This is a genomic window from Cohnella sp. OV330 (assembly GCF_900112065.1).
Lineage (GTDB): Bacteria > Bacillota > Bacilli > Paenibacillales > Paenibacillaceae > Cohnella.
Genome location: NZ_FOKE01000003.1, coordinates 330,018 through 433,606 on the forward strand (window position 1 = coordinate 330,018; position 103,589 = coordinate 433,606).

80 protein-coding genes and 1 pseudogene are annotated in these 103,589 nt (G+C 58.8%); 58 read left to right on the top strand and 23 right to left on the bottom strand.

The genetic code is table 11. The features are described 5' to 3' along the window. Nucleotides 1–183 precede the first annotated feature (183 nt). Nucleotides 184–1,695 carry an arabinosylfuranosidase ArfA gene (locus BM235_RS08540; RefSeq protein WP_090111650.1) on the bottom strand — a complete coding sequence of 504 codons (1,512 nt, stop codon included), beginning with the start codon at nucleotides 1,693–1,695 and terminating at the stop codon, nucleotides 184–186. Between the two features lie 143 nt (nucleotides 1,696–1,838). On the opposite strand from BM235_RS08540, the gene BM235_RS08545 reads away from it, so the two are divergent. The 12 genes from BM235_RS08545 to BM235_RS08595 all read left to right on the top strand — a co-directional run bounded on the left by BM235_RS08545 (nucleotide 1,839) and on the right by BM235_RS08595 (nucleotide 21,354). Next, complete coding sequence (locus BM235_RS08545) at nucleotides 1,839–2,741, top strand: ArsR/SmtB family transcription factor (protein ID WP_090111652.1); 903 nt, start codon at nucleotides 1,839–1,841, stop codon at nucleotides 2,739–2,741. Between the two features lie 509 nt (nucleotides 2,742–3,250). After that, nucleotides 3,251–4,639: an ABC transporter substrate-binding protein gene (locus BM235_RS08550; protein WP_090111655.1), complete on the top strand. Its 1,389-nt coding sequence runs from the start codon at nucleotides 3,251–3,253 to the stop codon at nucleotides 4,637–4,639. 69 nt (nucleotides 4,640–4,708) lie between these two features. Next, a complete protein-coding gene (locus BM235_RS08555; RefSeq protein WP_090111657.1) occupies nucleotides 4,709–5,590 on the top strand; it encodes a carbohydrate ABC transporter permease in 882 nt (293 codons plus the stop codon). Continuing rightward, on the top strand, nucleotides 5,587–6,423 hold the full coding sequence (locus BM235_RS08560; RefSeq protein WP_090111659.1) for a carbohydrate ABC transporter permease: 837 nt from the start codon (nucleotides 5,587–5,589) through the stop codon (nucleotides 6,421–6,423). The genes BM235_RS08555 and BM235_RS08560 overlap by 4 nt, the downstream gene beginning before the upstream one ends. 190 nt (nucleotides 6,424–6,613) lie before the next feature. Next, entirely contained in the window at nucleotides 6,614–7,432 is an 819-nt protein-coding gene (locus BM235_RS08565; RefSeq protein ID WP_199408924.1) for a glycoside hydrolase family 16 protein, read from the top strand. 39 nt (nucleotides 7,433–7,471) lie between these two features. Further along, nucleotides 7,472–8,806 carry an ABC transporter substrate-binding protein gene (locus tag BM235_RS08570; protein ID WP_090111663.1) on the top strand — a complete coding sequence of 445 codons (1,335 nt, stop codon included), beginning with the start codon at nucleotides 7,472–7,474 and terminating at the stop codon, nucleotides 8,804–8,806. A 247-nt stretch (nucleotides 8,807–9,053) separates the two neighbouring features. Next, a complete protein-coding gene (locus tag BM235_RS08575; protein ID WP_255374232.1) occupies nucleotides 9,054–14,507 on the top strand; it encodes an S-layer homology domain-containing protein in 5,454 nt (1,817 codons plus the stop codon). Nucleotides 14,508–14,590: 83 nt separating this feature from the next. Beyond that, a complete protein-coding gene (locus tag BM235_RS31990; RefSeq protein WP_158543705.1) occupies nucleotides 14,591–14,764 on the top strand; it encodes a hypothetical protein in 174 nt (57 codons plus the stop codon). A 324-nt stretch (nucleotides 14,765–15,088) separates the two neighbouring features. Then, nucleotides 15,089–16,789, top strand: coding sequence for a sensor histidine kinase (locus BM235_RS08580; protein WP_255374234.1), 1,701 nt, complete (start codon nucleotides 15,089–15,091; stop codon nucleotides 16,787–16,789). Nucleotides 16,790–16,791: 2 nt separating this feature from the next. Further along, nucleotides 16,792–18,270, top strand: coding sequence for a response regulator transcription factor (locus BM235_RS08585; RefSeq protein WP_090111668.1), 1,479 nt, complete (start codon nucleotides 16,792–16,794; stop codon nucleotides 18,268–18,270). Between the two features lie 5 nt (nucleotides 18,271–18,275). After that, nucleotides 18,276–19,619, top strand: a complete 1,344-nt coding sequence (locus BM235_RS08590) for an ABC transporter substrate-binding protein (protein WP_090111670.1) — start codon at nucleotides 18,276–18,278, stop codon at nucleotides 19,617–19,619. A 157-nt stretch (nucleotides 19,620–19,776) separates the two neighbouring features. Then, the gene (locus tag BM235_RS08595) at nucleotides 19,777–21,354 is read left to right on the top strand and encodes an alpha-L-rhamnosidase-related protein (RefSeq protein ID WP_090111672.1); all 1,578 of its coding nucleotides are present in this window, start codon (nucleotides 19,777–19,779) and stop codon (nucleotides 21,352–21,354) included. 333 nt (nucleotides 21,355–21,687) lie between these two features. Here the strand turns inward: BM235_RS08595 and BM235_RS08600 are convergent, their stop codons facing one another. The 6 genes from BM235_RS08600 to BM235_RS08625 all read right to left on the bottom strand — a co-directional run bounded on the left by BM235_RS08600 (nucleotide 21,688) and on the right by BM235_RS08625 (nucleotide 29,411). Beyond that, on the bottom strand, nucleotides 21,688–22,674 hold the full coding sequence (locus tag BM235_RS08600) for an AraC family transcriptional regulator (RefSeq protein ID WP_090111674.1): 987 nt from the start codon (nucleotides 22,672–22,674) through the stop codon (nucleotides 21,688–21,690). Between the two features lie 63 nt (nucleotides 22,675–22,737). Beyond that, entirely contained in the window at nucleotides 22,738–24,249 is a 1,512-nt protein-coding gene (locus BM235_RS08605) for a response regulator (protein WP_090111676.1), read from the bottom strand. Nucleotides 24,250–24,264: 15 nt separating this feature from the next. Further along, a complete protein-coding gene (locus BM235_RS08610; protein WP_090111678.1) occupies nucleotides 24,265–26,085 on the bottom strand; it encodes a cache domain-containing sensor histidine kinase in 1,821 nt (606 codons plus the stop codon). Between the two features lie 52 nt (nucleotides 26,086–26,137). Beyond that, entirely contained in the window at nucleotides 26,138–26,965 is an 828-nt protein-coding gene (locus tag BM235_RS08615) for a carbohydrate ABC transporter permease (RefSeq protein ID WP_090111680.1), read from the bottom strand. Next, nucleotides 26,965–27,849: a carbohydrate ABC transporter permease gene (locus BM235_RS08620; protein ID WP_090111693.1), complete on the bottom strand. Its 885-nt coding sequence runs from the start codon at nucleotides 27,847–27,849 to the stop codon at nucleotides 26,965–26,967. Before BM235_RS08620 ends, BM235_RS08615 begins: the two co-directional genes overlap by 1 nt. Before the next feature lie 170 nt (nucleotides 27,850–28,019). Then, nucleotides 28,020–29,411, bottom strand: coding sequence for an ABC transporter substrate-binding protein (locus BM235_RS08625; RefSeq protein ID WP_090111695.1), 1,392 nt, complete (start codon nucleotides 29,409–29,411; stop codon nucleotides 28,020–28,022). Between the two features lie 219 nt (nucleotides 29,412–29,630). Between BM235_RS08625 and BM235_RS08630 the strand changes: the two genes are divergently transcribed. From BM235_RS08630 to BM235_RS08715, 18 genes are all read left to right on the top strand, one after another. Continuing rightward, the gene (locus BM235_RS08630; RefSeq protein WP_090111697.1) at nucleotides 29,631–30,740 is read left to right on the top strand and encodes a Gfo/Idh/MocA family protein; all 1,110 of its coding nucleotides are present in this window, start codon (nucleotides 29,631–29,633) and stop codon (nucleotides 30,738–30,740) included. 69 nt (nucleotides 30,741–30,809) lie between these two features. Continuing rightward, complete coding sequence (locus BM235_RS08635; RefSeq protein WP_090111699.1) at nucleotides 30,810–31,562, top strand: sugar phosphate isomerase/epimerase family protein; 753 nt, start codon at nucleotides 30,810–30,812, stop codon at nucleotides 31,560–31,562. A gap of 2 nt (nucleotides 31,563–31,564) precedes the next feature. Beyond that, nucleotides 31,565–32,866, top strand: coding sequence for an oxidoreductase (locus tag BM235_RS08640; protein WP_255374287.1), 1,302 nt, complete (start codon nucleotides 31,565–31,567; stop codon nucleotides 32,864–32,866). Continuing rightward, on the top strand, nucleotides 32,853–33,689 hold the full coding sequence (locus tag BM235_RS08645; RefSeq protein WP_090111703.1) for a sugar phosphate isomerase/epimerase family protein: 837 nt from the start codon (nucleotides 32,853–32,855) through the stop codon (nucleotides 33,687–33,689). The genes BM235_RS08640 and BM235_RS08645 overlap by 14 nt, the downstream gene beginning before the upstream one ends. A 204-nt stretch (nucleotides 33,690–33,893) precedes the next feature. Next, entirely contained in the window at nucleotides 33,894–37,082 is a 3,189-nt protein-coding gene (locus BM235_RS08650; protein WP_090111705.1) for a discoidin domain-containing protein, read from the top strand. Nucleotides 37,083–37,222: 140 nt separating this feature from the next. Then, complete coding sequence (locus BM235_RS08655; RefSeq protein WP_090111707.1) at nucleotides 37,223–38,983, top strand: sensor histidine kinase; 1,761 nt, start codon at nucleotides 37,223–37,225, stop codon at nucleotides 38,981–38,983. Between the two features lie 3 nt (nucleotides 38,984–38,986). Continuing rightward, nucleotides 38,987–40,525 carry a response regulator gene (locus BM235_RS08660; protein ID WP_090111709.1) on the top strand — a complete coding sequence of 513 codons (1,539 nt, stop codon included), beginning with the start codon at nucleotides 38,987–38,989 and terminating at the stop codon, nucleotides 40,523–40,525. After that, nucleotides 40,518–41,903 carry an ABC transporter substrate-binding protein gene (locus tag BM235_RS08665; protein ID WP_090111711.1) on the top strand — a complete coding sequence of 462 codons (1,386 nt, stop codon included), beginning with the start codon at nucleotides 40,518–40,520 and terminating at the stop codon, nucleotides 41,901–41,903. The genes BM235_RS08660 and BM235_RS08665 overlap by 8 nt, the downstream gene beginning before the upstream one ends. A gap of 161 nt (nucleotides 41,904–42,064) precedes the next feature. Next, the gene (locus tag BM235_RS08670) at nucleotides 42,065–43,351 is read left to right on the top strand and encodes an outer membrane protein assembly factor BamB family protein (RefSeq protein WP_090111713.1); all 1,287 of its coding nucleotides are present in this window, start codon (nucleotides 42,065–42,067) and stop codon (nucleotides 43,349–43,351) included. Between the two features lie 126 nt (nucleotides 43,352–43,477). Next, nucleotides 43,478–43,900, top strand: a complete 423-nt coding sequence (locus BM235_RS08675) for a DUF4830 domain-containing protein (protein ID WP_090111715.1) — start codon at nucleotides 43,478–43,480, stop codon at nucleotides 43,898–43,900. 99 nt (nucleotides 43,901–43,999) lie between these two features. Further along, entirely contained in the window at nucleotides 44,000–44,359 is a 360-nt protein-coding gene (locus BM235_RS08680) for a DUF7674 family protein (RefSeq protein WP_090111717.1), read from the top strand. A gap of 93 nt (nucleotides 44,360–44,452) precedes the next feature. Next, complete coding sequence (locus BM235_RS08685; protein WP_158543707.1) at nucleotides 44,453–45,562, top strand: DUF2716 domain-containing protein; 1,110 nt, start codon at nucleotides 44,453–44,455, stop codon at nucleotides 45,560–45,562. 571 nt (nucleotides 45,563–46,133) lie between these two features. Beyond that, on the top strand, nucleotides 46,134–46,421 hold the full coding sequence (locus BM235_RS32525) for a hypothetical protein (protein ID WP_255374235.1): 288 nt from the start codon (nucleotides 46,134–46,136) through the stop codon (nucleotides 46,419–46,421). Nucleotides 46,422–46,476: 55 nt separating this feature from the next. After that, a complete protein-coding gene (locus tag BM235_RS08695; RefSeq protein WP_090111722.1) occupies nucleotides 46,477–46,842 on the top strand; it encodes a DUF6547 family protein in 366 nt (121 codons plus the stop codon). A gap of 43 nt (nucleotides 46,843–46,885) precedes the next feature. Next, on the top strand, nucleotides 46,886–47,896 hold the full coding sequence (locus BM235_RS08700; protein WP_090111724.1) for an ankyrin repeat domain-containing protein: 1,011 nt from the start codon (nucleotides 46,886–46,888) through the stop codon (nucleotides 47,894–47,896). A gap of 586 nt (nucleotides 47,897–48,482) precedes the next feature. Beyond that, on the top strand, nucleotides 48,483–48,656 hold the full coding sequence (locus BM235_RS31995; protein ID WP_158543708.1) for a hypothetical protein: 174 nt from the start codon (nucleotides 48,483–48,485) through the stop codon (nucleotides 48,654–48,656). 279 nt (nucleotides 48,657–48,935) lie between these two features. Then, nucleotides 48,936–49,577 (top strand): hypothetical protein, encoded by a 642-nt coding sequence (locus BM235_RS08710; protein WP_090111728.1) that lies wholly within the window; start codon nucleotides 48,936–48,938, stop codon nucleotides 49,575–49,577. Between the two features lie 463 nt (nucleotides 49,578–50,040). Continuing rightward, nucleotides 50,041–51,231, top strand: a complete 1,191-nt coding sequence (locus BM235_RS08715) for a glycoside hydrolase family protein (RefSeq protein WP_090111730.1) — start codon at nucleotides 50,041–50,043, stop codon at nucleotides 51,229–51,231. An 86-nt stretch (nucleotides 51,232–51,317) separates the two neighbouring features. Here BM235_RS08715 and BM235_RS08720 read toward each other — a convergent pair whose 3' ends face one another. After that, nucleotides 51,318–51,746 carry an Rrf2 family transcriptional regulator gene (locus BM235_RS08720; protein ID WP_090111732.1) on the bottom strand — a complete coding sequence of 143 codons (429 nt, stop codon included), beginning with the start codon at nucleotides 51,744–51,746 and terminating at the stop codon, nucleotides 51,318–51,320. A 170-nt stretch (nucleotides 51,747–51,916) separates the two neighbouring features. Here BM235_RS08720 and BM235_RS08725 point away from each other — a divergent pair, with 170 nt between their 5' ends. Continuing rightward, nucleotides 51,917–52,696: an alpha/beta fold hydrolase gene (locus BM235_RS08725; protein ID WP_090111734.1), complete on the top strand. Its 780-nt coding sequence runs from the start codon at nucleotides 51,917–51,919 to the stop codon at nucleotides 52,694–52,696. 1,277 nt (nucleotides 52,697–53,973) lie between these two features. Continuing rightward, a complete protein-coding gene (locus tag BM235_RS08735; protein WP_255374236.1) occupies nucleotides 53,974–54,417 on the top strand; it encodes a hypothetical protein in 444 nt (147 codons plus the stop codon). Between the two features lie 424 nt (nucleotides 54,418–54,841). Here BM235_RS08735 and BM235_RS08740 read toward each other — a convergent pair whose 3' ends face one another. Continuing rightward, the gene (locus BM235_RS08740; protein ID WP_090112244.1) at nucleotides 54,842–55,579 is read right to left on the bottom strand and encodes an SDR family oxidoreductase; all 738 of its coding nucleotides are present in this window, start codon (nucleotides 55,577–55,579) and stop codon (nucleotides 54,842–54,844) included. Between the two features lie 195 nt (nucleotides 55,580–55,774). Here BM235_RS08740 and BM235_RS08745 point away from each other — a divergent pair, with 195 nt between their 5' ends. Continuing rightward, nucleotides 55,775–56,695, top strand: a complete 921-nt coding sequence (locus tag BM235_RS08745; protein WP_090111738.1) for an AraC family transcriptional regulator — start codon at nucleotides 55,775–55,777, stop codon at nucleotides 56,693–56,695. A 392-nt stretch (nucleotides 56,696–57,087) separates the two neighbouring features. Here the strand turns inward: BM235_RS08745 and BM235_RS08750 are convergent, their stop codons facing one another. From BM235_RS08750 to BM235_RS08760, 3 genes are all read right to left on the bottom strand, one after another. Then, nucleotides 57,088–57,918: a carbohydrate ABC transporter permease gene (locus BM235_RS08750; protein ID WP_090111740.1), complete on the bottom strand. Its 831-nt coding sequence runs from the start codon at nucleotides 57,916–57,918 to the stop codon at nucleotides 57,088–57,090. Further along, a complete protein-coding gene (locus tag BM235_RS08755; RefSeq protein WP_090111742.1) occupies nucleotides 57,915–58,781 on the bottom strand; it encodes a carbohydrate ABC transporter permease in 867 nt (288 codons plus the stop codon). Before BM235_RS08755 ends, BM235_RS08750 begins: the two co-directional genes overlap by 4 nt. A gap of 118 nt (nucleotides 58,782–58,899) precedes the next feature. Further along, complete coding sequence (locus BM235_RS08760) at nucleotides 58,900–60,324, bottom strand: ABC transporter substrate-binding protein (RefSeq protein ID WP_255374238.1); 1,425 nt, start codon at nucleotides 60,322–60,324, stop codon at nucleotides 58,900–58,902. A 557-nt stretch (nucleotides 60,325–60,881) separates the two neighbouring features. Between BM235_RS08760 and BM235_RS08765 the strand changes: the two genes are divergently transcribed. Then, a complete protein-coding gene (locus BM235_RS08765; RefSeq protein WP_090111744.1) occupies nucleotides 60,882–62,438 on the top strand; it encodes a glycosyl hydrolase in 1,557 nt (518 codons plus the stop codon). A 29-nt stretch (nucleotides 62,439–62,467) separates the two neighbouring features. Further along, nucleotides 62,468–68,872: a glycosyl hydrolase gene (locus BM235_RS08770; protein ID WP_090111746.1), complete on the top strand. Its 6,405-nt coding sequence runs from the start codon at nucleotides 62,468–62,470 to the stop codon at nucleotides 68,870–68,872. A 937-nt stretch (nucleotides 68,873–69,809) separates the two neighbouring features. On the opposite strand, the gene BM235_RS08780 is transcribed toward BM235_RS08770, so the two are convergent. Further along, complete coding sequence (locus tag BM235_RS08780; protein ID WP_090111750.1) at nucleotides 69,810–70,169, bottom strand: hypothetical protein; 360 nt, start codon at nucleotides 70,167–70,169, stop codon at nucleotides 69,810–69,812. Between the two features lie 223 nt (nucleotides 70,170–70,392). Here BM235_RS08780 and BM235_RS08785 point away from each other — a divergent pair, with 223 nt between their 5' ends. From BM235_RS08785 to BM235_RS08845, 13 genes are all read left to right on the top strand, one after another. Next, complete coding sequence (locus BM235_RS08785) at nucleotides 70,393–71,583, top strand: BMP family ABC transporter substrate-binding protein (RefSeq protein WP_255374239.1); 1,191 nt, start codon at nucleotides 70,393–70,395, stop codon at nucleotides 71,581–71,583. Between the two features lie 15 nt (nucleotides 71,584–71,598). Then, a complete protein-coding gene (locus tag BM235_RS08790) occupies nucleotides 71,599–72,585 on the top strand; it encodes an aromatic ring-hydroxylating oxygenase subunit alpha (protein ID WP_090111751.1) in 987 nt (328 codons plus the stop codon). A 166-nt stretch (nucleotides 72,586–72,751) separates the two neighbouring features. Continuing rightward, complete coding sequence (locus BM235_RS08795) at nucleotides 72,752–73,468, top strand: AAA family ATPase (RefSeq protein WP_090111753.1); 717 nt, start codon at nucleotides 72,752–72,754, stop codon at nucleotides 73,466–73,468. Nucleotides 73,469–73,487: 19 nt separating this feature from the next. Then, nucleotides 73,488–74,339 (top strand): helix-turn-helix domain-containing protein, encoded by an 852-nt coding sequence (locus tag BM235_RS08800; RefSeq protein ID WP_090111756.1) that lies wholly within the window; start codon nucleotides 73,488–73,490, stop codon nucleotides 74,337–74,339. 117 nt (nucleotides 74,340–74,456) lie between these two features. Next, on the top strand, nucleotides 74,457–76,001 hold the full coding sequence (locus BM235_RS08805; RefSeq protein ID WP_090111758.1) for an ABC transporter substrate-binding protein: 1,545 nt from the start codon (nucleotides 74,457–74,459) through the stop codon (nucleotides 75,999–76,001). A 28-nt stretch (nucleotides 76,002–76,029) separates the two neighbouring features. Further along, a complete protein-coding gene (locus BM235_RS08810; protein WP_090111762.1) occupies nucleotides 76,030–76,953 on the top strand; it encodes a carbohydrate ABC transporter permease in 924 nt (307 codons plus the stop codon). Continuing rightward, on the top strand, nucleotides 76,950–77,774 hold the full coding sequence (locus BM235_RS08815) for a carbohydrate ABC transporter permease (RefSeq protein ID WP_090111764.1): 825 nt from the start codon (nucleotides 76,950–76,952) through the stop codon (nucleotides 77,772–77,774). The genes BM235_RS08810 and BM235_RS08815 overlap by 4 nt, the downstream gene beginning before the upstream one ends. A gap of 25 nt (nucleotides 77,775–77,799) precedes the next feature. After that, nucleotides 77,800–79,182 (top strand): sulfatase family protein, encoded by a 1,383-nt coding sequence (locus BM235_RS08820; protein WP_090111766.1) that lies wholly within the window; start codon nucleotides 77,800–77,802, stop codon nucleotides 79,180–79,182. A gap of 161 nt (nucleotides 79,183–79,343) precedes the next feature. Next, on the top strand, nucleotides 79,344–79,808 hold the full coding sequence (locus BM235_RS08825; protein WP_199408925.1) for a hypothetical protein: 465 nt from the start codon (nucleotides 79,344–79,346) through the stop codon (nucleotides 79,806–79,808). A gap of 36 nt (nucleotides 79,809–79,844) precedes the next feature. Continuing rightward, complete coding sequence (locus BM235_RS08830; protein ID WP_090111768.1) at nucleotides 79,845–80,492, top strand: NAD(P)H-binding protein; 648 nt, start codon at nucleotides 79,845–79,847, stop codon at nucleotides 80,490–80,492. A 55-nt stretch (nucleotides 80,493–80,547) separates the two neighbouring features. Further along, nucleotides 80,548–80,922, top strand: coding sequence for a hypothetical protein (locus tag BM235_RS08835; RefSeq protein WP_090111770.1), 375 nt, complete (start codon nucleotides 80,548–80,550; stop codon nucleotides 80,920–80,922). Between the two features lie 33 nt (nucleotides 80,923–80,955). Further along, nucleotides 80,956–81,336 carry a CidA/LrgA family protein gene (locus BM235_RS08840; RefSeq protein ID WP_090111772.1) on the top strand — a complete coding sequence of 127 codons (381 nt, stop codon included), beginning with the start codon at nucleotides 80,956–80,958 and terminating at the stop codon, nucleotides 81,334–81,336. Further along, nucleotides 81,333–82,025, top strand: a complete 693-nt coding sequence (locus BM235_RS08845) for an LrgB family protein (RefSeq protein ID WP_090111774.1) — start codon at nucleotides 81,333–81,335, stop codon at nucleotides 82,023–82,025. Before BM235_RS08840 ends, BM235_RS08845 begins: the two co-directional genes overlap by 4 nt. Before the next feature lie 63 nt (nucleotides 82,026–82,088). Here BM235_RS08845 and BM235_RS08850 read toward each other — a convergent pair whose 3' ends face one another. Together BM235_RS08850 and BM235_RS08855 are read right to left on the bottom strand one after the other, a co-directional pair. Then, the gene (locus tag BM235_RS08850; RefSeq protein WP_090111775.1) at nucleotides 82,089–83,903 is read right to left on the bottom strand and encodes a sensor histidine kinase; all 1,815 of its coding nucleotides are present in this window, start codon (nucleotides 83,901–83,903) and stop codon (nucleotides 82,089–82,091) included. Further along, nucleotides 83,900–85,330, bottom strand: a complete 1,431-nt coding sequence (locus BM235_RS08855; protein ID WP_090111777.1) for a response regulator transcription factor — start codon at nucleotides 85,328–85,330, stop codon at nucleotides 83,900–83,902. Before BM235_RS08855 ends, BM235_RS08850 begins: the two co-directional genes overlap by 4 nt. 251 nt (nucleotides 85,331–85,581) lie before the next feature. On the opposite strand from BM235_RS08855, the gene BM235_RS08860 reads away from it, so the two are divergent. The 5 genes from BM235_RS08860 to BM235_RS08880 all read left to right on the top strand — a co-directional run bounded on the left by BM235_RS08860 (nucleotide 85,582) and on the right by BM235_RS08880 (nucleotide 91,800). Next, nucleotides 85,582–86,523 carry an ABC transporter permease gene (locus tag BM235_RS08860; RefSeq protein WP_255374241.1) on the top strand — a complete coding sequence of 314 codons (942 nt, stop codon included), beginning with the start codon at nucleotides 85,582–85,584 and terminating at the stop codon, nucleotides 86,521–86,523. Nucleotides 86,524–86,548: 25 nt separating this feature from the next. Next, nucleotides 86,549–87,448 (top strand): carbohydrate ABC transporter permease, encoded by a 900-nt coding sequence (locus BM235_RS08865; protein WP_090111779.1) that lies wholly within the window; start codon nucleotides 86,549–86,551, stop codon nucleotides 87,446–87,448. Nucleotides 87,449–87,548: 100 nt separating this feature from the next. Continuing rightward, the gene (locus tag BM235_RS08870; protein WP_090111781.1) at nucleotides 87,549–89,192 is read left to right on the top strand and encodes an extracellular solute-binding protein; all 1,644 of its coding nucleotides are present in this window, start codon (nucleotides 87,549–87,551) and stop codon (nucleotides 89,190–89,192) included. Nucleotides 89,193–89,385: 193 nt separating this feature from the next. Then, nucleotides 89,386–91,413: a right-handed parallel beta-helix repeat-containing protein gene (locus BM235_RS08875; protein WP_090111783.1), complete on the top strand. Its 2,028-nt coding sequence runs from the start codon at nucleotides 89,386–89,388 to the stop codon at nucleotides 91,411–91,413. Between the two features lie 36 nt (nucleotides 91,414–91,449). Then, complete coding sequence (locus BM235_RS08880; RefSeq protein ID WP_110468850.1) at nucleotides 91,450–91,800, top strand: hypothetical protein; 351 nt, start codon at nucleotides 91,450–91,452, stop codon at nucleotides 91,798–91,800. A 106-nt stretch (nucleotides 91,801–91,906) separates the two neighbouring features. On the opposite strand, the gene BM235_RS08885 is transcribed toward BM235_RS08880, so the two are convergent. The 3 genes from BM235_RS08885 to BM235_RS08895 are packed head-to-tail and all read right to left on the bottom strand — an operon-like array spanning nucleotide 91,907 to nucleotide 94,110. After that, nucleotides 91,907–92,920, bottom strand: a complete 1,014-nt coding sequence (locus tag BM235_RS08885) for a formylglycine-generating enzyme family protein (protein ID WP_369803496.1) — start codon at nucleotides 92,918–92,920, stop codon at nucleotides 91,907–91,909. A 24-nt stretch (nucleotides 92,921–92,944) separates the two neighbouring features. Then, nucleotides 92,945–93,487, bottom strand: coding sequence for a chromate transporter (locus BM235_RS08890; RefSeq protein WP_090111789.1), 543 nt, complete (start codon nucleotides 93,485–93,487; stop codon nucleotides 92,945–92,947). A 23-nt stretch (nucleotides 93,488–93,510) separates the two neighbouring features. Continuing rightward, nucleotides 93,511–94,110, bottom strand: coding sequence for a chromate transporter (locus BM235_RS08895; RefSeq protein ID WP_090111791.1), 600 nt, complete (start codon nucleotides 94,108–94,110; stop codon nucleotides 93,511–93,513). A 228-nt stretch (nucleotides 94,111–94,338) separates the two neighbouring features. Here BM235_RS08895 and BM235_RS08900 point away from each other — a divergent pair, with 228 nt between their 5' ends. After that, nucleotides 94,339–95,535, top strand: a complete 1,197-nt coding sequence (locus tag BM235_RS08900; protein ID WP_090111793.1) for an ROK family protein — start codon at nucleotides 94,339–94,341, stop codon at nucleotides 95,533–95,535. Nucleotides 95,536–95,638: 103 nt separating this feature from the next. Here the strand turns inward: BM235_RS08900 and BM235_RS08905 are convergent, their stop codons facing one another. Together BM235_RS08905 and BM235_RS08910 are read right to left on the bottom strand one after the other, a co-directional pair. After that, the gene (locus BM235_RS08905; protein WP_090111795.1) at nucleotides 95,639–96,808 is read right to left on the bottom strand and encodes an epoxide hydrolase family protein; all 1,170 of its coding nucleotides are present in this window, start codon (nucleotides 96,806–96,808) and stop codon (nucleotides 95,639–95,641) included. A gap of 158 nt (nucleotides 96,809–96,966) precedes the next feature. Next, the gene (locus BM235_RS08910; protein ID WP_090111798.1) at nucleotides 96,967–97,521 is read right to left on the bottom strand and encodes a helix-turn-helix domain-containing protein; all 555 of its coding nucleotides are present in this window, start codon (nucleotides 97,519–97,521) and stop codon (nucleotides 96,967–96,969) included. A gap of 146 nt (nucleotides 97,522–97,667) precedes the next feature. On the opposite strand from BM235_RS08910, the gene tdh reads away from it, so the two are divergent. The 4 genes and pseudogenes from tdh to BM235_RS08930 all read left to right on the top strand — a co-directional run bounded on the left by tdh (nucleotide 97,668) and on the right by BM235_RS08930 (nucleotide 102,132). Then, nucleotides 97,668–98,714 (top strand): L-threonine 3-dehydrogenase, encoded by a 1,047-nt coding sequence (tdh, locus tag BM235_RS08915; RefSeq protein WP_090111799.1) that lies wholly within the window; start codon nucleotides 97,668–97,670, stop codon nucleotides 98,712–98,714. A 39-nt stretch (nucleotides 98,715–98,753) separates the two neighbouring features. Continuing rightward, nucleotides 98,754–99,929: a glycine C-acetyltransferase gene (locus BM235_RS08920; protein ID WP_090111801.1), complete on the top strand. Its 1,176-nt coding sequence runs from the start codon at nucleotides 98,754–98,756 to the stop codon at nucleotides 99,927–99,929. 63 nt (nucleotides 99,930–99,992) lie between these two features. Continuing rightward, on the top strand, nucleotides 99,993–100,943 hold the full coding sequence (locus BM235_RS08925) for an aldo/keto reductase family protein (protein WP_090112254.1): 951 nt from the start codon (nucleotides 99,993–99,995) through the stop codon (nucleotides 100,941–100,943). Between the two features lie 455 nt (nucleotides 100,944–101,398). Further along, nucleotides 101,399–102,132 (top strand): annotated as a pseudogene (locus tag BM235_RS08930) (class I SAM-dependent methyltransferase). A 30-nt stretch (nucleotides 102,133–102,162) separates the two neighbouring features. On the opposite strand, the gene BM235_RS08935 reads toward BM235_RS08930, so the two are convergent. From BM235_RS08935 to BM235_RS32320, 3 genes are all read right to left on the bottom strand, one after another. Continuing rightward, a complete protein-coding gene (locus BM235_RS08935; protein ID WP_090111803.1) occupies nucleotides 102,163–102,582 on the bottom strand; it encodes a DUF948 domain-containing protein in 420 nt (139 codons plus the stop codon). A gap of 3 nt (nucleotides 102,583–102,585) precedes the next feature. Continuing rightward, nucleotides 102,586–103,227 carry a general stress protein gene (locus tag BM235_RS08940; protein WP_158543709.1) on the bottom strand — a complete coding sequence of 214 codons (642 nt, stop codon included), beginning with the start codon at nucleotides 103,225–103,227 and terminating at the stop codon, nucleotides 102,586–102,588. A gap of 56 nt (nucleotides 103,228–103,283) precedes the next feature. Next, nucleotides 103,284–103,589 (bottom strand): hypothetical protein (locus BM235_RS32320; protein WP_218161354.1); only part of this gene is annotated, 306 nt, incomplete at its 5' end.

Below are 103,589 nucleotides of genomic sequence, written 5' to 3' on the forward strand. Positions count from 1 at the left end.
TGGCAGTGCCAGTTACACCGAAAAACCGTGTAACTCGGTCCAGACTGCCGCGTGGTAGCGGAGTTACGCGGAAAAACCGTGCAACTCGGCCCAAACCACCGCGCAGGCGCCGCTAATGAGCAAAAAGACCGGAAACGGCGAGGGACCAGGTCCCTTACGCCGCTTCCGGTCTTTTTGTCTAACTTAGCCCTTCGTCGTCGCGATGCGAATGACGTTCCAAGAAGCGCGGCCCAGCACGGCTTGCACGCGTCCTTGATCGATCTTGGACTCGCCGCCGTTGCGCGGGACGACCCGGTTGGGATTGTTCTTGGTGTTGGTGGCCTTCAGATCGTCGCTCTCCAGCACGATGTGCTCCAGCAGACGCGTTTCGCCGAAGCTGCGGACGTCGACGTCGAGCGCCATCGATTCTTCCAGGTGACGGTTCACTGCAAAAATCGTCAGGAGGCCCTGTTCCTCGTCGAACACGCTGACCGATTCCAAATAAGGAACGTCCATGAAGTCCTTGGCGTCGTACTTCGGCGAGTCGACGACCGATTGCAGGACCGTGCCTCTGCCGTAATTCGAAGCATGGAGAAACGGATAGTAGGTCGTCTGCAGCCAGAGCGAACCGCCCGTCTCCGTCATGATCGGCGCGATCGTATTGATCAGTTGGGCGAGGCAGCCCATCTTAAGCCGGTCGGCATGCTTCAGCATCGTGATCAGGTAGCACCCGACGGCGAGCGCGTCTTCGAAGGTGTACGCGTCCTCGAACTCGGGCGGCGCGATCTGCCAGCGTTCGCTCGCGCGGCTGGAGCCGATCGAGTGCCAGACGTTCCATTCGTCGAGCGACAGCATGATTTTTTTCTTGCTGCGCTTTTTCGCCTGGACGTAATCGGCAATCGAAGCTACGCCCCCGATGAACTGGTCGAGATCGAGCGAGCTGGCCAGGAAGTTGGCCGTATCGCCCGCGTTATTATTGTAATAAGCATGCAGCGAAAGGTAGTCGACCTGATCGTAGGCGAGATCCAGGACGGTCGCTTCCCACTCGGCGAAGGTCGGCATGCCTCTGGAGGAGCTGCCGCAGGCGACGAGCTCGATCGTCGGATCGACCCAGCGCATCACTTTGCCCGTCTCGTTGGCAATACGTCCGTACTCGACCGCGGTTTTCGCGCCGATCTGCCAGGGGCCGTCCATTTCGTTGCCGAGACACCATGTCTTGAAGCGATGGGGTTCGCGATAGCCGTGGGAAATGCGCATGTCGCTGTAATAGGAGCCGGAAGGATGGTTGCAATATTCGACGAGATTTCTCGCAGCGTCGGGCCCTCTCGTGCCGAGGTTGACGGCCATCATCACTTCCGTGCCGGCCAGCTTCGCCCAGTCCGCGAACTCGTTCGTGCCGACGGCGTTCGTCTCGGTCGTCCACCAGGCCAGCTCCAGCTTTTGCTTGCGCTCCGACTTGGGTCCGACGCCGTCCTCCCAGTTGTAACCGGACACGAAGTTGCCGCCCGGATACCGCACGATCGGAACCTGAAGCGCCCGGATCGCCTCCAGCGCATCGCGGCGGAAGCCGTTCTCGTCCGCGGTCGGGTGACCGGGCTCGTAGATGCCCCCGTAAACGGCGCGTCCTAGATGCTCGATAAAGGAACCGTACATCCGGGGGTCCACGGCGGAAATGGCGAAGTGTTTGTCGATCAGCATATGAGAGCGGATTGTCATGAGATTGACCTCCTTAGGATTAAGGGGAAACGAAATTCATTGAAACTTGAAAACCTATATTATTCGTAACATAATAGAAAAAGTCAGACAATCTTTTATTATAGGATTCACTTAAAACGAAATCCTGATCGGATGGTGAGCGCGTGCTGATCTCTACCGATTCAAAAGCGCTTCGCATCTACGAGGCGCTAGCCAGCGAGGTCCGGTTAAAAATCATCGATAAATTGTACGAACGAGAGCGGCACGTAAAAGAGCTGGCGGCGGAGCTGTTCCTGAGCAACGCGGTCGTCAGCGGACATATCCGCAAGCTCGAAGAGGCCGGCATCGTCGGCAGCAGGATGAAGCGGATCGACGGCGGCACGTACAAGCTTTGTTATGTTAAAACGGAATTCCTGCAAATCAAGCTGTCTCCCGAAGCCCCCGCCTCTTTAAGCTGTCACGAGCTGTCTCTGCCGATCGGCCAGTATACTGATTACGAGGCTTGGCCGACCTGCGGCATCGCGACGACGGAGAAGGTCATCGGCCAGTTCGACAATCCGGTCTGCTTCATGGATCCGGAGCGGGTGAACGCGGGCATCCTGTGGATGGCCAAAGGATGGGTCGAATACAAGCTGCCGAACTACCTGTACAAAGACCAGCGCCTTCACGAGATCGAGATCTCGCTCGAGATCGGTTCGGAGGCGCCGAGCGTGAACGAGAATTGGCCTTCGGACATACGCTTCGATCTGGGCGGCAAGACCGTAGGGGTATGGACAAGCCCTGGCGACTTCGGGGATCGGCGGGGGCGGTTGACGCCGGAGTGGTGGCTTTCGGACGTCAATCAATACGGCATGTTGAAGGTGCTCCGCATCAAGGAGAAGGGCACCTACGTAGACGGACAAAAAATCTCCGGCGTCGGCCTCCGCGATATCGAGACGAACGCGATGAACTGGACGCTGCGGATCGCCGCCGAGGATACCGGACGAGGCCGGGGCGGCCTCACGCTCTACGGCAAAGGTTTTGGCAACTACAATCAGGACCTTGTCGTTCGGAGCTATTATGTGTAGGGATCGCGGAAATCAACTTCGACAGGACCGAGGGAAATTTCCCGGTCCTTTTTTGTTGCGTAGCAAGGTCTGTGCGGAGGATTTGCGGCGCTTAGCAGTGGACTGGGAGGTAGAAGTGGACACCAGTACGATGAGGGGCTGCCGCAGCGGACCCTGGTTCCGTTATTGTAGCGCGTTAAGCGAATATGAAGATGCTCGCGGACCGTGGTTCCGCTATTTCCTCCGGTTGAGGCACGAAACGCCGCTTTTTCACGAAATAGCGTCCCCTGTGTCCGTTAACTCTCCCAAACGCCGTTGTTGGCGCAAATAGCGGATCCTGGGTCCGTACGCGGGACCGGGGCGTCTGCGGTATCGCAAGTGAATGCATTTCCGAACGCCAAATCCCCGAACCGCTCTTAAAAATAAGGAATCAAACTAAAAAATGACGCGCTTATGGCGGCGGCCGGCGGCCCTTACAATGAAAAATGTAAGCGGCTAACAAGCTGCAAGATCATGAGGGGGAGTCAAGCATGAAGTCATTGAAATCCCAAGTTGCCGGCGTCGCCGTGGCGTCGCTGTTCACCGTCGCGCTTGCCGCGTGCGGCAGCAATAACAATAACAACGCGGCATCGCCGTCCGCCGCGAGTTCGTCGGCCGCCAGCCCGTCGGCGTCCGCATCCGCGTCGGCCAGCCCGTCCGACAGCGCCGCGAGCGCCGAGCCGGTCACGCTCAGCATGCTCGTCTCCGGCTCCAAGGCCGCCGACGGCGCCGACTTCGAGCTCGACACGCTGCCGAAGCTCGTCAAGGAGAAGTTCCCGAACGTCACGCTCGAAGTGCAGAAGCTGCCGGACGAGCAGTATTACACGTCGGTCAAGACGAAGCTGGCCGCGGGCGAAGGCCCGGACATCTTCCTCGTTTTCCCGAACATGGCCAACATGGGCGCGATCGAGGTAGCGAAGGCCGGCTATGCGGCCGACCTGTCCGGCCTTAGCTTCTGGAACAACGTGAGCAAGGCCGCCATGAACGACATGAGCTACGAAGGCAAGCCGTACGCGGTAGCCAAGGGGATGGACATCCTCGGCGCTTATTACAACAAGGATCTGTTCGCTAAAGCCGGCATCTCGGAGGTGCCGAAGGATTGGGACAGCTTCCTCGCCGCTTCCGAAAAGCTCAAGGCCTCGGGCGTCACGCCGATCGTCATGGGCGACAAGGACCCGTGGGTCGTGCAGTTCGGCATGTACCAGCTCGCCGCGAACACGGTCTATCCGTCCGATCCGGACTTCGACAAGAAGCTGCAGACCGGCGAGACGCAGCTGACCGACGCCAAGTGGGTCGAGACGGTCAACCAGTACAAGACGCTGTACGACAAGGGCTACGTGTCCAAAAACTCGCTCGGCATGGCCAGCGCGCAGGCGATGCAGCAGTTCGTCGACGGCAAGGCGGCCATGATCTTCACGGGAACGTGGGACCTGCCGGGCGTCACCGCCAAGGGCGCGGCCGACTTCGAACGCGGCTTCTTCTCCCTCCCGGGCAACAAGGCGGGCGAGCCGGTGTACGCATCCGCGGCAACGGCGGCGGGCTATGCGCTGAACGCCAAGTCCAAGCACCTCGACGCCGCCAAGCAGATCTTCGAATACCTGTACGACGGCCAGTCGCCGCTCTTCCAGGCGTGGGTGGAGTCGAACCCGTCCATCAGCGTATTTAACGGCGTGCCGCTCAAGAACGAGATCTTCAAGGACGTCTTGACCGAGATTCAAAGCACGGGCCATGCCTTCTACTTCTCGAACCAAATGTGGCCGGCGGGCGTCAGCGACGTCATGCAGTCCAAGTTCGCGGAGATCATCGGCGGCAAGAAGACGACGGCCGAAGACGTCACCAAGGCGATGCAGGACAAGTACAAAGAACTTTATAAAGGCTGATCGCCAGCGAGATCAAGGGGGAACGCGGTTCCCCCTTGATGCAATTTACGCCGAAAGGAAAGAAGCATCATGAACAGTGCCGTGATGAAAAAAACGATGTTTTGGTTCGTGCTCCCGGCCCTCCTTTTCTACTGCTTGTTCTGGGTATTCCCGATTCTCAAGCTTTTCCAATACAGCATCACCGACTACAACGGCTACGTTCAAAAGTTCAGCTATGTCGGCCTCGACAACTTCAAGACGCTGTTCCACGAGGAAATCCTCGGCTTGTCCATCCGCAATACGCTCATTTACACGTTCGTGACCGTCATCCTGGGCAACATCGTCGCGCTTGCGATAGCGTTCCTGCTGAATGCGAATATTCGAGCCAAAGGTCTGTATCGTTCGGCATTTTACATTCCGACGCTGTTCAGCGCGATCGTCGTCGGCTTCATCTGGAGCTACGTGTACATGCCGGACGAGGGACTGATTGCCTCTTTTCTCCATAAGATCGGTATCAACGGAATCGATACGAACTTCCTCGGCAGCTATGACAAGGCGCTTTACTCCATCATCGCGGTCGATATTTGGAAAAACATCGGCACGAGCACGATCATCTTCTTGGCCGGCTTGCAGACGGTACCGACGGACCTGATCGAAGCGGGTAAAATCGACGGTGCCGGACGCTGGAAGCTCGTGCGCTACATCAAGATTCCGCTGCTCGCCACGTCCGTCACGATCAACGTCACGCTGAGCGTCATCAACGGGCTGAAGGCGTTCGACTATCCGTTCGTCATGACCAACGGCGGCCCGGGCACGTCGACCAACACGCTGATCTACGCGATGTACAAGATGGCGTTCACCGACCAGCTGTTCGGCAAAGCGTCGGCGCTCGGCATCATCTCGTTCGCGCTGATCATCGTCATCACCGCCGCGTTCGTCTTCACGCTGAACAGAAGGGAGATATCCGCATGACCTCCGCGCCTGCCGTCAAGCGCTCGCTCACCCATATCGCGCTGCTCGCGCTCGTCTTTCTCAACTTAGTGCCGCTCATCATCGTGCTGTCCAGCTCGCTGCGGTCGCCGAAAAACATGACCGACCCGCTGAACTGGTTCAACGAGTTCACGTTCGCCAGCTTCCGCTCGGCTTTCACGCGCATGCACTTCCCGACCGCGCTGTGGAACAGCGTCGTGCTGACCGGCGTCTCGGTCGTCTTCGTCGTCCTGCTGGCCGCGATGGCCGCCTATCCGATGGCGCGCATCCGCAGCCGGCTCAGCAAGTTTTTGTATATCTTCTTTCTGTCCGGCCTCGTCGTGCCCGGCCAGATGGTGCTCATCCCGATCATTCAGATGATCAAGTCCGTCGGCATCCCGATGAATCAGTACACGCCCATCCTCATGTTCATCACGTGCAGCCTGCCGTTTTCCACGTTTCTGTACACCGGCTTCATCCGCAGCGGCGTACCGGAGGAGCTGGAGGAGGCGGCGCATATCGACGGGGCGGGCATGTTCCGCAGATACTGGCAAATCGTCTTCCCGCTGCTGCTGCCGGTGACCGTCTCGGTCGTCATCACGCAAGGCGTCTGGATCTGGAACGACTACTTCTTCAACATGGTGTTCATCACGAAAACGCTGGCGGCGCCGCTTCCGGTCGCCATGCTCGGCTTCCTCGGCGACCAGCAGAACCCGGCGCAGTGGAACGTGCTGTTCGCGGCCTGCATCCTGTGCGCGCTGCCGCTGCTGATCGCGTTCCTCGCGCTGCAGAAGTACTTCGTCGGCGGCATGACCGTCGGCGCGGTCAAAGGCTGAGCTTGCCGAACCGCGCGGGATGAACAAAAAAGAGCTGACGCCTACGCTGATTGGCTCCCGATATGGCAGACAGGCAAAACAAAAGCCTGCTGCCGTAAAGGGAGCTTTTTAATGATTTATTTGGATAAAGATGTATACTGGCATAGCGGATCTAAGACATTATCGAACATCGAAAGGGGATTCCTATTCCGTGCCAGGTTTCGACTTTCCGAGAAATAACGTGAATAAGGCGGGGTATACGTTAGTATTCGAGGACGACTTTGATTCGGGGGAACTGGACCGGAGCAAATGGTTTCCTTTCTATTTGCCGCAATGGAGCAGCCGCGCGAATACAAGCGCGAATTTCCGGTTCGAGGAGAGCCAGCTTATTTTGCAAATCACGGAGGATCAAGCGCCTTGGAGCCCCGAGTTGAACGGGGGCATTAAAGTCAGCAACCTCCAGACCGGCGTTTATTCCGGACCGCTGGGCAGCGAATACGGTCAGCACCGTTTTTCCAAGGACTGCCGCGTGCGGGAAGAACAAGCCGAGGAGCGGTTGTTTACCCCGCATTACGGCTATCTGGAGCTGCGGGCGAGCGGGTTGCATACGCCCCACAATTTGTGCGCTTTATGGATGATCGGGTTCGAAGACCGCCCGGAACGATCGGCCGAGATTTGTCTGTTCGAGATGAAGGGCTGGAACGGAGGCGGCGCGGAACGGTCGACGATCGGCTTCGGGCTTCACCCCTTCGGCGACCCGTCCATCGAGGATGAATTCTTCGAGCGGGAGTTTCCGATCGACGCCAGCCGATTCCACGTTTACGCGGTGGATTGGTCCCCGGAAGGCGTCCGTTTTTACATCGATAACGAGCTGGTGCACCACTCGAAGCAATCGCCGGATTATCCCATGCAATTGATGCTGAATATTTACGAAATCCCGCAGGCAGCGAACGAATCGGGGCAAGCGCCCGCGTACCCGAGCGAGTTCAGAGTCGATTATATTCGGTTTTATGAGAAGGATAAGCGGTAGCGTCCGCTTTGCGACCTTTACGGAATGAAGGGTTAATCTATGACGAACAGATGGAACCGATCGGCTCGCCGCACGGCGCTTGTCGCGCTGCTTGCTGCAGCGGCGGCGACGATTTCAGGCTGCGCGAAGACGGATGCTGACGCGGTCGTGCCGTCGCCGTCCGACGAGGCGGCGCCCGTGCTATACATCACGGCCGGCAATCCGAGCTCGGGCAGCACGAGCATCATCGGCGAGCTCGCGGCCGAATACGCCAAGACGCATCCGGACTTCAAGTACCGGGTCGAGAGCGTGCAGAACAACGATTTGTCGCAAAAGATGCAGCTGCTCGCCGCCAGCAATGACCTCCCGGCCATGTTCAGCTACCAGTCGGGCGAGCCGCTCATGGACATGATCCGCAGCGGCGCCGTGCTCGAGCTGCAGGGAACGTTCGAGCGGCTCGGCATCGCGGACCGGCTCAATCCGGTCGCCGTCGACCTGCTGAAGCGGATGACGGACGGCATGGGGCTGTACGCGCTGCCGCTCGAGCTCAATATCGAGGGCTTCTGGTATAACAAGACGCTGTTCGACCGTTATCGTCTGGACGAGCCGCGCACCTGGGACGAGATGCTGGGGGCGGCCGGCGTGTTCAAGAATGCGGGGATACAGCCGTTCGCCGTCGCCGGCAAGGACAAGTGGCCGATCACGCGTCTGATCAACGCTTACGCCATCCGCAAGCTGGGCGCGGACGCGATGGAGCGGGTATACCGCGGCGAGCTGAAGCTGACGGACCCGGGCTTCGTCGAAGCCGCAGGCGCCGTGCGGCATATGGCGCAGGCGGGATACTTCGGGCAGGACCCGAATATGGTCGACATCGGCTCGGCCATGCGATCGTTCACGCTGGGACAAGCCGCGATGATCTACACGGGCAGCTGGTCGATCCGCGACCTGAACAAGACCGTCGAAGGACGGATCGCGCCCGCGGAGATCGGCTTCTTCAGCATCCCGCTAGCACCCGGCGGCTTGGGCGCGCTGGACGAATACCCGGTGAATGCGGGGCTCACCACGTCCTTCTCCAGCGAGGCGTACGATGAGGGGCTTGGCGATTTTATCAAGTACGCGTTCGCGCGGTACGGCCAGCGGGCGATGGACGAGCTGGGCCTGATCACGGGCTTCAAGGCCGATACGACGGGCGCGGGCGTGCCGCCGCTCACCAAGATGGTGCAGAGCAAGCTCGATGGCGCCGCGCGGACCGCGCTCTGGTTCGAGGCGCGCTTTGATACGCGTACCCAACTGGCGGCTTGGGACGGCGCGCAGCTGCTGATCGAGGATTCAAGCTACACGCCGGCCGCCTATATGAGCGAGCTTCAAGCGGCGCTGGACGACCAAACCGGCTGATCCGGGCCGAGACATCGGCGACGCGCATTCCGTCTTCCTGCGGGGAGACGGATTTTTTTGTCTTAAAAATGAGGACTAAAACCAAAATTTGGCGCACTTATGACGCATTAAGCAACCGCTTACAATTGAACTTGACATCGGCGATCCTGCGTCGGAACGGGGGAGTGATGAAGAGCGCGAGGCAATGGGGCCTGAAGCGGCGGCAGGAGACGATCGATCCATACTTACAGAAACGGCAGGTGTGCAAATGAACAAGACAATCGTCCGCACGGGCAAAAAGAGCGTATCCGCGCTGCTGGCCGGCGTACTGTCGGCGGGCTTGGCGCTCGGCGCGCACGCACCGGCGGCATCGGCGGCGGAAACGGTCGGCGCCATCGCCTTCAAGACGCAGTCGGGCGGGGTATTCGACGGCATGCCGCTGTTCGACGGCAACCCGAGCCATCTCGACGCTTTCGTGGATACTTACTACGGCTACATCGGACTGGAAGGGGCGGCGTTGTACGCGACGGGCCTTCGGGACAATTATACGTTCGTCATGGACGACGCCTACAACAACGGACACAAGGGCAAAACGGTCCCCGGCGGTTTGGCCGCGGCGGACAACGTATACGGCGTATCGACGGACTTTCCCGCGCTCGTCGGTCTCGGACAGACCTGGAACAAAGCGCTGGTGTCGCAGATCGGCGAGGTCATGGGCAGCGAAAAGATCAGTCAGCTGAACGTCAAGCAAGGGACGGCCAACATTCACAACGGCGCCAATGCATCCAAGCCGATCGCGTTCACGGCGCTCTCCGACGTGCGCGTCAACCCGCTCAACGGCCGGACGCCCGAAGGCTACGGCGAAGATCCCTACCTGTCCGCGACGCTGATCGACAACATGGCATCGGGCCTGGCCGGCACCGACCAGGCGGCGAGCCAGGACGGCTTCTGGCAGCGCGCGGTCGTCGGCACGAAGCACTTTTCCTTGTACAACGCGGAGTGGTTCCGCCAGACTTCGAGCACGAACGCCGGCGCGCGGGCCATCTATGAATACCAGATTCCGTCGGCGTTCAAGGGGCTCGAGTCGGGCTCGGTAGCCGGCGTCATGACCTCCTTCGGCCGCACCAACGGCGTGCCGAACATCATCTCGCCCTACATGATTCTAGGCAGCCAGCTCGCGCGCTACGGCATGTATTCGTCGCCGGACTTCAACGGCGAGAATCATCTGTTCAACACGAGCTTCAGCAACGGGTTCGACGCGCAGTACACGCTAGACCGCAAGCATGCGCTCGCGCTGATGGTATTGGCGCATTCCGAATCCGTGCGCGCCATCGGCACGGACAAGACGGACGCCGTCACCTTGGCGAACGCGGTCAACGAAGGTCTCTACGGCATCACGCTCCAGGACGTGGAGGAGGCCGGCCGGCCGATCGTGAACCAGCTCGTGCGGCTCGGCATCTTCAACGAAGTCGACGCCGGCGGCGTGCCGATCGACTATCCGTTCGCCAATCAGGCGAAGGACGTGTCGTCGACGCTGACCGACTACAGCACGGCCGCGCACCAGGAAGTCGCGCTGCAGGCCGCGCGCGAGTCCGTCGTCCTGCTTAAGAACACGGACGAAGCGCTCCCGCTGTCCAAGACGAAGAAAGCCGCCGTCGTCGGCGCTTATGCGGACATGCGGATGCGGCCCGGCTACGCGGCGACGACGCCGACGGCGCTCGCTAACGCGGGCAAGACGCCGCTGTATTCGATCCTGAATACGATCGGCGCCGGCAACGTGAAGTTCTCGACCGGCAGCGCGGTCATCGCGCTCAAGTCGGCCGCCAACGACAAGTATGTCACGGCCGGCACGGGCGCAGGCTCGCAGCTGAACGCAAGCTTCGCGGGCGCTGCCGACGCGCTGACCGATGCGCAGCTGTTCGATTACTACGATTGGGGCCAGAACGCGGCCAGCTTGAAGTCCAAGGCGAACGGCCTCTGGGTGACGGCGCCGACCGCGAACAGCACGGGCGTGGGCAACACCGCAACCGCGAACCTGCTGCTGACCAATCCGGACTGGACGACGCTGGCATCTACGGGCAACAACAGCACGGTGCCTGCCAAGCTGCGCTTTGAATCGAACGGCGGCAGCTCCGTGTCGATCGTCTCGGGCGGCCTGGCGATTCAGACGGGTCTGTTCAGCGGACGCCTGCTGACGACCGGCGCCGACGGCGCCATCGCGACCGGGGCTTCGACGATCGGCACGCTCGCCAACTTCAACGCGCGGGACAATAGCGCCAAGTTCGACAAGACGGTCGTACAGGAAGCGGGCACAGGCGCCGATATCGCGGCGATGGCGAACACGCAGGACTACGCGCTCGTCTTCGTCGGCGCGCATCCGAATAACAGCGGCGGCGAAGGCTCCGACCGCGCCGACCTGTACCTGGGCGCCGACGATTACAAGATCGCGCACAACGTCGCGGCGGCGTTCGCGGCCAAAAACAAGAAGACGATCGTCGTGCTCCTCGCGAGCTCGCCGGTCATCATGGAAGAAATTCAGAAGGATCCGAACGTATCGGCCGTCATCACGCAGCCGTACTCCGGCGAGTTCGACGCGCAGGGCTTGACGGACGTCCTGTTCGGCGACTACGCGCCGACCGGCCGCCTGTCCGCGACCTGGTACGCGGATATGTCCGCGCTGCCGGCGCTCGACAAGTATTCGATTCCGGAAGGCAGCACCGTGGTCACGGCCGTCTACCAGCTGGACCCTCGCTTCGTATCCGACATGTTCAACGCGGATCCGGTCGAAGCCAAGCTGACGTATATGTATACGGACGCGCCGGTCACGTACGAGTTCGGCTATGGCCTTTCCTATGGCGAATTCACGTACAAAGAGTTCACGGCGCCTACGGCGGCTACAGCGAATCAGAAATTCAACGTATCCGTGGAGCTCACCAACGAAGGCTCGATCACGACCTCCGAGGTCGTGCAGCTGTACGCGCGGAAAAACGGTTCCGCCTACGGCGTAGAAGTGCCTGCCAAAAAGCTGGTGGCCTATGACAAGGTCGAGCTGACCCAAGGCGAACACAAGATCGTCACGCTCAGCGTCGATCCGAAGGACTTGGCGATCTGGGACGTGAACAAGGGCGATTATATCGTCGAAGACGGCGCCTATACGTTCATGATCGGCCGTTCGTCCAAGGATATCCGGGCGACGAAGGACATCTCGATCTCCGGCGATTCGCTGGCGACGCTGGATGCAAAGACGGCGTTTAACGTATTCGACCATGCGTACGATTCCAACGCGGTCGTCTACCGCGAAGCCTCCAAAGCGCGCACCGTCGAGAGCCTTCGCGACGACAAGATCGCTGGCGAATACTATGCGGTCATGTCCAAGGGCGCAGGCGCCTGGGTCGCGCTGCCGAAGGCGGACTTCACGGGCGCGAAGAAAATCGAAGCAAACGTAGGCACGAACGGAGCGGGCGGCAATATCACGCTGCGGGCGGACTCGCCGACGGCCGAGCCGTTCGCGACGATCGCCGTGCCGGTCACGGGCAAGACGACCTACACGATGCCGACGGCCTCCGACCAGACGGTCAACGAGCTGGGCTATCAAACGGTCGAGGCAGCCGTAGCGGCAGCGCCTGCGGGTACGCACACGGTATACGTCGTATTCGAAGCGGCCGACCTGCGCATCGACTCGCTGCAGGTGACGCAGACGGCCGTGAACATCGCGAAGCCGGTGGATGGCGCCGCACTGCCGGCCGCGAAGCCGGGCGTGGCGTACGATCAGACGCTGGCGCTGGAAGCAAGCGGCGGTACGGCTCCTTACACGTGGAGCGTGAGCGGGCTGCCCGAGGGACTGAGCTTCGACGCCGCGACGGGCAAAATCACGGGCACCGTGTCGGATGGCGCGGAGGAGAGCAGTCCCTATACGGTGACGATCTCGGCGACGGACGCCAATGGCGAGACGGTATCGGTAACGAACACGCTGGCCGTCGGCGGCGCGCTGGGTATCGGTTCGCCGGAGGGCGGAACTGTACCGGCGGCCAAGGTCGGCACAGCGTACAGCGTGCAGCTGGCGGCATACGGCGGTACCGAGCCGTATACCTGGACGGTGACGGGATTGCCGGAAGGTCTCGCGCTCGATGGAGCTACGCAAAAGATCAGCGGCACGCCGGCTGCGGGCACGGATGTCGACAGTCCGTACGAGGTCATCATCCGCGTGACGGATTCCGCCGATATTTCTCGGGAAATGACAGTCTCGCTCGACGTCGCGCCGTCGGATCCGGTCGATCCGGGTACGGTGGAGCTGGCGATTGTGACGCCGGCTGCAGGCAGCGCGATCGTCTCGGGCAATGAAGGCAGCGCGTACGATCAGGTACTGACACTGACGGCCACGGGCGGCACCGAGCCGTATGCGTGGAGTATCGGCGGATTGCCGAAGGGACTGACGTTCGATCCCGCGACGCTGCGGGTATCCGGTACGCCGACGAGCAGCGGTACGTTCCCGCTGACGATCGCGGCGACGGATGCGGATGGCCGCACGGCAACGGTGGCGGCGAGCCTGACGATCGCGCCGATCTATGTACCGCCGTACGTACCGCCGGTGACGACGCCGGTTACGGATCCGAGCCAGCCGGATGCCGAAGGCAAGTTGAAGGTGACGGACGCGATGCTGACGGTGGGCGACGCAAGCGCATCCGTGACGCTGCCGGCCGGCACGAAGACGGCGCAGCTGCCGGCAAGCCTGCTCGGCAAGGCGGACGGCAAGAGCCTGGAGCTGAAAGCGGGCGACCTGTCGCTCACGCTGCCGGCAGCCGTGCTGAAGCAGCTGGCGGCCGCGATTCCGGCGGATCGCCTCGGCGATGCGCAGGTGCAAGTGTCGTTCAAGCCTATCGAAGCGGCAGCGGCTGCGCAGGCAGTCGGCGATTCCACCGACGCGACCGCAGTGAAGCTGGCAGGCGACGTCATCGAGTTTACGCTGACTGTCGTGGTTGGCGACGCGAGCACGGCCGTGACGACATTCGACGCGCCGCTTACGCTGACGCTGAAGGCGGACGGCGTGACGAATCCGAAGCTCGGCGGCATCTTCTACCTGGCGGGCGACGGCACGCGCCAATATGTCGACAGCAAGTACGTCGACGGCGCTTATGTCGCGCAGATCCAGCACTTCAGCAAGTATGCCGTGCTTGAAGTAAATAAGAGCTTCGCAGACGTACCGGCCTCGCACTGGGCGATCGACGTGATCAAGGAGCTGGCGGCCAAGCAAATCGTCGGCGGCACGAGCGAAACGACGTTCGAGCCGGGCCGCACGATTACGCGCGCCGAGTTCACGCAGCTGCTGGCAGGCGCGCTGAAGCTGACGGACGAAGGGACGCAGTCCTTCGAAGACGTATCTGCAAGCGCATGGTACGCGAAGCCGATCGCGCTGTCGGCCGAAGCCGGCATCGTGACGGGCCGCGGGGACGGCACGTTCGACCCGAGCGGCGCGATCACCCGCCAGGAGATGGCGACGATGATCGTGAAGGCGTACCGCTACCTGCACGGCACCGCGTCAGCGGAAGGCGCGGGCACGACCTTCGCCGACGCGGACCGCATCGCCGCCTGGGCGGCGCCGTACGTGGCCGAAGCCTCGTCGCTCGGCCTGCTGTCCGGCCGCGGCGCCGGCCAGTTCGCGCCGCAAGGCGTGACGACGCGCGCCGAAGCGGCGCAGTCGGTGTACAATTTGCTGCAAAAGTAACAGAGAGCAACGAACGACGCCAAGCCTGCGGGCTTGGCGTTTTTTCTGCGCTGAGGTGAGGGCAGGAGGGGGCGGGAGAGATAATGGCTAAAAGGCAGTTCATTCCGTCCCGCATTCGTCGTATGTGCAAAATAGTTGCTAAAAAGCATTTAATGGCATCAAGGAGAGGTGAAGCTCATGCTTTTGCGGGAATTAGCGGCCTTTTGACACTTATTGGTTCAGCGAAGGCGCTAGGAACGAAATTAGCTGCCTTTTAGCAGCTATTCGTCCGTCTAGCGGGTTATGCTACGGCACACAGTCGGATCGTATCCGCGGACCGCCTTAAAAACGCGGAGCTTTCCCAAAAAATCCGTACCTTTAATATTGCGGTCGCGATTGGTTAAAATGAAAGGAAACGGGTCGCGCCGCCGCACCGTCATCCGCTATTCGCCAACAGCGCGGCATGCCTGGCGGACCGCATGTTTGGTTCCGCTTACAAGACGCCCGCGACGCCGTAAAGGATGCTTGCCATGATAACGAGGCTCCGCCGTTTTTTGCTCAAACTCAGGCCCCAGCGAATCCGTAGCCGATTTTTGGCGGCCATGATTCTGGTTTCGCTTCCGCCGCTGTTCGTGCTGGGCTACGTCTCCCTGAACATTTCCAAGGACATGCTCGTGCAAAACCATATACAGGCCAACGCGGACCACCTCAAGACGTCCAGCGAGGTCGCCGATCTGCTCATGCGCAACATCATCAACATGAACCGCATCATCCTGTCCAACGACCAGCTCCGGCAGGAGCTGTACCGGAGCGGCGAGGCGAAGGCGGACGGGGAGGGCGTCATCGACGTCCGCACGGCCAACCTGCTGCAAAACATCGTCGTGTCGAACCTGTTCGACATCCAGAACATCGACTCGATCTGCCTGTTCGATCGCAACTTCCGGTCCGTCTGCTACGGTCGCTCGGAGCAAGCCGGGAAGTACGGCTCCGAGGAAGCGCGCGGCCTGATCGAGCGCACGGACTGGTACGCGCAGGCCGAGCAGGCCAAGGGCAAGGAAGTGTTTTTCGGCTACAACGTGCTCGAGGAGTCGCCGTACGGCAACGCGTTTTCCAGCGTCAAGCTGCTTCGCGACCCGAACCGGCTGAGCGGGGACAAGATCGGCTTGCTCGTCATCAACATCCGCAAGTCGATCTTCGAGCAGACGGTCAACGAGAGCGACGAGAGCGGGTTTCTCGTGCTGGATACGCGCGAGACGAATCCGGTCGTCGTCTACGACCTGCGTCCCGAGCTCACGGCCGGCGTCGGCGTCGGCGGCAGCCTGGACGCGACGTTCGCGAACATGCGGGAGGCCGGCTACCTGTACAGCCAATACCGGAACGCGACGAGCGGCTGGATGTTCGTCCACTTCGTGGAGGCCAAAGCGCTCCTTCAACAATCCCAGCGCATCACGCTGACGACGGGTCTGCTGGCCGCGCTCATGGCAGGCATTGCGCTTGCGGTGTCTTATTTTGTGTCGGGTACGATCACGAAGCCGCTGCTGCAGCTGAAGAAAATGATCGGCGACTGGGCCAAAGGCCATTCGTCGGCCGATGCGGGCGAGGCGTTCCTTGCGGACGAGGTCGGCGTCATCGGGCAGACGTTCCAACGCGTGACGGCGGACTACCAGGTGCTGAGCGAGCGGCTGCTGCAGGCGCAGCTCAAGGAGCGGGAAGCCGAGCTGCGCTCGCTGCAGGCGCAGATCAAGCCGCATTTTTTATACAATACGCTAGATTCGATCTACTGGATGTCGATGCTCGAGGAGAAGCACGATATCGCCCAGATGGCGCTGTCGCTGTCCGAGAGCTTCAAGCTGAGCCTGAACAAGGGCAAGGAGACGATCCCGGTCTACAAGGAGCTCAAGCATATCGAGCACTATATGATCATCCAGAATCTGCGCTACGACAACCGGTTCAAGTACGAGCAAGCGGTCGATCCGGACATCATGAGCTACGAGATCATGAAGCTGATGCTTCAGCCGCTCGTCGAGAACGCGATCTATCACGGGCTCGAGCCGAAGGTCGGCGAAGGGACGGTGCGGTTGACCGGGAAAATGGACGGAGAGTTCCTGTCGTTCACGGTGTCGGACGACGGCGTCGGCATGGCGGATATCCGGAAAACGGAGGAAGGGTACGGCATGCGGAACGTGCGGGAACGGCTGGAAATTTACTACGGGCCGACGAGCTCGTTTACGATCCGCAGCCGGCCGGGTGAAGGCACGTCGATCGAGCTGCGTTTTCCGCACAAGCTATATAAGGAGGAGTAGACATGCTGAAGGCGGTCGTGTTCGACGATGAATTCATCGTGCTGAAGGGGCTGGAACGGCTCATCGACTGGCGCGAGCACGGCGTCGAGCTGGCGGGGACGGCCAAGGACGGGCTGTCCGCGCTGGAGATGTTCAGGGCGCTGCGGCCCGATATCGTCATGACCGACATTCGCATGCCGGGCATGGACGGGCTTCAGCTGATCGAGCGTATCCGCGAGGAGGCGCCCGATACGATGTGCATCGTGTTCAGCGGCTACAACGAGTTCGACTACGTCAAGCGCGCGATCAAGCTCGGCGTCGTGGACTATCTGGAAAAGCCCATCACGATCACGAAGATCCGGGAAGGCATCGAGAAGGCGGTCGCGCGCATCGGCGAGCGAAGCGAGATGTCGAGCCTGAAGCGGAGGTGGCAGGAGGGGCTGCTGGAAAAGGCGACGCTCGACCTGCTCCTCTACGGACGCGACGCCGAGGAGGAATGGCGGTCGCAATTCGGCCCGGAAGCCGAGGACGTACGGGGCGTCACGGTCGTCGCCAGCGCGGATTCGGCGTTCGAGCTGACGGAAAGCCCCGGCTGCCGCGTGGTTCCGGTCCGGTATGGCGCCGAATACTTGCAAGCCGTCTTCCATCTGGGGACCGTTGGCAGCGATTGGACCGGCGCCCTGACGGCGTGGGATCGGACGGCCGTCGGCTCCGGCACGACGCACGCCGATGTCGGCGAAGCTGCCGCCAGCTACCGCGAGGCGCTTCGGGCGCTCCGCTACGGCAAATATCTCGAGGGAACCGGCTGGACTCGGTACGAAGATTTGGGCGACGGCCATTCGCCCGCGCCCGAATTGTCCGATCTGGAAGAGGGTATCCTGTTCGACCTGCGGCTCGGGGATAAGGACAGCTTGATGCTGAAGCTGGACGACTATCTGGCGTCGTTCAAGCAGGGCAAGGTCGATCCGGAGATCGCCGAGCTGGAGCTGCTGAAGCTGCTGCTTCATGCCGCCGAAGCCGCCAAAGAAACGGGAGGCGACGCTTCCGAACTCGATCGCGCCGGCGAGCCGCCGCAGCTCGCGCTGCGCAAGCTCGAGACAAGGTCGGCGCAGGCCGCTTGGCTGCGGGCGGAGATCGAGCGGATCGCGGATTGGATACGCGGCGTGCGGATGCGGACGAAGCATTCGGCGGTGGAGAAGGCGCTCGCCTACATGGAGCTCCACTATGGCAGGGATCTGACCCAGCAAGAGGTCGCGGCCCACGTCGAGATGAACGCCGCCTATTTCAGCCTGCTTTTCAAGGAACAGATGGGGCTGTCCTATATCAAGTATTTGACCAAGCTGCGCATGGAAAAGGCAAAAACGCTGCTGGAGGAGGGCATTCCGACGCAGGAAATCAGCGAACGGGTGGGGTACTATCACGCGCGGCACTTCGCCGAGGTGTTCAAAAAGCAGACCGGCATGACGCCCGGACAATACCGGTCGACCGGGAGAGGCAGGTGAGCGGCATGGGGCAAACGGGAGGCGGCCGCTTGTTCCGGCTGCCGGTTCTCCGCCTGGCGCTGCCGGCGCTATCCGCGCTCCTGCTGGCGTCTTGCGGCGGCGCCCCGACGCCTGCGCTAGTCCCTTCCGACGATGCGACGACGATCCTGTACCTTTCCTCCAACAAAGAAAACGAAGGCAGCTCCAGGATCATCAGCGAGCTCGCGCGGGAATACCAAAACGAGCATCCGTCGGTCCGCTACAAGTTCGAGAACGTGTCGGAGAGCGACCTGAACCAGCGCGTGCAGCTGCTCGCGGCGAGCAACGATCTACCCGTGCTGTTCAGCTATCAATCGGGCAAGCCGCTGCTCGATCTCATCGACAGCAACGCCGCGCTCGACCTGGAGCGGACGTTCGCGGATCTCGGGATGGCTGACAGCCTGAATCCCGCCGCCGTCGAGCTGCTCAAGGCGTACGCGGAAGGGAAGGGACTGTACGCGCTGCCGCTGGAGATGAACATCGAAGGCTTTTGGTACAACAAGACCCTTTTCGCAAAATACGGTCTCCATGAACCGCGGACCTGGGACGAGATGCTGGCGGCGGCGGATACGCTGAAGCGCGAAGGCGTCCAGCCGTTCGCCGTGGCCGGCAAGGAGAAGTGGCCGATCACGCGCCTGATCAACGCGTACGCGATCCGCAAGCTCGGCGTCGACGCGATGGAAAAGGTGGATAAAGGAGAGCTGTCCCTCGCGGATCCCGGCTTCGTCGAGGCGGCGGACGTCGTGCAGCGGATGGGGCTCCAGGGATACTTCGGCTCCCGCGTGAACACGATCGATATGGGCTCGTCGGTCAACCTGTTCCTGCAGGGCAAGGCGGCCATGTTCTACATGGGCAGTTGGCAGCTGCGCGCGTTCAACGACGAGGCGCAGAACAAGATCGGGGCGGACAACGTCGGCTTTTTCAGCATCCCGCTCGTTCAAGACGGCTTGGGTACGCTTGACGAGTATCCGGTGAACGCGGGTCTAACCACCTCCTTTTCCAAATCGTCGTATACGCCCGAAGTCGGCGATTGGATAAAATACGTGTTCGAACGGTACGGCGACCGCGCCATGTCGGAGCTCGGCATGGTGACCGGATTTAACGTGAAGGACGTGCCGGAGGACGCGCCTCCGCTCACGAGAATGGTCCAGGGCAAGATCGGCGAGGTGAAAAAAGGAGCGCTCTGGTTCGAGGCCCGCTTCAGCACCAAAGCGCAGCTGCTGGCCTGGGACAACGCGCAGCTGCTCGTCACGAGCGCGGGCTATTCGCCGAAGGACTATTTGGGCGAGCTTCAGCGGCAGCTCGAGGCCGATCGCAAGGCGGGGCGGTAGGCGGGGACCTGCGAAGGGGCGCGAATGGATAGCCGGACCGGCAGATCGCCCGATCGTGACGGAATCGGATCATTTTATCCGGGATTCGGTTCTATGGGAGAGTCGGGCGGGCCTGCTAGAGTAAGAGACAGATGCGAATAGGGAGAGGTGCAAGATCATGGGGGATACGATCAAAATGCAAGCCGGACAGGTCGAGATCGTGCGGAATGAAGCGTTCGTCCGGAAAGCGGAGGCGCTGAAGCCGGCTTTGCTCGAAGAAGCGGTCAAAGCGGCGCGCGTCGTCGAGGTCGTCGCGGACGCCGAAGCCATGCACGGCTGGCGGGCGCGCGAGGCGGCGCCTGCCGAAGCGTTGGAGGCGCGCGAATTCAAAAAGGGAGACGCCGTCGTGCTGGACTTCGGCGATCATCGGGTCGGCTACGTCTCGTTCGACGTCCGTCCGGTCGGCAGTCCCCCGGATGCGCCGCTGAAGCTGAAGCTGACGTTCGGCGAGATGCCGGTCGAGATGGCGGAGCCGTTCTCCTCGTACAACGGCTGGATCAGCAGCTCCTGGCTGCAGGAGGAGATCCTGCTCGTCGACGTGCTGCCGGCGCGAATTTCGCTGCCGAGAAGGTATAGCTTCCGCTACCTGAAGCTGGAGGTGCTCGATACGTCGCAAAAATACCGCGTCGCTTTCGAAGGCGTGACGGTCCGAACCGTCACCTCCGGCGACGTGTCCGCAGTGGCCGAGCTGGCGCATCCCGATCCCGTCATTCGGGAGATCGACCGCGTGAGCGTCAAGACGCTGCAGGACTGCATGCAGGACGTGTTCGAGGACGGTCCCAAGCGGGACCGCCGGCTATGGCTGGGCGATCTGAGACTGCAGGCGCTGGCAAACTACGAGACGTTCCGCGGCGACGATCTGGTCAAGCGCTGCCTCTACTTGTTCGCGGCCGTACCCGACGAGCTGGGGCGAGTGACGGCGAATCTGTTCATCGAGCCGGATTTGATCGCCGACGATACGTATTTGTACGACTACTCGCTGTTTTTCGCAGCTACCTTGCACGATTACGTGGAAGCAACGGGAGACGAAGAGACGCTGCGGGAGCTATGGCCGCTCGCGCGCAGGCAGGTCGAGCTGGGACTCGAGCGGCTGGACGAGACGGGCGTACTGCGGGACGAAGAGACGTGGTGGGCGTTCATCGACTGGCACCAGTCGCTGAACAAGCAGGCGCCCGCGCAGGGCGTGCTGATCTATACGCTGAAGCGCGCGATCGCCATGGCCGAGCGGGTGGGCTGCGATTCGGCGACCGGACTCGCTGCGCGGCTTGCCGAGGTCGAGGCCGCGACGCTGGCGCGGCTGTGGGACGCGGAGCTCGGCTTCTTCGTCAGCGGCGCGGACCGGCAGGTGTCCTGGGCGTCGCAGGCCTGGCTGGCGCTGGCAGAAGTACTGCCGCCAGAAGACAATCGGGCGCTCATGCTGCGGCTGCTCGCCGAGTCGCCGGATATCGGCCCGACCACGCCGTACATGTACCACCATGTCGTCGAGGCGCTGCTCTTGACGGGCTGCCGGGACCAGGCGGTCGCGATGCTCAAGCAGTATTGGGGCGGCATGCTCGAAGACGGCGCGGACACATTCTGGGAGCTGTACGATCCGCAGGACAAGAGCTTCTCGCCATACGGCAGCCATCTGATCAACAGCTACTGCCACGCGTGGAGCTGCACGCCGACCTATTTGATCCGCAAGTTCGGGCTGTGAAACGGAACAGGACAAAGCAGGAGACTTGCCTGCTTCGTCCTGTTTTGCGTTTGCCGCCGACCCGCCCGGCGCGGTTTGTTCCCGGTTGGGAACAAATCGGCTCGCTAATCAGGGGCCCGGCGCGGTTTGTTCCTGGCTGGGAACACATCGGCTCGCCAACCAGGGGCCCTGCGCGGTTTGTTCCTGGCTGGGAACAAATCGGCTCGCCAACCAGGCGCCCTGCGCGGTTTGTTCCTGGCTGGGAACACATCGGCCCGCCAACCAGGGGCCCTGCGCGGTTTGTTCCTGGCTGTGAACAAAATCGGCCCGCCAACCAGGGGCCTGGCGCCCTCGCTAGCTTTGTGACCGCCTATACGTGCTCGGCGTCATCCCGAACCGCGATTTGAACTTGCGGTAGAAGAAACCGTGGCTCTCGTAGCCGCATTGCCGCGCGATCTCCGCGGCGTCGATCGCGGTCGTCCGCAGGAGCTCGGCGGCCCGGTTGAGGCGATACGTCTGCGCGAGCTCGCCGAACGTGCAGCCGGTATCGCGCTTCAGCAGGCGTCCCAAGTAATCGGGCGAGTAGCCGAACCGCGCCGCGAGCTCGCCGAGCGTGCAGTCGCGGTAGCGCTCGCGCAGATAGGCGAGCGGCCCCGCAAGTTCCCCGTCCGCCGGCGCGTGCTCGGGGTCGAACTGAATGTCCTCGTCGCGCACGCGCATCAGCTCGAGGAACAGCAGCGGCACGTAGTGATGCAGCATGTCCTGCGCGTATTCGCCGCCGCCGTAGTGCTCGCGCAGCATGTTCAGGATAAGCGCCCGCAGCCGGTCCCGCTCCGCCGTCCTGAACACGATGAAGCGGTCGTGCGTCCGGTTATCCGACAGCTCGCGCCCGATGAACCGCTCGACGAGACCGCCGCCGCGCAGGCGCTGCCCGTAGAAAGCGGACAGCGCCTCTTTTTGGATCAGGATGTTGATCAGGATATCTTCGTCGCCCAGCTCGTCGATCCGGTGCGTCGCGTCGCGGCCGAGGAGGCACAACTCTCCCTCGCGCAGCGTGAGCTGGCGCCCTGCGACATGCTGGCGGCAGCTGCCCGCGTACATATAGTTCAGCTCGAGGAACTCGTGCTTGTGCGGCACCATCTCCGCGAACCGGTGGTGCTTGTAGATCGACACCGAGCCGCCGCCTGCGAAAAAAGGCGCGGAGGCCAGCCGCGGGACGCCGTCCGTCTCCATGCGCAGCTCCGATCCGTCCAGCTCGCTGTAGTGGCGGCCGGTGCTCTTTTGAATGCGCTCGACCTCGTCGTAGCCGCGCAGCAGCTCGTCCAGCTGGCTTTCATCCATCGTCGTCCCGCCTTTTCCGCAGTTTTGCGCCGCCGTTATGCGATACCGCCGCACAACTCGCGCTTACGCCTCAGCCGCCTTGCGATAACCCGAGGGCGTGACTCCCGCGACCGTCTTGAAGATGCGGCTGAAATAATACGGATCTTCGTAGCCGACGAAGGAGGCGACCGCCTTGATCGACAGATCCGTCGTGCGGAGGAGCTGCTTCGCCTTTTCGATCCGCTTTTCGATGATATATTCGTTGGGCGTGCGATGCTTGTACTTCTTGAACAGCGAGCACAGGTACGAGTAGTTGAAGCCGAAGCTCGCCGCGATGCCCTGGATCGACAGCTCCGTATGGAAATGCGCGTCCATGTACGCCTGGATGTCGTCCAAAATCCGCTCGCTGCCTTTGTCGAGGGCGCGAATCTCCGATGCCGGATGCGCGACCTCGCGGCTGAAGGCCTCCAGCAGACGCCCCAAATCCTCGTAGCCGGCCGATGATGCGATCAGATCCTCCGCGGCGTCCCGCGGCTCGATCTCGAGTCCCGACCGCGCGATCAGGATTTGGCATACCTGCCGGAGCAGCTTCAACAGCAGCGGCTGCGTCAGATGGTGCTCGCGGCTGGCGCGAAGCATCTTCTTGAACAGCAGCCGGATCTCCTGCTCCTTGTCCTTCGCGGCGAGCGTCTTGAGCAGCCGAAGATCCTCGCCGAATTCGTCCGGCAGCCTTTCCGCCGCCGCGGGCCCGGCGTCCCGATCGATGCCGGCAACGACGGATTCGCCGAATACGAGCCGCTCGCGCATCGCCTGCTCCAACGCCGCGATTCGCGCCGGCAGCGCGGCGATATCGGTCGGCGCCGTCCCGTAGAACAACGCGGCCGGCACGTCCCGCTCCGCGAACCGGCCGATCTTGGCGGCAAGGCCATCGGCCAGCTCGGCGATCGGGAAGGCGGTATCCGCTTCCCACACCACGATCTTCTCGTTCGGGCATTTGCCGTTCAAGAGCCAGTAGAGACGATCCCCGGACAGCGAGGCAATCCATTTGTCCAGGTCCATCAGCCGATCCGCGCCCAGGACCGGCTCGAGCGGATTGCGCCGATAGGCGCCTACGCACACGCTTACCATCCAGTACGAGCGGCCCGGATCGAACAGCCCCGCAGGCAGCGGTTCGTCCCGCCTGTGCTCGAGATAGTCGTGCTGCCGCACCCGGCGCGCGCCGTCGAGCTTCGACTGGACCTGCGCCAGCACGCTCTCTAGCTGGGCCGGATTGATCGGCTTGATCAGATATTCCTCGACGCCGAGGGTGATCGCCTCCTTGGCGTATTCGAATTCCTTGTAGCCGCTCAGCAAGACGAAGACGGAACGGCAGCCTTCCGCCTTCAGCTGGCGGACGAGGCCCAGGCCGTCGACCAGCGGCATGCGGATATCCGTGAAGACGACGTCGGGCTCCGTCTCGCGGATCAGCTTGAGCGCGGACTGGCCATCGGTCGCTTGCCCGACGACGCGGTAGGCTTCGTTCGTCTGCTCGATGGATTGTCTGATGCTCCGCAGCGTGAGCGGCTCGTCCTCCGCGATAAACGTTCGGATCGTCATGTCTTCACCTCGTCGTTACAGAATAACGCGGATTCGCATAAGCGCGCCTCCGAGCGCGGGATCGTTGCCGATATGAAGCTCGGCGTTTTTGCCGTACGTCGTTTTCAGGCGGATGTACAGGTTGATGAGCGCCATATCGTCCGTGCGCAGGCGGTCGTAGCCTTCGTTCGATTCGAGGATGTCGTCCACCTCGCGCATCTTGCCGCGGATTCTGGCGATGGCTTCCGGAGAGAGTCCGCTGCCGTTGTCCCGAATCTCCGCGCGCCACTCGCGATCGTCGGCGACGCTTAGGACGCGAAGTTTGAAGGGCGGGACGATGCCGAGAAAGCCGTGCGTGAACGAATTTTCGATGAGCGGCTGGATCAGCAGCCTCGGGATGCGCACGCGGTCCGTCGCCCCGGACTCCTCGACCTCGTAGGATAGCAGGTCCTCGTAGCGCATTTTCATGAACGCCAGGTACGTGCGAACGATCTCGAGCTCGTCCGCCGCGGTTGCCTCCTCGCCGTCGCCGCTGCTGTAACGGAAAAGCTCGCCGAGCTGGTAGCACATCGTCTGCACCTTGAGGCTGCGGGCTTCCTGGCCCGCCGAGCTGATCGCCATGAGCGAATTGTAAAGGAAGTGCGGATTGATCTTGGACTGCAGCTCCGAGATTTTCAGGCGAAGCTGGCTCTCCTTGGACTTGACCAGCAGATTCGCCGACTGCTTGATCTCCTCGATGATCTCGTAGAAGGACGCTTCAAGCTGCTCGATCTCGTCGATCTTGGTCGAGGCGCTCTTGTTCAGCTTGTTCTCCAGGGAGACGTGCTGGACCGACCGGCGCAGGCGCACGAGCGGGCGGGTGACGAACCGGGTGATAAAGTAGACGATGACCGAGATGATCGCCGTGAACGCGATCCCCGTCGCGATCAGGATGAACAGCATCCGGTTGACGGACGAGAGGTACGCGGATTCCGGCTGAACGAGGAGCACGCGCCAGTCCGCGTTCGCGAGCCGGTGCGAGGCCGCGATCAGCGGCTCGTCGTATTCGGCGACCCGGATCTTGCTCAGCGTCCCTTCGCCGGATGCCGCCAGTGCGGCTTTTACCTCGGCCGTCAGCGCGCGGTCCGAATCGGTATACGGGTCGGCATAGGGATAGACGACGTTATTGCTCTCGTCGACGACGAACAGCCGCATGCCGTTTTTGTCGCGGTCCCAATCGCAGATTTCCCGTATTTTCTCGTAGCGCTGCTGCACCTCGATTGTGGCGACGTTTTCAAAATTGAAGTACGTCAGCGTGAGCGGCCGGATCAGAGAGACGACGGGCTCGTCTCCGATCAGCACGCCCCAAGGGTCACGGTGAGGCGGCAGCAGCTTGTACTTGGCGTCGCCGACGTCCCAGTACGAAGAGACCGACTCCCGGCGGATCAGCGAGACGGGCGGCAGGCTCATCAGCCCGACGAACGTCGAAGACGCCGCGAAAACGTTAATATTCTCCACGGTTTCCCGCGGAGAATTGTAGGTCCAGAGCGCGCCTTGGACGAGGCTGCGGCCTGCGAGATTTTGCTCGAAATAATTGCTCTTGCCGTCCGGGTCCGGGCCGATATCGAAAAAAGCCTGCTGAATGCTTTTGTTCGCGATGACCTGCGAGGAAACGACGTCCATGCCGGAGACCAGCTCGTCCAGCTGCCGGGCTGTATTTTCGACCGTCTCGTTGAAGTAACGCATGGAGGTGCGGTTGTTCTCTTTGGAGGCGTAGTAGTAATAAGCGACCGTAGAAACGAAAATGACGAAGCAGCTTAGAGAAGCGAAGATGAAGAACAGGCGTTTGGCGAACGATAGATGTCTGAAAAACCGCAAGCTGCCGCCTCCTGTCCGAAATGCGGGCCTAAGCGCATGCTGCGAAGAGCTGCTAGCCCTTGACCGCGCCGGCCGTCATACCTGAAATTATATGCCGCTGCGCCAGAATGTAAAGGAGAAGGAGCGGAAATACCGTCAAAAGGATATCGGCGAAGATGAGATTCCAGGACTGCAGGTAGGAGCCGTAAAAGTTGTAAACCGTCAGCGGCAGTCCCCACTTGTCGCCGTTCGCGAAGAAGAGGGGGATCTGGATATCGTTCCACGAGCCGACGAAGTTGAAGATCAGGAGCGTCATCGTGACGGGCTTCAGCAGCGGGAAGATGATCCGGAAAAAGAGCGCCAGCGGCCGGCAGCCGTCGATGATGCCCGCCTCGTCGAGCTCGGACGGAATGGTGCGGATGAATCCGGCGTACAGGAAGATGGACATCGGCAGTCCGAAGGTGGCCGACACGAGCACGAGCCCCGTATACGTATTCAGCAAATAAAGCTTGTCGAGCACGAGGTATGTCGGGATGAACGCTACGGGGACGATGAGCCCCACGATGAAGATATAATAGTAGATTTGCAGCGACCGGCGGCGCGAGCGGGCGATGGCGAACGAGGCCAGCGACGCGAGGACCAGGATCAGGACGACCGAGCCGACCGACAGGATCAGTCCGTTGGCGAAGGCGCGCCCGACGTTCGCGCTCTCGAAGACGGTCCTGTAATTAACGAACTTAAGCGACGCCGGCAGCGAGATGCCGAACAGGTTCGCTTCCTTGGCATCCTTGAGCGAATTGACGACGACCATCCACATCGGCACGATGTACACCAGGCTGAACAGGAACGTCGCCAGGTAATAGAACGTCTTTCTCGAGGTTTTTTTCCAGGTGGTCTCCATCAATATTCCACTTCCCTTTTGCGGAGAAACGCGAGAATGCCCAGCGTGAGAATCATGATGATCGCGGTCGTCACGAGGCCGACGGCGGAGGAATAGCCCAGGTAGCCCTGGCCAAAGCTCTTGTACAGGAACGTGCCGAGTACCTGCGTCGCGTCCGCGGGGCCGCCGTTCGTCGTGCCGTACACTTGGGCGAACACCTTAAGGCCGGAGATGATGCTGAAAATGACGGTGATGTTGATCGACTGCATCAGCAGCGGCAGCGTAATATGGAGCGTCTGCTTGAATTTCGAGGCGCCGTCGATGCTCGCGGCCTCGTAATATTCCTTGGAGATCGACTGAAGGCCGGCGATGAAGATGCACATGTTGAAGCCGGTCCACTGCCACACTTCCATGAAGGAGATCGAGGTCATGGCGATCTTGGGATCGAACAGCCAGTCGTTGGCCAGGCCGCCGAGGCCGACGGCCCGCAGTCCTTCGTTCAGTATGCCGTTCGACGGATTGTAAATGGCGACGAATACGATGGCGACGACGATCGAGCTGATCGTGATCGGCAGGAAGATGACGGAGCGCAAATAATTATTGTAGCGCGAGGGCTTGTGCACGAGCAGCGCCAGCAAGAAGCCCAGCACGTTTTTGACGATGACCGTGAGGATCGCGAAGTAAAACGTATTCTTGATGGCCGTGAGAAAGTTGGCCTCCGTGAAGAGGCGCTCGAAGTTGTCGAGTCCGTTGAAGCGGATGTCGTCGAAATAAAAAAGCGACCAGTCCGTGAAGCCGAGAACGAAGCTGGCGATGTTCGGCAAGATGAAGAAGACGAGAAACAGGATAAAGGCCGGCATGACGAACCAGGCGGAATAATAGCGGGACATGCTGCGGGATCTCATGGCAACTACCTTCTTCGTTCGTGGATTGGGAACATGGTGCGGGACCGGGTGCGCCCGTCAGAAGCCCCTGCCCGCGCGCGGACGCGGAGGCAGGGGATGCGAGCAGATCGGAGCGGGCGGCATCGTCAGATCAACAACGTCAGATAGAAATTGTCAGATCGGCAACGTCGTCAGAATCCGGCCAGTCTCCGCGCCTTGGCGTCGTCGGCGTAGGCCTTGTACCAGGCGTCGAGCGTATCCTTGACCGGTTTGCCCGCGAACAGGCCTTGGATCTGCTCGTTGAAGCGTCCGTAGAACGGGTCGAGCTTCGGCGCGCCGCCGAAGCGCTGCGCGGTGAAGTCCGCCAGGCGCGGCAGGCTCTCGGCGTACCCGTTCATTTCCTCGTTGAAGGGGCTCATTTTGAGGTCGTAGCCGAGGTCCTTGTACGGCGCGGAGCCCGGGGACAGCTCGTAGTACTTGGTCAGCACCGGCTGCGAGAGGACGGTATTGACGAATTGCTTGGCCAGATCCAGATTGTCGCTGGCCGCGCTGACCGACATGTAGGTGGACGATTGGCCGTACAGCACGTAGCCGTCTTTTTCGTCGTCCCACAGCGGCGTGTAGGTCATGCCGATGTCGCCGACCTTGTCCGGGTAGTTCTGGGACAGCGCCGCGTAGGTGGAGCTCATCTGCGCGTAGAAGGCGGCTTTGCCGTTCACGAGCGCCTCCTGGGCCATCGCGTCGGTAGCGGACATGTAGTCGTCGTTGATCAGCTTCTTGTCCTTGAGCGAGAGGACGTTGTCGAACAGCTTGACCAGCTTCGCGTTGTCGGACGGCTTGGCCTCGTTCGCGATCATGTTGTCGACGAACGACTCGTCGTTCACGAGCGGCGCGGTCATCGTCGTCAGCAGCAGAATCTGCGCGGTCCATACTTCTTTGTTGGAAATGTAGACTGGCGTGACGCCCTTGGCTTTGATTTTCTCGGCTGCGGCGACGAAGTCGGCGTAGTTTTTGATCGGAAGCGTCACGCCGGCGTCCTGGAGTACCTTCTTGTTGTAAAGGAGGCCCATGTTGGACTCGCCGCCGAGCGGCGCCTTCAGCACCTCGCCTTTGTCGTTGACGGTGAGCGGCTTGGTCGTTTCGGTGATCTTGTCGACCCAGTCGCCTTGAAGCGGCGCGAGATCCTTCGCCGATACGTCCGTCATGCCGAAGTTATGGATGATGATGTCGCCGGCGTTGCCCGTGGCGAGCTTCGTATTCACGATGTTCAGCATCTGGTCGTCGGGGAAAATGTCGTACTTGATCTTCACGCCGAGCTGGTCGGCGGCCGCCTGCATCGTCGTCTTCAGCGTATCGGGGCCGTAGTCGCCAGAGCTCATCATGATGGTGAGCGTCTTGCCGGCATTGTCCGATGAGGCGCTTGCGGGCGCCGATGCCGATGCCGAGGCCGATGCCGGAGTCGAGGCGGAGCCGGAGACTGCGGGGCTAGCCGCGTTGCCGTTGTTGTTGGAGTTGGAACAACCGGCGGCGAGCGTGGCGAGCATCGCGGCGGCGATTAGGGGAATGACGCGTTTTTTTTTCATGGACGATCGGATCCTCCCTTTTATGTGTAAGCGCTTAATCGGTGTCGGTACGGCGTCCCGCAGCTGACACGACCCATTATAGCCCAGCTATGAAAGCGCTTGAAATGGACGCGATTTCGATAAAAAATAGACTAATTTTGCAACTTGGGCATTCGTGCCGTTCCGCCGTTGACTTCGATTTTGGCCGGTGTTACTAATGGATTTGAAAGGGTGATCACGATGGAAAAAACGAAAATCGGCATCATCGGCTGCGGCGCGATCAGCGCCATCTACCTTGAGAACTGCACGAAGATGTTCGGCGTCCTCGAGGTGGCGGCCGTCGCGGACCTGGTACCGGAGCTGGCCAGGCGGCGGGCTGACGAATACGGCATTCCCAAGGCATGTACGGTAGAGGAACTGCTCGCGGACCCCGCTATCGAGATTGTCGTCAATCTGACCGCGCCTCATGCGCACACGGCCGTCAACCTGCAGATTCTCGAAGCCGGCAAGCACGCGTACGCGGAAAAGCCGTTCGCCCTGAACCGGGAAGACGCGGATCTGGTCCTGCGAACGGCGGAAGCGAAAGGCCTCCGCGTCGGCAGCGCGCCGGATACGTTCCTGGGCGCCGGCCTTCAGACCTGCCGCAAGCTCATCGACGGAGGCTGGATCGGCACGCCATACGCGGCGAGCGGCCAGATTCTGATGGGCAACGTCTACGACGGCATGCATCCGAACCTCCCGAATTTTCTGAAGCTCGGCTGGGATCCGCTGTTCGACATGGCTCCGTATTATATCACGGCGATGGTCAACCTGCTGGGGCCCGTGCGCAAGGTGAGCGGCTCGGTCGGACAGGTGAACCGCAGCCTGACCGTCGCGAATCCGCATTCGCCGCGCTTCGGCGAGACGGTGCCGGTCGAGGCGCCGATGCACGCGTCGGCCACGCTCGACTTCGAGAGCGGCGCGATCGCCACGCTGCAGGCCGGCAAGGAAAGCTTCGGCTATTCGCCGCGGCTGGAGATCTACGGCACCGAAGGCATTCTGTACGTCCCGGATCCGAACAACTTCGACGGTCAGATCCGGCTGCTCCAGCCCGACGGCCGAACGAGCGAGCTGCCGTTCACGCACGGCTTCGCGGACAACAGCCGCGGCGTCGGGCTCGCCGACATGGCCTACGCGATCCGGTCGGGCAGACCGCATCGGGCGAGCGGCCGGCTGGCGCGGCACGTGCTGGACGTCACGCTCGGCGTTTTCGATTCGTCGCGCGAGGAGCGCCACGTCGCCGTGGAGGCGAAGTGCGAGCGGCCGGCGCCGCTGCCGCTGGGCTTGAAGTACGGCGCGCTGGACCGATAAGGACGATTTGTCGCATACGGCTGCCGGACTTCGCCATTTTCCAATAATCTCGTTAAGGACGTGAATCATATGGCATTCCCCGTTGCTTTGCAACCGTTTACCATTCGCGAAGAACTCGATCGCGATTACCTCGGCGCCTTCGAGCGCGTCGCGCGGATCGGCTATGCCGCGGTCGAGATCGGCCCGCCGCCTGCGGGCATCGAAATCGCCGATATGAAGGCGAGATTCGATCGAATCGGCCTCCAGGTGATCAGCGCCCATGCCGGGATCGAGCAGCTGACGGACGGGCTGGACTCGCTCGCGGACTTCCTGAAGCTGTTCGGCGCCAAGTACGCCGTGCTGTCGCATCGCTTCGACACGCGCGAGGAGGTGCTCGAGAGCGCCGCGCTGTTCAACCGGATCGGCGAAGCCTGCCGGGCGCGCGGGCTGCAATTTTTGTATCACAACCACGACTGGGAGTTCGTCCGGTTCGGCGAAGAGACGGCGCTGGACCTGCTCCTGCGGGAGACCGATCCGGAGCTGGTGAAGATGGAGCTGGACGTCTATTGGGCGAAAATAGGCGGCGTCGAGCCGGCTGCTTACTTGCGCGGTCTTCGCGGGCGCTGCCCGCTGCTCCACGTCAAGGACATGGAGCCGGGGGATGAGCAGTTCTTCGCCGAGGTAGGCGAAGGGATTCTCGACTTCGGCGATATTTTGAAGGCGGCCGAGGAAGCGGGGACCGAATGGCTCGTCGTCGAGCAGGATCATTGCCGTAGGCCCGTCTTCGACTGCATCGAGACGAGCTACCGCAATCTGCAGCGGATGGGCGCGGTTCGTACGTGAGCATGAGGATGGAAGAGTGCGGGCAGGTCGGAGAGAGTGGGAAAGTCGGCGCAAGTGGGCAGGTTGAAGAGAGCGGGCGAGTCGAAGAGAGCGAGCAGATCGAAGAGAACGGGCAGGTTAGTGCAAGAGGAGAGAGCGCACGGATCGGTGCAAGCGGGCAGGTTGAGGAGAGCGGGCGGAGTGAAGCGGGTGAGCGGGTGCGCGAGAGCGGAGAGATTGGCGTCGGCCTGATTGGCTACGGCTACGCGGGGCGCACCTTCCACGCGCCGGTCATCGCGTCCGTGCCGGGGCTCGCGCTGCGCGCGGTCGTGGAGCGCAGCGGGGACCGGTCCAAGGAACGGTACCCCTGGATCCGCGTCGCGAAGGACGTCGCAGAACTGTACGACGATCCGACGATCGACCTGGTCGTCATCGCGACGCCCAGCACGGACCATGTCCGCTTCGCGCGCGAAGCGCTGGCGGCGGGCAAGCATGTCGTCGTCGAGAAGCCGATGACGACGACGGCATCCGAGGCCGACGCGCTCATCGCGCTGGCGAAGGCGCAAGGGCGGATGCTGAGCGTGTTCCACAACCGCAGATGGGACGGCGACTTCCTCACGGTCCGGTCGCTGCTCGGGCAAGGGCTGCTCGGTCGTCCGGTCGCTTGCGAGCTGCGCTGGGACGGTTACGATCCGGTCTTCGTCCCCGGCAATTGGCGGGAAGGCGGCGGCCCGGGCACGGGCGTGTTCTACGATTTAGGCGTGCATTTGCTAGATCAAGCGCTCAGTCTGTTCGGCATGCCGGATGCGATCCGGGGGGAGATCCGCTCGGTGCGGGAAGGCGCGGCGGCGGCGGACTCGTTCGAGGTCGAGCTGTCGTACCGGGACGGGCTGCGCGTGCTGCTCGGCTCCTCCCGGTTCGCCCGGGAGCCGAGGCCGCGATACGCGTTGTACGGGACGGCCGGCTCGTATGTTAAGTTCGGCACGGACCCGCAGGAGGCGGCGCTGATCGGCGGCGCGCGTCCCGGGGCGCCAGGCTGGGGCCGGGAGGATACGGCACAGTGGGGCCGGCTGAACGCGCAAGTCGGAGGCCTCCGCGTGGAAGGCCTTGTCGAGACGCTGCCGGGCGTCTATCAGGATTACTATCGGAATGTTTACGATCATCTGTCCACCGGAGCCGAGCTCGCGGTCAAGGCGGAGCAAGCGCGCGACGCGATCCGGCTGATCGAACTGGCGCTGCGCAGCAGCGAGGAACGAAGGACGCTGCCGGTCGCCGGGGTGACGGCTGCGAAAAGTAGAGGGGAGGAACAACATGTTTCCATTTAAAGCGGCGTTGAACGCATCGACCCTGTTCCCGTTCGAGCTTGAAGTGCCGGAGCAGATCGCCGTCGCTGCGAGGGCGGGCTATGGAGGGATCGAGCTATGGGTGCCGCAGATCGAGACGTATCTGGCAAGCGGTGGAACGGTCGAAGCGTTAAAAAATTGCCTGGACGAGAACGGGATCGCCTTCCCGAACGCAATCGCCTTCTTCAAATGGGCGGACGAGGACGAAGCTGTTCGCGAAGCGGCCTTTGCGCAGGCCGAGCGGGAAATGCGGCTGCTGGCGGCGCTGGGCTGCGCCGCGGTGGCCGCCCCGCCGTTCGGCGAAGTCGGGCGAGTCTCGGCGGAGGAGCTGGCCGCGAGGTTCGCCCGCTTGGTCGAGCTCGGGCGGCGCGTCGGCGTCGAGCCGTACCTGGAGTTCTGGGGGCGTGCGCCGAAGCTGTCGAGGTTAGCCGAGGCCCGAGACATCCTCAGCCGGAGCGGCGTCGCGGAAGGCAAGCTACTGCTCGACCCGTTCCACATGTACACGGGCGGGAGCGAGATGGCCGAGCTGGGCACGCTGACGGGCGCCGAGGTCGGCATCTGCCACGCCAACGATTACCCTGCCTCGCCCGGCCGGGAGACGATCGGCGATGGGGACCGCGTATTCCCCGGCGAGGGCGTTGCTCCGTTGCGGGAAGCGGCGGAGCTCCTGCACCGGATCGGGTACGAGGGCTATTTGTCCCTGGAGCTGTTCGTCACCGACTTCGGCGGGCTGAGCGCCGACGAAGCGGCGAGCCGGGGGCTGCAGTCGATGAGGGAAGCGTTCGACGTGGTGACGGAGGACTGAGGGGAGGATTCGGGAGCTGATGGCAAGGTGTGCGAGGCCGAGGTAGCCGAAAAAACCGGATAACGGCGCGTGGATTGCGGTGCGTAAGTCACGATAGTGTCGAAAAACGCTTATAGAAGGAGCGCCTGGGGCCGCGGCGGGTATGACTAAACGGTTCAGCAAAATGTAAGCGATATCATCATACTTATCGAGGAGGCTTCGATTATGTACTTGAAACGAACGTTACTCGCCGCGCTCGCGGCGCTGCTGGCACTTCCGCTCGTCCTGCTCGCCCCGTCCTCCGCAGCCGCGGCCGGCGGCGGCTCCGTGCAGGTCGTCTACAGTTCCTACAACAACACGGACACGAACAACCGGCTGACAGCCCAGCCGAGCAAGTCGTTAACCGCTATCGACCAAACCTCCGCCGACGCTACGATCGTCGTGGACCCGTCGATTACCTATCAGCCCTGGATCGGCTTCGGCGGCTCGCTCGAGCACGACAGCATTTGGGAGCTGAACCGGTTGTCCGCCGCCGACCGCTCTTCCGCGCTGCGAGCGCTGTTCGATCCCGCGACAGGCAACAACTACAACCTGATGAGGCTCGCGATCGCCTGCCCCGACTTCTGCCCGGATTACGATACGAGCAAGCAGGAAAAGGGGTACTGGACGTACGACGACATGCCCGCCGGCCAGACCGATCCGACGCTGGCGCACTTTTCCGTCCAGCGCGATATCGACCTCGGCGTGTTCTCGATGCTGCAGGAGATTTTAACGATCAATCCGAGCGTCAAGTTTTATGCCTCTCTTTGGTCGCCGCCTGCCTGGATGAAGGATAGTGGCTCGCTCCTCAACGGCGGCCACGTGAAGCCTGAATTTTACGGCGCGCTCGCGAACTACTACGTGAAGTATATTCAAGCCTACCGGGATCGCGGCATCCCGATCTATGCCGTCACGCTGCAAAACGAGCCTGCGATCTCCGTCGGATATCCGAGCACGCTCTGGACGACGGACGAGCAGATGAACTTCGCGCAGACGCTCGGACAGATTTTTGCCGCGAATAATATCAAGACCAAGATCTGGGGACTCGACGACAACGAGCAGAATACGTTCGACTACGCCAAAACCCTGGCCAATCCGGCGAGCGCGCAGTACGTGGAAGGCATGGGCTTCCACAATTACACGGGTCAGACCCTTTACCAGGGAACGCCGCTGCATGCCCAATATCCCGACAAAACGATGCATCTGACCGAGATTACGAACGGCGCGGCCAAGCTGATCGAGTACATGCGCAACTGGATGAGCAGCTACTCGTACTGGCTTACCTTCATCGAGTTCGTCAACCCCGGACCGGGACCCGGCTTCTGGCAAAACGAAAACCGCGATCCCGCGCAGGATCCGGACTTCTGGGTCGACTCGCAAGTATCCTGGACGGGCACGCCGGGGAGTAGCTCGTACAAGCTGAACGCCTGGTACTACACGTTCGGGCAATTCTCGCGCTTCATCCAGCCCGGAGCGGTCCGGATCGACAGCACGGGCACGGTCGCGAGCGACGTCACGAACGTCGCCTTCCGCAATCCGGACGGCACGAACGTCGTCATCGTCGTGAACCGCCGGCCGAGCGACAAGAACGCGACCGACATGAACACGTCCGCCAAGACGATCAAGCTGATCACGCCGGACGGGCAGATCGCCGACACGATCCCGGGCGATACGGTCGCGACGTACAAGTGGACCTCCACGACGGGCGACGCGCTCCCCCGCGCCGAATGGACCTCCGCCGCTTCGAACACGAACGGCGCATTCACGGCCATGCAAGCCATCGACGGCAACGCGGAAACGTGGTGGACGAGCGGCGCCAACGAAGCGTCCGGGCAAACCTTCACGCTGAACCTGGGCTCGCAAAAGACCTTCGACCAAGTCACGCTGAACCTCGGAAAGCTGTCCGCCGACGTGCCGGCGAGCTACGTGCTGGGAACGTCCAATGACGGCACGAACTGGAGCGACGCGGCGACCGGCCACGGAACTTCGGGCATGACCAATATCGGCTTCGCTTCGCTGACGGCGCAGTATATTCGCGTGCAGCTGACCGGCGCGGCCGCGCATTGGTGGAGCATCGCGGACGTCTCCGTCTATGACGGCACGTCGGGCTTGCTCCCGCGAGCGGGCTGGACGGCATCGGCCTCGGCGACCGGCGGCGCCGACGCGGCGGCGAATGCGCTAGACGGCAATCCGGCGACGCGCTGGACGAACGGGACGGCCCAGGCGCCGGGCCAGTGGCTGCAGGTCGACATGGGCGCCGTGAGGAGCTTCAACAAGCTGTCGATCGACGCCGGGGCGAACGCTGGCGATTATGCGCGGGGCTACAGCGTCTCCGTGTCGGCCGACGGCGCGAACTGGAGCGCGCCCCTCGCAACAGGCATCGGCCGCGGCCAGACGATCGAGGCCTACGTGCCCACGCAGTCGGCCCGCTATATCAGAATCAGTCAGACGGGCACGGCGTCCAACTGGTGGACCGCCTCCGAACTTCGCGTTTACAAGGCCGCGCCGAGTCTGCTGGACCGGTCGGGTTGGACGGCGACGGCCTCCGTCTCGGCCGGGGACGGTCCGGCATCGGCCGCGCTCGACGGCAGCCTCTCGTCCCGCTGGGCGACGGGCGCGGCGCAGTCGTCAGGCCAGTGGTTCCGCGCCGACTTGGGCAAGATCCAATCCATCGCCGGCATCGCGCTGAACGCCGGATCCTTCGCCGGGGATTACCCGCGGGGCTACAAGGTCGACCTATCCCTCGACGGTACGAACTGGCAGACGGTCGCCGAGGGCGCGACGCCCGCGCAGGACGTCATGATCGCCTTCCCGACGAACTTCGCCCGGTACGTGAAGGTCACGCAGACGGGTTCGGCCAGCGCCAACTACTGGTCCATCGCGGAGTTCAACGTGTTCGGAGCCGCGCAATTCCCCTCCCCCGGCACCCGCCTTTCCCATGCCGGATGGACCGCGACAGCCTCCCATACCGAATCCGGCGGCAATCCGAACGTCGCCCTCGACGGCTGGCTGCAGGCGCCGCGCAATGCGCCCTACGACGGCTCGGTACCGATCGACAACGCGGTCTCAAGATGGACGTCCGGCAAGGCGCAGTTGGGGAACGAATGGTTCCAGGTCGATCTGGGCGCCGCGCAAACCTTTGACACGGTCGAGCTGAACGCAGGCCCGGCTCCCGGCGATTATCCGCGGGCGTATACCGTCTATGTCTCGAACGACGGGTCGAACTGGACGCCCGTCGCTAGCGGAGAGGGCGCGGGAGCGGTCGCTCGGGTTTCGTTCGCGGCCGTGACGGCCCGTTACGTCAACGTCAACCAGACCGGCACGGCCGGCAGCAATTGGTGGACGATCGCCGAGTTCAACCTTTACAGGCACTGACCGCGCCAAACCAAAAAAATCGGACATCCGCCCCTAAAAAAATCGGATGTCCGATTTTTGTTGAATTCGTTTACAATTGAGGGAGAACTCGGCGGCCTGTCCGGCATTCGGCGATGACACGTTAAAAGGCGGTCGATTGGATGTTAGCCCCTATGCGGCTTGCGCTGCGACGCATGAGGCCTCGCAAGCTCCGGATCCGGATCCTGCTGGCGATGGTCATGCTGTCCGTGCCGCCCCTCATTTTGCTCGGCTATATTTCCTACAACATCTCCAAAAACACGATCGTCCGCAATCATATGGACAACAACGAGCACAACCTCAAGACGGCCAGCGAGGTCGCGGACCTGCTGCTGCGCAACGTCGTGAACATGCATCGCCTCATTCTGGCCAACGACCAGGTACGCGCGGACCTCGAGGCGGTCGGCGAGGACGGAGGGCGGACTCTCGACGTGCGCGCCGCGAACCGGCTGCAAAACGTGGTCGTCTCGAACCTAATCGACACGCGGCACATCGATTCGATCTGCCTGTTCGACCGCGGCTTCCACGCCGTCTGCTATGGCAGCACCGATGCCAACGCAGGCATCTATGCGAGTCCGCAGGGCAGGCTCGCTATCGCGGGCAGCTCTTGGTATCGAGAGGCGCTGACGGCGAAGGGCCGGGAGCTCTTTTTCGCCTACAACGTTCTCCAAGCCTCTCCAAGCAGCGGCTCTTTTTCGAGCGTAAAAGTGCTCCGTGACCCATCCGACTACGAGACGATCGGCCTTCTCGTCATTAATTTGAAGAAGTCGATGTTCGGCCAGGCGATGAACGACAACCAGGACAGCGGCTTTCTCGTGCTCGATCCCGCGGGAAGCCCAGTCACCGTCGTCTACGCGCAGGATCCGGCTCTCGTGCAGAAGTTCGCGGACGCGAGCGGGGAGGAGGATGCGTTTCGCGCGCTCCATCGGATGGGCTACCTGACGATCGGCTACCGCAACGACACGACCGGCTGGACGTTCCTCCACGTCGTCAAGGCGAGCCGGCTGCTGCAGGATTCCACGCGGATCGGCCTCGCGACCGCTTGGTTCGCGGCGTTTATCGGCCTGATCGCGCTGTTGCTGTCGCTGTTCGTCTCGGGCAGCATCACCCGCCCCTTGCTGCAGCTGAAGAAGATGATGATCGACTGGTCGAAAGGAAACGGGGAGCAGGCGCAAAGGACGGCTTTCGACGAGGACGAAGTGGGCGCGATCGGCGAAACGTTCCGGCGAATCTCTACTGAAAACGTGCAGCTTAGCGAACGGCTCGTCCATTCGAAACTCAAGGAACGGGAGGCCGAACTCCGCTCGCTCCAGGCGCAGATCAAGCCGCATTTTTTGTACAACACGCTCGATTCGATCTACTGGATGGCCGTCATCGCCAAGAACAAGGAAATCGCCGCCATGGCCGTCGCGCTGTCCGAGAGCTTCAAGCTGAGCCTCAACAAGGGCAAGGAGACGATCCCCGTCTTCAAGGAGCTGAAGCATATCGAGCACTACATGACGATTCAGAATCTGCGGTACAAAGGGCGTTTCCGGTACGTTGCGGAGGTCGAGCCGGAGCTGATGAGCCTGGAGATACTGAAGCTGCTGCTTCAGCCGCTCGTGGAGAACGCCATCTACCACGGCCTCGAGCCCAAGATCGGGGAAGGCGAGGTTCGCCTGACGGGCCAGCTGCGTGACGGCATGGCGATATTCACGGTCGAAGACGACGGCGTAGGGATGGAATCGCAGGAGCAGACGCAAGGCGGTTACGGTCTCGGCAACGTCCGGGAGCGGCTCGCGCTTTACTACGGCCCGGACAGCGCCCTGACGGTGAGGACCGCGCCGGACGAAGGCACGTCGATCGAGATCCGGTTTCGCCCGCTGGACATCAAGGAGGGATGAGGCATGCTGCGCGTCGTGATCTGCGACGATGAATATATCGTCCTGGAGGGCTTGCGCTCGATGATCGAATGGTCGGACTACGGCATGTCCCTCGTCGGTACGGCCGAGGACGGCAAGGCGGCTTGGGCGCTCATTCGCGAGCTGCGGCCCGACATCGTGATGACGGACATTCGCATGCCGGGCATCGACGGGCTGCGCCTGATCGAGCTTGTCATGGAGGAAGCGCCGGAGACGGTCTGCATCGTGTTCAGCGGGTTCAACGAATACGAGTACGTGCGGACCGCGATGAAGCTCGGGGTCGTCGATTACCTGGAGAAGCCGATCACGCTGGAAAAAGTGGACGAGGCGCTGCGGCGGACATGCGAGCGGATCGGCGGGCGTGAGGAACTGGCCGCGTTGCGGCGTGCCGCCGATGCGAGCCGGGAAGCGCTGCTCGAGCAGGCGACGCTGGCGCTGCTCCGGCGCGGAGCCGAGGCGCTGCCCCGTTGGCGCGCCTGCTTCGGCGAGGAGGAGGCGGATCGGGTAGCCGCCGTCACGGTTATTGCAGGCGAGGTGCCGGATGGCGCGCTGGAGGAGGCGCTCGCGCCGCTCGGCGGAAGCCGGACGGTCGTCGTGGCCGACGGGGACGAGCGGCTTGCGGCCGTCTTTCATTTCGCGTGCCCGGACGATGCAGGCTGGGAGGAAGCGCGATGCCGCCTGTCGGAGCTGCCGGACGCGGCCGGCGCGGGCTTGACGTACAGCGGCGTCGCCGACGCCGTCCGAAGCCGAACCGAGGCGCTGCGCGCGCTGCGGTTCGCCCGGTTTATGGAGGAGCGAGGCCTGACCCGTTACGCGCACATCGCGGAGAGCGGCGTCTTCCCCGAAGGGCTGACGGATCGCGAAGAAGCGATCCTGTTCGATATCCGAACCGGAGATAAAGAGGGGCTACACCGTGACCTGGACGCCTTCAGCAGATGGATGGAGCAGGAGCGCCTCGATCCGGAGCTTGCGGAGCAGGAGATTTTGAAGCTGGCTTACGTCGGCCGCCGTTCGGGGCGGGAGACGGTGCCGGGCGCGCAGCGAGCCGCCATGACCGCTAGGGCGGTGCCGCACCGGGAGCTGGCGGGTTTGCAGACGCGAGACGAGATGTTCCGCTGGCTCCGCGGGCAGTTGGAGACGGTCTTCGCCAAAACCGCCGAGGAACGGCAGGCGTCCCAGCACGCCGCGGTGGCCAAAGCGCTCGACTTCATCGGCCGACACTTCCGCCGCGATCTGACGCTCCAGGAGGTTGCGGATCACGTCGGCATGAACACCACTTATTTCAGCCTGCTGTTCAAGGAAAAAACAGGTGCCTCCTATATCAAGCACGTCACGCGGCTGCGGCTCGACGAAGCCAAGCTGCTCCTGCGCGAGGGCAAGCGAGTGAACGAAGCAAGCGAGGCGGTCGGCTATTACAACTACAGGCATTTCACGGAGCTGTTCAAAAAGCACGTCGGCATGACGCCCGGCCAGTACCGGGACGATCCGGTCGCGTCGGTGCGGAAGGAGGCGGACCATGGCTGATCATCGTGCCGGACGCGGGAAAGGGGATCATGCGCGGCTTCCGCCCGCGGCGCGCCGTAACCGGTTATTTTTGCAATGGACGCCATTGCTGCTCATCCTCATTCTGCTGCCCGCATGCGGCGGCGTATCGTCTTATTCCTCGGACCGTCCGGTCGTGTCCGATCCGACCCGCGTCATCCGCTACGTCTCCTCCAATCTGGAGTCGCAGCAGCCCCGCATCGTCAGCGAGCTGGCCCGGGACTACGAGCGGGAGCACCCTTCGGTCCGGTACGAATTCGAGAACGTCAATACGTCCGACCTGCTGCAGCGGATCCAGCTGCTGGCGGCGAGCAACGACCTCCCGGAGCTGTTCACCTACGAATCCGGCAAACCGCTCCAGCAGCTGTCCGAGCACGGCTTCGTGCTCGATATCGAGCAGGCGTTCGGGGAGCTGGGACTCGGGGACGCGCTGAACCCGACCGCCGTCAAGCTGCTCAAGTCGATGACAGGCGGGAAGGGGCTATACGCGCTGCCGCTCGAGATCAACATCGAGGGGTTCTGGTACAACAAGACGCTTTTCGAGCAAAACGGCATTGAGGTGCCCAAAACCTGGGACCAGCTGCTTCAAGCGGCCGAAACGCTTGAGCAGGCGGGCGTGCAGCCCTTCGCCGTGGCCGGGTCGCAGAAATGGACGCTCACTCGGCTGATCAACGGTTACGTCGTGCGCAAATACGGCTTCGACGCGATGGCGCGCGTGAGCCGGGGCGAGCTCAGCCTGACCGATCCGGGATTCGTCGAGGCGGCGGACGTCGTTCAGCGCATGGCGCTGCAGGGCTACTTCGGGGACCACGTGAACACGACCGACCTGGACGAGGCGACCGCGATGTTCCTGCAGGGGCGGGCCGCGATCTATTATACGGGGAGCTGGAGCCTGCGGGATTTCAACGATCCGAAGCAGAACCGCATCGGGGAAGACCGGATCGGCCTGTTTAATATTCCGCTCGTGCCGGGCGGCGCGGGCGGCGAAGGCGATTGGCTGCTTAACGCGGGGCTGACGACCTCCTTCTCCGCGGCCGGCTACGACGACGAGATGAAGCGGTGGATGAAGTCGGTGTTCTCGGATTACGGCAACAAGGCGATGAGCGAGATGGGCATTATTACGGGGTTTAAGACCGACCGTCTGCCGCAAACGCTGCCGCCGCTGACCCAACTGGCGCAGAGCAAGATCGACGGCGTCCAAAACGGCACGCTGTGGTTCGAGGCTTTCTTTAACGCAGAGACGCAGGCGACCGCCTGGAACAACGCGCAGTTGCTCGTATCGAGCGCGAGCTACACGCCGGCCATGTATATGGCCGATTTGCAGGTGGCGCTGGACAAGCAGTTGCGGAGCGAGCGATAAGAAGGAAGGCGGCCGGGGGACCGGTCGCCTTTTGCTATGCAGATTGTGCGGTTGGATCCAGCGGTTGGGTATTTTTACATCTTTTTTACACCTTGTTGAAACTATTGATAAGGGGTGATCGTCATGCACTGTATGGAAATCAATCATGGAAGGATGATATCATGAGTCTCCCATTCGCTAAACCTGTTTTACTGTTTACATTGGTATTCATGCTATTCGGCGCTTTAACTCAACCAATTTACGCGGACATGCCGCATTCGTCATACCAGGGGATGAACTGGACCTCCCCCGATACGACCGCTACCGTCAAACCAAAATGGACTGCTGCGATCGATAATCCCAAAGACTCAAATACAATTAATGCGGGTACGATTGCGACCGGGGAAGGCAAAGTATTTGTCTTCCAGCAGGGTCGCTTGTTCGCGTTAAATGCGAAGACAGGCAAGACGTTATGGACTTACGGCTCTAGAATGGTCTCACCTATAGCTTATCGTGATGGGGTCGTTTACGCGATTTCTAAGGAGGGGATTTTACATGCCATCCATGCAATAAATGGAAAGAAGAAGTGGGCGACCGCTAGCCGGACATCCGGAATTTCAAGGTTACTCGTCAACGGAAATAAAGTTTACATCTACAACGGCCATATACGCGCATTTGATGCGAAATCTGGAGCGTTACTGTGGATAGATCATTTCCCCAATGAATTTTGTGACTATGACATTAAGTTCGCTGCAGGAAAAGTACTGGTAAGTACGGCGTTTTCAGGTGCTTACACCTATGAGTCTCTTCTCGCATTCAATGAGAGCAACGGTCATCTTGCCTGGGAAGCACCTAACGCGAGCGCACCGTTAGATTTAAAGGAAAATCAAATACTAGTACAACGCACGTCAAACTTACTGGATCAACTTGAGAAGACAACTTTGGACACGATCGATCTGTTGTCTGGAAAGGTTGTCAAAACGGTTGAATACAAGGAAAACGGCAAAGCCTGGATTGATTCCGGACATGTATATATTTTTGCAGCGGGGGTCGTCTATGCCTATCCGTTGAATGCGGTTCCCGATCAAGTCACGAGGGATTCTTATCGGTCAGACAGCGCTTATAAGAATTTCTGGGCTGGGGGTCCGGACGCGGGGAGAATTTTGTTTACCGACGGAGATCAAATAACGGGCTCAAAGCTCGTCAATAAGTCAGTCGTGTACTACGGTTCGGCGGGTACTCAGGGTACTTCGATCGCCCGATTCGACACGTTCGGCAATGGCCTATACGTTGCTTACACTGATGGGAGGCTGGAAGCTAAAGATTTGATTACGGCTAAGAGAGTATTTGTCATTCACACCAAGGGGAGAGTCTTCGGCCCGACGCTACGTGAAGATGGCATGATCATTGTCCAATCTCAAGGAAGTGTCAATGCCGTGTCCGAACCGACACTTTTAAAGGTCAAGTAACCTCTTGCCTTAGAATTCTAGCATCGGGCGCTAAGATAACGTTCATTCTTTTTTATTTCAAAGAAACCTAGTCGCAACTTTCATGAGTATCTTTACGTCCCGCATTAAAATGGAAAATAAAGCAGGGTGATTTCGATTGTAAAGATGAATGTTTGGATTGCATTTTTTTGTTTTGTGTTTCTGATTGGTTGCAGTAAGGAAACAACGAAGCAGAATAACGTTAATCCTGTTGAATACCTCGAGTCGTTTGGTTGGCATGTGGATGGGAAAATGAGCAAAGAAAAGCTAGAAACAAAAAACGCAGACCCAAGTATAGCGGCTATTGTTGATTTGAAGCCGTATGTGAATAAGGAAATTTATATTACAACCTACTTGCTGAAAGAAAAACACAAAACAGGGAAGAAACTATACGCTCGCGTTTATCAAATTAATGAAGACATTATTGGCGGATACGGACATATAGAGACTTGGGAGCCTGGCGTTTTTTCTTTGAAGGATAAAGAAAGGTTAACTAACGAAGGAGCAATAAATCTAAACGGGGAACGTTAAGTTAAGGTAGAAATGTTCAATAATTCGTGGATGCCTCAGGTATGGCGAGTTTAAGGAGTTCGCGACAAAGATACTAGGATTTAAGAAGGTGGGTTAGGCTTGAAATATAATGAACTTTCAAAAATATTTATTAATGAATTTCCTAAATTCAGCGTTAACCTTATTGAACATGAAGTATTCTATGAAGAAGTCCTTAACCATGTATTTTTTGGTGAATTAAATGATTATTTGATCGAATTACTAAGGAAAGATATAGAAGATGAGTTGCTAATACGATTATTTGAATTTTATGAAAGGATGGAATTAAAGGGGGATACTCTAGTTAAAGAAGTTTTGTCTTGCACTATTCTAGAGCGACTCGGCGATGAAAAGGAAATACTAGAAATTGCTTATAGATACATGGGTAAGGAAACAAGAAAAGCGTCGGATCATATTGAAAAAGCGTGGGGGAGATTATGAGAATTTCAAGGTATCTCTCCTAAGCCACCGATAACCTCAAACACGGCATTCAAGTAAGCATGGCTTCATTATCATTTAATGAGGTGTCTGCATATGACATGGTTACGAGGCGGTCCGTTCTTAGAACTTAGCTTCATTATTAAAGAACCAGCTCGGATTGAAGATATCTTCTCAGAATTGGAAAAGACAACAGTTAAAATTGAGGTCCACGTAACTCCAGAACTAGTCCAGCAATATTACAAAGGCTATCCTTACGACGAGAAAGCCTCTAACAGTGTCATGATTCATAAGGCTACGATCAGCTTGACCGTCCATACGACACGACAACGAAATGCTTTGCTTTTGGTCGAAAAGATAAGCTCAGAGCTCATTTCATTTTCGATGTGCTTTTTTGGAAGTGCATTTGACGCTCCAGAGTGGAATCAACCTGGAATAATGGATGAAGAAGTAGACGAATTCGTTTCACTTCTGATCTCACTCCATAAAGAAATAAAGTTTAGCTTGGGCTGCTTAGCTTATGAAGAGGATATTAAGGGATTGTTTGATACTGAAGAAGTCTATCCAAGTGAAAAGTACGTAATTTCAAACCTTAATATAAAGGACAACTTTCAGAAGTTTCAAGCCATTATTATGAAGAAAACATTATTGGACGCTTTACAAGTTGGACACCATTACACGACGATTGATAATTCCTGTTTGCTTCGCCAAAGCGGAAGGCCCCTTATGAATTGGATTACTTTAACAAAACCAGAGATTGACAAGGCATGGAACTCTTTCGATCAACGTTTCAGTTTTTCGCCCAACGTAAATCCAAGCAATTGGCCCAGTATAACCGTCAATGACGATCATTTCATTTCATACGCTTTGACAGATACTTCGGACTCCTCCCTCCTTGATCTCGAAATGAAATGCCTTAACACTTTAAAAACATTGGTTAAACCAAATGAATACATCTACGCATTAGACTGGCAGCATGAAAGCTTTTGGTTCAATCCACATCTATCTTACGGAGAACGCAGTTGGACTATCCCTTTTTATCCAGACGGAGACTATTACATCTTCTTCCCTAAAGATATTAGATGGTGCTACTTTAGTCATCCTTGGGAACAATCCGTGACCTTGATAGGCGGGGATTTGATACAAGCATTTTCAAGTAATCAGCCAGCAATCTTTGGTAAAGTGCTGAGAAAATGTTTAAAGTAAGATGCCTAGTTCTCATGGAGGTGTAGATTGAAAATAAGGATAATAAAGAAAGAAAGGCTCATCGTTATTGATGAATACTTTAAAATCGGTGGTGCTCCAGAACCGAATAATTTCTGCGAAGCTTGCAAACACCAGCTTTATTACTACGACCGGTATGATGCTACATTTTGTGCAAACTGTAACGATTGGATAACGCCAAATTGCGGAAAGGCTGAATGCTTCTACTGCAATTTGAGACCCAATGTTCCGCTTGAACTAAAACGTTGGACTAATCCTTCATCGCTTATCAATCAATAGTTGTTACACTTTTAATTTAAAGGAGTCTCTTCATGGGCTGGATACCAGATCCTTCAAACCCACTGCTTAACAGGATCATGTTTATGTTTGTAGACCTTCATTACAGCATCAATCATGTTCGGAAAGATGTGCATACTTGGGGGAAGTTCCAGAAGATGTTGAACAAGCAATTTCTGAAGCGCTTCGGCATTTGAGTTTCACTCCATTGGTTGGTTATCTATCTTCAGAATAAAGTGATGGCCAGTCTAACGTATTACCCTGGAGGTATGAATGTATGAAATTATTAACTTGGAAATTTGATGATGAAATTCTTGCTCCAATAGATGAGTGGAATTGGGTTGAAATCACACTAACTTTTGAAAATGGCAGCAAACGTTGGAGCATTCTCTACACTCCCGAACGCCTGAAAAACAATCTTTCTCGTCTAAACATTCACCCGCCTGGGCTATTTATTCCGCATATGATTATAGTTAGAAGCTACGAGACTGATGATATTGAAATGGTCCTGAGGTATTTAGAAAGTGAAGGAACTTTACTAGCTGCTTCACGTGCTTTTGAGTGACGCTTATTTCTGTTGATTCTCTCGAACAACCCCATTGATCGGAGTGATACCATTAATGCGAAACCAATCAATCGAGCTTTACAAAGCCTTCATCGATGACCTAGTTCAATTAAGATCATGTGTCCTTTCACGATGGATCGTAGGCAATGGTTGGCCCCAAACATCCGACAATGAAAAGATAAACAAAGTTTTAGGTGAGTTAACAGCAGAACAAAAAGAGGTAATTGCAATGATCGTTCAGGAGGCACGAGATAGCGGCATTCATGATGTGCTTGCCTCTCTAACAGATCAGATCAACGTTGAAGGCCTCGAAATCGTAAAAAATGGAGTCACTCTGGCATCCGAACCCTTCGACACCCCTATGCACTATGATTGGGTTTGTCGTAAAGAAGGCGATCCATGGCCAGACGAGAACGGATAGTCTCATAGTGTGTTAGCCTGAAAACTAAACGAGGTGTGAAACATTGAACGAACAAGATTATGCGAGGTTTGTACCCAAACGGCCAGACGGAACCGTACTTTCGTTTTTGGTATTACGCGAAGTTCTTGTCAACAACAAACTGGATATTGCCTTCGACATTTTAGAAAGATATCGCTTTGACGATTTAAACGATGAAAGATATCCGATATTGGATGCAGTAGGTGCGTATGGTAACAAGACATTATTTCAAAAGTTAATTTCTCTTGGCGCAGATATTAATAAATCTGACGCAGTTAGTATTGCTCTTGGTTATAAAAATTTTGAAGGCGTTCGTGATCTACTTGATTTAGGCTTTATTATGAATCCTGTTCCAGCAGGGATTGCACTTCGAGAAGCTGCTTGCGAAGGTGAACTGGAAATGGTTCGCCTTTATATTGAATATGGTGCGAATGTTAATTTTAACGGCGCTGACTCAGTATTTCCTTATTGTACGACACCTGTTCAAATGGCCGCATCTGGCAACCACTTCGAAGTTGTAAAATACTTAGTAGAGCATGGTGCCGATGTAACGATAAAAGACAATTATGGTGGTCGTGCATACCTAGAGGCAAAGCGAAACAAGAACACAGAAATGATGGAGTACCTAAAGCAGCTTGAACCCCCTATCTGGCACGAAGCAGACAAAAGAGCCGCAGAACTCAAAAAGATTGGATTGCCAACGGAGATCATCAAATGGCTCGGAATTGAAAACCGAAAAATTGATCTTACTGGAACAAGCCCTATTGACTACATAGAGTTTCAAACGATATTTGATGTTAAGCCAATACAGCACCAAGGCAGAGTTCTTCTTGACTTAACCAAGGATGTCCAGGGATTTGAAAGTACTGGATTTATCATCTGGATTCCTGACTTAAAGTGTTTAGGCAGTTTTGATGTAGAACATCAAGAACTATACACATTCAAGGGTGTAAAATGGAATAAGTTCATTAAGAAGCTGCCTATCGTTATTGATCACTTGTTGGATAGTGCTCCCATTAATGAACTTTATACATAGTAAGACTCAAAACGATTTAGAAAGGAACTCCTCCATGTACACTTGTATTGTTTGTGGCTATGACGGATTGGATAGTGAGCAGTATACGGAAGATGGAGGAGCAATGTTCAACATCTGTCCTTGTTGTGGTTTCCAACCAGGTTATCATGATTTAGATAATGGACTATCGATTGAAGAATATCGCAATCGGTGGATTAGCAACGGAGCTTGTTGGACGTTTCCTCCTTCCCCTTTAAATTGGGATGTAAAGAAGCAGCTACAAAGAATTCACTGTTAGTGGAGGAGACACGCAGCTGGGCGTTGCAAAGTTCAAACACAACGGCAGGTCTTAATTCTAGTGTGTCTAACAAAACGATGAAGATTATGGACGAATCAGCCTCAATGTTGTCTAAGAAGATAAGAAATTTATAGTTTCCTATCTAGTAGCACAGTCAGATCAAGACAAGGCGCCTAAGGGAGCAGAGTTTGTAGACTCAGAAGATCATTATCGACAAGTTTGGGTCAGAGTACAGACTATCTTGGAATGACCGCATTATCACACCTCATTGTGCAAACGAATGAAAATGAAGTTCTTCAGGAGGGTTACATGAGAAAGCGTCAACGTAAAAAGAACGAGACACGAGTCTCACGCGTATGGAAGAGCGAAATGACGAAAAGATTTGGACAAGAGCCATTAGAAGGTATAGCAGCAATGACAAAGAGCATTAAGGAAGCCTACTACTCTCGTTTGCAAGATGATACAAAAAATGATATACGGTAAAAGACGTGTTAAGCAACAGCATTAAGCTCCCTCGGACGATTTAGTTTTCTCAAGAATGCTCGCTTATTCGCAGGATATCACTGTCCAAGTTAATAAAGGGCGTAGAATTACACGAATACTTATGGTGGCAAATATTTTATTAATACTCCTCTTAGGTTATTTTCTAGCTTAGTCTCTGTTTTCATTTCGACAATCATTAGCAGGCAAATTGATTGTTTAGAAGGTCAGTGATACGCCACGAGAATTAAGTTGCAAGCAAAGATGAAAGGGCGAGGATTCATGGAAGCAAATGTGTTAGAGCATTTACCAAATCCAGCAATCTTAAAAAAGCTAATGAAAATCCAAGCATCGCTAAATATCATTCTTTGTCGAGATGAATGGCTTCGTTACCATAGCTTTGTTCAAGATTGGGCCGAAGGTGTTTGTATGGCGAAAATAGATAATGGGGCAGGCGATCATCTCATTATTTTGTTTTCCCCTGAAGGTACCATCCTAAAAGGCTTCGATCATGAATCTGGATTAAGCCCCTATGCGCAAGATGAACATCAAGTATGGCAAGGGATTTATGATGACGTTCCAAAAGAATTATTGTCACTGCTTGAAGACGAAGCAATTGAAAAAGACGATGTGACTTTTTGTATTTGGCGTAAAAACAGCGACACTAACTGGCGCAAGGGAAAAGTGGAGATTCCACAAGGGGAAAGCGATGGTTCTGATTTTTTAGTGGGCTGTATATTCCATACGCCAGAGGATTTTGTAGAATTTGCGGTCGGTTATTTTGAAGTATCGCCATCATTGGATGTCGTTGCAAAAGTTTACGATGATGCTCCCATCACGGAAGAGATGATCCATATCTTAAATCCCGATTGCGATGCAAACGAAGTTCTTCGAGAATTAGAGTTATTGCGCTTAGGGAGTTAGTGAAGGTCAATAACATTGACCCATTTCCGATGGTTGTCAAGAACATGAGCCCATTCCCGACGACTATCAATAGCGCAAATAGCCGGCATGGGCCTGAGCTGATGTGGAGGAACACGCAGATTAAATTCTGAAATGTCAGAAGAGTGGGTTGTGGTAAAATAAGGACTAAGCTCCGCTAACCAAATTATTTCCATATCATGCACGGCACCACGTCGGCTCTGGCGATCCTCACTCCATGTCATGCACGGCACCACGTCGGCTCTGGCGATCCTCACTCCATGTCTCTACGGGTCTTTGCCCTTTCAGGCAACAACCAAAAAAGAATTACTCTACCTGCGTGCTTCCAGAGGGACATACCGTGGTGCACCAAATAATGGGGAAGAATTAAGCTCCCTCGGCGGCGCGGAGGCGCAAGTGAGTAGAAGAAGAAATTATCATTTCATACAGAAATGGTGATTGTACAATGATGAAGCAGGCATCGTTGTTGGCGAGCGTGGAGAAGTGCTTGGCATGGATTGAAGGACAGATGTTGACGTTCGACCGCGGGTATAATGGCGTATACGAACGGATCAGGATCGACGAGAAAATCCGGGTGAACTGGGTGAGGCCGGACTGCAATACGGAGATCGCTCGCGTGTTAACGCTGTATAAGCAGGTTACGGGCAGCTGGAAATACGAAGCCCTGAACGACAACATTAAGAGCTGGCTCGCGCGCGTGCAGGAGCAAGACGAAACGTCGGCTTGGTACGGCTCGTTCCCGTTTTATCTCGTGGACGGTTATGATTGGTATTCCAGAACCGGCTATTTCGTCTATCAAAACGACAATGGAAGAATCCTGCAGGGGCTACTGCATATGCACGAGCTCGAGGCCGACGAAAAGCTGCTGAACAGCGCGGTTCGGCTGGCGAATTACTGGGTTTCCCTCCAACGGCCCGAAGGATACTTCTACCGGAACGACGGACGAACGCAGTCTTGTTACCTGGGACAGGACTTCGTAGGCTGGTTGGCGTCCGGGTTGCTGAAGCTGTCGACGCTCATGGGCAATGAAACCTATCGCATCGCCGCGCTCAAAGCGTTCGATTACTTCTTGACGCTACAGTTGGAGGATGGCCGGATGCGCACGTCGTACGAGCTGATGAAAAGGGAGGACTGGCGTCCGTTATCATCGGAGACGTCGAAGGCTGTATACGCCTTCAGCGTGGCGTATCAAGAAACCGGCGATCCGAAATTCGCGGCCGCGCTCGAGAAGGCGGGACGGTACATCCTTCGCCTGCAGCACCAGGACGGCGGCATCCTGAACAACGATGAGCAGACGAAAGACGCCGCGTTGCAAAACAACGAGCAGCTATGCGATTTGGTATATACGCAAGGATTCGCGCTTATGGCGCTGTACGAAGCATGGAAAGCGACGAACGACGAAGTATACTTGCAAGCTGCGGAGAAGCTTGCCGACTTCCTCGCTTCGATCCAATGCAACGGCGAATCGCCACTGTGGGATGGTGCATGGAGAGGATCTTACAACGCAGCGACGCGGCAGTGGGACGGAAGGGCAGACCAGAACAACCACATCGACGAGGGCGGCATGTATTCGGTGTACACCGGTTGGTGCGCGTCCACCATCATGTACGGCATGCTGCTGCTTAACAAACGGTGAGTGCGGCATGACTTTAGGTATTATATCGGAAGAGACTTAGTTTCTTGGATAATTAAAAAATGTCTTCATAATAGGGCCTCGAATACTTACATGCCGATAATTCCATCCTTGACCAGCTTATCGATCGTTACGACCGACAATTCGTTTTCCATCGTCGATTGGACTTTCGTGTAAACGCCTTCTAATAAATACGGTATCTTACTTCCTACCGGACAGGTCTGGTTTGTATTCTTATGAATGACAAAAGCTTCCGGATCATCTTCCATGGTGGCACGGTAAACATCCAATAGCGTGATATGTTTCGCCTCTTTAGCCAGCCTTATAGCCGCATTCGTTCCAAGAGTAGATACAATAAGACCAGCTTTCGTAAGTCTTCTCATTATTCTTCTGATTGCTGCCGGATTAGCGTTCACACTCATAGCAAGTAACTCTGACGTGGTACGACCGTCTTTATTAAATTCAAGAAAACATAAAATATGAACCGCTACAGAAAACTGTTGGCTTCGATTTGCCATTTCGAAAGGGTCCTTCTTTCATTTTAAGCTTATAGTCAGTGTATTGATTTTTGAAATACAAATCAACGGATAACAATCACGGACCAACTTGACTTCAGAAGCATGCATTGTTAATATAGTCAGGAATAGTAACAGTAACTGTTACTATTACACATAAAGGAGTGAACCATATGTATTATGAGGTTAACGGCGTCAAACTTCATGTTCAACAACAGGGAGTAGGAGACACGGCGCTTGTGTTTTTGCATTTTTATGGCGGATCGGCACGTACTTGGGGTAAAGTTATTGACGTTCTGAAAAAGGGCTACACTTGCATAGCTTATGACCACCGCGGATGGGGAGATTCAGACAGGGCAGCTGAAACTTATACCATCAAAGATCTGGCCGACGATGCACAAGCTCTTATTCAAGAGCTTGGTTTGAAGCGGTATGTGCTCGTAGGTCATTCCATGGGCGGGAAGGCCGCACAATTGTTGGCTTCACGTCGGCCCGCTGGTTTGAAAGGTTTGGTGTTGGTTGCGCCTTCTCCTCCGACTCCTCAAGATATGCCGCAAGAAATGAGAGCGTCAATGGTTCATTTCTATGATAATCGGGAAGGAGCAGAAATCGCATTGAGTAATATTGCTTTACTTCCTCTTGAAGAGAATACGCGTGAAATGGTGCTCGAAGATATGCAAAAAAGCGCTCCTTTAGCCCGAGCGGCTTGGCCTGAAATGGCAATGCTTGAGGATATATCTGCGGAAATAAAAAACATCAATGTTCCTACACTGGTTCTAGCCGGAGAATCTGACCCGGTAGATCGGTTGGAAACGCTGAAAGGTGAGCTGCTGCCGCGTATACCTCAGGCAGAACTGCACATCATACCCCAAACGGGCCACCTTTCTCCTTTGGAAGTACCTGGTGAAATCTGTAAAGGCATCTCTAATTTTTTGGCCATTGGGAAGCTGTAAGCCACTTCAGGTGGGATTTAAGAAGATTGAATTGACGGAGGAAGGGGCGAAACACGACGCCGGGAGCATAAGTATCAGCGAAGTGATTTAGCTATTGCTTCCCGTAGCTGACCTTAACGAAGACTAAGCCGTCTCTCACTTATGTGGGAGGCTTTGTCTTCGTTAAGTACTTCAGGCCGATCATCTGTATCCCGGTGGGCAATTCAAGTTGGATCGAGCGGCAGAGCCGAATACGGGTGAACCGGGATACGCATTGGCGGCTCGGAGAGGAGATCGATGATCTCGTCACGGAGTTCGTCGGCGAGGGCACTGGTTTCGTAACGTTCTTTGCCTCGTCCAACAGCCTCTCCAGGCTGCCGCCATCTATCCGGGGCACCACGAAGGCATGCGCGCCGCTGGTTCTATGTTGCTGCCCCCATCGACCCATGTGGATTTCGCCGCCGACATCGTCAAAGTTGGTACTAAGAAACTTAGTACTGCTTTCCATACGAACTTCCCTATACAATCGATGAAATCGGAGAGAATGCGTTTATCTTTTTGACTTTCTTCTTATTTTTCTTAAGCTCTCGTTAGTGATTATGCTTTGCTCTGGTTGTGCAGGGAAATAAGCGGTATCCGGAAGTGCGCACGCCTATGGTTGAACGTGAGCGTATTGCAGTAGGGGAGAGCAATCGGGCATGGTCGAAGGATATTCCGTTCTCGTAATTGTGCAATGAAGGAGTGATAATTAAACTGTTTAGATTCATTCCTATTATATCTTACATAACGTGGTTTATATTTGTCCTAATATTGGTTTGCAATTCCATTTTAGATATGAGAGTTCACTTTTATACATTTTTAGTAGGTAGCTTTATCTTCGGTCTTTCCCAACAGATTTTCGCAAATAAAATAATGAATAAAGTTAGCGGCCTTACTAAACGAAAAACAATTTTGTATGTAATCTTAAATTTTATTCTAGGTATTCCGCTATATATAATGGTTTGGATTGTAAGTTTTCGAACAACGGGAGCTGATCCAAGTACATTGGTCGCTTCTCAACAATATTTAGCTTTGGTATATTTCATTATTTGGTTTGCAGTAAATTCAATAATTCTTAGCCCGATGAGAAAACGAAGTATTATTTTATTTCTCTTTAGCCCCTTCATTTTGATGATTTCAACTATAATTGCATTGTTATTTATCGTCAGTTTCTTCTCATAAGGTTTTTCAAAGAAGTCATTCAGCAGCTTCGTAGTTTCATGATAATTGCTTAGGGAAAGATGAAAGCGTGAGGAATCATGGAAGTAAGTCTGTTAGAGCGTTTACCAAATCCAGTAATATTAAAAAAGCTAGTGAAAATCCAAGCATCACTAAATATTATTCTTTGTCGAGATGAATGGCTTCGTTACCATAGCTTTGTTCAAGATTGGGCTGAGGGCGTTAGTATGGCGAAAATAGATAATGGAGCAGGTGATCATCTCATTATTTTGTTTTCCCCTGAAGGCACCATCATAAAAGGCTTTGATCATGAATCTGAATTAAGCCCATATGCGCAAGATGAACATCAAGTATGGCAAGGGATCTATGATGAAGTTCCAAAGGAATTATTATCTTTGCTTGAAGACGATGCAATTGAAAAGACGATGGGACTTTCTGTATTTGGCGTAAAAACAGCGACGCTAACTGGCAAAAGGGAAAAGTTGAGATTCCACAAGGTGCAAGCGATGGTTCTGATTTTTTAAGTGGGCTGTATATTCCATACGCCAGAGGATTTTGTAGAATTTGCAGTAGGTTATTTTGAAGTATCGCCACCACTAGATGTTGTTTCAAAAATTTACGATGATTTTCCCATTACGGAAGAGATGATCCATATCTTAAATCCCGACTGTGATGTAAAGGAAGCTTTTCAAGAATTAGAGTTATTGCGCTTAGGGAATTAGCGGAGGTGGAATGATTTAATGAAGCTGCCACGTCTTATATGATAGCCTCATTAAGCTAGAGGGCAGCATTCCTATAATGCAGAAATATCAGGTTTGAGAAATAAAAAGACTCCTTGGTAATATGTTTAAGGGTCCCGTAAGCTGGCGAGCGATCGGATCCCAAAACAAAACCAAGGAGACTACAACATGAATTCTGTTTAGCGGGACTTCCTGCCTACTCTATTTCTTAGACCTGCGCAGTCGGACGGATTACAATCTCATTCACGTCGATATCGTCCGGTTGCTCGATTGCGAATGCGATAGCGCGAGCAACTGCATTCGGCGGCATCGCCAACTCGTCCCGAATAGCGGTGAGACGGTCTCTTATCTCCTTATTCGTCACCCCCTCCGTGAAATTTGTTTGTACGATACCAGGCGATATGAGGGTTACGCGCAGTTGACTGCCAGCCTCTTGGCGGAGCCCTTCCGAGATCGCGCGAACCGCGAACTTCGTACCCGAATAGACAGATTGGTTCGGTACGGTTTTATGTCCTGCCGTAGAGGCGGTGTTGATAAAATGGCCAAAACCCTGATTGCGAAAAACAGGCAGCGCGGCGGCGATCCCGTATAGAACGCCCTTCATGTTAATATCGATCATTGCCTCCCAATCTTCAACACGCAATTCGTCAAGGGGTGAAATTGGCATAACGCCAGCATTGCTGATGAATACATCAAGCTTGCCGTACCGTTCGCATGCCAACGTGACAAGATTGGACAAGTCTTCCCGCCGTCTCACGTCTGTGCTTACATAAACGGCCTCGCCGCCTTGTTTGATAATGCGCTCCGCAAGTGCTTCAAGTCGTTCTGCCCCCCTTGCTCCAAGCACGATCTTCGCGCCTCGCTCGGCAAGCAGGAGTGCGGCTGCTTCGCCAATTCCGCTGCTTGCGCCGGTAATAACGACGACTTTGTCTTTGATTCCTGACATGATTACGTTTGCTTTCACGCTCATCGCCAAATCCTTCTTTCATTCTAATAGTAGTCGCAACAGTTGTTGACCTTACCAGTAGAAGTATATAAAGGATCGATTCTTATCAAGTAGACGATTCTTACGCGTTCTTTGCCTAATCCTGTCTGTCTGGCTACAATGAGCTTAAGATATTTTAGAAAAGGATTCGTGATTATGAACCAACCCTTTCCCGGGCTCGCCATTTCGGCTTATCAGCAAGAGCTGGCTCGGCTGATTCAACTTCATGCGCCATTTGACGGTACACATACGACAGCGATTGCCGAGCTTTGTTTCAGGCGGGCATCCCAAGAATCGGAGCCGACGCATACGGTCAACATGCCCTCTCTTTACGTGATCGCCCAAGGCTCTAAAGTCGCCACTTTGGGAGGGGAAAATGTCCGATATGATTCGGCTACCTATATGGTCGCCTCCGTTCATTTGCCCGTTATCGGTAAAATTACGCATGCATCGCCGCAGTTGCCCTATTTAAGTCTGCAGTTAACGCTGAGTCCGGATGTTCTTCTGGAAATCGTCAATAAGACCAGCCCGCAGAGAAGCAGGGAGACTGGAAGGGGGATTTTGGTGAGTGCGTCTTCACCTCTCTTGCTGGATGCCATTCTTCGTCTTATCCAGCTTTTAGATACGCCGAAGGATATCCCAATGCTTGCTCCGCTTTTTGTCCGCGAAATATTTTATCGGGTGCTGCAGGGCGAGCAGGGGGCGTTGCTCCGGCAGTTCGCGCTGGTCGGCAGCTATGCGCATGGCATATCCCAAGCGATCCATCTCATTAACCGAAATTTCGCAGAACCTCTTGTCATTCATGAATTAGCCAAAAGGGTTAGCATGAGCTCCACCTCTTTGCACAAGCATTTTAAAAGAGTAACGGCAATGAGTCCGTTGCAATATCAAAAGATCATTCGGTTGCAAACGGCACGACGCTTGCTACTCACGGAGAAGTTGGATGCAGCCACGGCAGGTTTTCGCGTCGGTTACGAAAGCCCCTCTCAGTTCAATCGGGAGTATGCACGCTTATTCGGACGTCCGCCAATAAGCGATGTCAATCATCTCCGCGATTCTATTTATGGTGGTCAATGATTTCATAATCACTTTTAATAGAAACAGCGACAGTCTAGGACTCATTTTCACGTCCATTTCTGTCGCTGTTCTATTTTTCTTCGTACATGCGCGCATGAGATAACAATGACGACAAAATTCTCACTGCCAGCAATCCAAACTTCGGCGTCACGGAAGCAGCGAGCGGACCTGGCGGACGCTATTTTTGAGGATTGCGCGCATGAAGCGGACATTTCGGACCGAGGAGCCGTTATTTGTGAACAAAAGGGGCTTCTGGGTACCTGGAGCGACGAATAGCGGATCCTGAGTCCGTGGATGAGGAAGAGCGGGCGATTTCGGACAAATAGCGAATTCTGGGTCCGCTCAAGGTTTCGCAGCCCTCCTCGCTTACTCGCCCCCAACCCAGTTCTTTTTCAACCCTTAACCGCCCCTGCCGTCATGCCCGCGACGATCTTTTTATTGAAGAAAATAAACAGGACGAGCGGCGGGATGGAGATCAGGATGATGTCGGCGAAGAGCAGGTTCCACGACGTGTTGTACAGGCTCGTGAAGTTATAGAGCGTGAGCTGGATCGTCGCGTTGCGCGCGCCGGGGAAGAAGTAGAGCGGGTTGACGAAGTCGTTGTAGATGCCGACGGCGGACAGGACGACCACGGTGGAGGTGACCGGCGCGAGGAGCGGGAAGATCATGCGGAAAAACAGCCGCAGGCTGCCGCACCCGTCCACGATCGCGGCTTCGTCGATCTCGCGAGGGATGGTGGCCATGAAGCCTTTGTACAGGATCGTGGCGAACGAGATGCCGAGCGCGACCTCGATCAGCACGATGCCGCTCATCGTTTTGAACAGGTGGATGGAGTCGAGCACCCAAATCGTCGGCACGATGGCGGGCGGGATCATGAGGCCGGCGAGCACCAGGAAACTGATCGTGCCGGACCACCGGTCGGTCCTGCGCTGCATGACGTAGCCGGCCATGGCGCAGACGACGACGAGCACGGCGATCGACAGCATCGTGATTACGGCGCTGTTCAGGAAAGCACGCGTTACCATGCCGTCCTGTGCGGTGAGTACGGTCTTGTAGTTGTTGTAAATCTCGAACGCGCCAGGCCAGCGGATATCGAGCAACGAGGATTCGGTGCGATTTTTAAAAGAGTTGATGATGACGAAGTAGAAGGGTACCCAGAAGACGACGACGGACAGCAGGAAGGCCAGCGCCTCGAGCGCGACGCGGCGGGCGGAGCGACTCATAGGTCCACCTCTCTCTTGTTGAGAAATTTAAACAGCGGAAACGCCAGCAGCGAGACGCCGATGAACAGGATGACGTTGCCCGCGGTCGCGAGGCCGTAGAAGCCGCCTTGGTACTGCTTGTAGATGATGGAGGCGATCAGGTCGGTGCTGAAGCCGGGGCCGCCCTTGGTCATTGCCCATACGAGGTCGAACGAGCGCAGTCCGCCGATGAAGGCGAGGATGATGACGGAGTTCATCGCGGGCGCGGTCAGCGGAATCGTGATATAGCGGAACTTGGAAAAGGAAGTGCCCCCGTCGATCTGCAGCGCCTCGTAGTACTCTTCGGGAATCGACATGATGCCCGCGATAAAGATAACCGTCGCCATGCCGACGCCTTTCCACACGTCCACCAGCGCGACGGACAGCAAGGCAATGCTTGTGTCGCCCAGCCAGTCCGGACCCGCGATGCCGACCGCCGACAGGCTGCGGTTGATCAGCCCCTGCGTCGGATGCATCATGCTGCTGAAGGCGATGCCGACGGCGATCGTCGAGAGCAGGGTGGGGAAGAAGACGACCGACCGCAGATAGCTTTTGACCCGCAGCGACGAGGTCAGCGCCACGCCGAGCAGCAGGCCGAAGACGACCTTGAGCGCGCAGGTGACGACGGCGTATATGAGCGTATTGCGGAAGCCGATATTGAGCGACGATTCGGAAAAGAAGGTCGCGTAATTGTCGAAGCCGATGAATTCCCAATCGACCAGGTCCCAGCGCGTCATGCTGAAGAAAAAAGACATGAGCGTCGGCAGCAGGAAAAAGATGAAGTAGACGATGCCGGCGGGCAGCAGGAAAGCGTAGGAATAAAATCGCCTGGATGCTTTGGTCATTCTCTCTCGCTCCTATCCGATTCATAAATCGGCCCTGCGATATCGCCGCAGGGCCGATCGATGGGGTGCTTGCTTGCGAGCCGCTTATGAGTCTATTTAGGGGCTGCTTACGCTTTGCTTACCAGCCTGCCAGTCCGAGCTGCTTGGCTTGCTTCTCGACGTCTTTGTCGTACGCCTTCGCGCTGTCTTCGGGCGACTTCATGCCGGAGCCGGCTTCGACCGTGATCTGCGGCAGGTTCGGGCCTTTGAGCGGCGACAGGAACTCGAGCGCAGGCGCGTTGTTGTTGCTGTCGAAGTAAGGCAGCATATCCTTGACGCCGCCGTATGCGTCGTCTGGGAGCGCGGCGCCTTTGATGACATAAGGGCCTTCCGGCTTCGCCTTCGCGGCCATGAGCGCCATCGCCTCCGGCGTGTCGAAGAAGGCGAGCCACTTTTTGGCGGCTTCCACGTTTTTGCCGTCCTTGTAGATCGAGATGGCGGCCGGCATCCACACGGTCAGGCCGTTGCTGTCCGCGCTGTCGCCGGGCTGGGCGAAGACGCCGATGTCGTCGATCTTGTCGGGATACGTGGCGAAAATGTTGGAGAGCGCGAACGTCAGCATCGGATACTGGACGCCGGTGCCGTCGACGAGCATCTTGAGCGCCTGGTCGTAGGTGGTAGACAGATAGTCCTTATTCAAGTAAGGCTTCATCTCGGCCAGCTTTTCGAAGCTGCGCAGCGCGGCCGGCGTCGTAGCGAACTTGGCCGTGCCTGCCGTGAAGTCGTCGGCAAAGGTCGGCGCGGCCGCCTGCACGTTGAATTGGTCGGCCAACAGAATGAGCTGCGACGTCCAGCTGTCTTTGTAGGAGCCGATGACGGCCGTTTTGCCCGCGGCTTTGATCTTCTCGTTGTTCGCTTTGAGCTCGTCCCAGGTTTTCGGTACGGACAATCCCAGCTCGGCGTACACCTTCTTGTTGTACAGCCAGGCGCCCGCTTGGGAGGAGCCGCTCGGTCCCGCGTATACGCGGCCGTTCACGCTGACCGTCGGCTTGAAGGAATCGACCACGTTGTCCATGAAAGGCTCGTCCGTGAGGTCGAGGAAGTATTTTTCCGGTTGGAGGGACTTGAAGAGCGAGCCTGCATTGTAAAAGTTGAGGTCGTCCATCTCGCCGGTCGCGAGCTTCGTCTTGACGAGGTTGTCGCCTTCGCCGCCGCCGGGGCGCAGGTCGAACTCGGTTTTGATGTTATAGCGCTTCTCGATCTCGTCGGTGATCGCCTTGATGCCTTCAGTCGATGTCTGGTTGTCGATGAGCAGCTTGAGCGTCACCGGCTTTTCGTAGCGCTCGCTCTCCGTGCTTGCCGAAGGGCTGGCCGCCGCGGACGAGGCCGGAGCTGAAGCGGATGCAGAGGCGGTTGCGGAAGGTTCGGCTGCGGAAGGTTCGGCTGCGGATGGGCTCGCCGAGGCGGCGCCGTTATTGTTGTTGCTGCCGCATGCGGACAGCATCGCGGCGGTCAGCAGAGTGCCGGACAGCACCGCGAGCGATTTCTTTTGAGTCTTGAGCATGTGAAAGGATCCTCCTTTATTTTCTTCGCCCGCCGGCAGCTCGCCGGTCGGGGAAGCCCCCGTGGCATTTGGCGTCTTCGGGACCGTGTCGCCCCGTGCTTCAAAGTGTAAGGGGTTGCACGCCGGCAGGTAAGCGTCCCATTTTTTGGCCGGCCGTCTGATTTTTTTAGGAGGCGCGTACAGCAGGGGCCAGCCGGTTGTTTCTTCGCTGCAGCCGCGGAAATCGCGCTTACGGCAGCGGGCAGGCACGAATCTGGTTCTGCAGCCGCACATTCCGCGCTTACAGCGCACGCCTCCGCTGCAACCGCGGAAATATCGCTTACAGCGGGGGTCAAGCACCTTTCTCGCCCTGCAACCGCACATTCCGCGCATACATCGCTGTGCCGCCTCTGCCGAACAAACCAGTTTTCTCTCTTTATAGGCCCTTGTACTACACATTCCTCGCGTACCTAAAAAATCAGCAGGTCCAGCCAAAAAATGGGGCGATTGCCGCACCAGTTGGAAGCGCATACAGTTAGGCTTGCAGGCAAAGAACGATCACTGAGGAGGAATCACTCGTGAGAATCGGTTCTAAACATGGCCTTTCGGCTTCACTATGGGCACTGCTCGTCGCATTGCTGGCTTGGAACGCCTGGCCCTCGGGCGCGCTCGCCGCGGACACGCAGGCGCCGACCGCGCCGGCAACGCTGACGGCGACCGCCGCGTCCGGCTCCCAGATCAACCTCGCCTGGTCCGCGTCGTCGGATAATGTTGGCGTCACCGGCTACGACGTGTACCGCTACGGCACGAAAATCGCGAGCACGACGTCGACCTCGTACAGCAACGCGTCGCTGACGGCATCCACTTCGTACAGCTACGCGATTCGTGCAAAGGATGCGGCGGGCAACGTCTCGGCGTTCAGCCCGACGGCCGCCGCCGTCACGTCGCCCGTCCCCGCCGGCGCGACGGTCAAGAAGGGCGTCGGCTCTTCCAAGTACCTGGCCAGCGGCCAGACGCAGTCCGACTTCGCGAAGCTGACCAACCTCGGCGTCGGATGGACGTACAACTGGTCGATCGATTACCCGGGTACGAACGGCACGTCGATCGAGTACGTGCCGCAGATCTGGGGGCCTGGCGCGGTCACGTCGGCCACGCTCTCCACGATCGCCCAGGGCAAGGCCGCCGGCAAGTTCAAGGCGCTGCTCGCTTTCAACGAGCCGGATCTATACGAGCAGGCGAACATGTCGGTCGAGTCCGCCGTGGCGCTCTGGCCGACGCTGATGAACGCGGGCCTCCGCCTCGGCAGTCCCGCGGTCGCCATGTCCGCCGAGACCTATGCGTACGGGCAGACCTGGCTTGAGAATTTCATGAGCCAGACCGCGGCGAACGGCTACCATGTCGACTTTATCGCGGTGCACTACTATCCGGACTTCATGCATCCGAACGCGGCCGAAAATCTGCGCATTTCGCTCACGAACCTCTTCAACCTGTATCACAAGCCGATCTGGATCACCGAACTCGGCGCGATAAACGCCGGCCAGCTGTCCGCGGCCCCGACGGCGGCGGGCGCCCAGAAGTTCATGACCGAAGCGGTCGCGATGCTGGAAGGCCTGCCGTTCGTGGAGCGCTACGCCTGGTTCGACGACAACTGCTCGAACGACGCCGGCTGCGCCTACACGACGCTGTACGACGCGAGCAACAATCTGACCGCGATCGGCACGACTTACAAGGCGCTGCCCAAGACGCCGCTTTTCCGTTTCGGCTGGACGGCGACCGCCAGCCCCGCAGGCATCGAACCGACGTCCAACATGTTCGACAACAATCCGGCGACGCGCTGGACGACCGGGCAGGCGCAGTCATCGGGCCAGTATTTCACAGTGGATATGACGGGTTCTCGCACTTTCAGCCGGATTGTCCTGGACGCGAACGGCAGCGGCGACTACGCGCGAGGTTATCAGGTGTTCGTCTCCAGCAACGGCACGAGCTGGGGCAGCGCCATCGCCAGCGGCACGGGCACGGGATCGGCGATTACGATCGACTTTGCGCCCGTGACCGCCCGGTATATCAAGGTCGTGCAGACCGGCACTGCGCCGTCGAATTACTGGTCCGTTCACGAGTTCAATGCTTATAGCTAAAACGAACGGCGGAAAAAGGGAGAGTCCAGATGAATAGAAGACCGCATTTGAGAAAACGGGGCGGCGCATTCTTAAGCGCCCTCCTGGCGCTAATCCTGACGCTAACGCTAGCCCTCGTCGCGCCGGGGAATCAAGCGGCAGCCGCGTCGTCAGCACTGCCATCGGGTGCGCTCGATCCCGCAGGCTGGAAGATTACGACCACGCTTGACGACGGCGCGCCCGATCTGAACACGATCTCGGCGGCTTTGTTCGACGGCGATCCGTCGACGGCCTGGACGAGCGCCAAAAACCAATCCCCATGGGGGCTCGTCCTCCAGATCGACATGCAGCGGCAGACCGCGTTCGACTCGATCGCGATCGATACCGGCGATTCCCCGAACTATGGCAGGGAATATACGATTCAGTCCGACGCCGACTGGTCGGCAACGCTGGCTACGGTGCCCGGCCAGTCCGGCGTGACCGTGATCAAGGTGCCGCGGACAACGGCCAGGCTGGTCAACGTCTGGCAGACCGGCAGTAATGCTTCGCCGTGGACGGTAGCGGAGGCGCGGCTGTACGATAGCGATAAAGCCTATCCGGGCGAATCCGGTCTCGCGGTCAAATGCACCTCGCAGTCCTGCGAGCTGAACTGGTCCGAGGTAGCCGGCGCGAGCGCCTACCGCGTCTATCGCGCGGGCGGTCCGACTGATACGTTCGAGCGGATCGGGGCCGGCGACGTAGTCGGCACGGTTTATTCGGATACGAACATCCAGCCGGGCCACACGTACTTTTACAAAATATCCGCCGTCGTCGGAGGCGCCGAATCCGGCTTGTCCGGCGCGGTGTCCGGCATCCCGGGAGACAGTCCGTTCGGGCCGTACGTGCATGTCTTCGATCCGTCCATGGGCGCGGCCGCGATCAACGCGGCAGCCGACGCGATCTTCGCCGAGCAGGAGCGAAGCGAATTCGGCAGCGGGCGGCATGCCATGCTCTTCAAGCCGGGCGATTACGAAGGCGTCAACGTCAAGGTCGGCTTCTACACGCAGGTGTCCGGACTCGGGCAAGATCCCGACGACGTCGATATCCGCGGCGCGGTGAACGCGAACGCCGACTGGAACGACGGCAACGCCTTGGTCAACTTCTGGCGGTCCGCCGAGAACTTCAGCGTCACGCCGCCTGCCGGCTCGTCCGCGCAGTGGGCGGTCGCGCAAGCCGCGCCGATGCGCCGGGTGCATATCAAGGGCCAGCTCGAGCTGTTCGACTTCGATCCGTGGTGGAACGCGGGACTTGCGAGCGGCGGCTTTTTGGCGGACTCCAAAATCGACGGAACGATCGTACCCGCGTCGCAGCAGCAGTGGTTTTCGCGCAACAACGCATACGGCAGCTGGTCCAACGGCGTCTGGAACATGGTGTTCGTCGGAGACGAGAAGCCGCCGGCAGGCACCTTCCCGGCGGACCCGTATACGGTCGTCGACAAGACGCCGGTCATGCGGGAAAAGCCGTACCTTTATATCGACGAGAAAGGGGCTTACCAGGTGTTCGTCCCGTCGGTATCCAAGGACAGCCAAGGGGTGAGTTGGCAAAACGGTTCGACGCCGGGCACCTCGGTTCCGATCGGCCGCTTCTATATCGCGAGCCCGGAAAGCTCCGACGCGGACAGCGTCAACGCCGCGCTTAACGAAGGCATGAACGTGCTTTTTACGCCGGGCATCTATCATCTATCCGATACGATTCGCGTCGATCGTCCGAACGCGAGCGTCATGGGGCTTGGCTTCGCCACCCTGATCCCGGCCGACGGCAAAGCCGCGATGACCGTGGCGGACGAAGACGGCATCATCGTCTCCAGCTTGCTGTTCGACGCGGACGCCGCCGGCTCTCCCGAGCTGCTCCAGGTCGGGCCCGAAGGCGCGAGCCGCGACCACGCGGCGAATCCCATCTCGCTGCACGACCTGTTCTTCCGCGTCGGCGGGGCGCATGCCGGCAAGACGGACGCGAACCTGGTCATCAACAGCGACGACGTCATCGGCGATCACTTCTGGATCTGGCGCGCGGATCACGGCGCGAGCGCAGGCGGGTGGCGGACGAACGACTCGATGAACGGGCTTGTCGTGAACGGCGAGGACGTCACCGTCTTCGGATTGTTCAACGAGCACCACAACGCTTACCAGACGCTTTGGAACGGCGAACGCGGACGGCTCTATTTCTACCAATCCGAAATCCCGTACGAGGTGCCCGATCAGGCATCCTGGATGAGCGGCGGCGGAAAGGTGAACGGATATGCCTCCTATAAGGTGGCGGACGGCGTCACGGACCACGAAGCGTGGGGGCTCGGCATCTACTCCTACTTCAGGGATGCCGTCGTGAAGCTGGACAGCGCGATCGAGGTGCCGGACGTGCCGGGGGTGAAAATCCACCACGCGACATCCGTGCTGCTGGCGGGCAACGGCGAGATTTCTCACGTCGTTAATCAAACGGGCACGGCCGCTAAGCAGGGCGGCGTGCGCCAGACCGTCGCCGAATACGCGGGCGGAGACGGCAGCGTCGTCTGGACGGCGCTGAATCGAGCGGACTGGATCGCATCGGCGTACAAGGATGCCGGCGGGGATACGGCGGCGGCCGGCGCGATCGACGGCAACGCCGGTACGCGCTGGGCGAACCGGGAAGCGCAGCTACCGTCGGGAGATCAGTGGTTTCAGGTCGATATGGGGACGGCCCGCGCCTTCGATCGCGTCAAAATCGAGTCGGGAGGCGACTATGGACGCGGCTATCGCATCCAGGTCTCGGACAACGGCGCGGACTGGACCGACATGGCTTCGGGGACCGGCTCGGAGACGATCGATGTGACGTTGGGGCGGCGGACCGCCCGCTACCTCCGCGTCGTTCAGACAGGAACGGCTTCATCGAATTGGTGGTCGATTAACGAGATTAACGTTTATGCCGGCGGGGCGGCGACAGCCGCGACGGGCGTCGAGGTTGCGCCGGCGGCGCTGACGCTTATGGAGCGCCAGTCTGCCGTACTGACGGCAACCGTAAATCCTGAGGAAGCCAGCGTCAAGACGGTGAGCTGGCAATCCAGCGATCCGGCCGTCGCGGCGGTCGACGAAGCGGGACGGGTGACGGCGCTTAAAGCAGGCAGCACGACCATCACAGCGACGGCGACCGACGGCGGCTACACGGCGCAGGCGCAAGTCACGGTCATCGCCGGCGATCCGCTGCCGCAGCCGATCGCCGTCAAGAAAGGCGTCGCCGCGATCAAGTATCTGTCGACCGATCCGGCCAAGCTGGCGGATGTCGGCGCAAGCTGGACGTACAATTGGTCGATTGACTACACGGGCAGCCTGACCGGCATGGAATATGTTCCGATGCTGTGGGGACCGGGCGCGGTGACGGACGATACGATCGCGAAGCTTAAGGAAGGAAAGGCTTCAGGAAGGTTCGACAGCTTGTTGGGGTACAACGAGCCCGAGCTGGCGGAGCAGTCTCAAACGCGCGTGGCCGACGCGATCAAGCTGTGGCCGCGGTTAATGGAGACGGGGCTGCGGCTCGGCAGTCCGGCCGTCGCGTATACGTACGACGATGCGTACGCGGCGGGGAAAGGCTGGCTGGACGACTTCATGACGCGGACGGCGGCGGTCGGCTATCCCGTCGACTTTATCGCGCTGCATTTTTATCCGGACTTCACCGATCCGGAAGCGGTCGCCAAGCTGAAAAACACGCTTACGGCTATTCACGGCAAGTACGGTAAACCGATCTGGATCACCGAGATCGGCGCGATTCCGTTCGGCGCGACGTACCGGACGCCGACGCAGGCGCTCGCGTCGTCGTTCGTCGCGCAGTTGCTGCCGATGCTTGACTCGCTGCCGTTCGTCGAGCGCTATGCCTGGTTCGGCGACAACTGCGCGCACGATCAAGGCTGCGCGTACACGTCGTTGTACGATCTCTCGGATCGACTGACCGCGACTGGGGCAGCGTTCAAGGATCCGGCAAGCGTCCCGCCTCCGGAACCTGCGGACGTGCGGCTCGACCGCGCGGGGTGGAGCGCGACCGCCTCGTCTACAGCCTTCGGCGCGGCGCCTGAATTCGCCTTCGACGGGGATGCCGGTCGGCAGTGGTCCACCGATGCCGGTCAAGTCGGCGGAGAGTGGTACTCCCTCGATATGGGCAAAACGAACCGCACGAACGGCCTCTGGCTGGACGCTGGCGCGAATGCTACATTCGACTACGCAAGAGGGTACCGGGTCGAATTGTCCGTTGATGGCGAGCGCTGGACGACCGCCGCGGCCGGAACCGGCAGCGCACAGCTGCTCAGGTTGAGCTGGCCCGCGCAGGACGCGCGGTATATCAAAGTGACGCAGACGGGGTACGACGGCTTCTGGAGATGGACGATCAACGAGCTGAACGTCTACGGTCCGGGCAGCGCTCCAACCGCCCCGCTCGCGATCGGGAAGCCAGTTGACGGCGCGAGTCTGCCGGCGGCACGGCCGGACGTCTCCTATGACTTGACGCTTGGGCTCGAAGCTTCCGGCGGAAGCGCTCCGTATTCGTGGTCGGTAACCGGACTGCCGGAGGGATTGAGCTTCAATGCTGCGACGGGGGACATAACCGGTACCGTGGCGGAAGGGGCGGCAGCCGCGAGCCCGTATACGGTCACGATAACGGTGAAGGATGCGAACGACGAGACGGTATCGGTAACGAACACGCTGGCTGTCGGTCAGTTGCTGGGCATCGGGCAGCCGGCGAGCGGAGATGCGATCCCGTCCGCTAAGGTCGGCGCGGCGTATAGCGTGCAGCTGGCGGCATATGGCGGGGCTGCGCCGTACACCTGGCGCATCGAAGGCTTGCCGACAGGTTTGGCGCTGGATGCGAATACGCAGGCCATTAGCGGAAAGCCGGCAGAGGGGACGGATGTCGACAGCCCGTACGAAATCTTGATCCGCGTGACAGATTCCGCCAATGTTTCCCGGGAAATGACGGCTTCTCTGACCGTCGCGCCGTCGGATCCGGTCGATCCGGGTATGGAAGAATTGGCGATCGTGGCTCCGGCTCCCGGCAGCGCAATCGTATCGGGCAATGAAGGCAGCGCGTACGATCAGGTGCTGACGCTGACGGCCACGGGCGGCACGGAACCGTATACGTGGAGCATTAGCGGCTTGCCCACGGGCTTGACGTTCGATCCCGCGACATTGCGGATCTCCGGTACGCCGGCTTCGAGCGGCACCTATTCGCTGACCATTACGGCGACGGATGCGGAAAACCGGACGGCAACGGTAGCGACTAGTCTCACCATCGAGCCGATCTATGTACCGCCTTACGTCCCGCCGGTGACGACACCGAACACGGGAACAGAAACGCCTTCGGCAGACGGCACGCTTAAGGTGACGGACGCGATGCTGACGATGGGTGACGCGGTCGCATCGGTGACGCTGCTGGCCGGCACGAAGACGGCGCAGCTGCCGGCAAGCCTGCTCGGCAAGGCGGAAGGCAAAGATCTGGAGCTGAAAGCGGGCGACCTGTCGCTCACGTTGCCGGCAGCCGTGCTGAAGAAGCTGACGGCCGCGATTCCGGCGGATCTCCTCGGCGATGCGCAGGTGCAAGTGTCGTTCAAGCCTGTCGAAGCGGCTACGGCTGCGCAGGCAGTTGGTGCTTCCACCGACGCGACCGCAGTGAAGCTGGCAGGCGACGTCATCGAGTTTACGCTGACTGTCGTGGTTGGCGACGCGAGCACGGCCGTGACGACGTTCGAAGCGCCGCTTACCCTGAAGCTGAAGGCAGACGGCGTCGCAAATCCGAAGCTCGGCGGCATCTTCTATCTGGCGGGCAACGGACAGCGCCAGTATGTCGACAGCAAGTACGTCGACGGAGCCTATGTCGCGCAGATCCAGCACTTCAGCAAGTACGCGGTGCTTGAAGTGAACAAGAACTTCGCCGACGTCCCGGCTTCGCACTGGGCGATCGACGTGATCAAGGAGCTGGCGGCCAAGCAAATCGTCGGCGGTACGAGCGAGACGACGTTCGAGCCGGGCCGTACGATCACGCGCGCCGAGTTTACGCAGCTGCTGGCAGGCGCGCTGAAGCTGACGGACGAAGGCACGCAGTCCTTCGCCGACGTATCGGCAGGCGCTTGGTACGCGAAGCCGATCGCGCTGGCGGCCGAAGCCGGCATCTTGTCGGGACGCGGAGACGGCACATTCGATCCGAGCGGCGCGATCACCCGCCAGGAGATGGCGACGATGATCGTGAAGGCGTACCGCTACCTGCACGGCACCGCGTCAGCGGAAGGCGCGGGCACGACCTTCGCCGACGCGGACCGCATTGCCGCCTGGGCGGCGCCGTACGTGGCCGAAGCCTCGTCGCTCGGCCTGCTGTCCGGCCGAGGCGCCGGTCAGTTCTCGCCGCAAGGCGTGACGACCCGCGCCGAAGCGGCGCAGTCGGTGTACAATTTGCTGCAAAAGTAACAGTGTGCAAGAACAACGCAATGAACGCCAAGTCCGCGGGGGCTTGGCGTTTTTGTTGTTTGACGAAACAAAATTACGGACGTTTTTATTTCCTAAGATTTCGCCGCCGTAATCATCCCAGTGGGTCCTAAGAAACTTAGTACTGCTCCACTTATGAACTTCTCGATACAATCGAAGAAATTATAGAAGGGATGCTTAGGGGGAGGGATATCTTGATTCGGTCGAACGTAGGGCAGATGTTTTTTCGCAAGCTAATCGCCGCTTATTATACTTCGTGGGCTATTTCCCTTTGGTTGTCCTTGCCTAATATCATTTTTGAAAGATCCACTGGGAATGCAGCTGGGGGTTATATTCTTTTATTCATAGTGATTGCTACGTTCGCGACACCCGTCATCTTTATCTATGGCATTCTGGTTTCTTCGCTACTCGAGGTAGCAGCAGTTAAGTTTAAATTCAAAGGCTCGACCGCGGTATTTGTATCGGGTTTGCTTCATGTCTTGTTTGGGCTTTGTTTGGGCTTCGTGTTTCCATCTACGCTATTTTTCATGATTGGAGGCATCGCGGCTTTGCTTTTCTTCATTTTTGATATAAGAGTCGTTCGTTACATCCTAAGAATTAAGCTAAAGTTACGGCTAATCTCGTTTGCAGCGCCTTTTCTCCCGCTAGTTCTTATCGCAGTCACGCTCGATGCGATATCGCCGTCGTAGCCGCCGTTCCCCGTTTTAACGATATCCCCTTTAATCAGGAAACGCGATAATTCGAGTCTCGGCAGTTCCGGAAGACGGGCGGCCATCCATCTTAAAAGGACGGTCCTGACGCAAAGGGATACCGCTAAAACACAGCTGATTTGCGTCCACAATCGCAAAACGAGCAAATGAATTGCTGAAAGGCAGTTAATGCCGGTGTGGCTGTGGACCACGCTTGCTGCGGATACGCCTCAGACGCGAGCCAGCTTGAGCAGCCAGCAGGAGGTGCGGTCCAGCGTCCGCGCATTCCGCGCGCTATTGCGGACGGATATGTTCAGGAAGATCCGGACGGCGTCGCCGGTCCTGTTGTTAAAAAGCACCTTGTTCGGCGTCAGGTCGCCCGCCCCGCCCCTGGCGGTAAACGATCCGGTCGAAGGCAGCGCCTCGACTTTGAAGACGAACGCATCGTTGGACAACAGGAAGTTCAGGCTTTTCAGCACCAGCTTTTTCCCTTTAGGCACGTCGATTACGATCGTCTGCACGTCGATGCTTTTCCCGGCACCAAGCGAGATGGACGATTTTCCGCCGACGATTCCGTTTAATTGAAGCACGGCCGCACCTCCGGTTGGAATATACGTCAGCATATTCGAAGCCCGAAGGACAAGTTTGGACGTTTGTCCGAATCGGCGAGCGGAGCGGACGGATGCCTCGGCATCCGTCTGACAATTGGTCGCGCTTGCAGGCATGCACGCGAACAATGTTCATGTCAGCATACTTGACGTCAACCTGAGGCCTAGTATATTTGGATGTAATTCACACAGGGAGGTCATCCAAATGATCAGGTTGGTTCATGCCAAACGCTCGACCTTGCTGACGCTTCTGACGATCGCCTTCTTCGTAATGCTGGCAAGCGGCTGCGGCGAATCGTCCAACGGGTCCCCGTCTTCGGCTAGCGCGGCTGCGAGCGTAGCGGCCGCCACGGCGCCGGACGCTTCTCCCGCGGATGCTTCTCCCGCGGACACGGAAGGCGCGAAGAAAAAACCGCGCGTCGCATTCGTGTATTTAGGCGTGGCGGGAGACGGAGGCTGGACGTACCAGCACGACGCCGGCGTCAAATACATGGAGCATGAACTCGGCATCAAGGCGGACATCGTCGAGAACGTGCCGGACACCGCGGACTCGGAGCGGGTGTTCACGGAGCTCGCGCAAAATCACGACATTATTTTCGGAACCAGCTACGGCTACATGGACGCGATGTATAACGTGGCCCAAAAGTACCCCGACGTCATCTTCATGCACTGCTCGGGCTACAAGACGCTGCCCAATATGGGAACCTACCTCGGCAGGGAATGGGAATCAAGCTACCTGGTCGGCATGGCCGCGGGCAAGATGACGAAAACCGGACATCTGGGATACGTCGGCGCTTTTCCCATTCCCGAAGTCATCTACACGATCAACGCTTTCGCGCTTGGCGCGCAGAGCGTGAACCCCGACGCGAAGGTGGACGTGGTGTGGAGCAATACCTGGTTCGATCCGACGATCGAGCGCCAAGCGGCGGATAGCTTGCTGGACAAAGGCGTCGACGTGCTGGCCGCTTACCAGGACTCGCCCGCAAGCCTGCAGGCCGCGGCCGAGCGAGGCGCCTTCGGCGTCGGCAACGATTCGGACATGGGCAAATACGCGCCGGACCATTACATTTCGAATAACGTCTGGAACTGGGGACCTTACTACGCGAAGGTCGTCCGGTCGGTTATGGACGGCACGTGGAAAAGCGAGGCCTACATGGGCGACATGAGGGACGGCCTCGTCAATCTGGCGCCGCTCGGCGCCGCGGTGCCGCAGGACGTGAAGGATCTGGTCGAGAAGACGAAGGCCGGCATTTTGGACGGGAGCGTGCAGGTGTTCAAAGGCCCGATCTACGACCAATCCGGCAAGCTGCAGGCCGAGGACGGAGCGGCGATGACCCTGGAACAAATCCTGGCGCAAGATTGGCTCGTTAAAGGCGTTAACGGAACCGTATCGTAGGAGGAGGCGAACGATGTGCATCAACCGGATCCCGCTTTGACAAAGGAATGGCTGCCGGCGCTCCCGTCCGACCGGCTGGGCGCCGAGCCGCTATCGATAGAACTGCTCGGCGTCAAGCTCGCGATCGTCCGGTTGGGAGACAGGGTCCGCGCTTTCCGCGACCTTTGCATTCACCGCGGCGTGCCGCTCTCCATGGGGCGCGTCGAGGGGGAGCGGCTGGTCTGCGCCTATCACGGCTGGTCGTACGACGGCTGCGGCGCATGCGTGCGAATCCCGGCCCAAGCGGCGAACAAAGCGATCCCGGAAAAAGCCAAGGTCCAGGTATTCGCTTGCGCCGAGCAATCCGGCTTGATCTGGGTCTGCCTGGGCGAACCGTCCGGCGATCCGCCGACGGCATCGCTCGGCGAATTCGATTCGCCCGCTTATCGCCGCGTGCATTGCGATCCTTATCTCTTGCAGGCGGCGGGGCCGCGGATCGTCGAGAACTTCCTGGACGTCTCCCATCTGATGTTCGTCCACGAGGGGCTGCTCGGCGATCCCGAGGCGGCGGAGATCGGGGAGCACCGGGTCCATCGGACGGCTGAAGGACTCGCGAGCGACGAGATCTCGGTGTACCAGCCCGATGGGGACGGCACCGGGCAAGGGATCGTCAACCGGTACATTTACAAAGTGCTGGGACCGCTCACGGCTTGGCTGGAAAAGCGCGATTCCGCCAACCCTCGTCACGTGTTCGGGCTGCTGCTGACGGTGACGCCGCATACGGAGCGGCTCAGCACGGCTTTTGCGGTCATCTATCGCAACTACGATCTGGACACGCCGGACGAAGTCTTCTCTTCCTTCCAGGACCGGCTGATCGAGCAGGATCGCGCGATCGTCGAGGCCCAGAAGCCCGAGCTGCTGCCGTTGGATCTGCAGGCGGAGCTGCACCTGGTGTCGGACCGCATCAGCATCGCGTACCGGCAGTGGCTGCGCGAACTGGGCGTCTCCTTCGGCACGGCGTGACGCGTCGCTCGCCTATGCTTAGAACCGTCAGCTTCGGCTGCCGGTTCTTTTCGTGCGTGCAACGGACCGTATGTCCGGCTTGCCGGGAGGCCGCGGTTGACCCTTCCAAATTAAATCGTTACGGTATAACGTATAAGCATGACTTTACGCGGCTGGAGATGATCGCATGTTCTTGCGCAGTCTGACGGTGACCGGCGGGGCGGATCGGAAGGGCTATCCGTTCGACATCCCGGCGATTCGGGGGCTTTCGTCGCTCGCTTTCGAATCCAACGTGTCCTTTTTCGTCGGGGAAAACGGGTCGGGCAAGTCGACGCTTCTGGAAGCGATCGCGTACCAATGCGGGTTCAACGAGGCGGGCGGCGGGAGGAACAATACGTACGAGGTGGATGCTTCCGGCTCGGCGCTCGGGGACGCGATCCGGCTGTCCTGGATGCCCAAGGTGACGAACGGCTTTTTTCTGCGCGCCGAAACGTTTTATCACTTTGCTTCGCATCTGGATACGCTGCCCGAGAGTCTGGGCGCCTACGGCGGACGTTCCCTGCACAGGCAGTCGCACGGCGAGGCTTTTTTGTCGCTGTTCAAGCACCGGTTTGGCCGAAAGGCGATCTATCTGCTGGACGAGCCCGAGGCCGCGCTTTCTCCCGCCAGGCAGTTGGCCCTCATGCGCATTATCAAGGATCTGGAGAAGGACGCGCAGTTTTTCGTCGCGACGCATTCTCCGATCCTGCTCGGCTATCCGGGAGCGCGAATCCTGAGCTTCGACGAGACGCCGATCCGGGAGATCCGGTACGAGGACACGCTGCACTATATCGTGACCAAGCGGTTTTTGGATCACCGGCACAAGGTGCTGGACGAGCTGTTCGACGACGGGGAGGAAGATTGAGGGAGAGGAGGGGCAGGGCATGTCGTACGAAGTTCACGACCAGCTTCGCGTCACCGTGCTGAACGTGACGAAGGTCCAGTACAAGTCCAGAATCATTTTCGATTATGTCCAATCCTGTTATACCGTCTCTTATATCCAAAAGGGAGAGGTCATCACGACGCTCGAGGACAAGGAGTTCGTGGCCAAGACGGGCGACGTGATGATCCACCGGCCGCACAAGCCGTTTAACGTCATCTCCCAGACCGACGGCGTGCATTACCTGTTCAACGTCGATATCAAGGTCAAGGGGGAGCAAGACTTTTTCGACGTATTCCCGCTCGGCAAGGTAGTCAAGGTGCGCGATCCCGGACTATACGAAAAAAAGTTCGACGAGCTCCGAAGCCTGTGGCTGCAGGAGGACGACGACTTTCGAACCGTGCAGACCGGCTTTCTCGCTTTTTTCCTGATGCATGAGATCCTGGAGAGCACGAAGCTCGGGGAACGGCGGTCCTCGCGGGATCCGATCATCACCGACCGCTTCAACAACGCGCTGCATTATATCGAGAACGGTCTCGAGGAAGACATCTCCCGCGAGGAGCTCGCCCAGATCTATCATATGAATCCGGTCTACTTCAGCCGCGCGTTCCAGAAGATCTACGGGATCACGCCGATGAAGATGCTCAAGAAGATGCGGCTGCAGAAGGCCAGGCAGATGCTCGAGAATACGGAGCATACGATCGACCACATCGCGCAGCAAAGCGGGCATTACGACGCGGCGCACTTCAGCCGGGCGTTCCAGAAGGCATTCGGACAATCGCCGACCGATTATCGCAAAAGTATCAAAACTACAAGAAGAAGCATCGTCCCTACATGGTTCGATTATCAAATCTAAATTAACATAAACTTCAAGAACGCCTGCTGTAAGCGTCCGTAAACGCTGAGAGCAAGGGGATCTTGAAGTTTTTTGTTCTGCGGATCCAACCAAATCAGAGGGGGATTATCGTTGAGAATGAAATGGAAGCACGCAGGAGCGCTCATGTTTATGGCGCTAATCGTACAAGCGATGTCAGCATGCGCGGGGTCCTCGAACAACGGGTCGAGCAGCGAATCGGCAAGCTCGCCGTCCGCATCCGCCGGCACGTCCGCCAGCCCTTCTTCCTCGTCACCGGCAGCAGCACCGTCCTCATCGTCCGGCGAGCAGGTCACGCTCCGAATCATGGACTGGGCCGACAGCGAAAAGTCCTACCGCGAACAATTCATCAAAGACTTCGAAGCGAAATACCCGAACATCAAAATCGAATACACGCTGCTGACGGTCGACCAGTTTCAGAATACGATCCTGACCGCCATTAAATCGGGCGACGCGCCCGACCTGTTCCCGATCCCCGCCACGATGAAGCTGAGCACGGCGGTGAAGGAAGGCTGGTACCAGCCGCTGGACGCTTATATCGACGACGCGTTCAAGAGCAGCTTCGTGGACGGGGCGTTCACCGAAGGCACGACGATGCTGGACGGCAAGGTCTATTCGATTCCCGCGCTCGCCGGCGTACCGAGCACCCTCGTTTTTTTCAACAAGAAGCTCTTCCAGGAAGCCGGCCTCGATTCGAACAAGCCGCCCAAGACATACAGCGAATTCCGCGATGCCGCGAAGAAGATCACGGCAGCCGGCAAAGGCAAGTACTACGGCATCATCGAAGGCGGCAAGCAGATCGGCCGCTGGAAGCTCGCCGCGACCGAGTGGTCGGCGCTCGCCGGCAGCGGCTTCGCCTCCGAATCGCCGGTCAGCCTGAAAGACGGACAGGCCTCCTATGATTCCGAAGCGGTGCTGGGCGTGTTCGACCTGTTCAAGGGACTGAAGCAGGACGGCAGCTACCACCCGAAGACGATGAGCCTCTCGGCGCCGGAAGCGCGCGCCTTGTTCGCCGAAGGACAGGCGGGATTCATCGTTCAGGGCGAATGGAACGTCGGCACCTGGACGAAGAACAATCCGAACCTGGACTTCGGCGTCATGGCTCCGCCGGTCCCCGACGCAGGCCAGAAGGGGTATCTGCCCCGCTCGACCTACGCGCCATGGATCGGCATGTCCGCCTCCACCAAGCACCCGGAGGAAGCCGCGATCTACCTGAAGGAATATTTCAGCAAGGAATATCAATCCGTCCTCGTCCAGAACGGAGATCGTTTCTCGATCCTGAAGGACGTGAACGAATCGTCCGCGGAAATCGCGCAGTTCAAGCAATACTACGAGATCGTGCAGCAGTACTCGCGCCTCGTGCCGAGCGTCGCGGTGCGCAACCCCGGAGCTTCGGCCGTCATGGCGAGCTTCAAGGACCCGAAGCCGGGCCTCGGCGATATTCTCCAAGGCGTCGTCGCCGGTTCGCTCAAGGATCCCGCGGCGCCGCTGAAGCAGCTGTCGGGCCAGATCGACAAGGCGCTGGATGCGGCGATCGACCAGGCCAAGGCAGGCGGCGCGAAGGTCGATCGCAGCGATTTCTCCTTCTCCAACTGGAGCCCCGACAAGGATTTTTCCGCCGAAGACTATCAAGCGCTGAAGTGACGACCGCTCAGCCGATGTGGAGGACAACATGGGACGGACTGGAGAATCCAAGAAGTCGCGCCGGAAGGTGCAGGCCTGGTGTTGGTTGTTTCTAACGCCCACGCTGCTGTTATTCCTGGCATTCCAAGCCTGGCCGATTTTGGCCGGCATCTACTACGCCATGCTGGATTGGTCGGGACTGACGTCGGACTCGACCTTCGTGGGCACGGACAACTTCGTCAGCGTAGCGAACGATTATTACTTCTGGAACGCGTTCAAAAACAGCTTCAAGTTCATGCTTGGCGTCGTGCCGCTGCACCTGATCGTCCCGCTCATCCTCGCCGTCATCCTGAACCGTCCCGGCCTTCGCGGCGCGAGCTTCTATCGAACCTTGATTTTCCTGCCCGTCGTCACGACGACGTCGATCGTCGGGATCATCATGGTGTTCATCTGGGGCAGCGACGGCGCGGTGAACGGCGCGCTGCAAAGCATCGGGTTGCTCGATGCGCCGATCGATTGGCTCGGGGATCCGAGCTGGTCGATGTTCACGGTCGTGATCGTATCGGTGTGGAAAAACCTCGGCATCAACATGGTGTATTGGTTGGCCGGGCTGCAGAGCATCCCGAAGGAGCTCTACGAGGCGGCGGAGATGGACGGCGCGCGCGGCTCGAAGCTGTTTTTCCGCATCACCGTGCCGCTGCTCCTGCCGATCGGGGCGGTCATCCTCCTGCTAAACGTCGTCAATTCGCTGAAGGCGTTCGACCTGATCAAGACGATGACGAACGGCGGGCCGTTCTTCGCCACCGACGTCGTGTCGACTTACATTTACCGCTATGCGTTCTCCAGCGAGATGGGGCTGCCGCAGCTCGGTTACGCCGCCGCCGCGGGCATCTTCTTCGCCGTCACGATCTGCGTGCTGGCCGTCGCGCAAAACGTGATCACCAAGCGGATAAAGGGGCGTTCGTCGCTATGAGGCAGCTTAGAAAATCGCTATTTCACCTGATCATGGTCGCGTTCTGCTTCGTCTGGATCTACCCGTTCTTGTGGATGCTGTCTGCCGCCTTCAAGACGGATGGAGAGTTTTTCTCGAACGGCCTTAAGCTGATTCCGGACCGCTTCAAGCTGGATAACTTCAAGCGCGCCTGGGAAGGGGCGAACTTCGACACCTACTTCCTGAACAGCGTCGTCATCTCCGCGAGCACGATCCTCCTGGTTCTATTCGCGACGGCGACCTGCGGCTACATCATGGGCAGGCATTCGTTCCGCGGCAAAAAGATCGTGTTCGCGCTCCTTGTGGCCAGCATGTTCGTGCCGATGGAGTTCGCGATCATTCCGATCTTCGATCTGATTAAAAATCTCGGTCTTATGAACAATCTGTTCGGCGTGATCCTGGCGGAAGCGGGCGGCAATCATATCATCTTCATTCTGTTGTTCGCGACGTTCTTCCGCGAAATTCCGAACGAGCTGGAGGAAGCCGCCGTCGTGGACGGCAGCGGGTTTTTCCGGACGTTCGCGCAGATCATGCTGCCGCTGGCCAAGCCGGTCGTCGGGAGCGTGACGATCATGCAGTTCATCTGGTCGTGGAATTCGTTCATGCTGCCGCTGATCCTGACGCTCAGCAAGCCCGATCTGCGTCCGCTCGCCGTCGGTCTCTACGCGCTCCAAGGCGAGAACGTCGTAGACTGGACCGGCATCGCGGCGGGCGGCGCGATCGCGATCCTCCCGATCGTCGTCATCTTCCTGCTGCTCCAGCGCTTCTTCGTAGACGGGGTCGCGGGAGCGGTCAAAGGATAAATACAGCAAAGGCAGGTACCGCATAATGAGAATTTTGTCTCTCGATCTGGACTCTCTTCGCCCCGATCATCTGGGCTGCTACGGCTATCACAGGGACACGTCGCCGAATATCGACGCGGTCGCCGGGGAAGGCGTGCGCTTCACGAATTACTACTGCTCGGACGCGCCGTGCCTGCCGTCGCGCTCGGCCCTGATGTCCGGCCGGTTCGGCATTCACAACGGCATCGTCGGGCACGGCGGCACCGCGGCGGACATGCGCCGGGACGGAGAGACGCGCGGCTTCAACGACCGGCTCGCGATGGAGAGCCTGCCTGCCGTCCTGCGCCAGTCCGCGATGAAGACGGCATCCATCAGCACGTTTTCCGAGCGGCACTCGGCGTGGACGTTCAACGCCGGCTTCAACGAGGTGTTCAACGTGGGCGCCAAAGGTCAGGAGTCGGCCGAACAGGTGCTTCCGGTCGCGCTGAAGTGGCTGGAGGACAACGGGGCGGAGGACGACTGGTTCCTGCACCTGAACTTCTGGGATCCGCATACGCCGTACCGCGCGCCGGCGGACTACGGCAGCCCGTTCGCGGGCGATCCGCTGCCCGACTGGCTGACCGAGGACGTATTCGAGCGTCATCTGGCGAAGAAGGGCCAGCACAGCATCGACGATATGAACGCGCTCGCCAAGTCGCACTACTACCGGCATCCGCGGCACGGGAAGCCGATCGAGAAGCGGGAAGACCTGCGGGAGATCCTCGACAACTACGACGCCGCGATCCGCTACATGGACGAGCATGTCGGCAGGGTGCTGGCGAAGCTCGGCAGTCTCGGCGTGCTGGAGAATACCGCGATTCTGATCAGCGCGGACCACGGGGAAAACATGGGCGAGCTCGGCATCTACTCCGAGCACGGGACCGCGGACCAGGCGACCTGCCGCATCCCGATGATCGTCCGCTGGCCAGGCGGCGCTAAGGGAGCCGTCGACGAGGGGCTGCATTATCATCTTGACCTTGGCCCGACGCTGGCAGGCCTGCTCGGCATCCCGGCCGCGCCGTCCTGGGACGGGGAGAGTTATGCGGAAGCGGTGCTGCAGGGGAGGCCCGCGGGGCGCGCATACCTCGTCGTCTCGCAGTGCGCGCACGTCTGCCAACGCAGCGTCCGCTTCGGCGATTGGCTGTACATCCGCACCTATCACGACGGCCATCACGGCTTCCCGCGGGAGATGCTGTTCGATCTTAAAAACGATCCGTTCGAGCAACATGATCTGGCCGGAGAGCGCCGCGATATCTGCAAGGAAGCCGTCTATCTGCTAAACGATTGGCACGACGGCATGATGGCCTCGATGCCGCACGACACGGACCCGCTGTGGACGGTCATGCGCGAGGGCGGGCCTTATCATGCGAAAGATTACGTGACACGATAGACATATAGAAGCGCCGAAAAGCCGCCCGGGTCGCCGGGCGGCTTTTGAAGTTTGACGCCACGCGCAAATGGCTCGGCTCTTTCTCACAGTACGCAACAAGTAGATACGAAAATCGTCTAACTTAGAAATAGGCGGAAAATAATCGGGCGGGAGGTGTGGCCTTGTTTAAAGCCTTCACCATATTATTGCTGGCTCTTATGGTTGCTTTCGTTCTTGGGTTCGTTCTAATGTTCATGGCCGTCCCGCTCGTCAATAACCATACGGCCTCCTCGATCAAAAAAGAGTTGGTCCGATTGCCGTTGCCGGAGCAAACGCAAAGAATAGATGCCGTATCGGCAGCCAGAAAATTAGTGGGTAACGGAAACGGCATGCAATTTTTCGGCGCGATGCTCATTAAGTCGGACCTGTCGTTGGAAGCGCTGAACGACTATTACTCGCGGTATCGCGAGGATGAGTTCAGCTGCATCGTCGAACCGCAAAGGGGCAGTGTAATTCGATTCATCGAAATCGGCGACTTACGCTTTAAAAAGATTCGTCCGGACGATACGCTAAGCAACCATTATATCGTCTATACTTGGGGAAGCAGCGATTTCTCGCTAAGCGACCTTGATATAAGAGGGCATTGAATCAGCCTAAACCTTAACCGAACAAGGAGTCCGAACATGCATGCATTGATTATCGGAGCCACGGGCGCCACGGGCGTAGACTTGCTGGATATCTTGCTCAAGGACGATTCCTTCACGCAGGTACATATCTTCGTCAGGCGCGCGCCGGATCTCCGGCATGAAAAGCTGAACGTGCACGTGATCGACTTCGACGCGCCGGAGCGGTGGAAGCACCTGGTGAAGGGCGAAGTCTTGTTTTCGTGCCTGGGTACGACGATCAAAGCGGCAGGGAGCAAAGAAGCGCAGTGGAAAATCGATTACGAATACCAGTATCAATTTGCCAAAATCGCGAGCGACAATGGAATCGATAACTACGTACTGGTATCTGCCGGTTATGCGTCGCCCAATGCTCGTTTCTTCTATTCAAGGATGAAGGGCAAGTTGGAGAAAGCCGTTAAGGCGCTGTCGTTTGAAAAGCTGACGATCTTCAATCCGCCCGTATTGATTCGGAAGAATAGCGATCGGGCAATGGAGGTAGCCGGCATGAAGGCGATCCGGTATCTGAATAAGCTCGGCCTGCTGCGCAGCCAGAAGCCGCTGCCGACGGAGGTGCTGGCCCGTGCGATGGCCAATTCGGCCAAACGACAAGAGAGCGGCATCGTTGCGCTGGAAGGTCGGGCGATCTGGGAAGCCGCTCGGGACTGAGCGGATGAATGGCATCTAGATGGGCAAACCCGATTAAATGGAGATGAAGGTTCATATGAGAAAGATCAATTCGTTCGCAGAGGCGGAAAGCTTCGCCGGGGAAGGGATAGCGGCGATTCTGAATGCGTCGCTCGTGTCCCCGGAAGCGGCGGGTATCGCCTCGGCCGGCGATGAGCCGGCGAAGGAGGCATCCATTACAGCTTACGTCCGGGAAGGCCGGGAGACCTCGGCGCATTACGTGCTTGATTGCCGTTCAGTCGCCGGACAGTCGTATTTGCTGTGCGTTCATGTAGGAAACGGGCCCTCGGTGCAGCATTTTAACGAGGATGATTGGCTGTGCTTTCGCGAAGCGTGCGAGGATGACGGGATTCTGCTAAAAGGCAAGCCGGTGCTGGCCTACACCTTTAAAGGGTTGGTGCGAGTGTTATAATGAGCCTGCGTATAGATTGGAGGAAGCGTAGGCATGACTGGATTCGCCATTTTGCTCGGGTTTAATTTGCTGGGATTGGTTGTCCAGCGCGCTTTGCATATGCCGATTCCAGGCAATGTCATCGGCCTTATTCTGTTCACGGCCGCGTTGTTCCTGCGTCTCGTCAAGCTGGAGTGGGTCGAGCGCTCCGCCGAGCTTCTGACGCGGCACATGATGCTGTTCTTCGTACCCTATATCGTGGGCACGATCGCCTTCCTGCCGTTATTGCGGGAGAACGGGCTCGCGATCGCCGTCAGCCTCGTGGGAAGCACCTTGATCGTCATGCTCGTTGCCGGGAGCGTCGCCGCCAAGGTTGGCCGCAAGACGTCGCTGGAGCCCGAATTCGAGCAGGGAAAGGCGAGCGCTAACTTATGAACTTGCAAGAGATATACGAGCACCCGCTGTTCGGCGTGACGGTGACCGTCGGCGCCTATGTCATTGCCCTGAAGGTGCAGGGACGTTGGAAATCGATCCATCCGTTGTTCGTCTGCTCGGGCGCGATCATCGCGCTGTTGCTGCTATTCGATATTCCTTATGAGAACTACCGGGCAGGCGGCGATCTGATCACTTTTTTCCTGGGACCGGCGACCGTCGCGCTGGGCGTTCCGCTCTACAAGCAGCGTCGCTTCTTGCGTCGTTACTTCACGGCGATCCTGTCCGGGGTTACGCTGGGATCGGTGAGCGGCATCGCCGGCGCAGGCCTGCTCGTCTGGCTGATGGGCGGGACGCAGGAGCTGATGGCGACCATGATGCCGAAGTCCGTCTCCAGCGCGATCTCGGTCGAGATCGCTCGCCAGGCCGGCGGTATCCCGGAGCTTACAGCCGTGCTCACGGTCCTGACCGGACTGCTCGGCAGCATGGTCGGCCCGGCGCTGCTGCGCCGGCTGGGCATCTCCGGCGATATGCCGATCGCCGTCGCCATCGGTACCTCATCGCACGGCATCGGCACCGGACGCGTGATCCGCGATTCCGAGCTGCAGGGCAGCATCAGCGGCGTGTCCATGGCGCTGGCGGGCATCGTGACGTCGCTGCTGTTTATTCCGTTGTACGGCTGGTTTCATTAGCGCGACCGAAGACGGATGGAGCTTGCCTTGCGACAGCGCTGCGGCTGGCAGTTCGCCAACCGCTCAGACGGCTTCATCCCCGGACCGCGCATCGTCCTCCTCAGCCCGGCGCCCCGCCAGCGTCAGCACGACCTTCGTCCCGCGTCCCGGCTCGCTCTCCAGCCGAACGCCGCAGGGCTCGCCATACTTCAGCCACAGCCGATTGTGCACGTTGCGGACGCCGATATGGCCGTCTGCCTCCGCGTTCCTGCTCGCGAGCGACGCCGTCATCCGCGCCAAGCGATCCGGCTCGATGCCCACGCCGTTGTCCTCGACGGCGATCTCGAGCCGTCCGTCCGCATCCTCCGCGGCGCAGATGAACAGCACGCCGCCACGGCCGCGGGGCTCCAGCCCATGTCCGAGAGCGTTCTCGACGATCGGCTGGACGATCATCCTCGGCACCGGGATGTCCTGCAGCTCCTCCGGACAGATCAGCTTGAACGTCAGCCTGCCGGGGAACCGGCCCTGGTGAATTTTGACGCAGGCTTCCGCGATTTTCAGCTCGTCCGCGAGACTCACCTCGTCCTTGCCCTTGATGCTGTACCGCAGCATCGAGCTGAGCGCCGTCGTCATCTCGAAAATGTCCCGGTTTCCTTTGACGATGGCGATGCCCTTGATCGAATCCAGCGTGTTGCTCAGGAAGTGCGGATTGATCTGGCTCTGCAGGTAGGCGTATTCGGCCCGCTGCTTCTCCAGATCGACCCGGTACAGCTTTGACGTCGCGTCCACCAACTGCCCCGTCAGGTCGTTGATGCGCCCCATCATCGTATTGAATTCGCTCGAGATGACCTCGATCTCCGCATACCCCTTCAGGTCCACCTTGTCGTGGAGCACCTCCAGATTGCCGCCCTTCAGCCGCTTCATGAACCGCATGAGCCGGGACAGCGGCCTCAATATGTTCACCATGAGCATCGCGTAAGGGACCGACACGACCAATAGCGTGACGGCGAGCAGCCAATAGCTGGTCTTGCGCAGCCGCTCGAGCTCCTTCATCAGATTGTGGATCGGGACGGCCGTCACGATCTTGCCCGAGATCTCCGGCAGCGCGAACGTCTGGACGGCGAATTTTTTGCCGCCGATTTTCCGGACGGCCGCTTTACCGGCTTCTGCCGCTTGTCCCTTTTTGTCCTCGTCGCCGATCCCCATACTGCCCATCATGCGCTCCTGCTCGGCGCCGTTCGCGTAGATGACGCCTTTGTCGTCCATCATGAAGAAGTTCGTGCCGGCCAGCCGAGGATAGCCCTCGAACGCCGAATGAATCGACTGAATATCGAGGATAACCAGGATGTAGCCGATCTTCTCGCCATAAAACTGGGTATCGCCCGAAGCGAAGATGTTCATGCCGAACAGCAGCTTGCCCTTGTCGAGCACCTTGTCGGGCGGACTATACCCGCGATAGTGGACGGTGCCGTCCCTGCCCGCCGTCGCCATCAGCTCCCGGATGTGCTGGGTTCTGCCGGCTAAAGACGTATATGAGCCTGACCGCCCGATTGCGACGATGTCGAGGATATCCTGGTTCGTATTTCGCACGATGCTCATCAAGCTCTCTACCTTCTGCGACAGATCGTACAGCTTCAGCTTGTCGGTCTCGAGGAGGAACTTCTGAAGGGTCCCGTCGTAGCCGAGATTCATCATGAGCCCCGATACGTTGGCATAGTTGGCCGATACGCGCTGCTTGAGAATCGAGACGAGCTCCGTGTTGTACTCCGTGTTCTGATTGATGATCGTCGCGCTGGACTGCTGATAGACGCGCACGATGACGAACGGAATGATGGCGACGATGAGGGCGCCGATCAGGAGCACCTGCGTGCGGATGGACAGCCTGCCGAAGGACTTCATGAGCGTTCTCGGTATTGCGTCGGCGTCATTTTACTGTACCGCTTGAAGATTCGGGTGAAGTAGAAGTAGTCTTGGAATCCGCACTTTTCCCCAACCTGGTAGATGGATAGATCGGTCTCCTCAAGCAGCTTGCAGGCGTATTCGATGCGCTGTCGCGAGATATGCTCCACGATCGTCTCGCCGACCTCCCGCTTGAACAGCTGGCATAGATAATTCGGGCTTAAATAGAACTGCTCTGCCAGGCTCTGAATCGAGAGCTCCTGGTTGAAGCGGTTGCGGATGTAGAGGACGATCTCTTTCACCTTCTTGTGGGAAATCCGATCTTCCGGCGCTTCGGCGCTTTCTGATAAGGAGTCGAGCGTCATCGTCGTCAGGTCGTCCGCCATCGACTCCGCGGTGCCGTATCGGTAATAGAGCTGCTCGTACCCTTCGAAAAAGCGTCCGCTGGGTTTCGAGCCCTCCCGCGGGAACAGATAGAGCACCGACGTGTAGAGCACGTACGCTTCCTTGATCGTGAAGGCGCCGTCGCGGAATCCCGCCTTGGCCGACTCCATAGCCGCGATGAAGCCCAGCCGGTCCTTGCGCTCGAGCGTCCGGGCGATCTCCCTGAGCCGCTCCTCGATCGGGCGTTCGGCGGCGGGCGCGGACGCCGGATAGATGCCCGGCCGCCCCGTGGCGAACATACCGTAAGCCGCGAGCGAGGCAGCTTCGAGGGCTGCGTCCAGCTCCGCGACTTCCGTGAGGGCCGGGCCTACGCCTATGCCGAATTCGATCGGACGTCCCGCGCCGCCAATCCCTTGGAGAAACGCCGCTTTCCGCCGCTCCTCCATTAAATAGCCATGCCGCCTGCTGCTCATAGGAAACGACAGGCAGGGAACGCCCGGCACGGAGGGCGGCGTATGCCGTCCCTGCACGACGATCGGGACGAGCGGCGTTCCGGTCGATACCGGCATGCCGTTCTTATCCAGGAGCCGGCCGATCTGATCCAGATCGCCTGCGCAGACGGCCTCGTAGAGCGCGTACGAATGGGCGGGCGGCGCCTTCTTTTCGCTCGATTCGAGATGCTGCGCGATCCGCGCGAGCATCCCGTGGATCTCGTCGATCTCGAAAGGTTTCAGGCAGTAGCCGAAGGTACCGTAGTTGATCGCCTTTTGAGCGTAGGCGAACTCCGCATGTCCGCTAAGAACGACGAACAGCGTGTCCGGGGAAACGGCTTTACCCCGCTGAATCAGCTCCAGGCCGTTCATTGCAGGCATCTTGATGTCGGTGAAGACGAGCGTCGGGCGCAGCGCCTCGATCAGCGTTAGCGCTGCCTGTCCGTCCTCGGCGTCCCCGATCACCTCGAAGCCGTACTTCGCCCAGTCCACCGCCGCTTTGATGCCCTCCACGATCCATGGTTCGTCGTCGGCGATTATCGCTGTATGCATGCTAGTCCTCCCGAATCGCTTTTTGCTCCCGTTTAAGGTTCATCCTATCGGCTCCCGCGAGGCGCGGGTATGGACGATTTTACGTTCGATATGTCCGATCCTCCGAACCTGCCGTTCCCTGCGCGGTCACGTATGTAAAGTCCACATCCCGGGATTGAATCCTCTATACTCGGCCTCTCCGGCGCTCCTTATAATTTAGCATATAAAACGCTTACTTGGCGCCAAGACAACGAAGGAAGGCGGGGAGAGGGTTGGCCGATCCGACGACGGCCCGGGCTCCGAGGCGGAGCTTGGGCAAGACGATATTGCAGTACAAATACTTCTATCTGATGGTGCTGCCGATTCTGGTCTGGTATGCGTTGTTCAGCTACGGACCGATGTACGGCGTGACGCTTGCGTTCAAAACCTTTAACTACGGGAAGGGCATCCTGGGCAGTCCGTGGACGGGCCTGGACAACTTCAAGACGCTGCTGACCGATCCCGAATTCCGCACGGCCTTCTTCAACACCCTCATCATCAGCGTCATGAAGCTGATCGTTCACTTCCCCATGCCGATCATCCTAGCGATCGTGTTGTACGAATTTTCCCGCAACAAGGCCAGAAGGTTCTTCCAGACGATCCTCACGTTCCCGCACTTCATCTCGTGGGTCGTGCTTGCGGGCATCATCATGAACATCCTGAGCAAGGACGGCATCTACAACCAGATCGCCATGCTGTTCGGCGCCGACCCGAGTTCGCCGCTCGCGGACGAGAGGGCGTTCAGGCCGATTCTGTATATCACCCACGTCTGGCGGGAAATAGGCTGGGACTCGATCATTTATCTGGCGGCGTTGGCGGGCATCAATCCCGAGCTTTTCGAGGCTGCCGAGGTGGACGGCGCCAGCCGTTTCCGAAGGCTGCTGAACATCGCGTGGCCGGGCATCAAGAGCACCGTTTCCGTGCTGCTGATCCTTCACGTCGGACAGATGCTGACGCAGGGGGCCAGCTTCGAGCAGATTTTCAACCTCTACAGCTCGCCGGTTTATTCCGTAGCGGACACGATCGATACGTACATCTACCGGACGTCCTTCACCGTCGGCGGAGACTTCGGCTATATGACCGCGGTCGGCGTCGTCAAGTCCGTCATCAGCCTCGTGCTGCTGTGGGCGGCCAATACGTTCGCCAAGCGGATGGGAGAGCAGGGGCTCTATTAACGAAGACAGCATAGGAGGATCGCCCATGAGCGCCGGCAAGGCCGCTGCGAAGAAAAAATGGAGTCCGTTCGATATCGGGGCGTTTATCGTCCTGGGGCTCCTTGCCGTCATTACTTTCTTTCCGTTCTACAACGTCCTGATCGTCTCGGTGGCCAAGTTCGAGGCGATCAGCAAGAGCGACTTCTACATCGTCCCGCTCTCGTTCGATCTGACCGCCTACAAGCTGCTGCTCGAGGACGCGAAGTTCTGGACGTCGTTCCTGAACTCGGTCATCGTCACCGTCGCGGGCGTCGCGTTCAGCATGGCCATCTCCGTGGCGGGCGCTTACGCCTTGTCCAAGCGGGGCATGCCGGGGCGCAATGCGATGCTGAGCCTCATCCTGTTCACGATGTTCTTCAACGGCGGGCTCATTCCTTTCTACCTGATCGTAAAGGACCTGGGTCTCGTCAACAACCTGCTGGTCATGATCGTCCCGGCCGGACTCAATACGTTCTACCTGATCATCATGAAAAATTACTTCGGCGGCATCCCGGAGAGCCTGGAGGAGTCGGCCAAGCTGGACGGGGCGAACGACCTGTACATTCTCTACAAGATTATCCTGCCGATCTCGGCGCCGTTCATGGCGACATTCGCGCTTTTCTACGCAGTGGAGCGGTGGAACGAGTGGTGGTACGCGCTTATCTTCATCAGCGACGCCTCGAAGGCTCCGCTGCAGATCTACCTGCGGGAGACGCTGATCACGTCCAACTCCATGCTGAGCTTGATGGCCCAGACGCTGGCGGAGCAGCGGCAGTCCGCCAAGGTGTACGCGCCGGCGCTGCAGATGGCCGCGATCGTCGTCTCGAGCCTGCCGATCATCGCCGTCTATCCGTTCCTGCAGAAGCACTTCGACAAGGGCATCATGGTCGGTTCCATCAAAGGATAGGGGCTATTTAAGGATAGGGACCATTTAAGGGCAGGGATAAGAAATTTTTTAACGATATAAAATTTTTATCCTATAATCGTCAAAGGGAGGATTCATACACATGGTTAAAAAAATCACGGCAGTCGCTGCCGGCCTGGCGCTGTCCACGGCATTGCTCGCCGGCTGCGGCGGCAACGACAACAACGGCAACGATCAAGCCGCATCCCCGGCGGCCTCCGGTGCGTCGCAGTCGCAGGGCGCTTCCGCGGCTGCGGACAATCCTTACAAGGATCCGATGGAGATCTCGGTCGCGTTCTGGGACGCGGACGCCGAGGTCGCCAAGATCGCCAAGGACCCGATCGCGCAGGAAGTGCTGCAAAAGTTCAATATCAAGCTCAAGCCCGTCAATACGACCTGGGACGATTACGCGCAGAAAATCCAGATGTGGGCGGCGTCGGATCAGCTGCCGGACATCTTCGCGATCGACGCGATCGGCACCCAGTATCAGCGCAAGTGGGTGGATCAGGGCGTCGTTAAGGCGCTGCCGGACCTGGCCAAGTACCCGAACCTCGCCGAATACTTCGAGGCGCCGGATATCAAGGGGCTGAACGTGGACGGGAAATATTATACGGTGCCGCGGAGAATGTTCCCGAGCGTCGACTGGAGCGCGCTCGACCGCATCGTGCTCTATCGCTGGGATCTGGCCCAGAAGGCGGGCATTACGAAGGAGCCCGAGACTTGGGACGAGTTCAAGGCGATGCTCGAAGCGATCACGAAGGCGGACCCGGAAGGCAAGCATATCGCCGGCCTCACGACGACGCAGAACAAGCTGATCGGCGGCCTGTTCTGGCTGTACGGCAATCCCGTCGCCACGAGCGACGGCAGCGGCAGCGATTTCAAGTGGATCGAGGAGGACGGCAAGCTCGTGCCGGCGGTATTCTCCAAAAAAGCGCTGCCCGCACTTCAAAATATGCGGGATATGTACGACAAGGGCCTGATCGATCCGGACATCGCGCTCGCCAAGGGCTCCGATTCGTACGATAAATTCGTGTCCGGCAAGGCGGCGGCCCTGCTCAGCGGCGGAGGGTTCGTCAACTTCAACGGCGATATCTACGAGAAGCGCTGGAAAACCGCGTATCCGGATACGGACATCACGCAGAGCGTCAAGGTGCTGAAGCCGCTCGTCGGTCCCGACGGGGAGCGCGCGCACGCCATCTTCAAGACGTACTGGTCGGAAAGCTACTTCAGCAGCAAAGTCGACGACAAGAAGATGGACCGCATCATGGCGCTTTACGACTATATCCTGTCGCCCGAAGGCAAGGACCTGCTGATCTACGGCAAAGAAGGCGTGGACTACAAGGTCGAAGGCGGCAAAAAGGTCATGATCGAAACGGCCTCGCTGAACGAAAAGTATCCGGCCCGCGCCTTCCTGCGGCAGCTGGTCGCCTACGAGACATCCGACAGTTACGACATGAACAACCCGCTCATCGCAAACGAGTCGATCCGCAAGGAAGCCGTCGATTACATCGATTGGGTCCTCAAAAATACGAAGGTGCCCGATTACGACATTCGTCTCACCTATATGTCCACGCCGACCAAGGATAAGTTCACCGTCCTCGACCAGGACGATCTGCTCAAGGTCATGCTGTCCAAGGATCCGGTCGAGCAGGCCTGGAACGACATCCTGAAGAGCTACAAGGCTAAGGGCCTCGACAAGATGATCGAGGAAGTGAACGCGAAGGCCAAGCAAGAGGGCATTCAGTAGGCGGGCATTCCGTAAAGAGGGCGTTCAGTAAGAGCGCATTCAGTAAAGAGGGCGTTCAGTAATACCGTCTTGCAGTCGCCGGACCCGGCCGGGTGCGGCATCCGAATCAACAGCTTCCGAAGCCCCGCTTGCGATCGCAGGTCTTCCGGAAGCTGTTCGTCTCTACAGCACCGAATCCAAAGGAGGAATATTCATGAAAGCGCAATATTGGATGTACGGCTTCGTCATTCTATTGGCTTGTCTCTTCGTGAACGGAACGGCGCATGCGGACAACAAGACGTATTATGTGGACGCGGCAGGGGGCAGCGATAGCAATACGGGACTGTCGCAGACGGCCGCCTGGAAGACGCTGGCCAAGGTAAACGCGATTACGTTCGGCCCCGGCGACAAGATATTGCTGAAGGCCGGGGGGACGTGGACCGGCACGCTGCAGCCGCAAGGCTCCGGCACGTCCGGCAGCCGCATCGCGGTGGACCGGTATGGCACGGGCGCGGATCCGCGGATCGACGGCCAGGGAGCGAACGCGGTCGTACGGCTATACAATCAACAATACTGGAGCATCGGCCATCTCGAGATTACGAATCAGACCGCCGCGCAAGGGACGACGGCCCGCAGCGGCGTGCTCGTCATCGGGGAGGATTATCAGGCCGGCGCCTCGAGCGATATCGTCAATGTCGCCGTGTTGCACGACATTCACCTGCATGATTTGTACATCCACGACGTTAACGGCCTGCACAGCAAGACGGTCAACGGCAGCGCTGGCATTAACGTGGTCGTGCGGGTCAGATCCGACGGCTCGCCGAACCGCGTCACCAAGTTCGATCAGGTGCTGATCGAAAACAACAAGATCGATCGCGTCACCCGCACCGGGATCATGGTCAACTCCGAATGGTACGATCGCGACCAGCAGGGCGGCGTCCGCAATGCGAACCGGCCATGGACGCCGGCGACCGGGGTCGTCATCCGGGGCAATGAGGTGCTCCACGTAAGCGGCGACGGCATCGTCCCGCACGTGTCGACCGGCGCGCTCGTCGAGCACAACCGCGTCGACGGCTACAACGAGGCGCAGGTCGATTACAACGCCGGCATGTGGACATACAACGGCGACTATACGGTCTATCAGTACAACGAGGTGTCCGGCGGCAAGACGATCAAGGACGGCATGTCCTTCGATTTCGACAACGGTACGAAGGGGCTCGTCTTCCAGTACAACTACAGCCACGACAACGAGGGCGGCACGGTGCTGATCTGCCAGAACGAGACGGGCGGCTCGGTGACGGACGGCGTCTTCCGTTACAACGTCAGCCAGAACGACAAGTATCAGATGATCACGGTGTGCAGCGGGGCCAACTACGGCAATATGCAATTTTACAACAACGTCTTCTACGTCGGCTCCGGGATCGCGAACAACCTGCTGGTGAATCAAGGCGGCAACGGCGTCGCGACGTTCAAGAACAACATTTTCTACAATCTGGGCTCGGGCGGCTATACGAAAAAAACGACCTGGACGTACGACAGCAACGTGTTTTACGGCAACAACGTGCCGACGGCGACCGTTATTCCCGACGCTAACGCGATCGCGTCCAATCCGCAGTTCGTCAGCCCGGGGAGCGGGACGGGGATCGGCTCGCTGGATGGCTACAAGCTGCAGGCTGCCTCGCCGGCCATCGACCGCGGCGTCGTCGTCGCAACCAACGGCGGCAAGGATTTCTGGGGAAATGCGCTCTATGTTCAGAAGCCCGATCGCGGCGCGTTCGAGCATCCGTCGGTCGTGAACGCGGCGGCGGGCAGGACGCCGACCTCGGGCAGCTTCGTGAATAATGCCGCCTACGCGACGGACGGCGCGGCAGGGGACAAGAACTTGTACGCGGGACTGGATCAGGGTCTGCAATACTTGCAGCTCGACCTTGGCTCGAGCTATGCCGTGAACCGCGTCAAGCTGTGGCGTTTCTACGACAACCGGATCTACAAGGACGTCATCGTGCAGCTGTCGACGACGGCCGACTTCTCCTCGGGCGTGACGACGGTGTTCAACAACGACGCGAACAACAGCGCAGGCAAGGGCGCGGGCGCGGATGCCGAGTATGCCGAGACGTCGGCCGGCAAAGAGATCGTCTTTAATCCCGTGACGGCGCGGTACGTGCGGATCTGGTCGAACGGCAGCAGCGTCAACGCTTGGAATCACTATGTGGAGACGCAGGTGTACGGCATCCCGCTGTAAGGCGGGACAGCAATAAACGGGAGGATGCCGCTGAGGTTGGGCGGCATCCTCTTGCTATGGGCGGCGAAGCAGGATGAGTTTAACTATACATGCGCCGGGATAAGCGAGGAACAGCTGTCGGCCGTCGCCGAGGTGGCGGGCGCGCTCGATATTCGGCTGGGAGAGGTGAAAAGTGCGGTTAGAACGGTGCAGTCGGCGGCGGAGGGGGCTCAAGCGGGGAAAGTGCGGCTGCACGAAGAGTTGATTAGTTGTTTTTGCCACTGCAACTTCGTTCGCCAGTCGTGCAAGCTCAAACACTGCTACAACCCCCACAACCACGCTAGCCAACTGTGCAAGCTCAAATTTTGCTGCTACAACCCCCACAACCACGCTCGCCAACTGTGCTAGCTCAAATTTTGCTGCTACAGCTACCGAGAAGTTGGGCGCCTTCGCGGCGTTTACGACGCTCCTCCTCGCGGTCTACCGATTCGGCTGCCGCACTGGCAGCTCCTCCTCAGCGCGACCGCGCGATGCGAAATCCGCAGTTGCCGCCGGAGCTGTCCGGCGTGTTCGAGCTGCGCGCGGCGACGCGGTACCGGTTGCAGTAAGACCGGTGGCACAAATAAGAACCGCCGCGCATCGACCGTTTGCCCGTCGGTTGGTCGAATCTTGGATTCGACGCGGCGGTAACCGCGTGGTAGGCGGGCGTGAACCAGTCCGCGCACCATTCCCACACGTTGCCTGCCATATTGTAGAGGCCGTAGCCGTTAGGGGCGTACGCGTCGACGGGCGCGGTGCCCGCGTAGCCGTCGCTCTCGCTGTTTTTCACCGGAAACTTGCCCTGCCAGATGTTGCAGCGATGCTCGCCGCCCTCCTTCAGCAAATCCCCCCAAGGATAAGTCTTGCGGGCGAGGCCGCCTCTGGCGGCATATTCCCACTCCGCCTCGGTCGGCAGCCGCCCGCCGGCCCAACCGCAGTAAGCGGCGGCGTCGTTCCAGGTGACGTGGACGACCGGATGGTCCATCCGGTCCCCGATACCGGAGTCCGGCCCTTCGGGCTTGTCCCAGCTGGCGCCGTTCACGACGTACCACCAGGGCGTCGATTGCGGCACGTTGCTCACGCTTTGATTGACGGCTTCGGAGACGAACAGATGAAAGACGTAGGACCAGCCAAAGCGCTCCGCCTCGGTGACGTACCCGGTAGCTTCCACGAACGCTTTGAATTGGGCGTTGGTGACCGCATAGGCCGATAGGTAGAAGTCGTCTACCAGAACGGAGCGGGGCGGGCCTTCGCCGTCCGCGGGAAATCCGTCGGCCGCGTCCGTGCCCATGACGAACTCGCCGCCTGGGATCCGGATCATTTGCGCCTCAAGCTCGGGTCCGGGGGATGTTCCGAGGCTCGGAGGAGCGATCGCTTCAAGTTGCGGTGCGACGGCTCCGGTCACATCCGCTTGTACGGACGATCTGCGTGCGGCGCAGCAAGGGCTGACTTGCTCTTCCAAAGTTGATTCGCTCCATTCGCTAGGGATTGAAGAATGCTCCAAAAAAGCCGGCTAGCCGTAAAGCGCGATGCCGACCAGGCCGGACAGAAGGATAACGACGAACGGATGCTTGTGCAAATAGATCAGCGAGAACAAGGAGCCTGCGAAAATGGCGATCTGGCACCAGGTCCGCCAGTCCGGCGTTCCCGTCCACAGGCCGGCATGCCGCGCGAACGATACGGCTGCGTATACGATCAATCCGACCACGACGGCCCGCAAGCCGTAAAATGCCGCCGCCACCCGAGGATGATCGCGATAGCGAAAAAACAGCTTGCCTGCCGCAAGAATCAGGGCGAACGAAGGCAGTACGACCGCAAGCGCCGCCAAGGCGGCTCCGAGCCAGCCGGCCTGCTGATAGCCGACCGCGACCGCGATGTTGGTGGCGATCGGACCGGGCGACATGCCCGCGACGGCCACGATGTCCGCTAGCTGTCCGGCCTCCATCCAATGGTAGCGTTTCAGAATCTCTTCCTGAATGAGCGGGATCATCGCGTAGCCGCCGCCGAAGGAGACGAGCCCGACGAGGAGGAACATGGCGAACAGATGGATCAGCATGTCTAAAACCTCATTTGCTCAGATTATATCATGTAATCGAAGACCGGCTCTTTTTCCTTGATTTTCGGGCTTTTGCCCTTCATCCCGCGGAATTGTACCCAGAGGATGCCGGCGGTTGCGCCCAGCGCGACGACCCATAGCGGATGGATGCCGGTGAAAAGCAGGAGCGCGGCAGCCGCGGCCAGCGCGCCGGAGGCGAAGTCCACGATCGAAGATCGGGCGACCTTGATCGCCGCGAAGGCGATGAGCGCGGCGACCGTGGCGCGTATGGCGGTAAAAGCCGCTTCGATTTTCGGATTGTCCTTGAATTGAACGTAGAAGATCGACAAGACGATCATGAGGAGGAAGGTCGGCAGACAGATGCCGAGCAGCGCCGCGATCGCGCCGGACACGCCGCCGATCCGGTAGCCGATAAAGGCGGCCGAATTAGCCGCGACCGCGCCGGGCACCGTTCCCGATACCGCGAACAAATCGGCGATTTCCTCTTCGCGAAGCCACTGTTTCTTCTCGACGACCTCGCGTTCGATCGCCGGGATCAGCGCGTATCCGCCGCCGAACGTAAACGGGCTCATTTTCAGAAATACGAGGAAGAGCGAGAGATGGAGCTTTCTTTTATCGGTCATGGCAAAGCCTCCCGTCTCCATCAGTATATCATCTTTATTCCAAAATGGTATTAAGTATTTATGGTGTGGGCCATAATAACTTTTTATAGAAGATGTATAGCGACACTTAAATTCATTTTGGGATTAATCCGAGTGGAGGACGGGGTGTAGATCACCACAGGGCGTTTCGATATAATAAAAAGAATGATTGCAGACGAACGAACAAGCGAGCGAGGAAGTGCCCAGTCCATGAACCGCGCGAATCGAGTGCCTACGTCCAAGGAATTGATCTATCGCCATATCGCCGAGCAGGGCTTCGCTTCGAAGGCCGAGCTGCTGGATCGTTTCCGGATTCCGAGCAGCACGCTTACGCGCACGCTTGAAGAGATGACCGCGGACCGGCTGATCCAGGCTTCGGGCCTTGGCCCGTCAAGCGGCGGCAGAAGGCCGATCGTGTACGAGACGAACCCGGCTTTCGGTTACTTTTTCGGCCTCGAGATTTCCCGGTCGCATGCCTCGCTCGGCTTCTTCGACGTCCGCATGAACCCGATGTCGTTCACCCGCTGGCGCATGGACGAAGCGATGACGCCGGACAAGCTGATCTCGCATGCGGAGAAAACGATCAAGGCCATTCTGTTCGACCACAAGATCGAGCCAAGCCAAGTAAAAGGCTTCGGCATCGGCGCCGTCGGCCCGCTGGACCGCGAGCAAGGCGTCGTGCTTCGGCCGCTTCACTTCGCGGCGCCGGGCTGGCAGGACGTCCCGATCTGCCGAATGGCCGAGGAGGCGACCGGATTCAAGGCGCGCCTCGAGAACGGCGCGAACGCGGCGCTCATGGGCGAGCGCTGGGCGCTGCGGCGTTCCAATCCTCAGCATATGCTGTACGTGCATGCCGGGATCGGGCTGCGGTCCGCGATGATGTCGAACGGCCGGATCGTTCACGGCTCGATCGACTTGGAGGGCGCCGTCGGACAGATGATTATCCAGGCGGACGGCACGCGGCTGCACGATGGGGGCAACTTCGGCGCCTTGGAGGCGTACGCCTCCATTCAGGCGCTGGAAAAGCAGGCGCAATCGCAGGCCAAACTGGGACGCGGCGGCTGGACGGAGCAGCTGCGGCTCGCGCCGGATCAGATTCGCTACGAGGATCTGCTGCAGGCGCTAAGGCAGGGGCACCAGCCCGCGGTCGAGCTGTTCGACGGCGCGGCGGCCTATCTGGGCATCGGCCTCGCCAACATGATCAATATGTTTCATCCGGAGACCGTCATCCTTGGCGGATCGCTCATCTACTCGGACGAGCGATTTTATCGGACCGCCATCGAGACCGCGCGCCAGAACGTTTACTACTATCCGGCCTACCAGCCGGTCTTCACCAAAGGCGAGCTTCGCGAAGACGCAGTCGCCACCGGCGCCGCGCTCATGATGTGGAGGAGCATGGAGGTTTAAAAAGCACGACAAAAGCCGCGAAGACGGCAGGAGCGTTTCCTGCGCGTTTTCGCGGTCTTTTCTTTTACCCAAGCCGTCGCATGACTCGTTAGCACGATCGCCGTCAGCGGCGAAGGCGTCCGAAAAAGATTCGCAGGTCTCCGGCTAATGCTTCCGGTTGATCGTATGCGGCAAAGTGAGTGCCCCGCTCGAATTCCGACCAGTGAACGATATTCGTATTGTCCCGCTCGGCGAATCTACGGATGGACTTGAAGTCGTCGCCGAATACGGCGAGACCGGTAGACATCCCGTTCGGACCCGCGGCCGAAGCTTCCGGATCGTGCGCGTTCTCGTAATAGAGCCGCGTTGACGATTCTGCCGTATTCGTCAGCCAATAGATCGAAGCGTTCGTCAACAGCGCATCGCGATCGATGGCGTCGACGTGGTCGCCGAAACCGTTGAACATCTCCGCGATCCAGCTTAGCTGGCCAGCCGGGGAATCGGTCAGCCCGTAGGAGAGCGTCTGCGGACGCGTGGATTGGATGGCGTTGAAGCCGGCCCTTTCATGAAAGTTCGCCAGGAACTGAAGCCGCCGTCCGTCCTCCTCGGTGAGATCCGCCATCTCCGCGGGATCGCCGGACGGGAACGAGAACAGCTGAAGCACATGCAGGCCGATCAGTCCATCCGGTTGCTGGAGGCCCATTTCCCGGGATACGAGCGCGCCGCAGTCGCTTCCGTGCACGCCGTACCGGTCGTACCCGAGGCGCGGCATCAGCTCCGCCCAAGCCTTGGCGATGCGTGCGATGTTCCAACCCGAATCCAGTGTCGAACCGGAGAAGCCGAATCCCGGCACGGAGGGAATGACGAGGTGGAAGGCATCCGCAGGATTGCCGCCGTGGCTGCGGGGATCGCTGAGCGGCCCGATGACGTTCAGGAACTCCGCGATCGAGCTGGGCCATGCGTGGGTCAGCAGGAGCGGGAGCGCGTCCGGCTCGGGCGAGCGAACATGGAGGAAGTGAACGTTCGCGCCTTGGATCTCCGTCGTGAACTGCGGGTACGCGTTCAGGCGCGCTTCTTGCTTGCGCCAGTCGAAGCCGTTCTGCCAGTAATCGGCCAACCCTTTGACGTACTCGAGCGATACGCCGTATTTCCATCCGGCGCCGTTCAGCGCGTTCGGCCAGCGGGTTCGAGACAGCCGATAGGCCAGGTCGTCAAGATCGGATTGCGGGATTTCCACGCGGAAAGGACGGATGTCCGCGTGTGCTGCGTTGCGATTAAGTTGGTCTTGTTTCATTTAAATGCCTCCTTAGGATCTCTTCCGTTTCGTTATCAACCTTACATATCTCATGATAGCGCAGGGTTTCTGACAACAGTTTGTCAGGAAGAAACGGAGGTTCCCGAGAATAAAAAAGGCCCGCTCTCCGGGTATTCCGGGAAGCGGGCCTGCGCGCATCATGAGGGGTAATGAATGAGCGTAATATAGGTAGTGATCTGGCCGGTATTGTTCCGGTACGCGTGCGGCTGGTCCGCGGGGAAGCGCACGGCGTTGCCCGCGGAGACCGCGTACGTCTCGCCGCCGACCTCGACGTCGAGCGAGCCGTCCGTCACGACGATATATTCCTCGACCGCTTCGTTGTGCGGCTCCGATTCGTGGCTGCAGCCGGGATCCATGTTGACCGCGTACATTTCGAAGCCTTTGCGCTGGTCGAAGGGGAACATCGGAAACGCGCGGTAGGCGCCGTCTTCCTCTAAAAACGGCTCGATCTCGGCCATATCGACGAACGTGACATCCGCCTTTGCCTCTTCGATAAGCGACGTAAATGAAATCTTTAATCCGTTGACGATTTTCCACAGCACGGAAATCGTCGGATTGGAGTCGCCACGCTCGATCTGGCCGATCATCGCTTTGCTGACGCCCGTCAGCTCGGCCACCTGGTCAAGGCTAAGGCCGCGCGATTTGCGCACGGCTTGCAGGTTTTTGCCGACTTTCTTATGAATCGCGTCCATCGTAACCACCTAAGTCCCGTTATTTTCTCTCCATTATACCGAACGCAAGGCGAATATAAACCCATATAATTAGATTGTGCAATATATAATACAATTGTATAATATGTTGTACAAAGCAGATTTAACTCGATACGAGGGTGATGAGAATGCGGGAGAAAACGATGCTCGGCCTGGTCAAGCCGAATCGGGGACCGGGCGCGGCGCTGATGGAGGTGCCGGTGCCGGTCCCGGGACCCGAAGAAGTATTGGTCCGGGTGAAGGCGTCCTCGATTTGCGGCACGGATCTTCATATCTATAATTGGGATTCCTGGGCCGAGAGCGCGGTCGTTACGCCGAACGTTTTCGGACACGAGTTCGCCGGCGTCGTCGTTGACATCGGCGAGCGTGTGGCGAACGTCAAGGTCGGCGACCATGTCTCCGGCGAAGGCCACATCGTTTGCGGCACCTGCAAAGCTTGCCGTACGGGCAATGCGCATGTCTGCGCCCGCACGCGCAGCTTCGGCATCTCGGCGCCGGGCTGCTTCGCCGAGTATGCAGTGCTGCCGGCCGGCAATGTGATTCACAACCGGCCGGAGATGCCGTTCGAGCTGGCATGCTTGCAGGATCCGCTCGGCAATGCCGTGCAGACAGTGCTTGCCGGCGACATCGTCGGCAGGTCCGTCGCCGTGATCGGTACGGGCGCGATCGGGTTGATGGCGATCGCCGTCGCGCGCGCGTGCGGCGCGGGCAAGATCATCGCCGTCGACGTCCGCGCCAACCGGCTGGAGATGGCGAAGCGGATGGGCGCCGACGCGCTCGTCAACAGCGCGGAGACGCCGATGGCCGAAGCGGTTCGCGCGCTGACCGAAGGCGAAGGGGCCGAGGTCGTGCTCGAGATGTCCGGCCATCCGGCGGCGATCCGGGGCGGATTCGAGGCGGCGGCGAACGCGGGGCGCATATCGCTGCTCGGCATTCCGACGGACGATGTGCCGATCGATCTGGCGCGCCATCTCATTTTCAAAGGGATCAGCGTCCACGGCATTACCGGACGTCGTATGTACGAGACGTGGTACCAGATGAAAGGACTGCTCGATTCGGGGGCGCTGCGGCTGGACGGACTGGTCACGCATACGTTCACGCTGGACCGCTACGAAGAGGCGTTCGAGCTGGTGAAGTCGGGCAATTGCGGCAAGGTCGTCTTTACGCACGGTTGAGCTTTGAAGCGAAGATTGGAAGGAGTCGACATATACACGATGGCAAACTTGGACTTTTTATCGAAGGAACTCGAGCAGCTTCGGGCCGACGGCAGATACCGGCCGCTCACGGAATGGGAGGGCGGATCGGGCAGTTGGATGACGCTCGGCGGACGCCGGGTGCTCCAGATGTCCTCCAACAACTACCTGGGCTTGACCGCGCATCCGGAGCTGAAGCGCGCGGCGATCGAAGCGATCGAAAAATACGGCGTCGGCAGCGGCTCCGTCCGTACGATCGCCGGCACGCTCGACATACACGGCGAGCTCGAGCGCGAGCTGGCCGCGTTTAAGGGCACGGAGGCGACGCTTGTTTTCCAATCCGGATTCACGACGAACCAGGGCATCCTCGGGTCGATCCTGGGTTCCGACGATGTCGTGATCAGCGACGAGCTCAACCATGCCAGCATCATCGACGGCATCCGGCTGACCAAGGCGAGCCGCAAAGTGTACGCGCACAAAAATCTCGACCAGCTGGAGCACGCGCTGAAGGAGAGCGCGTCCTACCGGGCCCGCGTCGTCGTCACCGACGGGGTGTTCAGCATGGACGGCGACATCGCGCCGCTGCCCGCCATCGTCGAACTCGCGGAGCGGTACGATGCCGTCGTCTACGTCGACGACGCGCATGCCAGCGGCGTCCTCGGACGCAACGGCAAAGGCTCGACCGACCACTTCGGCCTTCATGGCCGGGTGCACATCCAGGTCGGCACGCTGTCCAAGGCGATCGGCGTATCGGGCGGATACATGGCGGGCTCCGCGCTGCTCAAAGATTATTTGATCCACAAAGCGCGCTCGTTTCTGTTCAGTACGTCGCAGACGCCTGCCGTCGCGGCATCGTGCCTGGCGGCCGTCCGCGTGCTGGGGCGCAGTCCGGAGCTGATCGATCGGCTGTGGAGCAACGCGAATTATTGCAGGGAGAAGCTCCTCTCGCTCGGCTTCGACTGCGGCATGAGCGAGACGCCGATCATCCCGATCATCGTCGGCTCGCCCGCGGACACGATGCGCTTCTCCGACGCGCTGCTCGCCGAAGGCGTGTACGCGCAGGGCATCGTCTACCCGACCGTCGCCATGGACAAGGGGAGAGTCCGCCTGATCGTGACCGCTTCCCATACGCGTGAGGATCTGGACTTCGCCTTGGACGTGCTGGCGCGCACGGGGCGAACCGCCGGGCTGATCTGATTCATGCCGCCGCCCTCGGCCGAATAGGATAGGAGGTATCCACACGGTCGAGGGGGTATGGGATTGGAGTATCGGAAATTGGGAGCCTCGGGACTTAAGGTCAGCGAGATCAGTTTGGGAAGCTGGCTGACTTACGGCGGCTATGTCGGCAAGGAAGCGGCTCGTCAGTCTATACTTAAAGCATACGATGCGGGCGTTAATTTTTTCGATACGGCCAACGTCTACATGCAAGGAGAAGCGGAGCGGGTCGTCGGCGAGGCGCTGTCGCGGCTCCCTAGGTCTACTTACGTACTGGCGACGAAGGTCAGAGGGCCGATGGGCGATCTGCCGAACCAGCAGGGATTGTCGCGCAAGCACATCATGGAGCAATGCGACGCCTCGCTCAAACGGCTGGGCACCGATTATATCGATCTTTACTACTGCCATTATCCCGACACCGAGACGCCTATGGAAGAGACTTACCGGGCGATGGACGATTTGGTGGGGCAGGGCAAGGTACTCTACGTCGGATTCAGCAACATGTCGGCGTCGGACATCAAGCAAGCCGTCGGCGTCGTGGAGCGGCGCGGCCTGCGCCCTATCGTCGCGAACCAGCCGCTGTACAATATGTTCGCGGCGGATATCGAGGCGGAGGTGCTGCCGCTATGCGACCGCCATGGCATCGGGCAGGTCGTGTACTCGCCGCTGGCGCAGGGCGTGCTGGCCGGCCGGTTCAAGTCGGTCTCCGACTTGACCGGCTCCGCCAGGGCGGCCGACGCGAACGGCGGCGAAGCCGTCCGGTCCTGGCTGAAGGAAGAATACGTCGACCGGGCGCGAATCCTGCAGGAGATGGCCTCCGACTTCGGGTTGACGCTGTCCCAGCTTGCGCTCGCATGGACGCTGCGCCATCCGCAGGTCGCCAGCGCCATCGTCGGCGCCAGCAGGCCGGAGCAGGTCGAGGAGAACGTCCGCGCCTCCGGCGTTCGGCTCAGCGGCGCGCAGTGGGCGGAGTTCGAGGCCGTGCTGGGCGGGTAAATCAATTGACTGCGAACGAAAGCCCTTGTATATCCGGCCTTTGCCGGAGACAAGGGCTTTTTCGCGATGGTCGGATTTGGTTCGCTTTCCCTTGCGCTGCGCTAGCCCGGGGCCGCGGATTCTGATCTGAAATAAATATCGGCACGCTCGCGGACGGACGAGGGCGAGCCGTTCGACTTCAGGGCGCACGTGCAGCGCGAAGGCGAGGGGAATGGAGTTTGAGGCAAGTGGTTCTACGAGGCGAACGCGAGTCCGCAGACCCGGCATCACGAGCATGAGCGGGCGGCATCCGCGATCGCCTATGCGATTCATCTTGCGGGAGGCGGCGCGGGCTGGAACGGTTGGGACGGAGTTTTAGAGGGAAATTGCCCCATGCTATAGAGTATGGTGTTGCAGATTCTGATTGCTATACTGAAAGAATCAGAACGAACAGAACGAACGAGGAGCGTGGGGATATGCGGGAAAACAAATACGACGACGAGCGTTTTTTTGAAAATTACAGCGCATGCCGCGGTCGGTCGGCGGCTTGGAGGCGGCCGGCGAGTGGAACGAGCTGCGTACGATGCTGCCGGATCTGGCGGGCAAGCGGATGCTGGATTTGGGCTGCGGCTACGGCTGGCATTGCCGGTATGCCCGGGAACAGGGCGCAAAGTCGGCGGTCGGCGTCGACTTGTCCGAGAAAATGCTGTCTCGCGCAAGGGAGATGACCGACGACCCCGCGATCTCCTACATGCGAAGCGGCATCGAGGATCTTGACTTCGCGGAAGGCGCGTTCGACGTCGTGCTGAGCTCGTTGGCGCTGCACTACGTAGCGGACTTCGGCGCCGTCTGCCGGAAGTTGTATCGGAATATTGCCGGCGGCGGGGCTTTCGTATTCACGGTCGAGCATCCGATTTTTACGGCTTTGGAAGCGCAGGATTGGCACTACGGTCCGGAAGGGGAGAAACTGCACTGGCCGCTCGACCGCTACCACGAGAATGGACCGCGGCTTGCGAGGTTCCTGGGACATGACGTCGTAAAATACCACCGGACCGTCGCCGGCTATTTGAACCCCTTGATCGAGGCAGGGTTCCGCGTCGACAAACTGTCCGAGCTGAAGCCGACGGCCGACATGCTGGAGCGGCACCCGGCGTGGGCGGACGAAGTGCGCCGTCCGATGTTCCTCTTGGTCGCGGCGACCAGAGTCTGATGCGGGCGGCGCGTTATTGTTGAAAGGATGCTATTTATGATAAAGGGTCGGCTGGCCTGCGACTGCTTCACGGACCGGCCGGTCCCCGATACGAATGGCGATGCCTGGAGGACGAGCTTCGGCGCCTTTTTCGGCGATTTCTTTATCGCCCGGACTCAGCGCTTCCTTCACCGAGTGCGCGATCGTATGCAGCACGTCGCCTACCTCGTGCGTCGTCTCGAGCAGCGGATCGACGGTGTTGATGCGTCCTTTAACGTCCTTAACGGTACGGTTAACGGTATGAATTAACGCCGTAGCTTCATGCGTAGCCTGAAGGGCGGAGCTCTTGACGTCGACCAGCGTACGGTTCGCCTCTTCTAGCGTCGCCATTGTCTTTTTCATCGTCTTGACGGCATAGATGACGAAGACGGAAAGGGAGACGGAAGCCAGCGCCGCGCTTTTGCCGCGCATCGGTCACGCCTCCCGTGACTTGTGGGGAATGACGAGTTCCTTCACGGGCGTCTGCACGTCGCCGTCCTTGGCGCTAATGTAGACGCGCATCTCTTCGGCAGTTTCGGGAGCGGCGACATCCGGCAGCGGAGGCTGCTCGAACGAGACGACGGTCGAGCGGGGTTCTACGGCGCCGTACGCCTGGAAAATGCTTTCCACGTGCGACCGGCCCTCGTCGTTGGTCTTTACGATGACGAGCAGATGATCCTGCTCGACCAATGTCTTGTAGATCTCCGCTTCGCGGTCCGGGATGCCGAGTCCGGCGAGACCGCCGATGAGCGTACCCGTGCTGCCGCCGACGGCGGCCCCCGCGATGACGGTCGCGATGGGGCCGGCCGCGAGCAGCGGGCCGAGACCCGGGATAAATAGCAAGCCTGCCGTGGCGAGGAGTCCGGCGGTTCCCCCGAGGAAGGCGCCCGCCACGCCGCCCGTGACCATGCCTTCCGCGCTGTTCGTACCGGTGACCGTGTCCACGTGATGGACGGCTTCGCGTTTATGGCTGACGACGGAGATATCGTCCTTGTTCCAGCCTGCCGCCTTCAGCGCTTCGATCGCGCCGATGACGTCCTGTTCATTCCTAAACGTCCCCACGATTGGTGTAAGCATCGCAATCGCCTCCATGCTGTTTTTTTCGCTGGCCGCGCCAGCTGAATACTGATACTTCACCAAGTCGGAAATGGAAATAACAGGGTGGACAAGCGGTGGGCGAAGTTTATTTTCGAGGGCTTGTCCGTCGGAAGGTTTGTCCGTCGGGAGGTTTGGTCGGCTGGCGTGATGCAGTGATCGTCGCCTTCTTCAGGAGAGGCGATGCGGAATTGGCGGGCTACGCGAGGTTGATCGCCTTCTGTAGAGGAGGCGATGAGGGCTGGGAGGGCTATGCAAAGCCGATCGCCTTCTGTATAGAAGGCGATGCAGGCTGAGAGGGCAGCGCAAAGCCAATCGCCTTCTGTAGAGAAGGCGATGCAGGC

What these genes read in the sequence shown, in the direction of transcription:
- BM235_RS08685 (WP_158543707.1), top strand. Translation starts at nt 44,453, where the DNA reads ATGACATGGTTACGAGGCGGTCCGTTCTTAGAACTTAGCTTCATTATT.
- BM235_RS08590 (WP_090111670.1), top strand. Translation starts at nt 18,276, where the DNA reads ATGGGGCAAACGGGAGGCGGCCGCTTGTTCCGGCTGCCGGTTCTCCGC.
- BM235_RS08640 (WP_255374287.1), top strand. Translation starts at nt 31,565, where the DNA reads ATGAGGATGGAAGAGTGCGGGCAGGTCGGAGAGAGTGGGAAAGTCGGC.
- BM235_RS08600 (WP_090111674.1), bottom strand. Translation starts at nt 22,674, where the DNA reads ATGGATGAAAGCCAGCTGGACGAGCTGCTGCGCGGCTACGACGAGGTC.
- BM235_RS08830 (WP_090111768.1), top strand. Translation starts at nt 79,845, where the DNA reads ATGCATGCATTGATTATCGGAGCCACGGGCGCCACGGGCGTAGACTTG.
- BM235_RS08595 (WP_090111672.1), top strand. Translation starts at nt 19,777, where the DNA reads ATGGGGGATACGATCAAAATGCAAGCCGGACAGGTCGAGATCGTGCGG.
- BM235_RS08835 (WP_090111770.1), top strand. Translation starts at nt 80,548, where the DNA reads ATGAGAAAGATCAATTCGTTCGCAGAGGCGGAAAGCTTCGCCGGGGAA.
- BM235_RS08740 (WP_090112244.1), bottom strand. Translation starts at nt 55,579, where the DNA reads ATGTCAGGAATCAAAGACAAAGTCGTCGTTATTACCGGCGCAAGCAGC.
- BM235_RS08760 (WP_255374238.1), bottom strand. Translation starts at nt 60,324, where the DNA reads ATGCTCAAGACTCAAAAGAAATCGCTCGCGGTGCTGTCCGGCACTCTG.
- BM235_RS08795 (WP_090111753.1), top strand. Translation starts at nt 72,752, where the DNA reads ATGTTCTTGCGCAGTCTGACGGTGACCGGCGGGGCGGATCGGAAGGGC.
- BM235_RS08940 (WP_158543709.1), bottom strand. Translation starts at nt 103,227, where the DNA reads ATGCTTACACCAATCGTGGGGACGTTTAGGAATGAACAGGACGTCATC.
- BM235_RS08715 (WP_090111730.1), top strand. Translation starts at nt 50,041, where the DNA reads ATGATGAAGCAGGCATCGTTGTTGGCGAGCGTGGAGAAGTGCTTGGCA.
- BM235_RS08635 (WP_090111699.1), top strand. Translation starts at nt 30,810, where the DNA reads ATGGCATTCCCCGTTGCTTTGCAACCGTTTACCATTCGCGAAGAACTC.
- BM235_RS08745 (WP_090111738.1), top strand. Translation starts at nt 55,775, where the DNA reads ATGAACCAACCCTTTCCCGGGCTCGCCATTTCGGCTTATCAGCAAGAG.
- BM235_RS08845 (WP_090111774.1), top strand. Translation starts at nt 81,333, where the DNA reads ATGAACTTGCAAGAGATATACGAGCACCCGCTGTTCGGCGTGACGGTG.
- BM235_RS08725 (WP_090111734.1), top strand. Translation starts at nt 51,917, where the DNA reads ATGTATTATGAGGTTAACGGCGTCAAACTTCATGTTCAACAACAGGGA.
- BM235_RS08920 (WP_090111801.1), top strand. Translation starts at nt 98,754, where the DNA reads ATGGCAAACTTGGACTTTTTATCGAAGGAACTCGAGCAGCTTCGGGCC.
- BM235_RS08820 (WP_090111766.1), top strand. Translation starts at nt 77,800, where the DNA reads ATGAGAATTTTGTCTCTCGATCTGGACTCTCTTCGCCCCGATCATCTG.
- BM235_RS08900 (WP_090111793.1), top strand. Translation starts at nt 94,339, where the DNA reads ATGAACCGCGCGAATCGAGTGCCTACGTCCAAGGAATTGATCTATCGC.
- BM235_RS08665 (WP_090111711.1), top strand. Translation starts at nt 40,518, where the DNA reads ATGGCTGATCATCGTGCCGGACGCGGGAAAGGGGATCATGCGCGGCTT.
- BM235_RS08555 (WP_090111657.1), top strand. Translation starts at nt 4,709, where the DNA reads ATGAACAGTGCCGTGATGAAAAAAACGATGTTTTGGTTCGTGCTCCCG.
- BM235_RS08895 (WP_090111791.1), bottom strand. Translation starts at nt 94,110, where the DNA reads ATGACCGATAAAAGAAAGCTCCATCTCTCGCTCTTCCTCGTATTTCTG.
- BM235_RS08605 (WP_090111676.1), bottom strand. Translation starts at nt 24,249, where the DNA reads ATGACGATCCGAACGTTTATCGCGGAGGACGAGCCGCTCACGCTGCGG.
- BM235_RS08840 (WP_090111772.1), top strand. Translation starts at nt 80,956, where the DNA reads ATGACTGGATTCGCCATTTTGCTCGGGTTTAATTTGCTGGGATTGGTT.
- BM235_RS08660 (WP_090111709.1), top strand. Translation starts at nt 38,987, where the DNA reads ATGCTGCGCGTCGTGATCTGCGACGATGAATATATCGTCCTGGAGGGC.
- BM235_RS08560 (WP_090111659.1), top strand. Translation starts at nt 5,587, where the DNA reads ATGACCTCCGCGCCTGCCGTCAAGCGCTCGCTCACCCATATCGCGCTG.
- BM235_RS08815 (WP_090111764.1), top strand. Translation starts at nt 76,950, where the DNA reads ATGAGGCAGCTTAGAAAATCGCTATTTCACCTGATCATGGTCGCGTTC.
- BM235_RS08855 (WP_090111777.1), bottom strand. Translation starts at nt 85,330, where the DNA reads ATGCATACAGCGATAATCGCCGACGACGAACCATGGATCGTGGAGGGC.
- BM235_RS08585 (WP_090111668.1), top strand. Translation starts at nt 16,792, where the DNA reads ATGCTGAAGGCGGTCGTGTTCGACGATGAATTCATCGTGCTGAAGGGG.
- BM235_RS08735 (WP_255374236.1), top strand. Translation starts at nt 53,974, where the DNA reads ATGGAAGTAAGTCTGTTAGAGCGTTTACCAAATCCAGTAATATTAAAA.
- tdh (WP_090111799.1), top strand. Translation starts at nt 97,668, where the DNA reads ATGCGGGAGAAAACGATGCTCGGCCTGGTCAAGCCGAATCGGGGACCG.
- BM235_RS08625 (WP_090111695.1), bottom strand. Translation starts at nt 29,411, where the DNA reads ATGAAAAAAAAACGCGTCATTCCCCTAATCGCCGCCGCGATGCTCGCC.
- BM235_RS08850 (WP_090111775.1), bottom strand. Translation starts at nt 83,903, where the DNA reads ATGAAGTCCTTCGGCAGGCTGTCCATCCGCACGCAGGTGCTCCTGATC.
- BM235_RS08645 (WP_090111703.1), top strand. Translation starts at nt 32,853, where the DNA reads ATGTTTCCATTTAAAGCGGCGTTGAACGCATCGACCCTGTTCCCGTTC.
- BM235_RS08720 (WP_090111732.1), bottom strand. Translation starts at nt 51,746, where the DNA reads ATGGCAAATCGAAGCCAACAGTTTTCTGTAGCGGTTCATATTTTATGT.
- BM235_RS31995 (WP_158543708.1), top strand. Translation starts at nt 48,483, where the DNA reads ATGAGAAAGCGTCAACGTAAAAAGAACGAGACACGAGTCTCACGCGTA.
- BM235_RS08580 (WP_255374234.1), top strand. Translation starts at nt 15,089, where the DNA reads ATGATTCTGGTTTCGCTTCCGCCGCTGTTCGTGCTGGGCTACGTCTCC.
- BM235_RS31990 (WP_158543705.1), top strand. Translation starts at nt 14,591, where the DNA reads ATGGCTAAAAGGCAGTTCATTCCGTCCCGCATTCGTCGTATGTGCAAA.
- BM235_RS08905 (WP_090111795.1), bottom strand. Translation starts at nt 96,808, where the DNA reads ATGAAACAAGACCAACTTAATCGCAACGCAGCACACGCGGACATCCGT.
- BM235_RS08870 (WP_090111781.1), top strand. Translation starts at nt 87,549, where the DNA reads ATGGTTAAAAAAATCACGGCAGTCGCTGCCGGCCTGGCGCTGTCCACG.
- BM235_RS08810 (WP_090111762.1), top strand. Translation starts at nt 76,030, where the DNA reads ATGGGACGGACTGGAGAATCCAAGAAGTCGCGCCGGAAGGTGCAGGCC.
- BM235_RS08670 (WP_090111713.1), top strand. Translation starts at nt 42,065, where the DNA reads ATGAGTCTCCCATTCGCTAAACCTGTTTTACTGTTTACATTGGTATTC.
- BM235_RS08770 (WP_090111746.1), top strand. Translation starts at nt 62,468, where the DNA reads ATGAATAGAAGACCGCATTTGAGAAAACGGGGCGGCGCATTCTTAAGC.
- BM235_RS08575 (WP_255374232.1), top strand. Translation starts at nt 9,054, where the DNA reads ATGAACAAGACAATCGTCCGCACGGGCAAAAAGAGCGTATCCGCGCTG.
- BM235_RS08650 (WP_090111705.1), top strand. Translation starts at nt 33,894, where the DNA reads ATGTACTTGAAACGAACGTTACTCGCCGCGCTCGCGGCGCTGCTGGCA.
- BM235_RS08615 (WP_090111680.1), bottom strand. Translation starts at nt 26,965, where the DNA reads ATGGAGACCACCTGGAAAAAAACCTCGAGAAAGACGTTCTATTACCTG.
- BM235_RS08570 (WP_090111663.1), top strand. Translation starts at nt 7,472, where the DNA reads ATGACGAACAGATGGAACCGATCGGCTCGCCGCACGGCGCTTGTCGCG.
- BM235_RS08540 (WP_090111650.1), bottom strand. Translation starts at nt 1,695, where the DNA reads ATGACAATCCGCTCTCATATGCTGATCGACAAACACTTCGCCATTTCC.
- BM235_RS08800 (WP_090111756.1), top strand. Translation starts at nt 73,488, where the DNA reads ATGTCGTACGAAGTTCACGACCAGCTTCGCGTCACCGTGCTGAACGTG.
- BM235_RS08755 (WP_090111742.1), bottom strand. Translation starts at nt 58,781, where the DNA reads ATGACCAAAGCATCCAGGCGATTTTATTCCTACGCTTTCCTGCTGCCC.
- BM235_RS08710 (WP_090111728.1), top strand. Translation starts at nt 48,936, where the DNA reads ATGGAAGCAAATGTGTTAGAGCATTTACCAAATCCAGCAATCTTAAAA.
- BM235_RS08785 (WP_255374239.1), top strand. Translation starts at nt 70,393, where the DNA reads ATGATCAGGTTGGTTCATGCCAAACGCTCGACCTTGCTGACGCTTCTG.
- BM235_RS08630 (WP_090111697.1), top strand. Translation starts at nt 29,631, where the DNA reads ATGGAAAAAACGAAAATCGGCATCATCGGCTGCGGCGCGATCAGCGCC.
- BM235_RS08805 (WP_090111758.1), top strand. Translation starts at nt 74,457, where the DNA reads ATGAAATGGAAGCACGCAGGAGCGCTCATGTTTATGGCGCTAATCGTA.
- BM235_RS08620 (WP_090111693.1), bottom strand. Translation starts at nt 27,849, where the DNA reads ATGAGATCCCGCAGCATGTCCCGCTATTATTCCGCCTGGTTCGTCATG.
- BM235_RS08655 (WP_090111707.1), top strand. Translation starts at nt 37,223, where the DNA reads ATGTTAGCCCCTATGCGGCTTGCGCTGCGACGCATGAGGCCTCGCAAG.
- BM235_RS08875 (WP_090111783.1), top strand. Translation starts at nt 89,386, where the DNA reads ATGAAAGCGCAATATTGGATGTACGGCTTCGTCATTCTATTGGCTTGT.
- BM235_RS08935 (WP_090111803.1), bottom strand. Translation starts at nt 102,582, where the DNA reads ATGCGCGGCAAAAGCGCGGCGCTGGCTTCCGTCTCCCTTTCCGTCTTC.
- BM235_RS32525 (WP_255374235.1), top strand. Translation starts at nt 46,134, where the DNA reads ATGAAATTATTAACTTGGAAATTTGATGATGAAATTCTTGCTCCAATA.
- BM235_RS08865 (WP_090111779.1), top strand. Translation starts at nt 86,549, where the DNA reads ATGAGCGCCGGCAAGGCCGCTGCGAAGAAAAAATGGAGTCCGTTCGAT.
- BM235_RS08910 (WP_090111798.1), bottom strand. Translation starts at nt 97,521, where the DNA reads ATGGACGCGATTCATAAGAAAGTCGGCAAAAACCTGCAAGCCGTGCGC.
- BM235_RS08750 (WP_090111740.1), bottom strand. Translation starts at nt 57,918, where the DNA reads ATGAGTCGCTCCGCCCGCCGCGTCGCGCTCGAGGCGCTGGCCTTCCTG.
- BM235_RS08550 (WP_090111655.1), top strand. Translation starts at nt 3,251, where the DNA reads ATGAAGTCATTGAAATCCCAAGTTGCCGGCGTCGCCGTGGCGTCGCTG.
- BM235_RS08695 (WP_090111722.1), top strand. Translation starts at nt 46,477, where the DNA reads ATGCGAAACCAATCAATCGAGCTTTACAAAGCCTTCATCGATGACCTA.
- BM235_RS08890 (WP_090111789.1), bottom strand. Translation starts at nt 93,487, where the DNA reads ATGCTGATCCATCTGTTCGCCATGTTCCTCCTCGTCGGGCTCGTCTCC.